Origin of the sequence: Jiangella aurantiaca, from assembly GCF_004349105.1 — a bacterium.
Taxonomy (GTDB): domain Bacteria; phylum Actinomycetota; class Actinomycetes; order Jiangellales; family Jiangellaceae; genus Jiangella; species Jiangella aurantiaca.
The window spans coordinates 56,432-171,774 of the sequence record NZ_SMLB01000005.1; the positions used below are offsets into that span (position 1 = coordinate 56,432).

A 115,343-nucleotide genomic window follows, 5' to 3' on the forward strand; every position below is an offset into this window, starting at 1 on the left:
CAACCGTGTTGAGGCTCGGGTAATCCTCGTGATGGGTGGACGCCCACGCTGCACCCCGGCCAACGCGGCAAGCCCGGCGAACTAGTCCCGGTCCGCGCCCAGCCGTTCCAGCAGCGCCGTCAGCTCGTCCGCCACTCCGGGCGTCGCCGCCAGCGTCATGTCGTTGCCGGCCGGAGCACCACGCAGACCCCCGACCACCGCGCCGGCTTCGGCGGCGATCAGGCCGCCGGCGGCGAGATCCCAGGGGTTCAGGCCGCGCTCGTAGTACGCATCCAACCGGCCCGACGCCACGGCGCACAGGTCCAACGCCGCCGCACCCGCCCGGCGGATGTCGCGCACCGCCGGCACGACCTCCAGGAGCACCGCGGCCTGCCGCGCCCGCCGCTCCGCGTCGTAGCCGAAACCGGTCCCGACGAGCGCCAACGACAGCGACGAGCACGCCGACACCCGCACCGGCCGACCGTCCAGCCACGCTCCCCCGCCCAGCACAGCCGTCCACGTCTCGCCGCTGGCCGGGTTGTGCACGACGCCCGCCCGCACGACGCCGTCGATCTGGGCGGCGATGGAGACCGCGTACTGCGGGAGGCCGTACAGGTAGTTGACCGTGCCGTCGATCGGGTCGACCACCCAGTCCACCCCCGTCGTACCGGCGACCGAACCGTCCTCCTCGCCGAGGAACCCGTCGTCAGGACGGGCGGCGAACAGGCGCGAACGGATCAGCGCCTCGGCGGCGGTGTCGGACTCGGTGACGACGTCGGTCGGCGTGGACTTGGTGCCGGCGACGGCCATCCGCTCCACCGCCTCGCGCCGGTCCCGGACCAGGTCACCCGCCTCGAGCGCGGTCTTCTCGGCCAGGACGAGCAGGTCGGCGGGGTCGGCCGTCACGGCGGATCCTCCAGGAGCGGACGTCACGGGTACGGGGGCGAGTCGACGCCGCACAGGGCGGGGAGGTCCTCGCGCAGGTTGGGGCAGCAGCCGACGGGCGCGACGTCGGGCGCCGGGCCGGGTGCGCCGATGCTCGCGCGCACCACGGACTCCCCGCGCTCGACGGCGGCGCGCTCGAGCAGCAGGTCGATGACGGTGTCGACGAAGTCGGGGTGGGTCCCGGCGGTGGCCGCCCGGGCCGCCGCGATGCCCAGCTCCTTCGCCGTCGCCAGCGCCTCGGTGTCGAGGTCGTACGCGACCTCCATGTGGTCGGACAGGAACCCGATGGGCGCCAGCACGACGGCCTCGATCCCCTGCTCGGCCAACAACGAGAGGTGGTCGTTGACGTCCGGCTCCAGCCACGGCATCGACGGCGGGCCGCTGCGCGAGCAGTACACCAGGTCGTGCTCGCGCGTCACACCGGTGCGCGAGGCGACCTGCGCGCTGACGGCCTCGGCGACGGCCAGGTGCTGGGCGACGTACGCGCCACCGGTGAGCCCGGACGTCTCGGCCATGGTCACCGGGATCGAGTGCGTGACGTAGACGATCCGCGCCCCCGCAGCCACGTCGGGCGGCAGGTCGCCCAGAGCGCCCACCACGCCGTCGGCGTTGGCCGTGATGAAGCCGGGGTGGTCGAACGAGTGCCGCAGGCGGTCGATGTGCGGCGCGCCCGGCCCGACCTTCTCGACGGCGCGCCACAGGTCCTCGCGGTACTGCCGGCAGCCGGAGTAGGAGTCGTACGCGCTGGTCACGAATGCGGCCACGCGCTTGACGCCGTCGTCGCGCATGCGAGCCAGCTCGTCGGCGAGGTACGGGTCCCAGTTGCGGTTGCCCCAGTAGACCGGCAACGAGACCTTCCGCTCGGCCAGCTCGTGCTCGAGGTTGGCGATCAGCGCGCGGTTCTGGTCGTTGATGGGGCTGCGCCCGCCGAACAGGCGGTAGTGCTCGCCGACCTCTTCCAGCCGCTCACGCGGGATGCCCTTGCCGCGGGTGACGTTCTCGAGGAAGGGGATGACGTCGTCCTGCCCCTCCGGACCGCCGAAGGAGACGACCAGAAGGGCGTCGTACGGATCGGTGATGCTCACCATGAAAGCCTAGCCTCAAGGCCGACCGCGAGGTCCCCGGCCGCGGCGAGTCCCACAAGGGAAGGGGTAATCGGGCCCATGGTCTGGCAGAACTGGGCGCGTTCCGTCCAGGCGCGCCCGGTCCGCGTCGAGCGGCCCGCGAGCGCCGACGAGGCCGCCGCCGTGCTCACCGCCGCCACCCGCGACGGCCTCCGGGTCAAGCCGGTCGGCGCGGGGCACAGCTTCACCCCGATCGCGGCGACGGACGGCGTCCAGGTGCGGCTCGACGGCCTGAGCGGCCTGCTCGCCCTCGACACCGTCGAGCACACCGCCACCGTCGGCGCCGGCACCCGGTTGCACGAGCTCAACGCCCTGCTCACCGAGCGGGGCTACGGGCTGACGAACATGGGCGACATCGCCGTCCAGACGGTGTCCGGCGCCATCGCGACCGGCACGCACGGCAGCGGCCGGGCCTGCGCGTCGCTGTCCGAGCAGGTGGTGTCGCTGGAGATCGCGCTGCCGGACGGGACGGTGCGGCGGGTCTCGGCGGCCGACACCGGCGACGACGGCGACCTCTTCCAGGCCGCGCGACTCGGCCTCGGCGCGCTGGGCATCGTGACCAGTGTCACGTTCCGGATCGAGCCGGCGTTCACACTGCGCTCGACAGTGGAGCGGACGACGCTGGACGCTGTCATCGGGCGGTTCGCCGACCTCGAGGCCGAGGACCACTGCGACCTGTACTGGCTGCCGTTCACCGACGCGGTCCAGCTCACCGTCAACCGTCGCACCGGCGAGGCGGCCGCGCCGCCGAACCCCGTCGCCGCCTGGTGGTCCGGCGACGTCGTCGAGAACGCCGGCGTCGCGCTGGTCCAGCGGCTGACCCGGGCGGCGCCCAAGACCACGCCGGCCGTCAACGCCGTCGCCGCCCGGCTGATCGGCAGCCGCACGTTCGTCGACACCGCGCCGAGGGTGTTCACCAGCACGCGGCGAGTCCGGTTCCACGAGATGGAGTACGCGCTGCCGCGCTCCGCGGCCGCCGGGGCGCTGCGTGCGCTGCGTGACCTGACCGCGCGCGGGCCGTGGCGGGTCGCGTTCCCCGTCGAGATCCGGCTCGCTCCTGCCGACGACGTCTGGCTCTCCCCCGCGTACGGCCGCGACACCGTCTACGTCGCGACCCACGCCTACCCCCGGACGGACTACACCGGCTGGTTCGCCGCCGTCGAGAAAATGTGGACGGAATACGGCGGGCGGCCGCACTGGGGAAAGCTCCATACCCGCGATTCAGGGTATCTTCGCGATCAATATCGGCAGATGGGGTCGTTCCGGGCGGTCCGCGACCGGGTCGACCCCGGGCGGATCATGGCGAACGAGTACCTCGACCGGGTCCTGGGCGAGTGAAAAACTGCTCGTCAGACCCGCCGGTGCGGCGGCGTGGCGGCTTGGTCGGACCCTGTCCCGCGGGTGACGATGGTGGCAGTCGTTGTTGGGAGGTGAGGATGTGCGCGAGCTTCGGCTGATCGCGGTCAGCGAGGACGGCGCCCATCTGATCCTCTCCGGCCACGACGGTGAACAGCTGGTGTTGCGGGTGGACGATCGCCTGCACGCCGCGATCCGAGGCGACCGAGCGAGGTTGGGACAGTTGGATATCCGGCTCGAAAGCCAGCTACGTCCACGCGACATCCAGGCACGCATCCGGGCCGGCGAGTCCGTCGACTCCGTGGCCGCGGTCGCGGGGATGCCACGCGAGAAGGTCGAGCGCTTCGCCGGCCCCGTCCTCGCCGAACGCGAGCACATCGCCGGCCGTGCCCGGCAGGCCACGGTGCGCCGGCTGGGCGGCGACGGCCCGCCGCAGACCCTGGAGGCCGCCGCGGGGGCGACCGCCAAGACGCACGGCGCCGACCCCGACCTCGTCGAGTGGGACGCGTGGCGGCGCGAGGACGGCCGCTGGCTGGTCCGGTTCGCCTGGGCCGGCGAGGAGGAGGACTCCGCCCTCTTCTCGTTCGACCCCTCCGGCCGCACCGTCGTGCCCGAGGACGACAACGCCCGCTCCATCGCCGGCGTGCTGCCCGCCCAGGCGACCGCCGAGCCGGAGCCCGAGGTTCCGGCCGGTCCGGCGCGGCTGTCCGTGGTGGGCGGCGGCACGGCCGGCGGCCCGGCTCATGACGACGACGAAGGCCCCGAGCTGCCCGCGTTCCTCAAGCCGGCCGGCGTCGGCCCGGTGCGCGGCCTGGTCCGCGAGCCCGACCACGACGATGCCCCCGACCAGGACGACGACGAGTTCGAGCACACCGCGCCGATCCCGGCCGCCACGGCCCGCCGCAACCGGCGCACCAACCGGTCCGGCCGCGAGCGCCGGCGCCGCGAGCCCGATCTCTTCCACGACCACGCGCCCGAGCCGGCCGAGCCCGCCGACGCCGCGGACGACGAAGCCACCAGCGAGCGGCTGCGGCTCAGCGACATCGCCCAGCACGTCGAGACCGAGCAGACCGAGGCCGACCTCGCTCCGACGGCCGACGAGCCGCCGCCGCCGGCCCGCAAGACCAGCTCGTCGCGGTCCCGGCGGCCCAGCGTCCCCAGCTGGGACGAGATCATGTTCGGCCGCCGCAAGAACGACTGACGGCGCACCACGCCGGCGCACGGCCCGCCTCGTCCACGTGACGAGGCGGGCCGTTTCGCGTCCGCCGCCCGACTCCCCGCACCCACCTTGAGTTGATCTTGGAGTAATCGGGGAATCAACCGGACATTCCGAACGGTAACCGCCCACTTTCTCCAAGATCAACTCGAGGGGGGCGCGAGGCGGCGCGCGCCGGACGCGGGTGCCGGCCTGGGGTTCATCAAAAGTTCCATCGCGCGCCAATGGGGCGATTCAGACAAGGTGCATCGAACCACTTCAATGAGATTGGCCTATACCTCTCTCACAAGGACTCGATGCCAATGTCGAGCACCACAGCACGACGTCGATGTCTGACGTCGTTGTCCGCGTTGACGGCGTCCGCCGTCGCGTTCGGTCTTCTCAGCACGACCCCCGCGGCCGCCGGAAGCGACGGCCCGTCGCTGACCGACGACGCGATCGAGCTGGTCGACCGCACCGAGCAGATCGGTCCCGGCATCACACTGCGCGAGCTGACCTCCGTCACCCCGACCGGGTGGTACGACCAGCGCATCCTCACCGCCGACCTCGCCAACCCGGCCGTCACCAGCGATCTCCTCGCCGGTGAGCACGTCACCGATCGAGCCCCGACCTCGGAGATGGTGAACGAGGCGGGCGCGGTCGCCGGCGTCAACGGCGACTTCTTCGACATCAACAACTCCGGCGCGCCGCTGGGCGCGGAGGTGCGCGACGGCGAGCTGCTCAAGTCGTCGGACTACGGGACCTGGACGCACGTCGGCGTCGGCATGGACGGCATCGGCCGCGCGGTCGACATGACGCTGGACGCGACGGCGACGTTCGGCGGGACGGCGCACCCGGTCGTGTCGCTCAACGCGTCGAACACGATGTCCGGCTCCCCCGCCGACGCGATCCTCGCCTACACGTCGGCGTGGGGCACGTATCGCCGCTCGATCGGCGTCACCGGCGCCACCGACGTCGCCTCCGTGCTGGTGCAGGACGACCGCGTCGTCTCCGTCGACCCCAGCACCGCGGGCGAGGGCGCGATCCCCGGCGGCGCGTTCGTCCTGGTCGGCCGGGAGGCCGGCGCGGCGGCGATCCGCACGCTACGTCCCGGCGATCCCGTCACCCTGAGCTACGAGCTCAGCGACGAGATCGCCCGGCAGATGCGGTTCGTCATCGGCTCCAACCGCGAGCTGGTCCGCGACGGCGTCGCCCGGCCGGACTCCGAGCTCGACAACGCCGTCCACCCGCGCACCGTCATCGGCTTCAAGGACGACGGCCGGACGATGCTGCTGGTCACCAACGACGGCCGGCAGCCGCCGGTCGCCGGCATGACGATGCGCGAGCTGGCCCGGTTCATGGTCCGGCTGGGCGCGGAGACCGCCTGGAACCTCGACGGCGGCGGCTCCACCTCGATGGTGGCCCGCCCGCTCGGCGAGGAACAGGCGACCGTGCGCAACAGCCCGTCCGACGGCTCCGAGCGGCTCGACCCGAACGGCGTCGGCCTGTTCGTGGCGCCGGGCAACGGCCGGGCCAGGCAACTGGTGATCACGCCGGACGAAGAGATCGCCCGGGCGTTCCCCGGCCTGCACCGCACGCTGACCGCCAAGGCGGTCGACAACCACCTCACGCCGGTAGCGCTCGACCCGGCCGCGGTCCGGTGGCGCAGCAGCGGCGGCACGTTCGACGGGTCCGTCCTCTCGGTGCCGGAGGGCCGGCGCGGGCGCGTCGTCGTCCACGCCACCGCCGGCGCGGCGCAAGGCGTCCGCAGCGTCCGGATCCTCGGCGAGCTGGACTCGCTGGAGCTGTCCACGAACCGGATCTCGATCGGCGAGGCGAGCCCGCGGAACGCCGTCCGGGTCGACGTCACCGGGCGCGACGCGCAGGGCTTCGCCGCGCCCGTCGAGTTCGTCGACCTCGACCTCACCTACGACGAGTCCGTCGTCGACATCACGCCGTCCGGCACCGGCCTGCTGATCACCCCGCTGGCCGCAGGCGGCACCGTCGTCGAGCTGAGGGCGGCCGGCCACACCGTGAAGCTGCCGGTGACCGTCGGCGTCCAGACCGTCCAGGTCTACGACTTCCAGGACGACTACGCCGCCAACGGCCGCTGGACCCGCAACGGCACCGCCGGCGTGCCCATGACGATCTCGGACGACCCCGAGGGCATCCGGCTGGACTTCGGCGCGGCCCGCAACAAGGGCATCACCGCCGCCAGCAACCCGAACCGCTGGGTGCAGATCCCCGGCCAGCCGCTGCGCGTCCGGCTCAAGATCAAGTCCAACGTGTTCATCCCGAACGGGCTCACGTACGCGGGCTTCTGGGACGCCGCGGGCAACTCGGTCGGCGTCTACGGCACCGGGCTGCAGCCGTCGGACCAGTGGCAGTACGCGACGTTCACCATCCCGTCGTCGGCGGTGTTCCCGATCCGGTTCAACTCGTTCCAGGGCATCAACACCGCGGTCGACCAGCAGGCGCCGGGCCGGTTCGTCCTCGGCGGCCTGGAGGCGGACGTGCCGTCGCAGATCGACCTGCCGCCGGTGGATCCGCTGCGTGCCGACCCGCTGGTCTCGGCCGACGGGCAGGCCCAGCCGGGCGCCGACTGGACGTTCGCCACGCTCTCCGACGTGCAGTTCACCGCGTCGGCGCCGGACCTCACCCAGGTCGCCGTCGCCGCGCTGAACCGCATCCGCGCCGAGGAGCCGGACCTCGTCGTGCTCAACGGCGACATCGTCGACCGCGGGCTGCCGGAGGACATCGCGCTGGCCCGCGAGACGCTCGAGGCGGGCGGCTGCGACCTCGTCGCCGTCGGCGAGGAGCCGGCGGCCGAGAGCACGCCGGACCTCGACTCCGGCACCATCCCCTGCTACTACGTGCCGGGCAACCACGAGTCGTACGGGGTGAACAACACGCAGTCGACGCTGGACGCCTGGGAGGCCGAGTTCGGCCGGCCGTACCGGACCTTCGACCACAAGGGCACCCGGTTCATCCTGCTGAACAGCGCGCTGGGCAGCCTGCGCGGCTCGGACTGGGACCAGCTGCCGATGCTCCAGGAGGCGCTGGCGACCGCGGCCGAGGACGAGTCGGTGAGCAACGTCATGGTCTTCGCCCACCACCCGGTCGACGACCCGGCGGAGACGAAGTCCAGCCAGCTCGGCGACCGCATGGAGGTCCGGCTGATCGAGCGGCTGCTGGCCGACTTCCGTTCGTCGAGCAACAAGGGCGCGGCGATGGTCGGCTCGCACGCCCAGATCGTCGACGTCCAGCGCCGGGAGGGCGTCCAGTACGTCGTCCACCCCACGTCGGGCAAGGCGCCGTACGGCACGCCCGACCGCGGCGGCTTCACCGGCTGGGTCGAGTGGGGCGTCGACCGCGACACGTCCGGCGCCAACCGCTGGCTCAGCGCCGACGTGCGGGCGTTCGCCCAGGAGGTCGTCGTCGAGGCGCCGGAGACGGTCGAGGTCGGTCGCGCGGTGACTGTCGGCGGGCACGTCGTTCAGCCGTCCGGCGTGCTGCCGGGCAGCCGGGTGGTGCCGCTGGCCTACCCGATGTCAGTGCACTGGTCCGGCGACGACGGCCTGGCCATCGGCTCGGGTGAGGCGGCGATCCGCCGGGCGCGGGCGCAGGGGAAGGTCGCGATCCTGGATCCGGTGACCCGCGAGCTGACGGGTCTGCGCACCGGCGAGGTGACGCTCGAGGTGACGAACGACTCGATGCGGCGCTACACCGGCGAGGAGTCGCTGGCGCCGGTCACCGGCCGGACGACGGTCCGGGTCGTGGCCGCCGCCGGTGCGGGGGCGCGGGTCGACGCCGCTGCCCCGGTGTTCACGGCGCTCGCGTCGGACGACGCTGGTGCCGTGCGGGCGGTGACGATCACGAACAGCGGCGACCTGCCGCTGGTGGTCTCCGAGCTGACGGTGACGGCTGACGGCGCCGGCTCGGCCCGAGCGGCCGGCACGGCGAGCGCGTTCGCGCTGGCCGGTCCGTCGGCGTGCATGCGGGCGCCGATCGCCCCGGGCGCGTCGTGCGAGGTCCCGGTCCGGTTCACCCCGCCGGCTGTCGGCGCGACGGCGACCGCCGACCTGGTGGTCGGGACGAACGCCCCCGGCGGCCCCATCGAGGTCGCCCTGACCGGCGCCGCCGCCGACCCGGCGTCGGCCGAGCCGGAGGCACCCGGCCAGGACGGTCCGGTGCCCGTCGACGAGCCGACGGCCGGGCCGGGCGGTGAGTCCGGCTCGGCGCTGGCCGGGCCGCTGCCTCGCCAGGGCTGACGACCCACGGGACGCACCCCTACTCAACGTGGTCATTTGCAGGCCGGTGACCTGCGGAGACGGAGAAACCTGAAAAAGCTCTCATTCGTAGGTATCTGGGCGCCCGGACCGTGCTCTGTATCTGTGAACGCCGAACTGGCCACCAGGCGGCGTTCCGCGGACCAGGGACCTCCGGCCGTGTCGCGCACACCGAGGGGAGACGGCCATGACAGCGGCACCACGTCCGGCCGTCCCCGACCAGCCCGTGCGCGACGGCTTCGCTCCCCTGGAACCGTGGCGGGCTCTTTCGAGAAACCGCGTCGTCGAGATCCTCGCAGCCAGGCGACGCAGGCGTCCACGACGTCTGCTCGTACAACGTCTGTGAAGCCGGGGGGCTGCTGCGATGGTCGGCACAACGGGGGGTGACGGGTACGTGGGCAGGGCGTGGTTCGCCGCGCCCGGGGGCGCGTGCCCGTCACTGACGGCGATCTACCTGCATCTATACTCTGGGCGGTGGCCGATCTGTCCGTCAGTGAGCTGGTCGAGGCGGCGTCCAGGGGCGATCAACTCGCCTGGGACCGCCTGGTCGACGACCACGCCTCGCTGGTGTGGGCGGTCGTCCGGAGTCACCGGCTGCACGGCGGCGACGCCGAGGACGCGTTCCAGAGCACGTGGCTGCGGCTGGTCGAGAACCTGGGCCGGCTCGCCAAGCCCGAGCGGCTGGCGGCCTGGCTGGTCACCACGGCGCGACGCGAGTGCCTGCGGCTGCTACGCCGGGCCGGCGCCGAGCTGCCCGACCTCCACGTCGCAGACCGCGCCGATGACGCCGCTACCCCAGATCTCGGACCGGTCGAGGCTCTCCTCGCGCGCGAGGAACAGGTCGCGGTGCTGCGCGCGTTCCAGCGCCTGCGGCCCCGCTGCCAGGATCTTCTGCGGCTCACCGTGGCCGCGTCCAACCCGCGCTACGTCGACGTCGCCGCGGAGCTCGACATGCCCGTCGGCAGCGTCGGCCCAACCCGGCAGCGCTGCATCGAGCACCTGCGCCGGCTCATCCACGACGGCGACACCGGCGGCGCGGACACCGGCGGCGCGGACACCGGGGGCGACACGAACCACAACGGCCCGGCCGGCGCCCACCCGCGCAGGGGCCGGCGCTGAAGGGGGCACCCATGGCTGACGACGACCGCCTGGTCGACCAGCTCCGCGAGGTCATCGAGGCCACCGACCCGCCGCCGCGGCGGCTGGTCGACGCGGCCAAGGCGAGCCTGGTGTGGCGGACGGTCGACGCGGAGCTGGCCGAGCTCATCGGCGACTCCAGCACCGAACCGGCCGCCGCCGTCCGGTCGGCCACCGAGGCGCCCCGGCTGCTGACGTTCACCGCCGGCGACACCGTCGTCGTCCTCGAGGTCACCCGCGAGGGCGACGCGCACCGCGTCATGGGCCAGATCGTGGCTCCGGCACCGGCGACGGTCGAGGTGCGGCACGCCGAGGGCGTCGTCTCGGTCACCACCGACGCCGACGGCCGGTTCCGCGCGGCGCCGGTCGCCGCCGGCCCCATCTCCGTCAGCTGCCGGTTCGAGGACGACACCCGGCCGGCCGTCGTGACCAGCTGGGTGAGCATCTGAGTGGGCGACGTCGAGCACGTCACCACCGGCCAGTCCGGTGCCACGGTCACCCGTGCCGCGGGCACCTACCGCAAGGAGTCCGCCACCGATGACCTCCTCGGCGAGGCCGCCCGGCTCACCTGGCTGCGCAGGCAGGGCATCCCGGCCGCGGAGGTGCTGGAGTGCGGGCCGGGCCTGCTGGTCACCGCCGAGGTGCCGGGCCGCCCGGCCGACGACGACTGGCCGCCGGCGGCCCGCGACGGCGTCGTCGACGCGCTGGCCGAGCTGACCCGCGCGCTGCACGCCCTGCCGGTCGCCGACTGCCCGTTCGACCGCCGGCTGGCGGTGACGGTGCCCGCGGCGCTGGCCGCCGACGTCGACCTCGACGACCTCGACGAGGTCCACCGCGGCTGGTCCCGCGAGCAGCTGACCGCCGAGCTGCTGGCCACCCGGCCGGCCGGCGAGGACCTCGTCGTCTGCCACGGCGACCTCACCACGCAGAACGTCCTCATCGACCCCGAGACACTCACGGTGACGGGCGTCCTCGACGCGGGACGGCTGGGCGTCGCGGACCGCTGGCTCGACCTCGCCGTCGCCACCCGCGAGGTCACCGACCTGGGCGGAGAGGACGCCGCCGCCCGCTACCTGCGCGGCTGCGGCGTCGAGCCCGACCCGGCGAAGCAGACCTTCTATCGGCTGCTCGACGAGTTCTTCTGACAGCGCCCGCGGGTGCTCTCGCCGTCCTGGAAATGGGGATCTCCGCCCCGATCCGTGGGCCGAGGATCGAGGCTCGGACCGGTCGCTCTGCGCTTCCGTGGGGCGTGACGCCCGCCGAACCGGCGGATACTCGGGAAACCGACGGATACCGCCCGGATCAGGCCCGCATCCGTCAGATTCGCGAGTATCCGCCGGATTCCCAGGCATCAGCCGACGGCCTGCGTCGCCTCATCGGTGGTGTCGTTAAGCACCAACGCCACACCGAGCCACCACGTCGGCCAGGCGCCGAACGTCAGGACGCGGCGAACGGGAGCGGCTCGGCGCCGGGCTCGGCCACCCGCGCGCTGACGGCGGTCATCCGGCGGCGGTGGTGCTGCCGGCACAGCACCTCGTAGCCCACCACACCCTCGCCGTCGGTGTCGCCGACGACCACCTGCTCGCCCTCGGTCACCATGATGCCGCCGACGGTGCGGGCGTTGTGCGTGGCCCGCCGGCCGCACCAGCACAGTGCCTCGACCTGCAGCGTCTCGACCCGATCGGCCAACTCGACCAGCCGCGCGGAGCCAGGGAACAGCCGGGTGCGGAAGTCGGTGAGGATGCCGAACGCGTACACCGGGACGTCCAGCTCGTCGGCCATCCGGCCGAGGTCGTCGACCTGCTCGGACGTGTAGAACTGCGCCTCGTCGGCGATGACGTAGTCGATGCGGGCGCCGGCCGTCAGCCGGGCCGCCACCAGCGCCCACAGCTGCGTCGACGGCGTCACCTCGACGGCGTCGGCGGACAGGCCGAGCCGGCTGGACACCGTCGCCTCGCCGGCGCGGTCGTGCGAGGTCATCATGAGCCCGGACAGCCCGCGGCGGCGGTGGTTGTAGTCGGTCTGCAGGGCCAGCGTCGACTTGCCGCAGTCCATGGTCCCGGTGAAGAACGTCAGCTCCGCCACGCCGTCCTCAGGCCTCCCCGACCAGCAGCGGCACCAGCAGCTCGTCGTCGCTCAGCGCCCCGTGCAGCCCGCGCAGCCGGGTCTCGACCGGGAACACGCTGCGCCGCTCGACCGCGCAGTCGCCGTGCACGCTGACGACGACGTCGCCGATGCGCTCGGCCACCCGCGACTCCACCGCGCCGAACCAGCCGGCCGTGACCGCCTCGGCGCGGGTCAGCACCTCGGCGCGGTCCGCCAGCACCGACCGCCACGCGCCGGCGATGTCGTCCGGCCCCGCGCCGGGCACGCCGTACACGTGCCGGAACCGGGCCTCGCCGGCGACCAGTGCTACGCCCTCGCGCAGGGCGGGCACATCGTCGACGTCGATGCGGCGGCTGGGCTCCACGTCGACCATGCCGTGGTCGGCGGTGACGACGAGAACGGTGCCGGCCGGCAGCTCGTCGTAGAGCTGCTCGGCGAACCGGTCGGCCATGGCCAGCTGGTAGCGCCAGGCGGCCGACCGCCAGCCGTGCTGGTGGCCGGTGTAGTCGAGGTCGCCGTCGTAGACGTACACCAGCGACGGCTCCGCGCCGGAGGACCCCTCGACGGCCGCCGCGACCCGCTGCCCGTACGTGTTGGCGGCGCGGAACGGCCCGCCCATGGCCGCGCGGGTCAGCCCGGTGTCGCGGAAGCTGCTCTGCCCGATGACGGTGGTCGCGATGCCGGCGCGGTCGGCGCGGCCGAACAGCGACGGATATGGCTGGTAGGTGAGCGGGTCCAGCGGCGGGTCCCACTTGAGCGCGTTGAAGATGCCGTCGCCGCCCGGCACCCGCGACGTGTAGCCGACGATGCCGTGCTTCCCGGGCGGCAGGCCGGTGCCGAGGCTGGCCAGGCTGGTGGCCGTGGTGGTGGGCGTGCCGGCGGTGATGGCCCGACCGGCCATCGACGTCAGGAAGGGCGCCTGCGCCGGGTGGGCGCGCAGCAGGTTCCAGCCGAGCGCGTCGACCAGCAGCACGCAGTAGCGGCGGGCCGGCGGCAGGCCCAGCACATTCAGCTCGTCGGGGACGCCGAGGGCCGCCAGGACGGACGGCAGCAGGTCAGCGAGGGCCGCCTCGCCGTAACGGGGCAACGGCACCGGTCACCGCACGCTGACGGTGGCGGCGGACAGCGCGCGGGCGAACGTCAGCAGGTCGCGGACCCGGCCGCTGCCGTCGCCGGCCTCGCTGACCCGGAGCGTGAAGTCGTCGGACGTCAGTGCGCCGGTGTAGCCGTGGTCGGCTTCGCAGTCGGGGTCGCCGCAGGTGGCCGGCTCGAGGTCGATGCGGCTCATGGCGCCCCAGCCGACCGTCAGGACGACGTCGAGCGCCGGGGTGCCCGTCCGGTAGGCGGCGGGCGCGGTGACGGTGCGGCTGACAACCACGGACGCCACGCGGTCCAGCGGCACCGCCTCGGTGGACGTGGTGGCGTACGGCACGTCGTGGGTGTCGTCTGAGGGGTACTCGTCGGTGTGCCCGACGATCAGCCTGGTCGGGGTGAGCACCAGCACGCTGACGTGCCGGCGCAGTTCGTCACGGTCGAAGTGCGGCTCGTGGTGCACGACGTACGAGTTCACCGCCTCGCCGGCCAGCGAGGTCTCGAGCATGTCCGCGACGAGGTCGGGATAGTAGCCGGCCTCCTGGATGGCCAGGCGAAGACCCTCACGCGTCCCTGTATCCGCCATTGCTCCATCCTCGCACGCTCGTCGTGGTTGCCGTCACGGCAGCCGCCGGGTGTACCAGTCCTGTCGCGCGGCCGGCGCCGCCACGCTGGCGGAGCCGTTGACGACCGCCAGCCCGGCCTCGCCGGCGAGCACCGGGTCCAGCTCGATCGAGCCGACCTCTGGCACCTCGTCGACCAGCCGCGACATGCGGTGCACGAGATCCTCGACCGCACCCAGGTCGGCCATGATGCCGCCGTGGTAGCCCATGAGCAAGGCGGCCGCCTTCACTTCGCGCACCATCTCCGCGGCGTCGCGGTCGGTGAGCGGCGGGATCCGGTACGAGCGATCCCCCAGCAGGTCCGACGCCACCCCGGACACGCCGAACGACACCACCGGGCCGAACATCGGGTCCTCCCAGGCCCGGATCGACACCGGCACGCCGCCCGGCGCCATCGGCTGCACGACGAACCCTGCCTCGGCCGGGTCGGACAGCGTCCGGGCCATCGTCGCCCAGGCGTCGCGCATCTCGTCCTCGGTGTCGATGTTGCGCCAGACGGCGGCGAGGTCGGGCCGATGCCGCAGCCGCGGCGACGTCGCCTTCAGCACCACCTCGCCGCCCAGCTCCCCCAGCGCCGCCAGCGCGGCGTCCAGCGTCGGCGCCGAAACCATCGGCAGCAGCTCGACGCCGTAGGCGGCCAGCAGCTCGCGCAGCCGCGCGGGATCCAGCTCGGCACCCGTGGCGGGGTCGGCGTGCGGCGCGCTCAGCACGCCCCGGGCCACCTTCCGGGCGCCCGCGGCGTCGCAGCCGTCCAGCCGCGGCACCTTGCCGTGGCTGCGCCGCCGCCACTCGGCGTACGCGGTGGCGTGGCCGAGCGCCCGGGCCGCCTCCTCGGGCGACGGGTACGACGGCACCCCGGCCGGCCCGCGCACGCCGCGCTGGCCTTGGAACGTCGTCACGACCGGCTTCCCGGCCGACGCGGCCACCTCGGCCAGCGCCGTGGCGACGTCCTGGCCGCCGGGCCCGTCGACGGCCGGCGCGTAGACGACGAGGACGGAGCTGACGGCGGGCTCGTCGACGAACGTGCGCAGCGCCTTGCGGTAGTCGTCGGCCGTCGCGCCGGCGCCGAAGCCGACCGGGTCGCCGTAGACGTCCAGCCCGGCGCTGACTGCTGCGTCGGCGGCCAGCAGGCACAACGCGCCGGAGTTGCCCATGACGGCGACGGTCCGGCCGGTGGGCAGCGGCTGGAAGGCCAGCACCTGCGCGACGTCGAACATCTCCGGGATCGTGTCGACGAGGATGACCCCGGACTGCCGGAACATCGCGTCCAGCGCGTCGGCCGGCGCCTCGATCGGCCGGACGGTGTGCCCGAGCGGCACGCCCTGGGTGGACCGGCCGCTCTTCACCGCGACCACCGGCTTGACCTCGGCGACCGCGCGCGACAGCCGGGAGAACTTGCGCGGGTTGCCCAGCGACTCCAGGTACAGCAGCACGACCTCGGTCGCGGGGTCGTCGCGCCAGTACTGCAGCAGGTCGTTGCCGGACACGTCGGCGCGGTTGCCAGCCGAGACGAAGGTCGACACGCCCAGGCCGCGTGCGGCGCCGTCACCGAGGATCGCGCTGCCCAGCGCGCCGGACTGGGCGAAGAACCCGACCCTCCCGGCCGGCGGCAGCGTGGTCGCCAGCGACGCGTTCAGCGAGTACGCGGGATCGGTGTTGACGATGCCCAGGCAGTTCGGCCCGACGATGCGCATGCCGTGCGCCCGGGCCAGCCGGACCAGCTCGGCCTGCCGGGACCGGCCGACCGGCTCGCCCGTCTCGGCGAACCCGGACGACACGACGACCAGACCGCGCACGCCCTTCGCGGCGCAGTCGAGGACCACCTCGGCGACGGCATCGGCGGGGACCGCGACCAGCGCGAGGTCGACCTCGCCGGGGACATCGCGGACGCTCTTGTAGGCCGGCAGGCCGGTGATCGCCGTCGCCTCGCGGTTGACCGCGTAGACCGGCCCGGTGAACCCGCCCAGCACGAGGTTGCGGACCAGCGTCTGGCCGATCTTCTCCCGCCATCGACTGGCGCCGATGACGGCGACCGACCGTGGCGTCAGCAGCCGCTCGATGGAGCGCGCCTCGGCCCGGTGCTCGCGTGCGGCCATGACCTCGAGCGAACTGCCCGTCGGCGCGATCTCGAACTCGACATGGACGACGCCGTCCTCGTAGCTGTTGTCGACGGTGTAGCCGGCGTCGGCGAAGACCGTGATCATCTTGTGGTTGGCGGGCAGGATGTCGGCGACGAACCGGCGCACGCCCCGCTCGCGGGCCGCCTGCGCCAGGTGCTCGAGCAGCACGCTGCCGACGCCGCGGCCCTGGTGCCCGTCCTCGACCAGGAACGACACCTCGGCGTCAGTGCGGCTGAGCCGCTCGTACCGGCCGACGGCGATCATGTCGTCGCCGATGAGCAGGATCAGCGCCACGCGGTCGCGGTGGTCGACGTTCGTGAACCGCTCGATGTCGCGGCTGGTCAGCCTCGGGTACGGGGCGAAGAAGCGGTAGTACTTGGACCGGTCGCTGACGCGCGCGTAGAACTCGACCAGGCGTGCGGCGTCGGCCGGCACGATGGGCCGCAGGTGCGCCGTCGCGCCGTCTGACAGCACGACGTCGGCCTCCCAGTGCGCGGGATAGACCGCCGCTTCGTCCACCGCACCAGGCTAGCGGGGGCGCCCCGTGATCATGTTCCCTCGCGGTCGCTGACACGCCGCGAGGAAACATGATCATGGGACTGTCGGTAGGTTCCCATGCCATGCGCTTCGGACTGGTCGGCACTGGACACTGGGCCCGGGTGGCCCACGCACCCGCACTAGCGGCGACGGAGGACGTCACGTTCACCGGCGTCTGGGGCCGCGACCCGGCGCGGACGGCGGCGCTCGCGGACGAGTTCGGCGTGCGGGCGTACGGCTCGTTCGACGAGCTGCTGGCCGACGCCGACGCCGTCGAGTTCTCCGTGCCCCCGGATGTGCAGGCCGAGTACGCCACGGCGGCGGCCACGGCCGGGAAGCACCTGCTGCTGGAGAAGCCGATCGCGCTCGACGCCGCCGGCGGTCGCGCGCTCACTGACGCCGCCGCGGCGTCCGGGGTGGCCAGCGTCGTGTTCTTCACCCAGCTCTTCCGGCCCGAGGTGCGCGACTGGCTGGCGTCCCGCCGGGCCGCGGCGTCCGAGCACCCGTGGGAGGGCGGGACGGCGCTGACGCTGGGCTCCGTCCAGCGCGAGCACGGCGTCTTCTCCACGCCCTGGCGGCTGGAGCGCGACGGCGGGCTCTGGGACCTCGGCCCGCACGCCCTCTCCATCCTGCTGAACGTGCTGGAGCCGGTCGAGACCGTCGCCGCGCACGAGGACCCGCTGGGCACCGTCCACCTCGTCCTCGGCCACCGCGGCGGCGCGTCCAGCACCGTCACCGTCTCGCAGAACGTTCCGGCGGCGGCCGGCCTCTCGTATGCGCGCGTGTGGGGCGGTGCCGGCCACGCCGTCCTGCCCGAGCAGCCCACCCCGGTCGTCGACGCGCTCAGCACAGCCATCGCTGAGCTGACCGCCGCCGCGCGGCCCGGCGCGCCCGCGCATCCGCACGGGCTCGAGTTCGGCGCACGGGTCCTGGACGTCCTGGTCCGGGCCCAGGACCAGCTCGGCTGAGGCGGCCCGGCGCCAGCACCTCGGCCGGTCGGCGACGCATTCGCTCGCCGGCGGAGGCCCGGCTGCCCGGGCATGCGTCTCCGCCTCACAGACGGATCGTCTGGAGCCGGCCATCAGACCGGCTCCAGACGATGTCGTGTTCGGATCGGCAATTGATGAAGAGTTGATCAGCCGAACGGGACTGGGACTGCGCTGAGTGTGCTCGTGCCGTTACCCAGCTGGCCATCGTTGGCGCCCCAGGCCCATGCTCTACTGCGGGAATCGAGGCTCAGTCCGTGGTCGAGACCAGCGCCAATGGCCGCCGCCTCGGTCAGGTTGGTGTCATCAACCTGAACTGGGATTGGGCTGTTCGTGCCGGAACCGTTTCCAAGCTGTCCTCTTGCGTTTTGTCCCCAACCAAGCAGTGTGCCGTCTGACAAGAGCAAGAGACTGTGCCTGTTGCCAGCAGCGATGCTAGTCCCGTCGCCGCCAACGGCAACGGTTACCGGGACCGAACTACTGCTCCCAGACTGGCCGTTGTCGCCGAGCTGCCCGAAGATGTTCTCGCCCCATGCACTGACAGCACCGGTGCTGACGGCCAGGCTGTGTCCGCCTCCTGCGGCGACAGCGACCACGTCGGATAGCCCGCTCACTTGCACCGGCGTCAGGCGGTTGGTCGTGGTGCCGTCGCCAAGCCGGCCAGAACCGTTGTTGCCCCATGCCCAGGCCGTGCCGTCCGCGCGCAGCGCCAGGCTGTGTGCAGCTCCTGCGGCGACAGCGACCACGTCGGATAGCCCGCTCACTTGCACCGGCGTCAGGCGGTTGGTCGTGGTGCCGTCGCCGAGCTGGCCGGAGCTGTTGTCGCCCCAGGCCCACACCTGGCCGCCGGAGTCCAGCGCCAGACTGTGGCCACCACCGGCCGCAACGGCAATTATGTCGGAGAGACCACTCACTGGAACTGGCGAGAGGCGGTCGGTGGTGGTTCCGTCGCCGAGCTGACCGTTGCCATTGACGCCGCTGGCGACGACGGTACCGTCGGGTTGCACGGCGAGGCTGTGTTCGTCGCCACCGTCGATGCGTTCGGATGGTGTTGGGATCGGCTGGATGCAATTCCAGTCGGGGCAGGTCTGGGTGTAGGTGAGGACGTTGCCGGTGAGCTGGTTGGCCAGCGCGGTGCCGGTGGCGATGCCGTCGTCGGCGTCGAACTGGTAGTGCACGCCCAGGTAGACGCGGCTGCGGGCGTTCTCCTCGGCGGCCTCGGTGAAGCTGTCGAACACGCGGGTGACGCCCTGCGCGTGCGGGTCGTCGGTGGTCAGCGTCAGCGGGAACGGGTTGATGAACGTCGTGGCGGCCGCGAACTCGTTGGTGAGCACCTGCGCCCAGGCCGCGCCGAAGGTGGCGTGTCCGGACACCCAGGCCGGGAAGCACGGCGAGAACGGCACCTCGCTGGCCGGGTTCAGCTCGGCGGTGCGTGACAGCGGCTGCCAGGTCGGGTCCGGGTTGGTGGCGTCGTTGTGGATCGCCGTGACCGGTCGCCACAGATCCACGTTGGTGAGGTACTTCTGGTCCCACGCGGCGATACCGGCGTCGCCCAGGCCTAACGAGACCTGCGCGAACAGCCGGGCCACCCGGATGCCCTGCTGCGACCAGCGGGTGTCGAACTCGTCGGCGTTGCCGGTCAGCTCGGCCGCGGGCTGACCCTGGGCGACGATCTGGGTCGCCTCCAGCAGCTGCCCCGGCGGCTTGTAGGTGCCGTCGAGGTCGTTGGCCCAGAACCACGCCGCCTCGGTCTGATCCGCCGTGCGGTCACCGTTGAGTTCGGCATCGTCCGCGCCGAGCGCGCGGACCTCGGCCAGCTGCGCGGCGTACTCCGGACTGGCCAGCAACGCCGCGTAAGAGTCGTGCCCGGCCGGGCCGTCCTGCCGGAACTGCGAACCCGAGGTCATCGTGAACGGGTCCACGTTCCCCCAGTTCGGGGTGGCCGCCGCGGCCAGGTCCGGGCAGGCCGGGTCCTGCGTGGGCTCCCACGCCCCCGCCACCCCATCCAATGTGTAGGGCATCGGGTCCTGCGACCCGTCGTCGGCGCGCGCAGTGATCACAGCGTTCGCCACGAACGAGCCCAGCGCGTACGCCTCCTGCTGGAAGTCCGTCCCGTGCCGGGAGTTGAAGGCGTTCTGGATGAACGCCGCCTCGCTGGGCAGCGCCTCGATCAGGATGTCCCGGGCGGCGTAGCCGGCGGCCAGGTCCGCGTCCACCGACGTGGTGATGTCGGCGATGACCAGGTACGGTTCCCACCCGCACGCCTCAGCCGCGGGGGTGCCCGTGGCCAGCTGCCGCAGGTGGGCGAAGAACACCGAGTTCAGCGTGTCGAAGATGCCGATGTTCATCATCGCCGCGGCTCGCGCCAGCCGCGTCGGCGCCACACCCGTCGTCTCGGCGAACGCCTCGGTCAGCGTCTCGTTCCAGTAGTAGACCGTGCCGGCCTCGGTGGCCTGCGCGGCCTGGAACGGATCCGACGGACACGACGTCGCCGTCGTGTTCGCCGCCGCGCGAGGCACTCCACCCGGGACGAGTGATGTCGCCAGCACACCGGCCAACGCCAGCACCACTGCGACCACGACGCCCAGGCGCCGACGCGCCCGGGATCTCGACCACGCCGGCGCCATCCGCGCCGGCAGGTGAATCGGAATGGACATGACAACGCCTCCGATCAGGAGCAGCGATGTCCGCACCGGGCACCCGGCATACCGGCCGATCGGCCATCAACCCGCCCGCACGGACACTGACGCTGGCGATCCTGTGCAGGGGCGCGGCCTGCCGAGAATGATCTCGGCCAACCCCGGCCGACGCCGTCTGATTTCGGTCGCCGTCGGCGAAGGTCGGCCTCTTCCGGGCGACCCCGGCCACGACCGGCTGGCCGCCCCGCTACCGTCCGCGTGTAGCGCCGACGGGCGCGGCGTGACACACCCGCGGTGTGCGGCGATTCGCTGCCGACTCAGTGCACCACTCTGCGGGTGCATAAAGGGTCATAAGGGGCATTTACAACCGTGGACGTGTCTGCGTATGATCTTGAACCGTGGGCTTGTGCGGGACGTATACCGAGGCCACAGCCACGATCAGCGTCACATTGGGGGGATGTGCGGATGCCGGGAAATGACCTCGTGGAACCGCCGACTGCGACATGAATTGCGAGTGAGCAGTCCGTTTCGTTCCGCTGCGGTCGCCCGCCGCGGGCGCATCGATGACGGCGGCCTGGCTCAGGGGGGCGGACACCGATGTACGAACGCCAGCACGGCGACGAGCTGGACTTCACCCGACCGGATCCCGCTCTTGCGCGAACCGGCGCGGATTTCATCGTCTACCTGAGACGGCTGAAGCTGTGGGCGGGCGATCCGTCCTTCCGCGAGCTCCAGCGACGATCCGGGGTTCCGGCGAGCACGCTGTCCGACGCGCTCAATCGGAAGCTCGCGAGACTCCCGCGCCTGGATGTCATCCGCGCGTTCGTGAGCGCATGTGGTGTCGGCCTCGCCGACCAAGCCCGGTGGGTCGCCACGTGGCGCGCTCTTCGCCTCGAGGAAGCCGCCACCACCGAGTCGGCCTCGGCACGTCCGTCCACGACGGCTTTCCACCGAGATCCGCGCGTCGTCGACCGCGACCACGCCATCGCACGGCTCGACGCCGTGCTCCGCGAACACCGGGCGGGTCGCCGACGGTCGCCGCTGGTGCTGATCACCGGGACCTCGACGGCCGCCGCCAGCGCGACCGCGCGGTCTTGGATGCGGCGCCAGTCGGCCACGTTCCCCGACGGCCGGCTCTACCTCGATCTTCGCAGCGCCGCCGGTGGAGCCGGCCACGCCGGATTGTCGATGCTCCTGCGTCAACTCGGCGTGCTCGAGGACGAGATCCCGGTGACACCGGACGCCCGGGCCGGTCTCTACCGGTCGATCAGCCGGGAACGAACGTTCCTGGTGTTACTGGACAACGCCACCGACGCCGACCACCTCCGGCCGCTCCTGCCAGAGGGGCCGGCCTGCTACACCCTGATCACCAGCACCGCACCGCTGTTCACGCTCGCCTCCAGGCACGACGCCGTGCAGCTGTCCGTAGGTCGTGGCGACCAGGTCCGCGGCGACCGCGCGAGCACGGATCCCAGATCTGCATGAACTTGCCGTGCACGCATTGCGCCCGCACGTGCTCTGTACGTTGCCGTGCGACACAACGGACAAATGTCGCCGCGATGAACGCCGTGAGCGCGGCTCACTCGTATCGTGTCGCTCAAGCGAACTCATGTCGACAAGTGGCTCCGAAATCCGGGCTAAACCTTGACATGATCGTCATTTCCCGGAAAGAGTGCACGTCGTACCAAGTCTCCGACAGGAGTAGGGGGAGCATCTGTCGCTTCGGCTCGGTCTCCACAACTGAATCCTGCGCACAGATCTCCTCATCATCCGCAGCATCCGCAGAGAGGAGCGCACATGCGCTACCGCAAGATCGCCCTGACGGCGGCAGCCGCCGGCCTCATGGCCGTTGGTTTCGCCGCGCCGTCCCAGGCCGCGCTGACGACGTTCTGCGACGGTGTCGCAGCCGACGTCACGGTGCCGGGGGACCTGGTGGTCGCCGCCAACAAGTCGTGCGAGCTGACCAACGTCACCATCAACGGCAACGTGACCGTTCGTGCCGACGCGAACCTGCTGCTCGACGGCTCCACCGTCAACGGTAACGTCCGCGTCCTGGCGAACGGCTTCGGTGACCTCGTCGGCACGTCGGTCACCGGCACAACCGTCCTGAACGCGGCGTATGGCGTCTACACCGAGGAGAGCGCCCTCGGCAACAACGTCACCTCGACCGACTCCGGGTTCTTCTACTCGGTCGGCTCGAACCACGCTCGCAGCGTCACCTCCACGAACGGTGAGACCTTCATCGAGAGTGGCTGGGTCAGCCGGAACCTCGCGACCACCGGCGACACCCTGACCGACGTGTACGACACCGTCATCGAGGGCACCTACTCGGTAACCGGTGCCGAGCAGGGCGCGATCCTGTGCCTGTCGGAGGTCGACGGCGATGCCACGTTCAGCGGCACTCCTGGGGACATGCAGGCGATTCTCCAGATCGGTGCCTCCGCACCGCTGACCGGCTGCGGCTTCAACGTGTTCGGCGGCGACCTGAGCGTCACCGACAACATGGCTGAGTCGTACGTGTCGGACAACGTGGTTCGCGGCGACCTCACCTGCTCGGGTAACACCCCGGCCACGGTTGCCGAGAACAACCGCGTCCGCGGCGAGGACAACTGCGAGTCCGCGATGGCCGCGGCGTCGGCTCGGTCGTCGATGCGCAGCGACGTGGCGGCGGACCGCAAGGCGGAGGTCAAGGCCGACGCCGAGGCTCGTTCCGAGGTCGCGGAGGACGCGGCCGAGGCGGCCGGCCCCGCGTTCAGCTGAACCCGGCCTAGCCGATAGATAACACTGGCGGCGGATGGCCCCTTCCCGGGGTCATCCGCCGCCAGTGTCTGACTGCCGTCTTACCGCGCGCTCTCAGGCGATTCTCACGTCGGCCGGGCAGACTGAGGGCATGCGAGTACTAGTCGTCGACGACGATCCCGGCGTGCGCGAGTCGCTGCGCCGGTCGCTGGCGTTCAACGGCTACCAGGTCGAGCTGGCCGCCGACGGCGAGGAGGCGCTGCGCACCATCAGCGCCGAGCCGCCCGACGCCGTCGTCCTCGACATCATGATGCCGCGCCTCGACGGCCTCGCTACCTGCCGCGCGCTCCGCGCCGCCGGCAACGATCTGCCCATCCTCATGCTGACCGCCCGCGACGAGGTCTCCGACCGCGTGTCCGGGCTCGACGCCGGCGCCGACGACTACCTGCCCAAGCCGTTCGCCCTCGAGGAGCTGCTGGCCCGGCTGCGCGCGCTGCTGCGCAGGGCCGCGCCGGCCGCCGACCCGGCGGCGGAGCGGCAGCTGCGCATGGGCGACCTCGTCCTCGACCCGGTCACCCGCGACGTCACCCGCGGCGGCCGCGCCATCCGGCTCACCCGCACGGAGTTCTCCCTGCTGGAGCTGCTGCTGCGGCACCCGCGCCAGGTGCTCACCCGCGACCGCATCCTCGAGGAGGTGTGGGGCTACGACTTCCCGACGACGGCGAACTCGCTGGAGGTGTACGTCGGGTACCTGCGCCGCAAGACCGAGGAGCAGGGCGAGCCGCGGCTCATCCACACCGTCCGCGGGGTCGGCTACGTCGCCCGCGAGGATCCGCCGTGACCAGCGACGCCGCCCGCCAGGTCTGGTCGCCGTCGAGCGTGCCGCCTCCGCCGCCGGACGACTCCGGGCGCGGCGCCGCGCCGCCGCCGGGCGGCAACCCACCGGGCGGCACGCCCGGCGGCTCGTCCGGCGGCCGGTCCACGCCCGGGTTCGCGTCGCGGCTGTCGCTGCGCACCCGGGTCGGCGCGCTGGCGGCACTCGGCGTCGGCCTCGCCGTCACGCTGACCGCCCTGGCGGCCTACCTCACCGTCTCCTCGCAGCTGCAGTCGTCGGTCGACGCGAACCTGCTCGACCGCGCCCAGCAGGCCGTCTCGACGCCGTTCGGCGATCCCGGGCAGCTTGTGAACCAGCCTGCCGAGGCGATCCTGGCCGCCGACCTGCGCATCGCGCTGCTGCGCGAGGACGGCCAGCCGTTCACCGCCGACGCCCGTAGCACGCCGCCCATGGGCCGCGACGAGCTCGCCGTCGCCCGCGGCACCGAGGAGCAGAGCGTCCGGACCCTCCGCCTCGACGGCGAGCCGTTCCGCGTCGTCGCCGTGCCGGCCGGCCGTGACCCGATCGGCGCGGAGTACGCGCTGGTGCTCGCGCAGCCGACCGAGCAGACCGAGGAGGTGCTGGAGCGGCTGCGGCTGGTGTCGTTCATCGCCGGCGGCGCCGGCATCGTGCTCGCGACGTGGGCCGGCCTGTCCATCGCGCGGGCCGGGCTGCGCCCCGTCCGGCAACTGACCCAGGCCGCCGAGCACGTCGCCGCCACCGGGCAGCTGGAGCCGATCGAGGTCACCGGCAGCGACGAGATCGCCCGCCTGGCGCACGCGTTCAACGCCATGCTGGCGGCGCTGAGCGAGGCCCGGCTGCGCCAGTCGCGGCTGGTCGCCGACGCCGGGCACGAGCTACGCACACCGCTGACCAGCATGCGCACCAACCTCGACCTGCTGGCACAGAGCGAGGCGAGTGGCGGGCTGGCCGCCGCCGACCGCGCCCAGCTGATCGCCGACACCCGCGCCCAGGCCGTCGAGCTGTCCACACTGGTGGGCGACCTCGTCGAGCTGTCCCGTGAGGACCCGCCGGCGGCGTCACGGGAGCAGATCGACCTCGCCGACGTGGTCCGCGACGCGCTCGGCCGGGTGCGCCGCCGGGCGCCGGGCATCGCGTTCGCCGCGGACCTGCACAGCTGGATCGTCCAGGGCGACGCCACCCAGCTCGGCCGAGCGGCCACGAACCTGCTCGACAACGCCGCCAAGTTCAGCCCGCCGCACGGCACCGTCACCGTCACCCTGCGCGACGGCGTCCTGGACGTCTGTGACGAGGGCCCCGGCATCTCCGAGGTCGACCGCACCCGCGTCTTCGACCGCTTCTACCGGTCGTCGGAGGCGCGCGGGCTGCCCGGCTCCGGGCTGGGGCTGGCCATCGTCAAGGCGGCGGCGGAGCGGCACGGCGGCAGCGTCGAGGCCGGGCGTGCCCCGTCGGGCGGCGCGCGCCTGACGATGCGGCTGCCGGGCGCTTCTTCGACTGCTCTTGACTGACTCTCAGCATGCTCTCAGAGATGGCGGGCACCGTGGAGACATGGACGACGTGACCCGCAATCCCGGCCAGCCCGAGGGCTCGGCCAGCACCACGACGCTGCCGACCGCACCCGTGCCCCCGCCGCCCGCGGGGACTCCGGCCGGCAGCGCCTCCACTCCGGCACCCACCACCGAGCTCCCCCGCAGCGGCTGGTCCACGCCGCCGCAGTCCGGCGCCGACGCCACCGGCGGCCAGCCGGTCGGCGCGCCCGGACCCACCGAGGCCGGCGCGGCCGGCTCCCCGCCGCCGCACGAGCCGCCGACCGAGCACGACCGCAGGCCCGAGCCCAAGCGCCGTCGCGCCCCACTCGTGCTGGCCGGCGTCGCGCTCGGCGCGATCGTCGGCGGCGCGGCCGGTGCCGGCGTCGTCGCGGTCGTGAACGACGACGACGGCGACAGCGCCAGCCCGGTGACGCGCAGCGACCTGAGCAACTCCAGCAACGACAACGGCCAGCAGACGTCCGACCTGACGGGCGTGCAGGCCGTCGCCGCCGAGATGCTGCCCAGCGTCGTGTCGATCACTGTGCAGAGCCAGTTCGGCCAGGCCGGCGGCACCGGCGTCATCATCTCCTCCGACGGCGAGATCGTCACGAACAACCACGTGGTCGAGAGCGCCGGTCAGGGCGGCACGGTGCAGGTGACGTTCTCCGACGGCACCACCGCGGACGCCGAGGTCATCGGCACCGACCCGCTCACCGACCTCGCCGTCATCAAGGCGCAGGACGTGTCCGGTCTGCAGCCGGCCGAGCTGGGCAACTCCGGCGACCTCGCCGTAGGCCAGCAGGTCGTCGCGATCGGTTCGCCGCTCGGCCTCGACGGCACCGTCACCAGCGGCATCGTCTCCGCGCTGGACCGGCCGATGGCGGCCAGCAGCGAAGGCCAGCCGCAGGCGGGCGTCAACTCCGTCATCGACGCCATCCAGACCGACGCGCCGATCAACCCCGGCAACTCGGGCGGACCGCTGGTCAACATGAACGGCCAGGTGGTCGGCATCAACAGCGCGATCCTCACCACCGGCAGCGGCAACGGCTCCATCGGCCTCGGCTTCTCGATCCCGATCGACCAGGCCAAGCCGATCATCGACGAGCTGCGCCAGGGCCAGGAGGCCACCCACGCCCAGATCGGCGTCGGCGTCAACGACGCGCAGGACGGCGACGTCCGCGGCGCCCTGATCGCCCAGGTCAATCCCGACAGCCCCGGCGCGGAGGCCGGCCTGCAGGAGGGCGACATCGTCACCCACGTCGGCGACCGCGTCATCACCGACGCGACGTCGCTGATCGCGGCCGTCCGGTCGCACCGTCCCGGCGACGAGATCGAGCTCACCTATGTGCGCGACGGCCAGGAGAACACCACCACGGTGACCCTGGGCAGCGACGCCCAGACCAGCTGAGCCACGCCGTCGTCCGGAAAGGGACGCCCCCGGAGCCTGGTGCGTGCTCCGGGGCGTTCCCCTGCCTGCGGCCGATGAGTTTGTCGGTGGGGGTGGGCAGACTGGGATCGTGCTGCTGAAGGACGTCGCCGACACCTCCGCCGCCGTCGCCGGGGTGTCCGGCCGGCTGGCGAAGATCGACCTGCTGGCCGGCTGCCTGCGCCGGTCCGCACCCGCCGAGGCCGAGGTCGTCGCCAGCTATCTGGCCGGCGAGCTGCGCCAGCGCCGCACCGGGCTCGGCTACGCGTCACTGCGGGACCTGCCTCCGCCGGCCGACGCGGCGTCGCTGCAGGTGCTCGAGGTCGACGCCGCGTTCGCGGCGATCGGCGAGCTGTCCGGGAAGGGCTCGACGGCGGCCCGGCGGGAGCGGTTCCGCGACCTCATGGCCCGCGCCACGCCGGCCGAGCAGCGACTCCTGGCGGCACTGGTCTCCGGCGAGCTGCGCCAGGGCGCGCTCGACGGCGTGCTCACCGAGGCCGTGGCGCGCGCCGCCGAGGTGCCGGCCGCAGACGTGCGCCGCGCGATCACCGTCGCGGGTGCCCTGGTGCCGGTCGCGGCCGCGGTCCTGGCCGCGGGTCCGGACGGGCTGGCGCAGTTCCGGCTGACGGTCGGGTCGCCGCTGCGGCCCATGCTGGCCTCCCCCGCGCCCGACATCGCCGAGGCGCTGCAGCGCACCGGCGAGGCCGCCGTCGAGTGGAAGGTCGACGGCGTCCGGGTCCAGATCCACCGCGACGGCAACGACGTCGCCGTGTTCACCCGCACGCTCGACGACATCACCGGCAACGTGCCGGAGCTGGCGGAGGCCGCGCTGGCGCTCCCCGTCCGCTCCGTGGTGCTCGACGGCGAGACCATCGCGCTCGACCCGTCCGGCCGGCCGCTGCCGTTCCAGCGCACCGGGTCGCGGGTCAGCAGCAGGGTCGACGTCGCGACGGCGCGGGCCAAGGTGCCGCTGTCCCTCTTCGTCTTCGACGCCCTGCACGTCGACGGTACCGACCTCATCGGCGCCCCCGGCATCGACCGCTGGGCCGCCCTGTCCGCCGTCGTGCCGGCGTCGGCCCGGGTCCCCCGCCTGGTGACGGTCTCGGTGGATGAGGCTCAGGCCTTCTTCGACGATGCTCTCGCCCACGGCCACGAGGGCGTCATCGTCAAGGGCCTCGACGTCCCCTACGAGGCCGGCCGACGCGGTGCCGGCTGGCTGAAGGTCAAGCCGCGGCACACCCTCGATCTCGCCATCCTCGCGGCCGAGTGGGGCCACGGCCGGCGGCAGGGGTGGCTGTCCAACCTGCACCTGGGCGCGCGCGACCCGTCCGGGGCCTACGGTCCCGAGGGTGGCTGGGTGATGCTCGGGAAGACGTTCAAGGGGCTGACCGACCAGATGCTCACCTGGCAGACGGCCGAGCTGCTGTCACTGGCGGACGGGCCGACGGATGGCTGGGTGGTCCACGTGCGGCCGGAGCTGCTGGTCGAGGTCGCCTTCGACGGCGTCCAGACCTCGCCGCGCTACCCGGCCGGCGTGGCTCTGCGGTTCGCCCGCGTCCTGCGCCACCGTCCCGACAAGCCCGCCGCAGAGGCTGACACGATCGACTCGGTGCTGGCCATCCGCGGGCCGGTCCATGCGTAGGCCGGTTCCGCGCCCTTGACCATCAAGGATCGACCACGCCATGACGGGGCCGACCCTTGATGATCATGGAGAGACGCGGGTTCCGGCACTCAAACGACGAACTCAGCGCCCGCCGCTGATTCCGCGGTGCGCCTGCGCCAACCGCTCCATCCCGTCCGCCAATACCTCGACGCCGGTGTGGTCAGACGACCGCAGCAGCAGCCCCGCCGCCTCCCACAGCGCCGTCTGGACGGCGTTGGCGGTCTGGTCGTCAGCGGCGGCGGTGGCGGCCGTCTCGAGGCCGGTGGTGGCATCGACGAGGCGGGACCAGGAGGTCGGGGCGTAGCGGCCGGTGACGACGCGGACCCGCTCGCCCTCCTTGAGGACGGCGTCGCGGTCGCGCTCGAACAGGTATTGCCCGAGCGCGGCCCCGCCCACGCCGCCGCCGGCAAGTCCGACGAGCGCGCCGATGACCGCTCCGATGGCGCCGAGACCGATCACCAGAGCGAGCACGACCAGCAGCACCGCACCGACGGCCGCGCCGGCGATGGCCGGGGCGAGCTGGTGGCGGCGCAGCCCGATGCCGACCACCTGGAACATCGGCCCAGGCTGGGCGAGTGCCTCGGCGACGCGGGCACGCAGCGGCTGGTCGTTCAGCCCGGGCCGCAGCACCGCGAACGTCTCGGGGACCGCCTGACCGGACGTGGCCGCATGCGCGGGCCGGCCCGACGTCCACCGGACGGCGCCCCAGGGGCGCTTCTCGACGACGTTGGGCAACCACGAGCCGCGCTTGGCGTGCAGCCGATCGACGATCTCCTGCTGCTGCTCCCAGGCCTGCGACCACTCCCACTCTTTCATGGCGCTCAGCGGGTGCGGTCGGCTCATCTCGATCTTCTCTCCATCGTGATCGTTCACCAGGGTGGATGTTGCGCCCGTCCCCCGAACGAGACTGTTCGAAGCCTACCCAACGGCCTACCAAGATCATGTGGTCCATCCGGACATAAATGTCTGATCTTGCCTGCTACGGCTCCCCCGCACGCACCGGGCCGCCCACCGGGCCGTACGGTGTGAGTGTGTACCGGTTCCTGCTGACGCCTCGCTGGCTGCTGCTCCACGCCGTGGCGGTGGCGGCGGTGGCCGGCTGCCTGGTGCTCGGCTGGTGGCAGGCCGACGTCTACCAGGACAGTCACGGCCGGCACGAGCTGCGCGCCCGCGAGCCGGTCGCCATCAGCGAGCTGGTCGCGCCGGGCGCGGAACTGGGCGATGCCGCCGACCGGCAGGCCGTCGCCACCGGGGCCTACCTGGCGGACCAGCAGCAGCTCGTCCCCGGCCGGGCGCACGACGGCACGCTGGGCTCGTTCGTCGTCACGCCGTTGGAGACCGGCGACGGCATGGTGGTGCCGGTGCTGCGCGGCTGGGTCGACGACCCCGAGGAGGCCGGCACCGCCGTCCCGTCCGGCGAGGTCACCGTCACCGGCTACCTGCTGCCGCCCGAGACGCCCGACCATGCGACCGTGCGCAGCGGTCAGGAGCTCGAGGACGGCCGCATCGCCTACATCGCGCCGGACCAGCTGGCCCAGCGCGCCGGGGTGAGCGAGGCGACGGCGCTGCACGGCTACCTGCTGCTCCGCGAGGAGTCGCCGGAACCGGCCGCCGCGCCCGCGGTGCTCGACGTCGACACCGTCGCCCCCATCCGCGACGTCAGCCCGTGGCAGAACCTCTCCTACTGGGCGCAGTGGTGGGTGTTCGCGCTGGCCGCGGTGGTGTTCTGGGTGAGCATCGTCCGCAACGGCGTCCGCACCCGCCGGGCCGCGGCCGCCTCGGCCGACGACACCCGCGACGACGACGTCAGCGCACCCGCTCCGTCTCACGCGCCTTCCTGACGACGAACCGCTCGGCGAAGAACGACGCGAACGGCACGGTCCCGGCCAACGCGATGAGCACCGCCCAGCTCGCCTTCCAGCCGCGCTGGTGCACCAGCAGCCCGGTAGCCACGAGGTAGATCACGTACAGCCAGCCGTGGATCGGCGAGACCGTGCGGCTCATGGTGGCGTCGCCGGGCGGGCCGTAGCGGACGTAGATCGCCACGCATAGCACGAGCAGCACCACCCCGGTGGTGTAGGCCATGACGCGGTAGAAGGGCAGGGCATCTCGACGCACCCTGCGAGCCTAACCGAGCCCCAGCAGCCGGTACGCCTCGACCACGCCGGTCTTGCCCTTGACCTCCAGGCCCTCGACCCGCTCGGTCCGCGCTCCGGGCAGCCGCCGCGCCGTCTCGGCACCGATCAGGACGCCGCCGACGGGCGCAGCGCTCTCCAGGCGGGCGGCCAGGTTCACGGCGTCGCCGATGACGGTGAACGTACGCCCGCCGGCGGTGCCGAGGAGGCCGACGGCGACCTCGCCGGTGTTGACGCCGACGCGGAACCGCGGCCAGCCGGGATGCGCGTCCGCCACCGTCGCCGTCACCTCCTGGATCGCCAGCGCCGCCGCGGCCGCCCGCCGCGCGTGGTCGGGCTGGTCGCCGTCGCGGTTGAACGTCACCATCAGCGCGTCGCCGACCAGCCGGTCGACGGTGCCGCCGTACTGTTCGACGACCGGCGGGATGGCGATGGCGAAGTACTCGTTGAGCATCTCGGTGACGTCCTGCGGGCGGGTGCGCTCGGAGAACGACGTGAACCCCTGCAGGTCGGCGAAGAGCACGCTGAGCTCGCGCATCCCCTTCGCGGTGTCGCCGAGGTAGAGGCCGGCGAACCGCTCCTCGTACCACTGACGGTGGGCGCTGAGGGCGACCAGCGCGAACGCCGCGAGCATCAGCAGGTGCCACTCCCACCAGCTGGCGTGCCAGTTCCGGCCCAGCGCCACCGCCACCGACGCCTCGGCCAGCAGCACGAACGCCGCGGCCATCGCCAGCAGCAGCGTCACCGAGCCGGGATGGCTGGGCAGCCGCAGGTACCGCACGACGGCGAACAGGTACAGCAGCAGCGCGGCGACAGCCAGCCAGACCAGCGGGCCGGACGCCCGTTCCGGCGGCGCCGGGTCGTTCAGTGGCGCCAGGCCTCCAACCGACGCCGCGCCCCACAGCACCATGACCGTCAGCAGGACGCCGCGGATCGTCCCTGACCACCGCATCACCGCGTGCGCGCGGCCGCCGCCCAGCTCCGTCGCCGACGCCGCCGCGAACACCGCCGCCACCAGCAGCCCGACCGGCGTGGCCAGCGCGAACCCGGCATTGGACTCGTCGAGCAGCACGCCGGGCGTCGCCAGCGCGTGCAGCCCGAGGAACCCGGCCGCCGCCAGGAACGCCAACGAGACCAGGAAGACACGCGCGTCGCTGCGCCGGCGCGCGGCCGTCCCCGTCGCGTAGGCCAGCCCCGTGCTCAGCGCCGCCGCGCCGAGCACCAGCCAGAAGTGCGCCGGGTGGTGCTGCCACATCACGTCCCACTCCGGCACCGCCAGCAGCACGACCAGCCCGGCGATCGGCAGCGCCAGCAGCAGCGCGGCCGTGCCGAGGCGGGGCGCGACGGCGCGCGCCGGCGGGTCCGCGGGCGTCCCGGTCACGGCCGTGTCCTGCCCGGCTCCGTGGCCGCGAGGACCTGGTGCACCTGCTGGATGACCACCGACCCCTCGCCGACGGCCGACGCGACCCGCTTGACGGACCGGCGGCGGACGTCGCCGACCGCGAACACGCCCGGCACGCAGGTCTCGAGCATCAGCGGCTGCCGCTCCAGCGGCCAGCGCCGCGCGGCGTGGCTCTCCATGACGTCCGGGCCGGTGAGGAGGTAGCCCCACTGGTCGCGCTCGATCCGCTCCGGCAGCCATCCGGTATGCGGCTCGGCGCCGATCAGCACGAACAGTCCCGTCGCCGGTTCGGTGTGGGTCTCGCCGGTGGCGCGGTCGCGCAGCTCGACCCACGCCAGCCGGCCGCTGCCGCCGCCGTCGACCACCTCGGTCCGCAGCCTCACCTGGATGCCGGCCGCGTCGATGGCGTCGATGAGGTACTGCGACATGCTCTCGGCCAGCGACGCGCCCCGCACCAGCAGCGTGACGGCGCCGGCGTAGCGCGACAGGTGCATGGCGGCCTGCCCGGCCGAGTTGCCGCCGCCGACGACGAACACCGGCTCCCCCGCCATGGCCCGGGCCTCCGACACCGACGCGCCGTAGAAGACGCCGGCGCCCTCGAAGGCCTCCAGCGACGGCACGCCGATGCGACGGTAGCTGACGCCGGTGGCCAGCACGACGGCGCGTGCCCGGGCCTGCTGCCCGTCCGCCGCCGTCAGCACGCGCCAGCCGTCCTCGGAGGTCAGGCCGACCAGCTCGCGCATCAGCAGGAACGTCGTCCCGAACACCCACGCCTGCTGGTAGGCCCGCTGGGCCAGCTCGGCGCCGCTGATGCCGCGGGCGAAGCCGAGGTAGTTGCGGATCAGCGAGCTGGATCCGGCCTGCCCGCCGATCGACTCGCGCTCGACGACGAGCGTGCGCAGCCCCTCCGACGACGCGTAGACGGCGGCCGCGAGCCCGGCGGGCCCGGCGCCGACGACGATGACGTCGAAGTCGGTCGCCTCACCCAGCGTCGTGTTCACGCCGTAGGCGTCGGCCAGCTGGCTGTTGGTCGGGTCGACGAGCACCCGGCCGTCGTGCAGCAGGACGACCGGCGCGGTGACGTCCGCCAGGCCGGCCGCCGCGAGCGCCGTCCGTCCCTCGTCGGTCTCAGACGGGTGGAACTGGTGCTGGACGCCGTTGCGGACCAGCAGGCTGCGCAGCTCGTGGGCGCGCGGCGACCAGCGCGGCGCGACCACTGTCACCTCGCGCGGCGCCGCCGATACCGACCGCTCCCACTCCAGCAGGAACTCGGTGACGGTGCGGTGGAAGTACTCGTCCGGCGAGCGCCAAGGCCGCAGCGCGTAGTAGTCGATCTTGCCGAGCGCGATCAGCCGGTGGATCGCGTCGGCGGTCTCGCGGTCGGCCCACGCGCCCCAGTCGACGACCAGCGCCCGCTTGGCCTCCGGGTACAGCTGCTTGACCTGCCCGAAGACGGCGTCGGCGGGGTCGCCGTCATCCTCGCCTGCGCCGTTCGGTGGCCGGTCGCAGAGGACCAGCGCGACCTGGAGGCCGCGGTCGCGGAGCGACTCCAGTGTCGTCAGCCCGGCCGCGCCGCTCCGCTCGTCGACGACGTCGTAGTCGCCGCCGTAGCGCCGGCGCAGCTGGTCGGCGATGCGGCCCTGGCCCGCCGCGTCGTGCTCGTGCTCGATGACCACCAGCACCGGCCGCCGTTGGTCCGGCTGGACGGACAATGCCACACCGACACCTCCCCCCGAAGGTCGCGGCCGGCCGTGCCCGTGGCCGGCCGCTTGCGGCGAGTCTACGGCCCAGACGCGCGGTTGCGACCGGTCGCGACGGGAGAAGCGGTGGCAGCCGGCCGCAGGGCCACGCGCCAGCGGGCGAGAAGGGGTGGCAGCCGGCCGCAGGGCCACGCGCCAGCGGGCGAGAAGGGGTGGCAGCCGGCCGCAGGGCCACGCGCCAGCGGGCGAGAAGGGGTGGCAGCCGGCCGCAGGGCCACGCGCCAGCGGGCGAGATAATGGGCAGGTGGCGCCGGTCCGAGTCCGCGAGACGCTCGTCATCCCCGACGACGAGCTGTCCTGGCGGTTCTCCCGGTCCAGCGGACCGGGCGGTCAGGGCGTCAACACGACCGACTCACGGGTCGAGCTGTCGTTCGACGTGCTCCGGTCCCGGGCGCTGAGCGCGGTGGGCCGAGCCCGGGTGGCCGAGCGGCTGCGGCACCGGCTGGTGGACGGCGTGCTGACGGTGGTCGCGTCGGAGCACCGGTCCCAGCTGCGCAACCGCGAGGCGGCTCAGGAACGGCTGGCGGCGTTGCTGGACGACGCGCTGCGCCCGCCCCCGCCGCCGCGCCGGCCGACCAAACCGTCGCGGGCGGCCCGGGCCCGCCGGGTGGAGCAGAAGCGGCGGGCCGGCGAGAGGAAGCGCCTGCGCCGCCGCCCCGACAACTGACGCGACAACGCCGGCCGCTGATCAGGCGCTCAGGCTGGGCTTGATGGCGACGAGCCGGCCGAGCAGGCCGTTGACGAACGTCGGCGACTGGTCGGTCGACAGATCGCGGGCCAGCGTCACCGCCTCGTCCAGTGCCACCGGGTCGGGGACGTCGTCGCGGTAGAGGACCTCGTAGACGCCGATGCGCAGCACGTTGCGGTCGACCGCCGGCATGCGCTCCAGCGTCCAGCCCTCCGAGTAGGTCGAGATGAGCTCGTCGATGCGGTCCCTGTGCGCGATGACGCCCTCGACCAGCTGGACGGTGTACTCGTTCAGCGGCTGCTCGGCGGTGGCCATACGGTGCGACAGTGTCGCACCGAGGGTGAGGCCGCGCAGCTCGGACTCGTACAAGATGTCGAGCGCGCGCTTGCGGGCGCGGCTCCTGGCTGGCATGTCCCGGCGCCCGTCAGCCCGCGCGGCCGAGGTAGGAACCGTCGCGGGTGTCGACCTTGACCTTCTCGCCGCTGGTGATGAACAGCGGCACCTGCACCTCGTAGCCGGTCTCCAGCCGGGCCGGCTTGTTGCCGCCGGTGGAGCGGTCGCCCTGCAGGCCCGGCTCGGTGTACTCGATGGTGAGCACGACCGAGGCCGGGAGCTCGACGAACAGCGGGGTGCCGTCGTGCAGGCCGACGGTGGCGTCCTGATTCTCCAGCATGAAGTTCGCGGCGTCGCCGACCACGCTGGCCGGGACGTGCGTCTGCTCGAAGCTCTGGGTGTCCATGAACACGAAGTCGTCGGCGTCGCGGTAGAGGTAGGTCATCTCGCGGCGGTCGACGTTGGCGGTCTCGACCTTCACGCCGGCGTTGAACGTCTTGTCGACCACCTTGCCCGACAGCACGTTCTTGAGCTTCGTCCGGACGAACGCGCCGCCCTTGCCGGGCTTGACGTGCTGGAACTCCACCACGCTCCACAGTTGCCCGTCGAGGTTGAGCACGATGCCGTTCTTGAGGTCGTTGGTCGTCGCCACGTCGTTCTTGCCTTCTTCGTCGTCGTCGATGGTCCCTGGCGTGTCACGCGTCCAGGACCAGCAGGTCCTTGGTGGTGGGTGTGAGCAGCTCGGAACCGCCGGAGGCCCGAACCGCCAGCGTGTCCTCGATGCGGACGCCGCCGCGGCCGGGCAGGTAGATCCCGGGCTCGACGGTCACAGCCATGCGATCGGCCAGTGTACCCGTCGCGGAGTAACCGAGCGTCGGCGCCTCGTGGACCTCCAGGCCCACGCCGTGCCCGGTGCCGTGCCCGAAGTTCTCCTTGTAGCCGGCGTCGTCGATGATCGCGCGGCTGGCGCGGTCGACGGACATGCACTCGGCGCCGACGGCGACGGCTTCGGTGCCGGCCCGCTGGGCGGCGGCGACGAGGTCGTAGATCTCCCGCTGCCAGTCCTGCGGCTGTGCGCCGACGACGGACGTGCGGGTGCAGTCGGCGTGGTAGCCGCGGTAGGCGCCGCCGAAGTCGATCTTCAGCAGCTCGCCGCGCTCGACCACGCGCTCCGTCGGCCGGTGGTGCGGGATCGCGCTGTTCGGACCACTCGCGACGATGGTCTCGAAGGCGATGGCGTCGGCGCCGTGGCCGAACATCCTCCACTCCAGGTCGCGGGCGATCTCCTTCTCCGTCCGCCCGGCGAACCCGCCCGCCGCGTAGAGGTCCTCCAGGGCCCGGCACGAGATGCCGCAGGCCTCGGCCAGCAGGCCGAGCTCCTCCTCGTCCTTGACGGCGCGCAGCTGCTCGACCGCGCGGCCGAGGTGGACGGTCTCGACGGCGGCCGGCTCGGCGTCGAGCGCCCCCTGGACCGCCTCCCAGAGCTCGAGGGTGACGGCGTGCTCCTCGACGCCGAGCCGTAGACTCCCCCCGGCCTTCGCCGCGCGCGCGGCGAGGGACGTCGCCACTCCCCGCTCGACCACCAGCTCCACGTCTTCTGCGACGGCCTTGGCCGCCGTAGAATAACGGCTATCCGTCGCAAGTACGGCCGAACCGTCCGCAGTCAGGAGCAAAGCCGCGTTACTGCTGTCGAGGCCGGTGAGATAACGGACGTTGACCAGGCTTGTGACTAGCGCCGCATCAATCTTGTCATCAACTAGCTTCCGAGCCAGTTCGGTGCGTCGCCTCGCATGGGTCTCCGCCATCTTCTACGCCCTCTCTCCCGGTCTGACCTGTACAGATGTCATTGCATTTCAATAATTGAGACGGGTGCTTCGCAGTTGATCACTGCTCGACTACGCTCGTGATCATGCTCATCCTAGGCCTGGTCGTCATCGTCATTCTGGCCCTCGTCATGAGCTTTCTCGTCATTCGGCGTGGGCCCGAGACAACCACCGCGCGCACCTTCTCATCGTCCTTGACACCGCCCCCCGGGATCCGACTCCCCCGCGAGTTGCAGGACGAGGCTCGTGACGTCGCATCGCGTGGCAATACCGACCAAGCTGTGAAAATCCTGCAGAAGCGGACAAGCCTTCCACCACCGCAGGCTACCGCCATCGTCTACGCGCTTCAGGCGGGACAGGTGTTCCCGGAGCCCGAGCCAGCCAGCACCGCGCCGTCGACCCCGGCCCGCCGCCGCGGCGCCATCGACGCCGAGCTGCTGGCGACGCTGCGCCGGCTGGTCAGCCAGGACCGCCTGCGCCGCACGGCCGCGATCCGGCTGCTCAAGGAGCGCACCGGCATGAACAGCCGCGACGCCAGGCGGTTCCTCGACGCTCTCTGACCCTTGCCGGCTCGTCGACCCGACCCGTGGATCGCGTACATCACGAGGATTACCCCAGCGTCAACACGATTGCAGGCGTGGTGACGCTCCAGAAGACCTAATGATGGCCCGCCAAACGCGGCGAAATCTCACCACCTGGACGCCGTGCAGGACCGGGAACGGCTCTCGCCCGTCCCCGGCGCGGGCGTCACGCACACGTAGCGGCGCTCCCCGACCCGAGCGCGCCGGCGAGACGCGGCCGCTGGCAACGCGGCATCACCGAACAACCCACCCACGACGCCCCGATCATCGCCCACCACGGCAAACCACCGGCGAGAAGGACCCACGGATCAGGCCTGCGGCTCCCATTTTCGGTCTTGATATCACCACCTATCCCGGTGATAGCATGCCGGCATGCGCCAGTTGCTGCTGCGGATCCCCGAAGATCTCCACCGTCGGCTCACCGCGCGGGCGCAGCGCGAGGGCGTCTCCATCAACGCGCTGGCCAACAAGGTGCTCTCCGCCGCCGCGCCGCCGCCTCCCCCGTCCGACGACGACATCGACGTGCGCCGTCTGGAGCTGCGCGAGAAGGCGCGCGAGCTCGGCATCCTCGTCGAGAACCCGGCGCCCTCCGTCCCGCCGGCCCAGTTCACCCGTGCGCTCAAGGCCACCGAAGGAGCCGGTCCGGTCGTCGACGAACTCTGGTCCGACGGCCGATGAGCATGCTCACCTACGTCGACTCCTCGGTGCTGGTGCGCTCCTACCTCGCCGACGAGCCGCGGCACGCCGTCGCCCGCGGGCTGATCGAGGGCCGTACCCTTCTGGTCACGTCCACGCTGGCGCTGCTGGAGGCGTCGTCGGCGCTGGTCCGGGCCGCACGCACCCGCCACGTGGGCGACGTCGACACCCTGCTGGCCAAGCTCTACGAAGAGGTCTCGCCCACCGGGCCGATCGCGCTGATCCGGGCCGACGCCCTCGACACCGAGAACACCGCCCGGGTGCTGGTGCGCCGGTTCGGCATCCGCGCGTTCGACGCGCTGCACCTGGCCATCGCCGACCTCGGCGCGCGGCCTCTGGTCCGCTCCGGCGAGCGGGTCGGGTTCGCCTCGCACGACCCCGCGCAGCGCGCGGCGGCCGCGGATCTGGGGTTCGTGGCGGTCTGACCGGTACCGTCTTCGCGTGGACTTCTGGCTGATCGTCGTCATCGCGTTCGGGGCCGCGCTCGTCCTCGGATTCGGCATCGTCATCCTGCGCGGCCGGGCCGACGCGGTACGCGGCGCGCCGTCGGGGAACGGCCGGAGCGCCGCGGTGGCGCCCGCCGTCCTGGACCGAGCGGCCCTCGACGACGCCGTCGGCGCCCTGCTCGCGGAGGGCAGGGTGATCCCGGCGGTCAAGCTGGTCCGCCAGCAGACCGGCTTCGGGCTCAAGGAGGCCAAGGAGTACGTCGACCGGCTGGCCGCCGGGGCGAGTGCGCAGGCGGCCGCGCCGTCGCCGCAGGCTCGCGAGTCGATCCCGCCCAAGGCGATGGCGCGCATCCAGCAGCTGGCCGCCCAGGGCAAGAAGATCCAGGCCGTCAAGGAGCTGCGCCAGCACACCGGCCTCGGCCTCAAGCAGGCCAAGGACACCGTCGACCGGATGGCGGAGTCTGCCGTCGTGGGCGCACACGACGTTCCCACGCCCGCTCCCGCCGACCCGACCGACGACGTGATGGCGCGGATTCAGGTGCTAGTGGCGGAGGGCAAGAAGATCCAGGCGATCAAGCTGCTGATCGACAACGCACCGGAGCTGGATCTGAAAAAGGCCAAGGAGATCGTCGACCGGCTCTAAGCGGCCTCAGACCAGATCGGCGACGGCGCGCAGCGCGAGGTCGTAGGAGCCGAGCCCGAAGCCGGCGACGGTGCCGGTGGCGACGCCGGCGACGACGCTGGTGTGCCGGAACTCCTCGCGTGCGGCCGGGTTGGAGATGTGCACCTCGATCAGCGGTGCCCGCAGCTGGGCGCACGCGTCGCGCAGCGCGTAAGAGTAGTGCGTGAACGCGGCCGGATTGAGCACCACCGGCGTGCCGGCGTCAGCGGCCTCGTGCAGCCAGTGCAGCAGCTCGGCCTCGTCGTCGGTCTGCCGCACGTCGGCGTCGAGCCCGAGGCCGGCGGCGGTCTTCCGGCAGCGCTCCACCAGGCCGGCGAAGGTCGTGCTGCCGTAGACGTCCGGCTCGCGGGCTCCCAGGCGGCCGAGGTTGGGACCGTTGAGCACCAGTACGCGCGTGGTCACGGCCTGACCCTATCGGGGCGCCCGTACGTCACGGGAGCCGGTTGCCGGCGGCGCGGTAGAGCGCGTACCAGGTCTCACGGCTGAGTTCGAGGTCGGCCGCCCGGGCCAGCTCCGCGACGCGGGCCGGCTTCGTGGTGCCGACGACCGGCTGCATCCGGGCCGGGTGGCGCAGGATCCACGCGACGGCGACGGCCGCCGGCGTCGTGTCGGCCTCGGCCGCGACGGCCGCGAGCGCCTCGTTGAGTTCCTGGAAGTCCTGGTTGCCGAGGAACGTCCCGGCGATGTGGCCGTGCTGCAGCACCGACCACGGCTGGATGGTGATGCCGTGCAGCCGGCAGTATTCCAGCGCGCCGCCGTCGCGGACCACCCCGCCGTCGAACCCGGTGTTGACGTTGAGACCGGAGTCGACCAGCGCGGTGTGCGCGAGGCCGAACTGCAGCTGGTTGGCGATCAGCGGCTGCCGCACGTGCGCCCGCAGGAGCTCCAGCTGCGTGGCGTTCTGATTGCTGACGCCGACGTGGCGCACCTTGCCCGCCGACACCAGCTCGTCGAAGGCCGCGGCCACCTCCTCCGGCTCCATCAGGGTGTCCGGCCGGTGCAGGAGCAGCAGGTCGACGTAGTCGGTGCGCAGCCGGCGCAGCGACCCCTCGACCGACGTGCGGATGTGCTCGGCGGAGAAGTCGAAGAACCCGGACCGGATGCCGCACTTCGTCTGGACGACGACGTCCTCGCGGCGGATCGCCGCCTGGGTCAGGGCGGCCCCGAACACCTCCTCGCACCGGCCGCCGCCGTAGATGTCGGCGTGGTCGAACATCGTGATCCCGGCGTCGGCGGCGGCGCCGATCAGCCCAGCGACCTCGTTCTCGGACAGCTGGTCGATGCGCATGCAGCCGAGCGTGACGGCCGAGCCGCGCAGCCCCGAGCCGCCGATGTCGATGTATTTCACCGGGCGAGCCTAACCGGCGCGCGGAAGCGCCCCGTTTGCCTTGGCACAACATGTCGTGGTCGACCTGCCGGTGCTGGTCACGTACGCCGGTGTGCTGGCCGCCGGTCTCACCGAGAGCGCCATCCGCCACCGGGTGCGCGCGGGTGAAGTACGACGACCCGTAGGGCACCGCCCCACCCGTGTTGTAGGGAGAAGACCGGACCATGGGCCGCCGGCCGACGGCACGGGAAGAAGCACAGCCAGGAGCGACTCGAGGATCTCGGGTTCGTCATCACCCGCTGGACCGGCGCCGGGATCCACCGCGACCTGTACGGTGCGCCGCTGCTGGTCCGCTGAGTGCACCGACGCTGTCGGTGCCCGGTGCCACGATGACGGGCATGACCGATGAACCGGAGACCAGTTCGATGGTGAGCGACGGCTCGGCCACCACGCCGTGGGCCGACGCGGTGGCGGCGCTGGCCGCCGCCGACACGTACTGGCTGTCCACGGTGCGCCCCGACGGGCGGCCGCACGTCGTCCCGATCCTTGGCGTGGTCGTCGACGGCGTGTTCCACTTCGCCGCGTGGCCGGGCAGCGTCGCCGGGCACAACCTGGCCACCGACCCGCGCTGCGTCGTCGCCGTCAACGCCGGCGGCATCGACCTCGCCGTCGAGGGCCGGGCGGTGCCGGTGCGCGCCGAGCCCGTCCTGCAGGCGGCGGCCGCGCGCTACCTCGAGCAGTACGACTGGCCGGTCGAGATCCGCGACGGCGCCTACCATGCCGAGGGCGCGCCGACGGCCGGACCCGGACCGTACAACCTCTACGCGGTGACGCCGTCGACGGCGTTCGGCTACGGGTCGGGCAGCGGCGAGGACTACAACCCGACGCGCTGGCGGTTCGGCCGGCGCTAGCGCGCCACCTCGGTGAACGCGGCGGTCAGCAGCTGTGGGTCGGGCGCCTCGAGGATGCCCGGCTTGCCGAGCGCGTCGAGCACGACGAACCGCAGGCGGTCGCCGCGGCTCTTCTTGTCGATGCGCATGGTGTCGAGCAGCCGCGGCCAGGCGGACCCGTCGTACGACGTCGGCAGGCCCAGCAGCTCGAGGATGGTGCGGTGCCGGTCGGCGGTGTCGTCGTCGAGCCGTCCCGCCAGGCGACCGAGCTCCGCGGCGAACACCATGCCGACGGAGATCGCGGCGCCGTGCCGCCACTTGTAGCGCTCGAGCTTCTCGATGGCGTGGCCGAGCGTGTGCCCGTAGTTGAGGATCTCGCGCAGCCCCGACTCCCGCAGGTCCGCGCCCACGACGTCGGCCTTCACCCGTACCGACCGCACCACGAGGTCGCGCACGTAGGGACCGTCGGGCCGCGCCGCGCCGGCGGGGTCGGCCTCGACGATGTCGAGGATCGAGGGGTCGGCGATGAACCCAGCCTTGATCACCTCGGCGAGCCCGGCGACGTACTCGTTCACCGGCAGCGACGACAGCGCGGCGAGATCGCAGAGCACACCGGCCGGCGGGTGGAACGCGCCGACCAGGTTCTTGCCCTCGGCGGTGTTGATGCCGGTCTTCCCGCCTACGGCGGCGTCGACCATGCCGAGCACCGTCGTCGGGATCGGGACCCACGTCACGCCGCGCAGCCAGGACGCCGCGACGAACCCGGCGAGGTCGGTGGTCGCTCCCCCGCCGATGCCGACGACGGCGTCGGAACGGGTCATGCCGATGCGGCCCAGCACCGACCAGCAGTACGCCGCGACCTCGGCGGTCTTCGCGTCCTCGGCGTCGGGGACCTCGACGGCGTGCGCCTCGAGTCCCTGCGCCACGAGGTCGTCGCGAACTGCGTCGGCGGTGGTCCGCAGCGCGCCGGGGTGGATGACGGCGATGCGCTGGACGTTGTCGCCGAGCAGGCCGGGCAGCTCGCCCAGCAGCCCGGTGCCGATGACGACGTCGTACGGGTGCTCGCCGCCGACGTGGACCCTCGTCGGCGCGTCGGCGTCAGTGGACATGCTTGACGACCTCGTCGGCGATGTCCTCGGGGGTGCGGCCGCCGGTGTCGACGGTGACCGTGGCGGCCTCGAGGTAGACCGGCCGACGTTGGTCGAGCAGCCGCTTGAGCTGCGCCCGCGGGCTCTCCAGCAGCAGCGGCCGGTCGCGGTTCAGGCCGACCCGCGAGACGGCATCGGCGAGGCCGACGTCGAGGAAGACGACGACGTGACCGGCGAGCAGCGCGCGGTTCTCCGGCGCGACGACCGCGCCTCCGCCGAGCGCCAGGACGCCGTCCTGCTCGTCCAGCGCCGTGGCGACGGCGGCGCGCTCCAGCGAACGGAACGCCGCCTCGCCGTCCTCGACGAAGATGTCGGTGATCGGCTTGCCCGCGGCGCGCTCGACATCGGCGTCGGTGTCGCGGAACGTGGTGCCCAGCCGCTGCGCGACCAGCGTGCCGACGGTGGTCTTGCCGGCGCCGGGCGGGCCGATGATCACGACGCGCGGCGCCATCAGCGCACCGCCAGCCGGGCCGGGATGGCGTCGAGGTAGCTCTTCAAGTTGCGGGCGGTCTCGGCGACGGAGTCGCCGCCGAACTTCTCCAGCGCCAGCTCGGCGACGACCAGCGCGACCATCGCCTCGGCGACGACGCCGGCCGCCGGGACCGCGCACACGTCCGAGCGCTGGTGGTGCGCCTTGGCGACCTCACCGGTGGCGGCGTCGATGGTGCGCAGCGCCCGCGGCACCGTCGAGATGGGCTTCATCGCGGCCCGGACCCGCAGCGTCTCACCGGTGGACATGCCGCCTTCGATGCCGCCGGACCGGCCCGACGTCCGCCGCACGCCGCCGCCGTCGACCGGCAGGATCTCGTCCTGTGCCTGCGAGCCGCGGGTGCGGGCCAGCTCGAAGCCGTCGCCGACCTCGACGCCCTTGATGGCCTGGATGCCCATGAGCGCGCCGGCCAGCCGGGCGTCGAGCTTGCGGTCACCGTGCACGTAGCTGCCGACGCCCGGGGGCAGGCCGGTGACGACCACCTCGACGACGCCGCCGAGGGTGTCGCCCTCGTCGTGCGCGGCGTCGACCTCGGCCACCATGAGCTTGCTGGTGTCGGAGTGGAAGCAGCGCAGCGGGTCGGCGTCGAGGTAGTCGACGTCGTCGGGCGTGGGCAGCGGCGAGCCTGCCGGCACCGCGACCGTCCCCAGCTCGACCGTGTGGCTGACCAGCCGGACGCCGTACGCCTGGCGCAGGAACGCCGAGGCGACCGCGCCGAGCGCCACTCGGGCGGCGGTCTCGCGCGCGCTGGCCCGCTCGAGCACCGGGCGGGCCTCGTCGAAGCCGTACTTCTGCATGCCCGCGAGGTCGGCGTGCCCTGGACGGGGACGGGTCAGCGGGGCATTGCGGGCGCTGCCCTCGAGGACGGCCGGGTCGACCGGGTCGGCTGACATCACCTGCTCCCACTTGGGCCACTCGGTGTTGCCCACCTGGATGGCGACGGGGCTGCCGAGCGTGCGGCCGTGCCGCACCCCGCCGACGACGGTGACCGCGTCGGCCTCGAACTTCATCCGGGCGCCGCGGCCGTACCCGAGCCGCCGCCGCGCCAGCGCCGCGTCGATGTCGGCGGTCGTGACCTCGACCCCGGCCGGAAGTCCCTCGAGGATCGCGACCAGGGCCGGTCCGTGCGACTCCCCCGCTGTCAGCCATCTGAGCATGCTCGAATTCTCCCACGCTCCGCTCGCCCGCCCCGACCGGCGTCCACGAGCACGCACGCTCGCCGTTGATCTTGGAGTTCTTCGGGCATCTATCGGACATTCCGCCCCGCAATTGCCGAACAACTCCAAGATCAACACCGGTGCGTCCGGGCGCTGGTCTAGGCTCGGCAGGGTGCCGCACGAGATCGATCCCGCCTTCATCGCCCTTCCGATGCGCTCGCTGGCCGACGCCGCGTTGCAGCGAGCCCGTGACCTCGGCGTCGAGCACGCCGACTTCCGGCTCGAGCGCATCCGCTCCCAGGACCTCTCCTTCCGCGACGGCAAGCTCGAGGGCAGCCGCGACGGCGAGGACGTCGGGTTCGCGGTCCGCGTCCTGCATGAGGGCACCTGGGGGTTCGCCGCCACCGTCGACCTCACCAGCGACGACGCCGCGAAGACGGCCGAGCAGGCGGTCGAGCTCGCGAAGGTGTCGCGGCGCCTGAGCCCGGCACGCGTCGAGCTGGCCGACGAGCCCGTCCACCCCGACGTCACCTGGGTGTCGGCCTACGAGGTCAACCCGTTCGACGTCCCCGACACCGAGAAGATCGACCGCATGGTCGGCAACTCCGTCCGGGTCCTCGCGCAGCCCGACGTCGACCACGTCACCGCGCAGCTGCAGCAGGTGCAGGAGAACAAGTTCTACGCCGACACCCACGGCACCGTCACCACCCAGCAGCGGGTCCGGCTGCACCCGGTCTTCGAAGCGGTCAAGGTCGACGCCGCGAGCGGCCGGTTCGAGACCATGCGCACGCTCGCCGCCCCGGTCGGGCGCGGCTGGGAGTACGCCACGGGCGCCGACGGCGTCGTCGACTGGGGCGCAGCGCTGGACGAGCTCGGACCGCTGCTGGCGGAGAAGTTCGCCGCCCAGAGCGTCCAGGCCGGCCGCTACGACCTCGTCATCGACCCGACGAACCTGTGGCTGACCATCCACGAGTCCATCGGTCACGCCACCGAGCTCGACCGCGCGCTCGGCTACGAGGCCAACTACGCCGGCACGTCGTTCGCCACCCTCGACCAGCTGTGGACGCTGCGCTACGGCTCCCCCATCATGCACGTCACCGGCGACCGCACGACGCCGCACGGCCTGTCGACCATCGGCTACGACGACGAGGGCGTGGCGGCGCAGCGGTGGGACATCGTCAGCGGCGGCACGCTGGTCGGCTACCAGCTCGACCGCGCCATGGCCGCCGCCAACGCCAGCGCGCTGGGCACCAGCCGCTCCAACGGCTGCGCGTTCGCCGACTCCCCCGGCCACGTGCCGGTGCAGCGCATGGCGAACGTCTCGCTGCAGCCCGCCGACGGCGGCCCGTCCACCGACGAGCTGATCTCGCAGGTCGACGACGGCATCTACGTCGTCGGCGACAAGTCGTGGTCGATCGACATGCAGCGGTACAACTTCCAGTTCACCGGCCAGCGGTTCTACCGCATCCGCGGCGGCGAGCTGGACGGCCAGCTGCGCGACGTCGCGTACCAGGCCACCACCACCGACTTCTGGGGCTCGATGGCCGCGGTCGGCGGCCCGCAGACGTACGTGCTGGGCGGCGCGTTCAACTGCGGCAAGGCCCAGCCGGGGCAGATCGCGCCGGTGTCGCACGGCAGCCCGTCGGCGCTGTTCCGCGACATCCGCGTCCTCAACACCGCCGAGGAGGGTGGCCAGTGAGTGGCACCATGACGCCGCAGGAGATCGTCGAACGCTGCCTCGAGCTGGCCAAGGGCAGCGGCACGATCGTGTTGGTCGACGAGACGTCCACGGCGAACCTGCGCTGGGCCACCAACGCGCTGACGACCAACGGCGTCACCCGCGACCGGTCGGTCACGGTGATCGCGACGCTGGACGGCGGGACGGGGACCGCGTCCGGCGTGGTCGCCCGCAGCGCCGTCACGCCCGAGGGTCTGGAGCCGCTGGTCCGCGCCGCCGAGCAGGCCGCGCGCGACAACGGCCCCGCCGAGGACGCCCAGCCGCTGATCGAGGGCGACGCCGGCCCGGGCTGGATGGACCCGCCCGGCGAGACGTCGCCCGACGTGTTCGGCGGCATCGCGCCCGCCCTCGGCGACGCGTTCAGCCGCGCCGACGACGAGCGGCGGCTGCTGTACGGCTACCTCGAGCACGGCGTCCGCACCACGTACCTGGGGTCGTCGACGGGCCTGCGGGCGCGGCACGAGCAGCCCACCGGGCACATCGGCATCACCGGCAAGTCCGCCGACAAGACCCGCTCGGCCTGGGTCGGGCAGTCCTCGCGCGACCTCACCGACGTCGACGTCGCCGCGTTGGACGCAGAGCTGACCAAGCGGCTGGGGTGGGCGCAGCGCACGGTCGAGCTGCCGGCCGGCCGCTACGACACCGTGCTGCCGCCCACCGCCGTCGCCGACCTGATGATCTACGCGTACTGGACGATGAGCGCCCGCGACGCCGCCGACGGCCGGTCGGTGTACTCCGCGCCCGGCGGTGCGACGAGGGTCGGCGAGCGGCTGTCGAAGCACCCGGTGTCGCTGTGGTCCGACCCCGCCGCGCCGGGGCTGGAGTGCGCGCCGGCGGTGTTCGCGCACGCGTCGTCGGCGGAGTCCAGCGTGTTCGACAACGGCCTGCCGGCCGGGCGTACCGCGTGGATCGAGGACGGCACACTGCGGGCGCTGCTGCAGACCCGGCACTCGGCCGGACTGACGGGCCTGCCCGTCACCCCCGCCGTCGACAACCTCGCCCTCACCGTCGACGGCGCCACCGGCGGCATCGGGGACCTCGCGGCCGGGGTCGAGCGCGGCCTGCTGCTCACCTGCCTCTGGTACATCCGCGCCGTCGACCCGCAGACGCTGCTGCTCACCGGCCTCACCCGCGACGGCGTCTACCTGGTCGAGAACGGCGAGGTCACCGGCGCCGTGAACAACTACCGGTTCAACGAAAGCCCGGTCGCGCTGCTCGACCGCTTCACCGCGGCCGGCGCGACGGTGCCGACGTTCAGCCGCGAGTGGGGCGACTACTTCCCGCGTACGGCCATGCCGGCGCTGCGGGTGCCCGACTTCAACATGTCGTCCGTCTCCCAGGCCTCTTAGCATCGGAAAACCCTTGATCTGATGCTAAGCTCTCCTCGTGGCATCGGATACGGTGTGGCCGGCGATCGGCTGGGAGGAACACCCCTGGCGTTCCTCGTTGCCACCCGATCTCGTGTCGCGGCGACTCCGAGAGCGCCACAGCGGCCAATACCGTGCCGCGGTCGTCCCGCCGATCGCGACGGCAGACGTCACACTGCCGTCGGCCGTGCTGGCGCTGGCCGACGAGGCGTCCGTGGAGATCGCCCGCTATGACGCCGAACTCGGTGCCAAGGTCGCTCCGTTCGGCGCGCTGCTGCTTCGCTCGGAGTCGGCATCGTCGTCGCAGATCGAGAATCTCACGTCCGGCGCCCGGGCCATCGCCCTCGCCGAACTCGACGAGGGCAACCGGTCCAACGCGGCGCGCATCGTGGCGAACGTCCGCGCGATGGAGGCGGCGATCGACCTGGCCGACCGGCTGAGCGCCGACGCCGTCCTCGCGATGCACGCGATACTCATGGCTCATGACCCGGACCACTCTCCTGGTCAGTGGCGCGACCAGCAGGTATGGGTCGGTGGCACGAATGTCGGACCGCACGAGGCGGCCTTCGTGCCACCGCATCACGCACACGTCCGCACAGCGATCGACGACCTCATGAGGTTCGTCCGCCGCGACGACGTTCCCGTACTGGTTCACGCCGCACTCGCCCACGCGCAGTTCGAGACCATTCACCCGTTCACCGACGGCAACGGCCGCACGGGTCGTGCGCTGATCCACGCCATGCTCCGGGCCAAAGACCTCACGAGGAACATCACGGTGCCTGTGTCTGCTGGACTACTCACCGACACGGATGGCTACTTCGCGGCGTTGACCAGCTTCCGGCGCGGCGACCCGGCACCCATCGTCACCGCGATGGCCCAGGCGGCGCTCATCGCCGTCGTCAACGGACGTCAGCTGGTCGCGGACCTCGAAGCCGCCCGGCAACGGTGGACGGAGCGGATCAGGGCGCGTCGCGACTCGGCCGCGTGGCGACTGGCTGATCTGCTCTTGCGGCAGCCCGTCATCGACGCGGCCATCGCTCAGTCCGAGCTCGGGACCACGTCGGCGAACGCTCACGGAGCCATCCGCCAGCTCGAAGCGGCCGGCGTGATCACGGAGTTCTCCGGCAAACGCCGAGGCCGGTACTGGCAGGCCCCGGAGATCTTGGCCGCTCTGGACGACTTCGCGGTGCGAGCCGGACGGCGCGGCCGTCCGACGACCGCATGATGGCGGGTGGTTCGGTGGCGCCAGGGCACCACCGAACCACCCGCTATACCGGTCTGGTCGCCCGGGTTACGGGCGCCCACCGATCACGGTGAAGGTCTCGTCGGTGGTCGAGACCCGGCCGTACGGATCGGTGCTGCGCACGACGACGGCGTGCTCGCCGTAGCGCAGGTCGCGGGGCAGCTCGAACGACCACAGGTGCGACGACGGCTCGGGGGCGGCCGGGCGCTCGCTGCCGGTGAGCGCCGACCGGAGCACGGAGATGTACGGGTCGTTCTGCGGCGCGAGGTGCGTCATCGGGCGGAACGGGCCGCCGTCGACGCTGACCTCGACGGTGTGCCGCTCGCCGCCGTCGAACACGTTCGCCGTCACCGTCGGGCGCGGCACGCCGGTGCCCGTCCAGTCGCGGGCATGGAACTGCACCGCCCCGGGCGCGAAGCCGGCCGACCCGCTCGGGCCGCCCGGGATGCGTACCTCGTCGCCCCAGCCGCCGTCGAACGTGAGCCGGATCCGGTAGTCCTGCGGCAGGCTGGCCGGCTTGAACCGGGCCGAGTACTCGTTGCCGTCGAAGAACAGCTCGTAGTGGCCGTTCGGGTTGCCGTCCGCCATATCGGCGGCCTGGACGCCGCGCTCGTCCGTCGGGCCGGTGGTCCAGCCGCCGCCGCGCACCTCTGCCAGCACCTGGTGGTGGAAGTGCTCGGCGCCGAACCAACCGTCCTCGGGGCCGAGGTACATCTGCCAGCTGTTGCTGGTGTCGTGCCCGGAGATCGTGTATACGTGCTCGCGGTCCTGGAGGATGGCCAGCAGCTCCCTGATGTTGCCGGTGTTGGTGGCCGGCGACGTGGTCGCGTCGGTGGCCAGCGGGATGTGCGTCCCGATGACGATCAGCTTGTCGTCGGGCACGTAGCGCAGGTCGTTGCGCAGCCACTGCAGCTGCTCGTCGTTCAGGTAGCCGATGTAGCCGTGGTCCGGGCCCTGGTGCATGACGTTGTCCATGAGCACGAAGTGCACCTGGCCGTAGTCGAAGGAGTAGTCCGTCGGCCCGAACGTCTCCTTGTAGGTGTCGGTGGCATTCGCGTCGGTGGGCGCGTCGTAATCCTGGTCATGGTTGCCGGGCGTGTTCCACCACGGGATGCCGATCTGCGCGACCGCCTCGTTGTGGACGGGGAACAGGTCCAGCGGGTCGTTGACGACGTCGCCGACCGTGAGGCCGAACCTGGCGTCGGTGGTGCCGACCAGCGCCGCGATGACGTCGACGGCCATGTCCGCGACCTCGCCAGGGTTGCGGGTCTGCGGGTCGGCGAAGGCCAGCGCGGAGAACGTCTCGTCGACGGAGTCGTCGCGGTACATCGGGAAGTCGACCGACGCCGGCAGCGGGCCGGTCGGCTCGACGCCGCCGTAGCGCAGCTCGTAAGGGCTGCCGTCCGGGTAGTGCTTGTAGTAGAACTGCGGCAGCTGGACGTCGTCGACCGGCACCATCCAGCCTGCCGGCTTGCTGATGAAGATGACGGTCTGGTCGTCGACCACCAGGCTGTACCGGCCTCGGGCGTCGGTGCGCACGACGTCCCGGCCGTTCGACACTGACACGTCCGGCACGCCGGCCTCGCCGCCGTCGCGCTTGCCGTTGCGGTTGGCGTCGTCGTAGACGACACCGGTGGCGGTCTCGGTCTCGGCTGCGGTCTCGGCCCCGGCCAGGCCGAAGCCCGACGCGACCAGGCCGGTCACCGTCGCCGTGATGCCGGCACCGAGAAGCCACGTGCGTCTCGCCATGATTCCTCCGGTCGTCAGGGAGCACGGAGTTGCGAGACTTCACCCTGTCGGCGTCACCCCAACGTGAGGTGACGAACCCACGCACAACAGCAGAAGAGTTATGCCACCAGCACGACGCCGAATCCGGCGACCGCGAGCGCGACCAGCACGACGGTGGCGACCACCGACACCAGGCACAGATAGCCGGTGAACTGCAGCGACACTGGAAGGAACGGTGCCACGCGCGGCAGGTCGGAGAACCTGTCGAACAGGTCGCGGGTGAGCTGGACGCCGGCCCAGACGCCGCGGGCAGCCCGGCCCGCACCGCGCAATCCCGGCCCGGCCGATCGCACCTGGTGCAGCGCGTCGCCCGCCCGTGCCCACGCGCCGGCGACGTCGTACGCCTCCGCGAGCTCGCCCGCCAGCTCGTCGACGGAGTCGACGGCGCGCATCAGCCGACGCCGCCGCCAGAGCACCCACAGGCCGGGCGCCGCGCCGGCCAGCGCCAGAGCCAGGAAGAACAGGCCGCCGTCACCACCCACCGCGAGGCCTTCGAGCGCCAGCACCAGCGCGGGCGTCAGCGGTAGCAGCCCGACGACGAGCAGCGGGATCCTCGCCCGCCGGACCAGGACGGCGAGCGCGGCGGCCAGGTCGCGGATCACCCGCGCCCGCGTCTCACCGGCTGCCGCGGCCGCCGCCTCGGCCGTGCGCCGCCAGCGCTCGAACCGGCTCTCGTTCGTCGTCATGTGGGCCTCACACGGTCCGATGCGGGAGGAGCCAGCCGCTCGCCGAACGAGTCGTCTCGCCGCGTCATGGGCGTAAGCGTGCCACATCGCCGCCGAGCATCACCGTGGCGCTGACCAACGCATCAGGCGCGGGGAACGACGAACTCGTAGCCGGCGTCGAGCAGCGTCTCGATGATGGCCGGCAGTGCCTCGATGGTGCCGGCGCGGTCGCCGCCGCCGTCGTGGAGAAGGACGATCGCGCCCGGGTGGACCTGCTCGGCGACGTAGTCGTGGATGGCGCGGGCGCCGGGTTTGCGCCAGTCGCCGGGGTCGACGCTCCAGCCGAGCGGCACTTGGTCGAGCCCGGCGGCGATCTCGTTGACGTTCGCCGCGAAGTTGCCGCCGGGCGCCCGGAAGAACGGCACGTCGACACCGGAGACGGCGTCCTCGATGGCGTCCAGCGTGCCGCCGATCTCCTGCTCGATCACGTCCGGGTCGCGGTCGGGCAGCGAGGTGTCGTGGGTGATGGTGTGGTCGCAGAGCCGGTGGCCCTCGTCGGCGATCTCGCGGACCAGCCTCGGGTACAGCCGCGCCATCTCCCCGACGACGCAGAACGTGGCGGTGAGGTCGTACTCGCGGAGGATCCGCAGGACCTGCGGGGTCTGCTCCGGATGCGGGCCGTCGTCGAAGGTGAGGGCGACGGTGCGGCCGTCGCGGCCGTTCAGGCGGCGGGTGCCGGCGTCGTCCACTTCCGCGACCGGCGCAGTCCCGTTCTCGGCCGCCGGCACCAGCGAGAGCAGCCGGTCGGGGGTCTTGGGCGGCGCCTGCTGGGTGGTCTCGGCGGCGGCCGACCTGCTGCCGGGCGGCTCGCTGCGGGCGGCGCCGATGATGACGCCGACCATCAGGCAGAGAATCAGGGCAGCACGGAGTTCTCTGGACACCGGCACCACCCCGCTTCACTCAGGACGAATCCGTCAGAACCCGGCAGGTGCGACGCTACCGGCGCAGCGCCGCAGACCCGGTGAGGCGCGCCGAATGCGCTTTCCGTCTCAGACCGCCCACCCTGTGGAGAACCACAGGGCGATCACGGCGGTGACCTTCATCGCGCCGGCCCGCCCGTATCCCGTACGGTCGAGGCGTGAACATCCGCCTCTCCCCGGAAACCGAGCTGACCGGCCTGGCCGGCTGGGCCGTCGACCTCATGGACACCATGGGCGCGATCGGCGCCGGCATCGCCATCGCCGCTGAGAACCTGTTCCCGCCGCTGCCCAGCGAGGTGATCCTGCCGCTGGCGGGGTTCACCGCCAGCCGCGGCGACATGCACCTGGCGGCGGCGATCATCTGGACGACGGTGGGCTCGGTGGTCGGCGCGCTCATCTGGTACGCCGTGGGAGCGGCGGTGGGGCGCGACCGCACGCGGGGCATCCTCGCGAGGCTGCCGCTGGTCAAGATGGCCGACGTCGACAAGGCGGAGGCGTGGTTCGGCAAGCACGGCGTCAAGACCATCTTCTTCGGCCGGATGATCCCGATCTTCCGCAGCTTCATCTCCATCCCGGCCGGCGTCGAGCGGATGTCGCTGCCGGTCTTCCTGCTGTTCACGGCGCTCGGCAGCGCCATCTGGAACACCGTGTTCATCCTGCTCGGCTACCAGCTGGGGCAGAACTGGGACGCCGTCGAGCAGTACGTCGGCATCCTGCAGTACGCGGTCATCGCGGCGGTGATCGTCGCGGTCGTGGCGTTCGTGGTGCTGCGCATCCGGTCGAACCGGCGCGACCGCGAGCGGGCCCGGCACCGGGTGCGCCGTCAGGAGCCGAGGTAGCGCAGCACCGCCAGCACCCGGCGGCCGTCGCGGTCAGACCAGCTCCTGCGGCTTCTCGTCCGGTGACCCCTCCGCGCCGGACGCGGACTCGGTGGTCCCGGCCTGCTCGGCACGGCGCCGGTTGCGGACGCCGAGGCGGTGGCGGATCAGCTCGACCAACCCGGTGATGGACAGCGCGATGCCGAGCCCGACGCCGAGGCCGAGCAGCGGGTTGTCCTCGAACGCGTGCCCGCCGACGTAGCCGATCATGCCGGAGTAGGCGCCCCACGACAGCGCCGCGATGGCGTCGAAGAGGGAGAACTTCCGCAGCGGGTACTCGACCGTCCCGGCCGTGAGCGTGACCGCGGTCCGCCCGCCGGGAATGTACCGCGCGACGACGATGATCAGGCCGCCGCGCTCGTCGAGCATCCGTCCGGCCCAGGCGAACGTCGCGCCGGACCTCTTGCCGCCCTCGATGCGGTGTCTCACCCTGGTGCCCGCGGTGCGGCCGATGAAGTACGAGATGTGGTCGCCGACGAACGCGCCGGCCGCGGCGGCCAGGATGACGAACAGCAGGTTCGGCACGCCGTCGGCCGCGGCGAACACGCCGGCCGTGATGACCAGCGACTCGCTGGGCACCGCCGGGAAGAAGGCATCGATGGCGGAGATGGCGAACAGCACCACGTAGACCCAGGGCGACCCCATGACGTCACGGGCTGCCTCGATGATCGCGTCGTTCATGGTCCCCCGTGTCTCCGTTCGCCGAGTGGTCACCTCCGACCCTACGTGGCGCATGCACCGCGCACATGCGACCTCGGTCGGACGTCACCCCTGGACTTCCGTAGGGGTCTCCCCCGGCATCAGTCCTGGAACGCCTCCGGCGACGGGCACGAGCAGACCAGGTGCCGGTCGCCGTACGCGCTGTCGATGCGGCCCACCGGCGGCCAGTACTTGTCCTCGCGGCTGGCCGCCGACGGGTACACCGCGGTCTCGCGGTCGTACGGGTGCGACCAGTCCGCGACCAGCGATCTGGCCGTATGCGGCGCGTTGACCAGCGGGTTGTCGTCGGCCGGCCAGTCCCCGGCGGCGACGCGGTCGGCCTCGGCGCGGATCGCGATCATCGCGTCGCAGAACCGGTCCAGCTCGGTCTTGTCCTCGGACTCGGTCGGCTCGATCATCAGCGTGCCGGCGACGGGGAACGACATGGTCGGCGCGTGGAAGCCGTAGTCGATCAGCCGCTTGGCGACGTCGTCGACGGTGACGCCGGTCGCCTTGGTCAGTGGCCGCAGGTCGACGATGCACTCGTGCGCCACCAGCCCGCCGCGGCCGGTGTAGAGCACCGGGAAGTGGTCGCGCAGCCGCACGGCGACGTAGTTGGCGTTCAGCACCGCGGTCTGGGTGGCCAGCTTCAGCCCGGCCGGGCCCATCATCCGGATGTACGCCCACGGGATCGGCAGGATCGACGCCGACCCGAACGGCGCCGCCGCGATCGGCCCGACGCCGGTCGCCGGGCCTGCCTCCGGCAGTAGCGGGTGGTTCGGCAGGAACGGCGTCAGGTGCGCCCGCACGCCGATCGGGCCGACGCCGGGACCGCCGCCGCCGTGCGGGATGCAGAACGTCTTGTGCAGGTTGAGGTGGCTGACGTCGGCGCCGAACTCACCCGGCTTGGCGAGACCCACCAGCGCGTTGAGGTTGGCGCCGTCGACATACACCTGGCCGCCGGCCGCGTGCACCAGCCGAGCGATCTCGGTGATGCCCTCCTCGTACACGCCGTGCGTCGACGGGTAGGTGACCATGATCGCGGCGAGGCGGCCGTCGTGATCGTCGATCTTCGCCCGCAGGTCGTCGAGGTCGACGGTGCCGTCGTCGGCCGCCGCGACCACCACGACCCGCATGCCGGCCATGACCGCCGACGCCGCGTTGGTGCCGTGGGCGCTGGACGGGATGAGGCAGACGTCGCGCTGCTGGTCCCCGTTGGACCGGTGGAACGCCCGGATCGCCAGCAGCCCGGCCAGCTCGCCCTGCGACCCGGCGTTCGGCTGGATCGACACCGCGTCGTACCCGGTGACCGTGGCCAGCCAGCCCTCCAGCTGGCGGATCAGCGCGAGGTAGCCGTCGGCCTGCTCGACCGGCGCGAACGGGTGGATGCCGGCGAACCCGGGCCAGGTGATCGGCTCCATCTCGGTGGCCGCGTTGAGCTTCATCGTGCACGAGCCGAGCGGGATCATGCCGCGGTCGAGCGCGTAGTCCTTGTCGGCGAGCTTGCGCAGGTAGCGCAGCATCGACGTCTCGGAGCGGTGCGTGTTGAAGACCGGGTGGGTGAGGTACGGGCTGTGCCGGCGCAGGCCCTCGGGGATGGCGACGGCGCCGCCGCCGGGCCGCATCGTCAGGCCGAATGCCCGCAGGACCTTCTCGATGTCGGCGTCGGTGGTGACCTCGTCGCAGGCGATGCGCACGTCGTCGCTGCCGGCCGGCCCGAGGTTGACGCCCAGCTCGGCGGCGTCGGCGACGACGGCGGACGCGCGGCCGGGCACCCGGGCCAGGACGGTGTCGAAGAACGCGTCGTGGACGACCTCGACGCCGCCGGCCCGCAGCGCCGCCGCGAGCGCCGTCGCGTGGCCGTGCACCCGCGAGGCGATCTCGCGCAGCCCCTCGGGCCCGTGCCAGACGGCGTACATCGACGCGACGACGGCCAGCAGCACCTGCGCGGTACAGATGTTCGACGTCGCCTTCTCGCGGCGAATGTGCTGCTCGCGGGTCTGCAGCGCGAGCCGGTACGCCTGGGCGCCGGTACCGTCCTTCGAGACGCCGACCAGCCGGCCGGGCAGCCCGCGCTCCAGCCCGGCCCGGACGGCCATGTAGCCGGCGTGCGGCCCGCCGTACCCGAGCGGGACCCCGAACCGCTGCGACGACCCGACGACGACGTCCGCGCCGATCTCGCCGGGCGGCCTGAGCAGCGTCAGGGCGAGCAGATCGGCGGCGACGGTGACCAGCGCGCCCCGCTCATGCGCGGCCTCGACGACCGGCGCGAGGTCGCGGATCCGCCCGGACGCGCCCGGGTACTGGACGACGAGACCGAACAGCTCGCCGTCGGGCAGTCCGCCGCCGGGCAGCCCTTCGTCGAGGTCGGCCACGACGACATCGATGCCCAGCGGCTCGGCCCGGGTCTGGATGACGGCGATGGTCTGCGGCAGGCAGTCGGCGTCGACGACGACGGTGTCAGCGGTAGTGCCGCGGATGGACCGGCGCATCAGCGTCATCGCCTCGGCCGCCGCGGTCGCCTCGTCCAGCAGGCTGGCGTTGGCCGTCGGCAGCCCGGCGAGGTCGGACACCATGGTCTGGAAGTTCAGCAGCGCCTCGAGCCGGCCCTGCGAGATCTCCGGCTGGTACGGCGTGTACGCGGTGTACCAGGCCGGGCTCTCCAGCACCCGGCGGACGACCACCGGCGGCGTCACGGTGTCGTAGTAGCCGAGGCCGATCATCTGGGTGTGCCGCTGGTTGCGCCGCGACAGCGCCCGCAGCTCGTCCAGCGCCTCGGTCTCGGTGCTGGCCGGCGGCAGATCGAGCGCGCCGAGGTTGCGGATGGCATCGGGCACGGCCGCTTCGACGAGCGCATCGAGCGACTCGTACCCGACGGCGTCGAGCATCTTCGCGATCTCCTCGTCGCGCGGACCGACGTGCCGGGCGACGAAGGGTGCCTCACTGGCCACGGAGGACAGTGGCTGGAACTGCTGGGACATCGACGGAGCTCCTCGGACGGATATGGCGAGTCAGCTCCCCCTCTGTCGTCGTCGCTCGTCACGACGGCTTCAGAGTGGCCTCGCCTGACCGGTCCTTTCTGCCTGAGAGGTTGACGGGGATGTTGCCCCTTCGGCGCCTCGCACCCCGGGTGGTGCGAGAACTCTCCCGGTCAGAGTCCACAGCTCGCCGTCAGCATAGCTCGCCCCTGCCCGGCCTGCGACGCAGACGCGCCAGCTGGGCGGCCCGCGGCCGGCCGGGCCGCTGGGCGCCGGCCTCGGGGTCGACGCACCACATCGGTGGTGTGCGCTCGTGCCGGGCGGACCGGCCGATGATGATCCGGGCGTGTTGACACCAACGTCAACAGTTGGCGCTGATGTCAACATGCCGCACCGGCAGACCAGCCCCTGATGGCGACGCGTGCCACCCGGCACCACCGGCACCCGCCCGGACGACACCTCACCCGCCTTACGGCCGCTACGGCGGCACGAACGCACGGCATACGGCCCTCAGGCGAGTGACGTGTCCGCACGACGCGTGACCGGGCTGGCCATGGTCGACACGCACCGCGAAGCGCCGCCGACCGCCGGGCCGGTCCGTGTAGCGTGGCGTCTCGTGGGAGGGCTCCGCCTGCGTGGTGACCGTGGCGTTCCCGGCCGGCGAGCGCCGTTCCTGCGGCATCCGGCGCAGGTCGTCGTGGTGGCGTTCGCGGCGGCGGTCGCCGTCGGCACGGCGCTGCTCATGCTCCCGGCGGCGCGCGAGGGTTCCGGCTCCGCCTCGCTGCTCGAGGCCGCGTTCACGGCGACGTCGGCGGTGTGCGTCACCGGACTGGTGGTGGTCGACACACCGGACTACTGGTCGACGTTCGGCGAGGTGGTGATCCTGGGGCTCATCCAGGTCGGCGGCTTCGGGATCATGACGCTGGCGTCACTGCTGGTGGTGCTGGTGTCGCGCCGGATGGGCCTGCGCTCCCGGCTGACCGCGGCGGCGGAGACGAAGACGTTCGGTCTCGGCGACGTGCGCAGCGTGCTGGTGGGCGTGGCGAAGGTGAGCGTCACCGTGGAGCTGACGGTGGCCGCGATCCTGACCGTGCGGCTGGCGACGGCATATGACGAGCCGCTCGGCCGGGCCGTCTACCTCGGCGTCTTCCACGCGGTGTCGGCGTTCAACAACGCCGGGTTCTCGCTCCACAGCGACAGCCTCATGCGGTTCGTCACCGACCCCTGGGTCAACCTGCCCATCTGCTTGGCGATCATCATCGGCGGCCTCGGATTCCCCGTCCTGCTGGAGCTGCGCCGTCACCTGCGCCGGCCGTGGCGGTGGAGCCTGCACACCAAGATCACCGTCTGGGCGACGGGCGTCCTGCTGGTGAGCGGGACGGCCTTCGTCGCCATCAGCGAGTGGGGCAATTCGGCGACGTTCGGCCCGCTGGACGGGCCCGGCCGGCTGCTCGCCTCGTTCTTCCACGCCGTCAACACCCGCACGGCCGGCTTCAACAGCCTCGACGTCGGCGCCATGACCGAGGGCACCTGGCTCGGCAGCGACGTGCTGATGTTCATCGGCGGCGGCAGCGCCGGCACAGCGGGCGGGATCAAGGTCACGACGTTCGCGCTGCTGCTCTTCGTCATCCTGGCCGAGGTGCGCGGCGAGGAGTCCGTGCACGTCTTCGACCGCAAGGTCGGGCCGCGTGCCCAGCGCCAGGCGCTGAGCGTCGCACTGCTGGCCGTGGCCGCCGTCGTGATCCCGACCGTGTTCATCCTCGAGGCCACCGACATGGCGCTGGACCAGGTGCTGTTCGAGGTCGTGTCCGCGTTCGCGACCGTCGGACTGTCAACGGGCATCACCGCGGACCTGCCCGCCGGGGCGCAGGCTGCCATCATGGTGCTGATGTTCATCGGACGACTGGGGCCCATCACGTTCGCCAGCGCACTCGCGCTGCGGCAGCGGGGGCGCCGTTACGATCTCCCGGAAGCGAGGCCGATCATTGGCTAGGCAACCCGGCCGGTCCGGACGCGGCTCGAACCTCGTCGTCGTGGTCGTCGGCCTCGGCCGGTTCGGCACATCGCTGGCGGTGGAGCTGATGCAGGACCCGCGCATCGAGGTGCTCGGCATCGACCACGACGCCGAGCGGGTCCAGAAGGTGGCCGGCCGGCTCACGCACGCCGTCGTCGCCGACTCCACCGACGAGGACGCGATGCGCCAGCTGTCGGTGCACGAGGCCGAGCGGGCCGTCGTCTGCATCGGCAGCGACATCGAGGCCAGCATCCTCACCGCGTCCGTCCTCCTCGACCTCGGCGTCCCGAACATCTGGGCCAAGGCCATCAGCCAGGCCCACGCCCGCATCCTCACCCAGCTGGGCGTGCACCACGTGGTCCGGCCGGAACACGACATGGGGCTGCGCGTCGCGCACCTGGTCCGCGGACGGATGCTCGACTACATCGAGTTCGACGACGGCTTCGCCATGGTCAAGACGGCGCCGCCGCACGACGCCGTCGGGCGCCGGCTGGGCGACTCCGGCATCCGGCAGACGTACGGGGTCACGGTCGTCGCGGTCAAGCGGCCCGGCGAGGGGTTCACGTACGCCACCGCCGACACCGTCGTCCACGACGGCGACACGCTGATCGTCAGCGGCAAGATCGCAGACACCGAACGGTTCGCCGACCTGACCTGACGGCAGGGCCGTCAGCCGAGGCCGAGCTCGGAGACGTCAGGCGGCGGGGTGCCGTCCGGGCCGAACGGGGTGCCGCCGAGCTCCTCGCGGTGGTGCGCGTCGTGCCAGCCCGACAGATCCGGGCCGGCGGGGACGATGCGCGACGCATTCAGCTGGTCCAGCACCTGGTAGTAGTGCCGTTTGATGTGGTCGAAGTTCACCGTGCCGGCGAACCCCGGCGTCTGGTGGAGGTCGCGCGCGTAGGCCCACAGCACCGGCAGCTCGGTCAGCTTGTGCCGGTTGCACTTGAAGTGGCCGTGGTAGACGGCGTCGAACCGGACCAGCGTCGTGAACAGCCGGACGTCGGCCTCGGTGAGGTGGTCGCCGACCAGGTAGCGGCGGGTGGCCAGCCGCTCGGACAGCCAGTCCAGCCGGGCGAACAGCGCGTCGTAGGCCTGCTCGTACGCCTGCTGCGACGAGGCGAACCCGGCCCGGTAGACGCCGTTGTTGACGTCGGTGAAGACCAGCTCGTTGATCTCGTCGATCTCGTCGCGCCACTCCTCCGGGTAGAGGTCCGGCGCGCCCGGGCGGTGGAACGGCCGCCACTCGGTGCTGAAGTCCAGCGTGATCCGCGGGTAGTCGTTGGTGACGAGCCGCCCGGACGGCACGTCGACGATCGCCGGCACCGAGACTCCGCCGTCGTAGGACGGGTCGGCGGCGGCGTAGGCCTCGGCGAGGTAGCGGATGCCGAGGACGGGGTCGCGGCCGTCCGGGTCGAGCGTGAACCGCCAGCTGCGCTCGTCCTGGATCGGGTCGGCGATGGCGAGCGAGATGACGTCCTGCAGGCCGAGCAGCCGCCGGACCAGGACGGCCCGGCTGGCCCACGGGCAGGCCAGGCTGACGACGAGGCGGTAGCGGCCGGGCTCGACCGGCCAGCCGGACGAGCCATCGGCGGTGATGCGGTCGTCGAAGCGGTTGCCGGCGCGGACGAACTCGCCGGACGCATTGGTGGTCAGCTTCGTCATGTCAGGACGCTACCCACGACGGGCCGTCGTGATCACTCCCGGAGACGCGGAAACGCCCGCCCCTGCCGGTTCCGGCGTGGGCGGGCGTCCGTGAGAGCTACTCCCCCGCGGCGCGGGCGCGGCGGCGGGCGGCGAGCTGGTCGCCGGGGTGCTCGGCCGGCGGTTCGCCGGGCCGCTCGGCCGGCAGCTCGACGAGGGTGGCCTCGATCTCGCGCCACACCCGGCCGACGGCGATACCGAAGACGCCCTGGCCGCCCTGGACGAGGTCGACGACCTCGTCGGCCGAGGTGCACTCGTAGACGCTGGCGCCGTCGCTCATCAGCGTGATGCCGGCGAGGTCCTCGACGCCGCGGTCGCGCAGGTGCTGGACGGCCTGGCGGATCTGCTGCAGCGAGACGCCGGTGTCGAGCAGCCGCTTGACGATCTTGAGTACCAGGATGTCGCGGAACGAGTAGAGCCGCTGGCTGCCGGACCCGGCTGCGCTGCGGATGCTCGGCTCGACCAGGCCGGTACGGGCCCAGTAATCGAGCTGACGGTACGTGATGCCGGCCGCGCTGCAGGCGGTGGGACCGCGGTAGCCGACGTCCTCGGGGACCGGGCCGACCATGCCCTCGAACAACAGGCCCTGGCGGGTGGCGGCGCGTCCGGCCGCGGCGGTACGCCCGGCGTCACCCGCCGCGCCGGTACCGGATGTGCTGTCTGCGCTCACGCCGACCCCTTCGTGGTCCGTGCCGATTGCGACGTCGTGTTACACCAGTGACGTTAGGGCCGGGCCCCACGGCGGTCAATGCAACACGCGGCAAGTCTCAAGCTCGACTTCAGCTGTAGACAGAAATCACATCAGTCACACCAGTCACACGAGTCTCAGCCGCTGAAGTCTTCCGGCGTCACCTCGTCGAGGAACTGGCGGAACCGGGCGACCTCGTCCTCCTGCTCTTCGGAGTCGGGGTCGGCCATGAGCACGCCTGCCTCGTCGAGCAGGGGCTCGGACGCGTAGATGGGCGACCCGGTGCGCAGCGCCAGCGCGATGGAGTCGGACGGGCGCGAGCTGACCTCGAGCCCGCCGGACAGCACCAGCTCGGCGTAGTAGGTGTTGTCGCGCACCTCGGTGATGCGGACCTGCTCGAGCGTGACGCCGACGGCGTCGAGCACGTCTTTGAACAGATCGTGGGTCATGGGCCGTGGCGGCACGACGCCTTGCTGGGCGAACGCGATGGCGGTGGCCTCCACGGCACCGATCCAGATGGGCAGGAATCGGTCACCGCCCACCTCACGCAGAAGGACGATGGGCTGGTTGGAGGGCATCTCCACTCGGACACCCACGACGTCTAGCTCGCGCACGGTTTCAACACTACCCCCGCATCGGGCCGGACTCAGCGGGAGAACCAGCCCGCGGGACGTCGCCCGGAGCGACACTCAGCGCGACAGGCGGCGCGTTCCCGCGTCGACCAGCGCCGCGTGCAGCCGGACGGTGAGCCGGGCGACGTCGGCGGCGGCCTCCTCGGCGCGGCCGCGGGAATCGGCGCCACGCTGCCGGAACATCGGCGCCACCACCTGCTCGACCAGCCCGATCTGCCGTTCGGCGGCGGTCCGGACGGCGCGCAGGTGCCGCGGCTGCAGCCCGTAATGGGCCAGCTCGCCGGCCGTGCGCGCGACCAGCAGGGCATCGGCGTCGTACGCGCCCCCGCGGCGCGCCGTCACCAGCCCGTAGGACTCCAGCTCGGTCAGCAGGTCGTCGGAGATCGCCGCGGCCTCCAGCAGCGACGCCCGCGGCAGCAGCACCTCGTCGTTGGGCGACCCGGCCGCGGTGTACGGCGTGACGGTGCTGCCGCCCTCGGTGACCAGCTCCATACCTCGATCAAGTTGGCCGAGCTGCTCTTTTATCACCCGCAGCGGCAGATAGTGGTCGCGCTGCACCGTGAGGACGTAGCGCAGCCGGGCGACGTCGTCGTGGGTGAACCGGCGGTAGCCCGACGGCGAGCGCTGCGGCTCGACCAGGCCTTCGGTCTCGAGGAATCGGATCTTGGAGATGCTGACGTCGGCGAAGTCGGGCCGCAGCTGGGCGAGCACCTCGCCGATGCTCATCGTCTGGCCGGCCGGCGCGGCGTCGCGCCGCGCCGGCCCGGAGGCACGCGCCGAGTTCCCCTCGGCGGGACTCACCTCGGCCCGCCTCCGAACCCGTGCTGGCTGGAGTAGTAGACCAGGCGGTACTTGCCGATCTGGACCTCGTCGCCGTTGCTCAGCGCCACCTCGTCGATGCGGTCGCGGTTGACGTAGGTGCCGTTGAGGCTGCCGACGTCGGAGACGACGAAGCCTCCGGGCATGCGCCGGAACTCCGCGTGCCGCCGCGAGACGGTGACGTCGTCGAGGAAGATGTCGGAGTCGGGGTGCCGGCCGGCGCTGACGACGTCGGTGTCGAGCAGGAACCGGCTGCCCGCGTTGGGGCCGCGCAGCACCACGAGCAGCGCGCTGCCCTCGGGCAGGGCGTCGACGGCGGCCTGGTCGGCCGCCGCGAGGTCGCTGGAGTCGTCCCGCTCGACCTGTGCGGTCTCCTCGCGCACCATGGCCATGGTGCTCGTGGCGTCACCCCCCGTCTCGGCCGGCTGCGTGGGCCGGACCAGCGGGGTTCCGCAATTGGAGCAGAACTTCGCGTCGGACGGGTTTTGGTGCCCGCACTGGGTGCAGAACGGCATCAGCTGGCCTCCCGCCGAGGGTCTCCCCCCGGCTTCGACTCGTCGGCGCTACGAGTGTCTCACTCACTCTCGACCAGCGCCTGAGGGTTTACGGATGTTGGCAACCTAGAACCGGCCGCCGCCAGGGTCAACCTGCGGCCTTCCCCCTTGTACCTTGTGGGACTCGCCGCCGCCTGGGACCTCGCGGCCGGCGCTGGCTTACCCCTCTACCTGGGAACGGTAGTCGTCGGCCGTCAGCAGCTGATCGACGGCCCCCGGATCGGCCGGGACGATCTCGATCATCCAGCCGGCACCGTACGGGTCGGCGTTGACCTGTTCCGGCGCGGCGTCGAGCTCGTCGTTACGGGCCACGACGGTGCCGGTGACCGGCGCGAACAGCTCGCTGACGCTCTTGGTCGACTCGAGCTCGCCGCAGACGCCGCCCGCGGTGACCTCGTCACCGACGGCCGGCAGCTGGACGTACACGATGTCGCCGAGCTGGTCCTGGGCATAGTGCGTGATGCCGACGCGGACGCTGCCCTCGGCCTCGCCGGGGCTGCGGACCCACTCGTGCTCCGCGGTGTACCTCAGGTCGTCGGGATACAACGAGATCTGCCTCCTCGGGGGCACCTGTGCGGGGTCATTCGTCGTCGCCGTCCTCCGGCGCCGGGCGAGCGTACTGAGGCTCCTGCGGATCGTGCAACACGTCGACGGTGAGGTCGTCGTACTCGTCGACGGTGGCCTGGGCGCCGTCCTGCTCGATGTCGCCGACGACGCCGTCGGCGAACGTCATGGCGCCGCTCAGCTCGCCGGGATCGCCGAGGGCGACCACCTCGTACGGCGGCTCCAGCTCCTTGCCGCCGACGGTGAGCACGTCGCTGCTCGGGTTCTCGAACGAGGTGCTCGCGACCACGCGGACGGCCTCGTCGTTGCCGCCGCCGCGGATCTGGATCGCCTCGGCGCCGGCCACCCGCAGCTCGTTGACGGCGCGGAGCATGAGGAAGGCGTTGACCTTGTGGTCCGGATCACTGATCGTCATGATGATGCCGGGCCCGCTGGCCGCGATCGTGCCCGCCAGCACGCCGGCGCTCCGCGCCCGCTCCTGCGCCTGTTCGAGGGCGGCCGCCTCGGTGTCGGCGCCGCTGATGAGGTCGCGGCGGTCGGCCTCGAGCTCGGCGACGTGGTCGTCGAGGCGGTCGGCCTGACGGCGCAGCCCGTCGAGGATCTGCACGAGGTCGTCGCGGCGGGCGTTCGTGAGCGCGTCGTCGTCGTCGGACCGCACCTGCAGCACGGCGCCGAATCCGAGCAGCGCGACCAGCACCGCCACCAGCACCTGGCCGCCGTCGGGCTTCTGCCGGACGGCGTTCCAGAGCCGCCTGGTGCCCGACGGCGCGGCCGGGGTGAACCGTCCGCTGCCGGGGACGAACGGCTGGGGCGCCGCCGCGGGCTCCTCGCCCGCGGCCGGTTCCTCCCGTGCGGTGGGCTCGGGCTCGGCCGGCTCCTCCGGCTCGGCCGGCTCCTCGGGCTCGGCCGGCTCCTCGGGCTCGGCCGGCTCCTCCCGCGCGGCGGGCTCGTCCCGCGAGGGCGCCTGGGGCTCGTCGACGACGGCGTCGCCCGGCTCCGGCGAGCCGGCGAGCTCGGCGGGCTCCGGTGCGTCGTCGTGACGGTGGTGGGCGTGCCGCGGCGCGGCGTCCGCGTCGTCGGGCACGGCGCCGGCGGGGTCGGCGTTCGCGTCAGGCATGGAAGATGTGCCGCCTGATCGTCGCGACGTTGGTGAAGATGCGGATGCCCAGCACGACGATCACCGCCGTCGACAGCTGTGAGCCGACGCCGAGCTGGTCGCCGAGGAACACGATGAACGCGGCGATCAGCACGTTGGCGATGAACGACACGACGAACACCTTGTCGTTGAAGATGCCCTCGATGACCGCCCGGATGCCGCCGAACACCGCGTCGAGCGCGGCGACGATGGCGATGGGCAGGTACGGCTGCAGCTCCAGCGGCACTGACACGTCGAAGTAGAGGCCGGCCAGGATGCCGGCCAGGAGCCCGGCGAGTGGGATCATGGAGCGCCCTCCCACGGCGTCGCAAAAGCAAGTGGCGTGTTGCCGGCGGGCAGGGTGAGCGACTCGTCGGAGCTCACGTCGAACCGGATGCCGCTGCTGGCGGCGATGGTGCGCAGCCACTGGCCGCCGCTGCCGTCGCCGAAGTCGCGGGCCAGTGAGCGCGGGTCACCGATGGCGGAGACCTCGTAGGGCGCGTTCATGGGCCGGTAGTTGATCTGGATGACGTCCTGCGCGGAGCGGATGGCGCTGAGCGGGGTGATGCGCTGGCCGTTGATGGCGACGGCCTCGGCGCCGGCCGCCCACAGTCCGTTCACCACCTGGCGCAGGTCGAGGTCGAGGACGCGGTCGGTGCCGTCCTCGGCGCTCTGCTCTTCGGCGTTGTCGACCGTGACCACCACCCCTGGCCCCGTCACGGCGATCGCACCCGTTGTCGCCTGCAAGCTCTCGACTTCCTCCCGCGTCTGCTGCCCGGCCGCGGAGTTCTGCAGGAGGTCGTTCTCGAGCTCGCCGATCTCCCCCTCCAGGGCGCTGACCTCGCCCTGGAGCCGGCTGACCCGCGCGTCCTCGTTGTGGATCTGCTCGATGAGTCCCTGCCGCTCCGAAGAGACAACACTAGCGGTGTTGCGGACCTGCAACACCGCCATGGTCAGCAACAGGCCGAGCGCGACGAGCCCCACCGCGAGGGCCGGCGACCGCCAGGTGCGCTCCGAGGTCGGCCGCTCGCCGGCGGCCCGGCGGCGCGCAGCCGCGTCCTCGTAGCCGGGGTCGAGCGGCTTGGCGAACAGATCGTTGAGCAGCGACATCGACTCGTCCGGCCGCCGCAGCGGACGGACGCGAGGAGCCTGCCCAGTCACCACGGTCCTATGCTCGCACGCACGTCACGGCGTTCCGCGCCGACATCCGCCTCAGGCGCTCACGAATTCCGGCCGGCTCCAGGTGCCGCCAGCACCTTGCGGGTCTGTTCGGTGTAGAGGACCGCCGCCCACCAGTACAGCGCCACGCCCCAGACGACGAACGCCCAGCCGAAGACGCGGGCCAGCATCGGGATGGTGCCGTCGCCGTCGCCCCACAGCAGCAGCGGGAACGCGTAGAGCAGGCAGGCCGTCGCGGACTTGCCGAGGAAGTGGACGGGCAGGCCGGTGATGCCGCGGCGGGCGCGCAGCAGCGCGACGATGCCGGTCATGTACACGTCGCGCGCGACCAGCAGCAACGCGAACCAGAGCGGGATGATGTCGCGCAACGTCAGTGCGATGATCGTGGTGAGGATGTAGAGCCGGTCGGCGAGCGGGTCGAGCAGCTGGCCGACCCGGCTGATCTGGTTCCACCGGCGGGCCAGGTAGCCGTCGAGGTAGTCGGTGAACCCGGAGACCGCGAGCAGGATGATCGCGAGGGTGTCGGCCTCCTCGACCAGCACCAGCCAGAGGAACACCGGCACGCCGAGCAGCCGCAGGAACGACAGGATGTTCGGGATCGTGAACACCCGGTCGGTCTGCACCGCGGTCTCCTGCGCCTTCACAGCCAGTCCTCCCCCGTGTCGCGGCCGGCCGCCGCCCCCCAAGCGTACGCGTCACGATCCAGCGGGGTCGTATTCGTGATCGCTCTCACACCCGCAATGGTTGCAGGTACGTTAGTATTCTGCGGTGTCCGCCTCCGAGTCCGACTTCGTCCGCGCCCTGGAGGCGTTCCTCCGTCAGCTGTCGTGCACCAAAGCCGACTCCGACCTGCGGTCCATGATCGAGCTGGACCTCTCCATCTCGCAGTTCCGCTGTCTCATCCTGCTCAGCCGGCACACGGAGGCCCTGCCCATCAACGAGCTGGCCGACCGGCTCGACCTCACCCTGGCCACGGCCGGTCGCAACGTCGACCGCCTGGTCGCGCACAACCTGGTCGAACGACGTGAGGACCCGCACGACCGCCGCGTCCGGCTGGTCTCACTGTCCGACACCGGCCGGACGATCATGACCGAGATCGACGAGGCCCGGCACAACGCCATACGGGCCTTCGCCCGGTCCCTGGACCCGGCTGATCGGGACCGGCTCACCGCCGCGCTCGCTCCGATCGTCGAACCATCCGCACCGTCTCGCCTGGAGGAACAACTCTCATGAGTGCACCGGCCGGACCCCCCGACACCGGGTCCGACGACAAGCTCGATCGCGGCGTCCTGATGGTCGCCGGTGTGGTGGTGCTCGGCGCCATCATGTCGATCCTCGACGTCACGGTCGTCAGCATCGCACTGCCGACCTTCCAGTCCGAGTTCAACGCGTCCGTGGCCACCGTCGCGTGGACCATGACGGCCTACACCCTGGCGCTCGCCGCGGTCATCCCGATCACCGGCTGGGCGGCGGACCGGTTCGGCACGAAGCGCCTCTACCTGACGTCGCTCGTGCTGTTCGTGCTCGGTTCGGTGTTGTGCGCCTTCGCCTGGGACATCGGACCGCTCATCGGCGCCCGCGTCCTGCAGGGCCTCGGCGGCGGCATGCTGATGCCACTGGGCATGACGATCATGACCCGCGCCGCCGGCCCGGACCGCGTCGGGCGCGTCATGGCCGTGCTGGGCATCCCGATGCTGCTCGGCCCGATCGGCGGCCCGATCCTGGGCGGCTGGCTCATCGACGTCGCGTCGTGGCAGTGGATCTTCCTGATCAACCTGCCGATCGGCATCGTCGCGGTCTTCGCGGCGTGGCGCGTGCTGCCGCAGGACGAGCCGCAGCCGTCCGAGACGTTCGACTTCGTCGGCATGGCGCTGCTCTCCCCCGGCCTGGCGGCGTTCCTGTACGGCGTCTCGTCGATCCCGGAGCACGGCACCATCCAGGCGACCGAGGTGCTCGCGCCGGCCATCATCGGCCTGGCGCTCGTGCTCGCGTTCGTGATCCACGCGCTGCGCAAGGACCACCCGCTGATCGACCTGCGGCTGTTCCTGAACCGGCACCTCACCATCGCCGTCGTGACGATGTCGCTGTTCATCGTGGCGTTCATGGGCGCCGGCCTGCTGTTCCCGAGCTACTTCCTTCAGGTCCGCGGCGAGACCACGACGATGGCCGGCATCCTGCTCGCGCCCCAGGGCATCGGCGCCATGGTCACCATGCCGATGGCGGGCCGGCTCACCGACAAGACCGGCCCCGGCAAGCTGGTCCTCGGCGGCATCGTGCTCATCGCCCTCGGCATGGGGACGTTCACGCAGCTCGAGGCCGACACGTCGTACTGGCTGCTGCTGAGCTCGCTGTTCGTCATGGGCCTCGGCATGGGCATGACGATGATGCCGATCATGACCGCGGCGCTGGCCAGCCTCACGCACGGCGAGGTGGCGCGCGGGTCGACGCTCATGAACATCGTCCAGCAGACCGGCGGCTCCATCGGTACCGCCGTCATGTCGGTCATCCTGACCAACCAGATCCTCAACAACGACTCCGCCACCGCGTACTACGGGGCGGTCCAGACCCACACCATCGACCAGCTGCCGGCGGACATCGTCGGCCTCGGCCGGTCCGCCCTGGCGCATGCGTTCGGCGACACCTACCTGGTGGCGATTGTCCTGGTCGTGCTCTGCCTCATCCCGGCGTTCTTCCTGCCGCGGTCGAAGCAGGAGCTGCGCACGGACCCGCGCGAGGAGGGCGAAGGCGAGGGCGAGGGCGACGCCAACCAGGCGCCGGTCGTCCTGCACTGAGGTTCGATCTGGGCCGCCCACATCACGAGGATTACCCGAGCCTCAACACGCCTGCAAGCGTGTTGACGCAGCACAAAACCTCATGTTCACCCGCGACGGCCGTCCCAACCGCCGAGGCGGGTCTAGTGTCGGACGCGTGGCGGGTCCCGTCCGCGGATCCGGACGTTCCCTCGACGAGGAGGTCGGTCCATGAGCACGCGCCTCAACCCCTACATCGGGTTCCGCGACGACGCCCGGCAGGCGCTGGAGTTCTACCGGTCGGTCTTCGGCGGCGAGCTCCAGCTCAGCACGTTCGCCGACTTCGGCGCCAGCGACGACCCCGCCGAGGCGGGCAAGATCATGCACGGCCAGCTGGAGGCCGGGAACGACCTGGTCCTGATGGCCGCCGACACGCCGAACGAGATGGAGTACATGCCCGGCGGCAACATCTCGATCTCGCTCAGCGGCGAGGACGAGGACGAGCTGCGCGGCTACTGGGAGAAGCTGTCCGGCAGCGGCACCGTCACCGTGCCGCTGGAGAAGGCGCCGTGGGGCGACGCCTTCGGCATGTGCGTCGACCAGTTCGGCGTCACGTGGATGGTCAACATCACCGGGGCTCAGCCCCAGGAGTAGCGACCAGCTCGTCCCGGTAGGTGTCGAAGCCGAGCACCTCGGACCCTCACCGAGCAGAGCGGCCGCGTGCGGCACGCCGGTCAGCGGTTCGAGCACTTCGCGGGAGAACGCCTCGGCGAGGCCGAGACCGGGAACGAAAGCAGGCGTCATCGGTCGACACGGTAATGCAGGTGGGTGACGCCGGGCGCGGCGATCACCCGCACGACGTCCAGCGTCGTCGGCTCCAGCTCACCGAACAGCGGCCGGCCGGCACCGAGCAGCACCGGCACCTGATGGATCTCCAGCTCGTCCAGGGCGCCGGCCCGCAGCGCGAGCTGCGCCGTCGTCGCACCGTGCATCATCACGTCGCGGTCGCCGGCGGCCGCCTTGGCCTGCGCGACCGCGCTCTCGACGCCGTCGGTGACGTAGTGGACATTCGGACCCCGGACGGCGTCCGCGCCCGGTTCCGTGCGGGTGACGACGAAGATCGGGACGCCGTCGTGGTGATCGCCGCCCCAGCCGCCGGCGTGCTCGAACGTCCGCCGGCCCACCACCACCGCGCCGGTGGCCAGCATCTCGTCCACCACCGGCAGGCTGGCAGCGGCGGTGCGGATGACGGGCACGCCGCCACCTCCGCGGGCCGGGCCGTCGCCGTCGAACAGCCATGCGTGCAGCCGCTCCCCGCCGGTCCCGAGGCCGTTGCCCGGGCCATCGTCGGGACCGGTGATGAAGCCGTCGAGCGACATGGACATGTAGAGCACGGAGCGGGCCACGGGTCCTCCTCTGATCGGGTCGTCCTGCCGAGAACAGACCGGCGGCGGACCCGGAACTCAGCGCCGACGGTGTCATCGTCCGGCCGTGCGATCCACCCGGCCGGACGATGACACCGCGCATCTGGGGCCATGCGCCGATCGGCACGAGTGTGGGGGCATGACCTCCACAGCCCCCGCCCCGTGGTACGCGCGGATCGCGGCCCGCTGGCCCACCGCGCTCGCTCTGACGATGTCCGCCCTGACGCTGGGCGGCTCGGCGACCGTCGACGGCATGCGGGCGTTCGCCGAGATCCTGCCGATCCTGCCGCTGCTGTACGTCATCGTCGCCAAGCTGGAGAACCGGCGGGCGACCTGGCCGACGCTGATCATCAGCCTGGCCGGCGTCGTGGTGCTGCGCGGCTTCGACCTGCTGTCACCGGCCATCGCCATCTGGGCGTTCGCCCTGGTCGTGCTGGTGTGGAGCGCCGTCGACGGGCAGCTGAGGCGCGACGGGACGTTTCAGCTGGAGGCCGTCGGCATGCTCGGTTTCGGCGCGCTGGGCCTCGCGGGACTCGTCCTCGACCCCGACGTCGGCCGGTACCTGGTGGCGGCCGGCTGGTTCCTGCACGGCGTCTGGGACTTCGTCCATCTGAAGCTCGACAAGGTCGTGGCGCGTTCTTTCGCCGAGTGGTGCGGCGTCATCGACGTCGTCATCGCCGCCGAATTGGTGCTCAAGCTCTAGCCGACCTGGGGTAATACTGTGCTGACGAGCCGCTGGAGGTTCACATGGGCGAGGACGTCGGCCGGCAGGAGTTCACCCGGGCGGACCGGACGAAGTACCGCGCCAAGGTCCGCCGTTGTCTCGACGCCTTCGAGCGCATGCTGCGCGAGGCGCAGTTCGAGTTCGACCGTCCGATGACGGGGCTGGAGATCGAGCTGAACCTCGTCGACGACCACCACGACCCCACCATGCGCAACGCCGAGGCGCTGGCGGCCATCGCCGACCCGGCCTTCCAGACCGAGCTCGGCCAGTGGAACCTGGAGATCAACCTCGCCCCGCGGGAACTGTCCGGCCGCGGCGTCGGCGCCTTCGAGGAGGACGTGCGGGCTAGCCTGAACGACGCGGAGCGGAAGGCCGGCGCCGTCGGCGCGCACCTGGCGATGATCGGCATTCTGCCGACGTTGCGGCTGGAGCACATGACCGGGCACGCGCTGTCGGTGAACCCACGGTACGAGCTGCTGAACGAGCAGATCCTGGCCGCCCGCGGCGAGGACGTGCACCTGGCGATCACCGGCTCGGAGCGGCTGCGGGTCTCGTGCGACACCATCGTCCCGGAGGCGGCCTGCACCAGCACCCAGTTCCACCTGCAAGTCAGCCCGGAGCAGTTCCCCGCCGTCTGGAACGCCGCCCAGGCCATCGCCGGCGTGCAGATCGCCGTCGGCGCGAACTCGCCGTTCCTGCTCGGCAAACAGCTGTGGGCCGAGACCCGCATCGCGCTGTTCGAGCAGGCCACCGACACCCGCAGTGAGGAGCTCAAGGCGCAGGGCGTGCGGCCGCGGGTGTGGTTCGGGGAACGGTGGATCACCTCGATCTTCGACCTGTTCGAGGAGAACGTGCGGTACTTCCCCTCGCTGCTGCCGATCGTCTCCGACGAGGACCCGATCGACGTGCTCGACCGCGGCGACACCCCGGAGCTGGCCGAGCTGCGGCTGCACAACGGCACCATCTACCGCTGGAACCGGCCCGTGTACGCCGTGGTCCGCGGCCGCGCCCACCTGCGGGTCGAGAACCGCGTGCTGCCAGCCGGGCCGACGGTCGCGGACACGCTGGCCAACGGCGCGTTCTACTACGGGCTGGTGCGGACGCTGTCCGAGGAGGACCGGCCGGTATGGACGCAGATGTCGTTCAGCGCCGCGGAGGAGAATTTCCACGCCTGCGCCCGCGACGGCCTCGAGGCCCAGGTGTACTGGCCCGGGCTGGGGCACGTCCCGGTCGCCGAACTGGTGCTGCGGCGGCTGCTGCCACTGGCCTACGAAGGGCTGCGCCGCTGGGGCGTCGACACCTCGGAGCAGGAGCGGCTCCTCGGCGTCGTCGAGCGGCGCTGCGCCGATCACCGCAACGGGTCCGACTGGCAGGTCGCCGCGTTCCGGCGGCGGTTCGAGCGGACCTCCGCGGAACGCCTCGACGCACTGCGCGGCATGCTGCACTCGTACGTCGAGCACATGCACTCCAACGAGCCCGTCCACACCTGGGCCGTGGACTGAGCCTGTGCGCTGAGCGCTCATGATCGGGTGCCGGTTAACCAGGTGAGGTCTGTCGGTGCCTCGTGTTAGAACTGCCGGACGATGACAATCACCACTCCGGCGCGTACCGAGTTCTCCGTCGCCGGCCAGCCGGAGTACGACCGACGTGGCCCGGTGCGCTGGATCGTGTCGCACCAACTGCGCAACCCGTGGCACCTGGCCGGCTTCCTGATCGGCTCGGTCGCCATGGTGGTGCTCAACTCCATGGTGCCGGGCCTGGTCGGCGACGCCTTCGACGCCGTCCTCGACGAGTCCGCCGACCGCCGGGTCGAGCTGACGACCATCGCGGTGATCCTGCTGGTGGTGGTCATCGGGAGGACGGTGCTCGACTTCGTCGCGCGCCTGTGCACCGAAGTGCTGGCCAAGCGCATCGAGCGCGACGCCCGCGACGAGCTGTACGTCAGCCTGCTCGGCAAGAGCCAGACGTTCCACAACCGGCAGCGGGTCGGCGACCTCATGGCCCGCGGCGCCAACGACGTCCGCCAGCTCGGCACCATGTTCAGTCCGGGAATCGACCTGCTGGTCGACTCCCTCACGCAGGGCATCGTCCCAATCGTGTTCATCGGGTTCCTCGACCCCCGGCTGCTGGTCGCGCCGCTGATCTTCGCGGTCGCGTTCGTGTGGTCGATCCGCCGATTCATGCGGCGGCTGTCGCCGGTATCCACGCGGCTGCGCGAGCACTACGGCACCCTCAACGCCGGGCTCAACGAGACCATCCGCGGCATCGAGGTGGTCAAGGCCACCGGCCAGGAGCAGCAGGAGCTGGGCAGGTTCAGCCGCAACGCCCGCCGCTACCGCGACGCCTACGTCGAGCAGGGGCTCATCCAGGCCCGCTACCTGCCGACGCTGCTGCTGTCCATCGCGACGGCCGGCGGCCTGCTGCACGGGCTGTGGCTGCTCGACGCCGGCGAGCTGAGCGTCGGCGGGCTGATCACCTACATCGGGCTGCTCGGCCTGCTCGGCTTCCCGGCGTTCATCTCCATCTTCTCGTTCTCGCTGGTCCAGAACGGCATCGCCAGCGCCAACCGGCTGCTCACGCTCATGCGCGAAGAGACCGAGCTCGACCACAACGAGGCCGGCCACGTCGCGCCCATGCGCGGCGCCGTCGAGTTCCAGGACGTCACGTTCACCTACGGCGGCCAGCCGGTGCTCGAGCACCTCTCGTTCCGCATCGAGCCGGGCCAGACGGTCGCCGTCGTCGGCGAGACCGGCGCGGGCAAAACCACGCTGACGAAGCTCGTCAACCGCATCTACGACGTCACGTCCGGGCGCATCCTGGTCGACGGCGTCGACGTTCGCGACTGGAACCTCGACTCCCTGCGCTCGCAGATCTCCACGATCGAGCAGGACATCGTGCTGTTCAGCCGCCCGGTGCACGAGAACATCGCGTTCAGCCTCGGCCAGCAGGCCTCCCGCGACGACGTCGTCCGCGCGGCCGAAGACGCCCAGGCGCACGAGTTCGTCACGGCGCTCGACGACGGCTACGACACCGTCATCGGCGAGCGCGGCGTCACGCTCTCCGGCGGCCAGCGGCAGCGGCTGGCCATCGCCCGGGCGCTGCTCACCGACCCCGCCATCCTGGTGCTCGACGACTCCACCAGCGCCATCGACAGCGCCACCGAGGACGAGATCCAGCGGGCCATCCAGCGCGTCCTCGAGGGCCGCACGACGCTGCTCATCACGCACCGGCTCTCGCAGATCCGGTGGGCCGACAAGGTCCTGCTGCTGCAGCGCGGCCGGCTGGTCGACGAGGGGTCGCACGACGAGCTGCTCGGCCGGTGCGTGCTCTACCGGCGCATCTTCGCCCACTACGACGAGGTGCGCGACGGCGACGGGAAGGCGGCCGGCTGATGGCGTTCCTCATGGACGGCCTCGACGCCGAGGCGTACGACCGCAGCTACGACGACCGCGAGCTGCTGCGCCGCATCCTGCGCTACTTCCGGCCCAAGGCGAGGGTCATGGGGCTGGTCGCGGCCGCCATCGTGCTGCAGTCGCTCATGCAGGCGGCATTCCCGATCCTGGTCAGCGAGGGCCTCGACCGCGTCGTCGACGACCGCACGACCGGCCTGGTGGTCGCGCTGGTGTCGGCCGTGCTGGTCACCGGCGTGCTCGGCTGGGTGTTCAACTTCGTGCAGCGCTGGTACACCGCGACGGTGGTCGGCGACGTCGTGCTGGGCCTGCGCGAGGACGCCTTCGACGCCGTCCTCGACCGCGACATGTCCTTCTACGACGAGCACTCCTCCGGCAAGGTGGTCAGCCGGGTGACGTCGGACACCGAGGACTTCGCCACCGTCGTCACGCTGACGCTGAACCTCGTCAGCCAGGTGCTGCTGGTCGGCCTCGTCACAGTGCTGCTGTTCACCCGCAACGTCGCGCTGGCGCTGCTGGTCATGGCGGTCGTGCCGGTCATCGTCGCGATGGCGCTGGGGTTCCGGCGCATCGCCCGCGAGACGACGCGGCACCAGCAGCGGTCGCTCGCGAAGGTCAACGCGACGCTGCAAGAGACCATGGGCGGCATCTCCGTGGCGAAGAACTTCCGCCAGGAGCAGACCATCTACGACGAGTTCCGGCCGATCAACGGGCAGAACTACCGGGTCACGCTCAAGCAGGGCTTCGTGTTCGGCGCGATCTTCCCGGCGCTGTTCGCGGTGGCCGGGCTGGCGACGGTCATGCTGGTGCACGTCGGGGGCGGGCGGGTGCTCGACGGCGGCATCTCGGCCGGCGACTGGTACCTGTTCCTGCAGAGCGTCGGGCTGTTCTGGCTGCCGCTGACGTCCATCGCGTCGTTCTGGTCGCAGTTCCAGCAGGGGCTGTCGGCGTCGGAGCGGGTGTTCGCGCTGATCGACGCCGAGCCGCTGGTGGTGCAGCGCGACCCGCAACCCGTCGGCCGGCTGACCGGGCGCATCGAGTTCCGCGACGTCACGTTCGGCTACACCCCGCAGCACACCGTCCTCCACGGGTTCGACCTCACCATCGCCGCCGGCGAGACCGTCGCGCTGGTCGGGCACACCGGTGCCGGCAAGTCGACCATCGGCCGGCTGCTGGTGCGGTTCTACGAGTTCCAGGACGGGCAGATCCTCGTCGACGGCACCGACATCCGCACCGTCGACCTCACCGGCTACCGCCACCAGCTCGGCGTCGTGCCGCAGTCGCCGTTCCTGTTCTCCGGCACCGTGGCCGACAACATCCGCTACCCGCGGCCCGGCGCCTCCGACGACGAGGTCCGCGCGGCCGCCGCGTCGGTGGCCGGCGGCGACTGGCTCGACGCCCTCCCCGACGGTCTCGACACCGAGGTAGGCGAGCACGGCTCCGCGCTGTCGATGGGTCAGCGGCAGCTGGTCGCGCTGGCCCGGCTGCTCCTGCAGGACCCGTCCATCGTCATCCTCGACGAGGCCACGGCCAGCGTCGACCCGCTCACCGAGGCGCAGATCTCCGAGGGCCTCGACGTCGCGCTGGCCGGCCGCACGTCCATCGTCATCGCGCACCGGCTGTCCACCATCGAGCACGCCGACCGCATCATCGTCATGCGCGACGGCGGCATCGTCGAGGAGGGCACGCACGAGTCGCTGTTGCGCGCCGGCGGCGCCTACTGCGACGTCTACAACACCTACTTCCGGCACCAGTCGCCCGACTACCGGCCCGGCACCGGCTTCGTCGGCGTCCGGGCCGGTGCCGGCGACCACTGACACCACCCTCTTGCTGGTCGGGTGAGGCGTCGCCGGTCCTCCACGGCGTCCACGTGGTGAGATTTCGCCGGGATCTGGGGCACGTCACGACGTTTTCTGGAGCGTCACCACGCCTGCAATCGTGTTGAGGCTCCAGAAATCCTGGTGATGCCGGCGATCGTCGACGACGCGCGTCACCGGCACGTCCTCGGTCACCGCCTGCACCCGCACCCGCTCATGCTGCCACCGCCCGACCCGTGCCCTACTGTGACCTCACCGGAGCGGGAGGGGCGGAGCGCATGCGGCTGACGGGATCGACGATCGTGCTCACCGGAGCGACATCGGGCATCGGGCGGGCGACGGCGCTCGAGCTGGCCGCGGCCGGGCCGCGGCGCCTCATGGTGCACGGCCCGCAGCCGGCCGCGGAGGTCGCCGATCTGGTGAGTGAGCTGTCCGCCGTGGCCGGCCCGGACGGCGACGTCGTCTACCTGCGGGCCGACTACGGCGTGCTCGGCGAGGTCGCGGAGCTGGCGGCGGCGGTGCGGGCGGCCTACCCTGACGGGGTCGACCTGCTGATCAACAACGCCGCCCGGCCCGGCCCGCCGTCGCGCCAGCTCACCGCCGACGGTCACGAGGCGACGCTGCAAACGAACTACCTCGCTCCGGTCGCGCTGACCACGTTGCTCCTCGACGTCGTGGGGGCCGGCCGCGCCGGGCGGATCGTCAACGTCGCGTCGGCCACGCACTACTCGGCGACGCTGGCGCTGGACGACCTCGAGCTGGCCGGGCCGGGCTACTCCCCCGCGTCGGCGTACGCCCGGTCAAAGCTGGCGCTGGTGACATGGACCTGCCGGCTCGCCGGGCGCCGGCCGCGGCCGACGGTCGACGTCGTGAGCGTGCATCCCGGCGTCATCGCGACCGGGCTGCTGCACGCGATGTTCTCCGTCGGCGGCGACAGCCCGGAGCACGCGGCCGGCAACCTGCTCGCCGTCGCTCAGCGCGACGACGACAACGGCACCTACTACGACGAGCGCCGCCCGGCCACGCCGAACTCGATCGCGCTGGACTCCGTCGCCCAGGAACTGCTCGAGGAGTTCACCCAGCGGATGCTGGCGCCGGTGCTGCCGGCCGCGACCGGCTGAGCGGCTCGGGATGTCACATCTTCGGCGCGCCATCCGTCAACGCAGTGACGGCCACTCGAACCACGGATGGAGAAGGAGCCGAACACTCTAGGGAAAAACCCTGACGACATTGTCGGTCGAGCGCGATATCTTCCTGCCGATCACATGACTCACGCTCGATCCGTGCCCGGCTGGGCACGGGCCAGCGAAAGAGGGGCCATCCGATGAGTTTCCGCAGCACCGCCGGTCTGACTCCATCGACAGACACTCTCGAACCTTCTGGGGGGACACCATGACACGCTCGCTCACCGGGCGGCTGACCGGGCGATTCGGCAAGTGGGTCGTGCTTGCCGTCTGGCTCGTTCTCGCCGCCGTCGGTGGAAGCCTCGCCGGGCAGTTGACCGACGTCGAAGAGAACGACACCGTCGAATGGCTGCCGGGCAGCGCCGAGTCGACCGCCGCGTTCAAGGAGCAGGCCGACTTCGCCTCCACCGATGCCGTTCCCGCGGTCATCGTGTATGTCCGTGACGGCGGCATCACCGAGGCCGACATGGCCAAGGCGGAGGCCGACGCCGACGAGTTCAGGACGTTCGACGCCCTCGAGGGCGAGGTCGTCGGCCCCATTCCGTCCGAGGACGGCGAGGCCCTCGAACTCATCGTCCCGCTCACCATCGGCGACGACTGGGAAGCGGCACCAGACCTGCTGGAACAGGTGCACGAGCAGGCGGACAGCGACGCGAACGGCCTGCAGGTGGAGGTCGCGGGGCCGCTAGCGATGGTGGCCGACCAGGCCGAGTCGTTCAGCGATCTGGACGGCAATCTCCTGATCGCCGCGGTCGTCGTGGTCATCGTGATCCTGCTGCTGACCTACCGCAGTCCGATCCTCTGGGTCATTCCGCTGGTCTGCGCCGGAGTCGCGGTCACCTGCGCACAGGGTGTGGTCTACCTGCTCGCCCGATACGCCGATCTGACCGTGAACGCGCAGAGCGCGAGCATCCTGGCCATCCTCGTCCTCGCGGCCAGCATCGACTACGCACTGCTGCTCGTCGCCCGCTACCGCGAAGAGCTGCGCCGGCACGAGGACCGGCACGAGGCCATGGACTTCGCCCTGCACCGGGCGGGACCGGCCGTCATGGCGAGCGCCGGCACGGTCGTGCTCGGCATGCTCTGCCTGATGGTCGCCGAGATGAACTCGACGGCCGGTATGGGCCCCGTGCTCGCCGTCGGCGTCGCGGTCGGCATGGCGGCCATGCTGACGCTGTTCCCCGCCGTCCTGGTCATCTTCGGGCGCTGGATCTTCTGGCCCAAGCGGCCGCAGTTCGGCAGCGACGAGCCCACCACCCGCGGCCTGTGGGCCAAGGTCGGCGCATGGATCCGGCCGCGGCCGCGGCGGGTGTGGGTCACCACGACCGTCGTCCTCGGTGCGATGGCGCTGGGTATCACGCAGCTCAACGCGAACGGACTCAGCCTCGAGGAGGGCTTCACCAGCGAGCCCGACTTCGCCCAGGCGGAGCGGGTTCTCGGTGAGCACTTCGACGTGGGCGCCGGCGACCCGGTGGTCGTCATCGCGAACGCCGACCAGATCGACGCCGTCGCCTCCGCTCTCGACGACAATCCCGCTATCGGGAGCGTCACCGACCCGGTCGTCGCCGGCGACCGAGGCTACGTCGAGGGCACCCTCACCCTCCAGCCCTACAGCGACGAGGCCGGCGACGCCATCGAGGACATCCGTTCCGCGGTGCACGCCATCGAGGGCAGCGACGCCGTCGTCGGCGGCTCGGCCGCCATCAACGTCGACATGCAGGATGCCTCGGCCCGCGACAACATCGTCGTCATCCCACTGGTATTGGCGGTCGTGCTGCTGATCCTGATCGTCCTGCTCCGCTCGCTGACCGCGCCACTGGTGCTGATCGGGACGGTCATCCTGTCGTTCGCCGCCGCGCTCGGCGTGAGTGGGTTCATGTTCACGAACGTGTTCGGCTTCGCGGGTGCCGACTCTTCATTCCCGCTGTTCGCGTTCGTGTTCCTCGTCGCGCTGGGCATCGACTACAACATCTTCCTGATGACCCGGGTGCGTGAAGAGGCCATGAGGTTCGGCACCCGGCGCGGCGCCCTGATCGGCCTAGCCGCCACCGGCGGCGTCATCACGTCCGCGGGTGCCGTGCTGGCCGGGACGTTCGCGGTGTTCCTGGCGATGCCGCTGGTGTTCCTGGCAGAGATCGGGTTCGTGGTGGCGTTCGGCGTCCTGCTCGACACGCTCATCGTGCGGGCGGTGCTGGTCACAGCCCTCAACCTCGACATCGGCCGGCGCATGTGGTGGCCCAGCCGGCTCGCGAAGGTCGACGACGTCGACGAGGCCGAGGCACCCCCGGGCGAACGCACGCTCACCGAAGCGCGCCCCTGAGACCGAGCTCCCGCTTCCCCAGGCGCGCCTGCCTGGGGAAGCGGGAGCCGCCCGAGTCAACTCAGGGCTCGCCGCCCGCCTGGTGTTGATCTTGGAGTTGTTCGGCCATCTATCGGACATTTCACCCCGCAATTGCCGAACAACTCCAAGATCAACGCGGAGGCGAACGTCGCCGTCAGCCGCCGAACTCCAGCAGCGGCAGGCCGCGCACCCCGGGCTCGCGGATGACGAACAGCGCGCCGTCGCCCGTCCCGGCGTCGTCCAGGCCGAGTCGCGACGTCGTGACGATCAGCTCGTCGAGGCCCGCGCCGGTGAACGCGACCGCGGTGGCGCGCCGCGCCGGCAGGTCGACGACGGCGTCGAGGCGGCCGTCGGCGTCGTAGCGGCGCACCTCCCCCGTCCGGTACGTCGCCACCCACACCCCGCCCTCGGCGTCGACGGCGAGGCCGTCGGGTCCGCCGGGCACGTCCGCCCACGCGCGCCGGCCGGTCAGCCCGTCGTCCGCGGACCAGTCGAACACGTCGATGCGGCCGGTGTCGGTGTCCACGTAGTACGCGCGGGTCCCGTCGGGCGACCAGCCGAGGCCGTTGGAGATCGTCACGTGTTCGACCGCCGCGGTCACCGCGCCGGACGGGTCGATGCGGTGCACCGTGCCCGCCCCCGGTGTCTCGTCGTAGGCCATCGTGCCCAGGTAGAACGCGCCGTCAGGGGCACAGCCGCCCTCGTTCGAGCGGATTCCGGGGTCGGCCCATAGTTCCGGCCCTTCGGCCAGCGGCGCGTCGAGGGCGTCGCCGCCGGCGAGCGCGACGGCCCGCTCCGTCGCGACCAGCCACCCCGCGCCCCGGCGCGGCCTGATGACGGCGGCGACCTTGCCGGCGTTACGACGGGCGACCTCGCCGGACGGGCTCAGCTCGAGCACGTCGCCGGCCAGCATGTCGACCCAGCGCGGCCCCGCCCAGCGGGGCGAGTGGACCGGGCCCTCGCCGTGCTCGCACACCGCCGCCGTCAGCTGCTCGGCCTTCATCGGCCCTCCTCCGGGGTCTCGGGATGCTGCACACCTTGCCCGAGGCGCCGCCCGGCCGCCAGTGGCGCAGCTCAGCGCGGACCGCCATGGGACGAAAGTCCCGCGACCGGGGTCTTTCCGGCCCTAGGATGACGATCCGGGGCGGATCGATCCTGAGACATGAGCAACTACGTGAGGCCGGTGCCGGCCGTCCGCGCCCTGCTCGTGGTGTGCGCCCACCCCTACGACGCCACGTTCGCGCTGGGCGGCGTCATCGCCGCGTTCGCCGGCGCCGGGACGTCGATCCACATCGTCTGCCTCACGCACGGGCGCACGCCCGACCCGCGCCCGCGGCGCCGTCTGGACCGTGCCCGCGACCTCGGCCGCGCCACCCGCCAGCTCGGCGCCGACGACGTCACGCTGCTCGGCCACCCTCCGGGGGCGCTGGCCCTGACCAGCCTGGACGCCCTGGCCGACGAGATCCTGGCGGCCCGGCACAACGCCGACGCGATCCTCACCGTCGACGCCACCGCCGGCGACGCGCACCCGGACCACGTCCGCGCCATGCGCGCCGCCTACCGCGCGGCCGCGAAGCAGGGCAGCACGCTCTACGCCTGGACCCTGCGGACCGGCCAGGCCGCACGCGGCCGCCAGGTCCTCGTCGTCGACGTGGACCGCGAACGGCAGCGCGCGGCGACCGCCTGCCACACCGGCCTGCCCGCCGACGACCCGCTGCGCCGCAGCTGGCTGCGCCTGCAGGATCGCACCGAGCGGCTGGTCGTGCTGCGCACCGAGCGCACCGCCGCGCCGGTCGTCACCCGGAACGGCTGACTCCGGCGGCGCCTACGGCGACGCCGTCAGCGCGTCGGTCAGCAGCGCGACCAGCGCCTCGAGCTGCAGGTCAGACGCCGACGACACCTCCTCGTCGGAGCCGTCGAGGGCCCGGGCGGCCAGTCCGGCCTTGCCGTCGATCAGCTCCGCGATGCGGGTGTCGACGGTCTGGGCGGCGATGATGCGCCACGCGGTGACGGGCTCGGCCTGGCCGATCCGGTGGACGCGGTCGATGGCCTGCGTCTGCTCGGCGGCGGACCACGACAGCTCGGCCAGCACCAGGTTCGAGGCGACCTGCAGGTTGATCCCGACGCCGGCGGCCGTCAGCGAGCAGACCGCGACGGCGACGTCGGGATCGTTGACGAACGCGTCGATGTTCTGCTGCCGCTTTCGCGTGGTCTGCTCGCCGCGGATCGACGAGTACCGCAGACCGCGCTCGGCGAAGATCGCCTCGGCCGCGTCCATGACGTCGATGTGCTTGGCGAAGAACACGACCTTCCCGACGCTGCGGACCAGCTGTGCGGCGTAGTCGGCGGCCAGGCCGGCCTTCGCCTGGCCGATGCGGCGGATCATGCTGAACACGTTCTCGCCGGTCTTCGTCGACTTGTCGGCCAGCTCAGCGCCGGCCACGCGGCGCACGAGGTCGGCGTCGATGCCGTCGACGGCGCCCGCGTCGCCCCGCGCCTCGAGCGCGGCGCGGTAGCGGGCCACCAGGCGGTCGGCGAGCTCGCGCTCGGCGGCGCGGATCGACCGGCCGGCGGCGTCGTCCAGCTCGACCGGCAGGTCGGCGACGCGGCGAGCCGGGATGTCCGCGGCCACCTCGCTCTTGCGCCGCCGGACGATGCCCATGTCGATCACGGCGGCGCGTGCGGCGGACGAGAACCCGGGGTCGACCGGCGTCAGGCCGGTCTCCTCCAGCGCCTCCATCAGCTCCCGGCCGGGCTTGCGCTCGTCGATCCAGCCGAGGAACTGCCAGATCGCGCGGAAGTCGTCGATGTCGTTGATCAGCGGGGTGCCGGTGAGCGCCATCAGCAGCGGGCGGAGAGTGCGTGACCGGATCTGCTCGGCGAGCTGGAGCACGTGCTGGGAACGCTGCGACTTCTTGTTCTTGATGAAGTGCGCCTCGTCGACGACCATGCCGCGGAAGCCGAGGTCGCCGAGCCAGCCGACGTGGCGGTCGAGCACCTCGTAGTTGACGACGATGATGTCGGCGAAGCCGTCGATCGTGTCGCCGTCGCCGTGGATGACGGTCGCAGGGTGGGCGGGCGTCCACCGCGCGGCCTCGCGCGCCCAGTTCGTCTTGACCACGTTCGGGACGACGACGAGCAGCGGGTAGGCGTCCGCGGCCTGCGCGGCGAGCAGCGCCTGCGCGGTCTTGCCCAGACCCGGCTCGTCGGCCAGCAGGAAGGTCCGGTGCCCGGCCTCAGTGCCCCCGACCACTCGGGCCTGGTGCGGCATCAGCTCCAGGCCGGGCGGCGTGCTGACGGCGCCCGCATCGGGCAGCGCCATGGAGGCGGTCGTGCCGTCGGTGGCGTTCTCGAACGAGCTGAGCAGCGGCCCGATCAGCTCCCAGTTGACCAGCCGGCGCGGCCGCGTCGCGCTCTTCTGCGCCGGACGGGCCGCTGCGGCCTCGTAGTCAGGCGCGAGGAAGGGGTTGGCGAGCTGCCGCGAGATCACCGCCTGCGGCACCACCTGCCGCTTCGCCGTGTTGACGGCGGCAGCCGCCGGCGCGGCGACCGGGACCTCCTCGGGGCCGGGCGTCCGGCCGGCCGCGGTCAGCATCTCCCGCCGCAGCGCCCTGGCCGCGTCGCTCACCGGCGCGTCCTCGGCCAGCAAGCCCAGCAGCGACGCGTCGCGGACGGCGACCTTCGCGAGGATCGTCGCGATGCCGTCGAGCCGCTTGAGCTGTTCGGCGCGGTACGCCTCGCTGTGGGTCTCGTCGGCCTTGACCTGGGCGCGCTCCTCGCGCACCAGCAGGGCGATGACCTGGAACTTGGTGCGTACCGACGGCTTCATCGAGCCGCGCTGGACGCTCCCCTCGATCTCGCGCACGGCGCGCGCGAGGACCGACATGATGCCTTCGTTGTCCTTGGCCCGGCCGCGCTGACGCGACCGGCTCGCCGTCCGACTGGCGCCGGGCCGGCGCCTGGCGTCTCTCGCCAAGTGCTCCTCCTCCGGAGTTGCCACGCTCGCGTGGGTGCCAGCGGCGGGGTCGGCCGCGCCTCGACGGCCGGCCGAGCGCCGGTGTCGCGCAGCGCGCGAAACTGCTCCCCCACGACGCGGCTCGGCCCTGCAGATCCGGGCGAGCCTGGCGCCACTGTCACATTCGAACGTGCCGACCTGTGGTCGGTTCTCTCGTCGCCGACCGCAGTGGAGAGACCCGTTCGACGGGTCCCACTGTGGCGCGGCTGTCTACAAGACTAGCGCTCCTCGAGCCGCAATACGCGCAAGTCCGACCCTTGCGTCGCGGCTCGGGGCTATCAATGTCAAGGCGCGCCCGCCCCGAGGTATTCCCGATCAGGGCGTATCCGGCAGGAGTACCGCACGCAGCCAGGCCGCCGTCAACGCGAGCGACACCGGGCTGTCGAACGCCGCGTCCTCGTGGCCGGCGCCGCCCAGGAGCTCGAATCTGCTGCTCGCGCCAGCCCGGCTCAGGGCGTGGTGCAGGGCCGCGCCCTCCGACGGCGCGACGATGCGGTCGCGGTCGCCGTGCGCGATGAGGAAGGGCGGCGCCTGCGCCGAGACTCGGGTGAGCAGGCTGAGCTCGCGGGCTCGATCCGCGGCATCCGTGACCGAGGGGACACCGAGCAGGTCCGCCTCGAACGCGAACGGCAGCAGCCGCCCCTCGACCTGGCTGCGCGTCCCCGCGGTGAGCAGGTCGGACGGGCCGAACCAGTGGACGACGGCCTGAACAGCGCTGGACCGGTCGAGGTGGCCGCCGACGGTGCCTTCGAGCGCCGGGTCGCCGGGCGTCAATGCCAGCAGCGAGCCCAGGTAGGCACCGGCCGACGCGCCCCAGACCCCGACGCGCCCGGTCGCCACCCCGAGGTCGGCGCCGTGCGCACGCAGCCAGCGCACCGCCGCCTTGAGGTCGTGCAGCTGGTCGGGGAAGACGGCGCCGGGCAGCAGGCGGTAGTCGGCCGACGCCACGGTCACACCCCGCTCGGCCATCGGTATCAGCCGCCGCACGCGGTCGTCGGCCTTGTCGCCGTTCCGCCAGCCGCCGCCGTGGACGTACAGCACCAGCGGCGCGTCGTACCGCGGTGCGTGATAGAGGTCGAGCGCGAGCCGGGCGCCGTCCACCGCCGCATAGACGAGGTCGTTCTCGACCCGCACGGAAGACACCGGTCCGCTCCACTCGTTCCTGGCCAGCCCGGCCTCCAGCCTAGCCAGCGCGAGCCTCGCGCTCAGTGCTGATGCACGGACCTGTCTCGTTCGAGGCGACCTGTCGTCGGATGATCGAGACGGTGGCTTCCTGACGAAGCGTCCCAGGTTTGCGCCGCTCTTACACGGGTTGCGGCTCGTGGTTGAGAGCAGCGTCGTGGGCTCTTGTACGGCTCGTCGTGGAAGATCGTGGTTCGGACAGCTCCAGCAAAGCTCTGGAAGCATGGTCGGGTGACCGAGCGATACCGACCCACCGACGCTGAGCCTTCATCCACATCGTCACCCCCCAATCGACCAGGCGGCTTTACGAGGTGGATCGCGGCGAATCTCGGTACGGCGATTCCTCAGTCGATGGCGCCTATCACCTTCGGACTGGCGACTCTGCCCCAGGGAGACGCCGACGGGGGTGCCTTGATGATGACGGCGATGACGGCCGCCCAGGTTCTCGGTGCAGTACCCATTGCCGCTGCAGGCCGACGGTTCTCCGTGACCGCGTATACCCGAATTCTCACCGCGTTCCGGACGCTTGCCTTCCTCGGTCTGGTTCTCTCCATCGCAGGCGAAGGACCACTTCCGGTCCTGATAGTCGCCGCCAGCTTCGCCGGGCTGGTCAATGGGGCGATTTTCGGAATGCTGCGAGCGATCTTGAACGACATGGTCAGCTCGCGCAAGCTACCCCGCGCGCTTGGAGTCGCTGCGACCGCCAACGAACTCGTCTTCGTGAGCGGGCCGATTCTCGCTTCGACGATCGGGGGGCTGTCGGTCATCGCAGCAGTCATCATCATGGCAGTCACCAGTGCTCTGCCCCTGGTGGCACTCCCCCGCATCGCACGTCGCACGCCGTCGGAGTCGCCCAGTGTCCGACAGAGGTCGCCGCGCATGGGTGCGCTGGTCTGGGTGTTCGCAGCCGGCAGCGCCGGCGCCTGTGTCGCTTCGGTCGAGGTCGGTGCTGTGGCATTGGCGCTACGCCATGGGCTCGCACCCAGTGCAGCGTTTCTCTTCACCGTTCCACTGTGTGTCGCATCTGTGCTCGGAGGCGTCTGGATAAGCATCCGTAACCGCCGTCTCCGGCAGCGGTCCGTTGTCGGAATGATTCTGCTGACCGTTGTCGGCACTCTCGCCGTCGCCTGGGACGCGTGGCTCGGCTCCGCGATCACCGGCGCTGTGGTCATCGGCCTGTTCCTGGCCCCGCTTGGGATGTCGTTCTCGCTGACGCTCGACGACGTCCTCCACCCGGGGCGACGAGCCGAAGGGTTCGCTCTGCTACGGACGTCGAAATCCGTCGGCGTCATCATCGCCTCGTCGTTGATCGGGTTTGTCTCGCTGGGGGCGTCCGCACTCGTCTCGGCGGCTCTCGCCTTCGTATCGGCGGTCCTCATCGGCGCTGTACACGTGCGCGGGGCCCACCGGCGGAAGCATGCGGCAAGACGACAAGACGCCACCGTTTCGCTGCGGACTTAGCGGGAAGACGTCGACCACCTCGGAGAACAACTCCGCGAAAGCGCTCGGGAGGACAGATCAAAGGCGGCTCGTCGACCCGATCCGTGGGTCGGGGCTGGAACGTGTCGGCGAGCGTCGACTGACGCGTGGTTCGTCGGGCGGACGTGCGTCGGGGGGCTGGTGGACGTGATCCACGTGGTGAGATTTCGCCGCGATCCGGGGCACGTCATGAGGTTTTCTGGAGCATCACCACGCCTGCAATCGTGTCGAGGCTCGGGTCATCCTGGTGATGCAGCCGATCAGTGGGACGGCGAACGCCACGACCCCGACGACCGGCACACCCCGGCGAAACCTGACCCGCCGACCCACGGAAGCAGCAGAAGAGCCACTTGACCTGAACCCCACCCGCATCTACCTGCGCTCAGGCCGACCACCCGGACCGGCCCGCGAACAACGAATGGCCCGAACCCACGTCTGCAGGTTCGAGCCATTCCGATGTCCCGAGACATCACACTGTCGGGCTGACAGGATTTGAACCTGCGACCCCTTGGATAAACCGCTGGTCAGAGCGGCTGTACGGCCATCTCGGAAGCTTGCGGATCCCCTGCTCATAGCCGGGAACCGGGTGGTTCTCGCCCTCCGAGCGTATCGGGTCTCTGAGGGTCTATCCGGGTTGCTTGCGATGGGTAAACGATGGAGCACATGAGGGCGCGGTAGTCATGCCGATTCCCGCTCGGCGGACACACCGGGCCAGCAGCTATCCGGGGAGCACCCGTCGGGGTCGCCGTTCTCGAGGAAGTCGATCCCGTCGCCCTGCTTTCCCACAGGATCTCGGCCGGCAGCCGAAGACGCCACGCCGCGGCCCATGTAGGGGTTCTGGGTCAGCTCACGCAGCACTATGCGCGTGCTGGAACACCCACCTCACCATCGGTGGGACTCCGCCGCCGGCTTCATGCCCCCGACTTGCCGACAAATAGCAGCTTGACCATGGAGGGCTTCATGGGATGGTTGGGATCGCCAGACCGGTCGCTCCCGGGCGGGACCCCACCGACGACGGGCGATGCCGGGCCAGCAGGTCCAGGCCCAGCCGAGCGCGGCGCACCCGCTCCCGACTGAGCGCCACCGTCGTCGCCTCTAGGTGCGTACCCGCCGGATACACGTCCGGCGCGTTGCGCAGGCCGAACTTCACGTGCACCGGCGCCGCCACTTCGACGATGCGGGCGATCTCATAGTGCCGCACGAACCCACCGACGTTGTCCGGCGCCTCCACGTACACGTCGAGCGGGACGTCCACGGCTGCCCGGATCGCGGCCAACTGCGGCAGCGTCAGATCGGTCGGAACGTTGATCGTGTTGGCGCCGAGGTCTTCCAGGACGCGAGCGGTCGCCGCATTCGACGCCGGCAGCATCACCGACGTCTTCGCCTGCATGTCCGCCGGTAGATCGCCAGCCGCGCGTAGCCGCCTGAAGACGTCGAGCACGCCGATGTCGGCGATGAGCACACTGCGGATGCCATGCTCGGCGGCGCGGACGATCTCGTCGACGACGGCGGCGAGCTGGTCCTGCCCGCGGGTGGTCGGAGCGAGCACCGAACCGGCCGAGGATCGCGCCATGGCCGAGGTGTCCCAGCCGGCACACGGCCGGGCGAACAGGCTGACCTCGATACCGGCCGTCGCGGCAGTGGCGGCCATTCGGTCCAGCTCCGCGTCGGTCATCAGCCCGACCCCGGTCCCCTGCGACACCCGGGTAACCGGAACCTCGAGCTCACGTGCCGCTTCGAGGACGGCGTCGAGGCACGCCGGACCCTCGACACTTGGGATCTCGACCCGGTACTCGGCCCCGTCGGCGAACCGCAGCGCCGAAGCCGGTAGGTCGTAGGCGTCCGTGCCGGGCAGGCCGGCGTGGTCCAGTAAGCCGGCCGGCCCGAACTGCCTGGGCGGCGTCACGAGCGCGCGCCGGCGAGCGTGTCGCGCCGCTCCCAGCCCTCACGTACCAGGTTGAAGTGCACGTGCGTGCGCGGGTGTTCCGAACATGCGTCGTGGTCGAGCCGCAGCCCGAGGCCGGGCGCGGTCGGGACGGCGAATGCGCCGTCCGCCGCATCAACCATCGGGGCGTCGGTCACCAGGCCGGCCACCCACGGGTCGGCGAAGTCATTGAAGTGTTCCAGCACCTTCAGTCCGGGCGTGCTGGTGGCGAAGTGGAGGTTCGCCGCCGTGCCGACGGGCCCGCACACGTTGTGCGGGGCGAGCAACAGGTTGTACGCCTCGGCCCAGCCGGCCAGCTTGCGCAGCCCGGTGAAGCCGCCGATATGGGTGAGGTCGGCCTGGATGATGTCGACCAGCCCGCGGGAGATCAGCTCGCGGAACTCCGGCACGGTGTGTACCCGCTCGCCGGTGGCGATCGGCACCTCGGTAGCCGCGCGGACCAGCCGCAACCCGTCGACGTCGTGCGGCGGCACCGGTTCCTCCAGCCACTCCGGACGCAGCGGAGTCAGCTCGCGGGCGACCCGGGCCGCGGTAGCGCCGGTGAAGCGGCCGTGCATCTCGACCATGATCGACACGTCGGGCCCGACGGTGTCGCGTACGGCGCCGACGATGTCGACCGCCCGGCGCAGCTCCGCGGCGGACAGCTCAGCTGTCGCGGCGCCGAACGGGTCGATTTTCAGCCCGCGGTAGCCGCGCTTCACCACGGCGGCGGCGAGCTCGGCGACCTGCTCCGGGTCGCGGCCACCCTGATACCAGCCGTTCGCGTAGGCCGGGATCCGCTCGCGCATGGTTCCGCCCAGGAGCCGGTGGATCGGCACCCCCAGCTCCTGGCCCATCAGATCGTGGCAGGCCATGTCGAGCATGGCCAGCGTGGTGGCGGTGACTTCACCGACCCGGCCGTACTCTTCCCACGACACCTTCCATGCCAGCCGCTCGAGGTCGAACGGGTCGGAGCCGATGAGGTGGCGCTGAGACAGCTCGGCGATGCAGGCCAGCAGTGTGTCGGTCTTGTTCAGCATGCGTGCCTCGCCGAGGCCGACGCGGCCGTCGTCGGTGTGGACCTCGACGAACGTCAGCTCACGCCACGGGGTGCCGACGACGGTGGTGCGGACATCAGTGATCTTCACGCGAGCTCCCTGCCGGTGGAGTTGGTGTTCGGTGTCGTGAGATCGATCGGCCGGGAGATCGCCGTGCGCAGGTCGTGCCGTGTGTGCACGAGGTGCGAGCGCATGGCCGCGGCGGCCGCATCCGGGTCGCGCGAGCTGATGGCGTCGAAGACGGCGCGATGCTCGGCCAGCAGGGCGTCGATGGGCTTGCCACGTACCAGGTAGCCACGCAGGCTCTCCAGCCGGCTGCTGTGCAGCGGCTCCTCCATGCCCTCGACGAGGAAGCTCAGCATCTGGTTGCCGCTGGCCGCCGCGACCGCCGCGTGGAAGCGGACGTCGGCAAGGTTCAGCGCCTCCTCGCCCTCGGCCCGGTACATCGACTCCAGGCTCAGCTCGAGGGCGGTCAGATCGGTTCGGCTGGCCTGAGTGGCGGCCAGCTGCGCCGCGTGCACCTCGATGGCCATTCGTACCTCGAGCAGGTCGAGCAGGGCCCGCGGGTCGCGACGCAGCGCGGCGGTGAAGAACCCGCTGACGGGCGCGGCGTTGGGGAAGGCCACCGTCGGACGCCGCCCCTGCCGGACCTCCAGCAGGCCCCGGGCGCTGAGGTTGCGCACCGCCTCGCGGACGGTGAGCCGGCTGATGCCCAACGCGGACGCGAGCTCGGCCTCAGAGGGCAGCGCGGAACCCGGCTGGACCTGCCCGGCGAAGATTAGGTCCTCGAGGTGCCGGACCGCTCGGTCGGTCAACGGTTCGGCTCGGCCTTCGCCGTCCTGACTGTTCGTCGCTGCGTCCGCCACGCAATTACTATGGCAGATATCTGATGAGCAGCCAAGTGGTGGTCGAGATTTTCGAGCCGCCGCCCGCAGGGCTACACCTACCGTGGCCATTGGCGGAGCCGAACCTCACCGCCTCGATCTGCCCCATCGAGGCGATCATGGATGCGGGTAATCAACGGCCTTCTGCCCGGCCGTAGGCACAAACACATCTGATAGGTTGGCGTCCTCAGGACGGACAACAGTGGTCAGGCGCCATCAGTGGCGCCCAACAGCTCCACGGTGTCCAAGCCGCCTCGACAGCTCCTCGGCCGCGGCGGCGGCGTACTTCCCCAGCGCCGACTCCAGCGGCTCGGACCGGTGCACCGGGACGGAAATACTCAATCCGGCGACGACCGCTCCGGTGGCATCGCGAACCGCGGCGGCGACGCAGCGCACATCGAGGTTGGACTCGCAGTTGTCGTAGGCGAGCCCGCGCCGGCGGATCCTGGCCAGTTCGGCCAACAGGGCGTCGAGCCCGATGATGGTGTGCGGAGTCATGCGCACCCACTCGAACGGATCGGCGTAGCGTGCCGCCACCTCGCTGTCGCTCAAGCCGGCGAGCATCGCCTTGCCCACCGCGGTGCAGTGGGCGGGAAGACGCTTGCCCACGGCCGATACCATGCGCACCGTCTGCGGGCTGTCGACCTTGACAAGGTAGATCACCTCTGTGCCGTCGAGAACGGCGATGTGGACGGTCTCATCGCACTGCCGCACGACGTCGTCGGCCACCTGCTGGCCTTGCTCGGTCACGTCGATTCCCTCGGCGTAGGCGCTTCCGAGCTCGAACAGGCGCAAACCGAGGCCGAATCGGCGCCCGGTCGGGTCCGTCGGGCGAAGGCAGTTGCGAGCCACGAGTGTCTGCACCAGCTCGTAGGTCGTACTACGCGGCAGTCCCAGCGCCGCCGTCATCTCCGGGACCGATCGCGGTCCCTGCCCGTCGAGGAAGAGACCCAGCAGATCCAGCGCCCGCGCGACTGCGGGCACCTCACGTCCTGGTCCAGCCATCCTCACCGCCATTCGCCCAGGTGGCCCGTCAGCGCCCACGCACCACTCGTATCGCTGCCCCGTCCGGTCGACCGGCCGCGATCGGCCGGCCGCATGCGCGTACGCACCACGGCCGGCCGATCCGCCGACGGGGTCGCCACCGTCAACTCTCGCCCATCACTCGTTGCCGGCTGTCACAGGTCGTCGCACTGTCCGCTCGTCGGTCCCCGGACGACGTTGGCGAAGCCTTGGTCGACGGGCGCCGGCTCGTTGTCGGAACACGCGAGTGGACCGGATATCCGATTGTCGGCGATCACGGTGACACCACGGACCCCGGTGACGCTGACCGGGCCGGTGACCATGTTGCCGTCGCAGCCGTCCTGAGGACTCCCGAGCGCTACGCGGGCTCCGCCGGCGATGGTGACCGGTCCGGTGATCCGTGAACCGCAGAACTCGATCTCGAGCGCATCAGTGGCGCGGACGGGCCCGGACACACGAGAGTCCGCCGAACGTAGCCCCGCCCCCGCCGCGACGGTCACCGGACCGTGGACCGTCGCGCCATCGAGGCAGGTCACGCCGTGCGAGATGGTCATCGGGCCGGCATGGCGTCCTGTCACGACATCGAAGCACGGAAGCTCGTCGACTCGGGACAACCGCCATTGCTGCGGCGGCCACTTCGCCGCCTGGGTGAGGTTGCCCGCGGTGTGGTTGCTGTCCCGCCGGATGCCGCCGACAACATCGGTGCCGATCACGCCGTCGCAGTTGTACGACGCCTCCGGGTCGCAGTGGTTCTCGATCTCGACGGCGAGATTGGTTCCCTCGGACACGGCTCGATGGAAGCCGTGGCCCGTGTCGTCGAGGTTCCATCTCTGCAGATCCGTCGACTCGTCGCACCGTGCGGTCACCACATCGGTGCCGCTCGTGCCTGAGTCGTCCGCCATGGCGAGGCAGAACTCGCCGCCGGCACCCATCCCCCGGAAACGCCATGTGCCGTCGGGAGCGGCATTCATCTCCCAGATCTGTTGCGGCGCGGAGTCGTCGCACCGCGCTTGAACCACCGTGCCGTCGTCAGCCGTGAGGCACCGGTCACTGGCCACCGGATTCTGCAAGCTGTCCGGGTCGCTGATGATTCCGTCCTGGTTGACCAGTCGGTAGTGGGCGCCATCCTGCAGGTCGTACGGACCGCTGTCCGGTTCGTTCAGGTAGGGCCAGCCGTCGTGCCAGCTCATCGGCCAGATGCCCAACGTGTTCTGCGGCCGGTAGGCGTGGTAGACGAGGTGGTACACATCGTCCTCGACGAAGATGTCCGGCCCTCCAGGCGCCCGGTACAACCCCGGCGGACTCACACCGGACGCAGCCGTCCTGCTGTTGAGGATGATGCTGCCGCCGCCTTCGGCGAGGTCGACACCGTTCTTGTCGAGGTAGGGGCCGTAGATGTTCTCGGACCGGCCGACGACGACCTTGTAGGTGTTGTCGTTTCCGTTCGAACGGCAGCACCAGTCCCACGCGGCCATCAGATAGAAGTAGCCGTCCTTTTCGAAGATGGACGGCCCCTCGATGCGGTTGAAGTTCGGACAGCTCGCCAGAGGATACGGGCACCCCGGCTCGAGAATGGGGAACAGGTCGCTCTCGCGATGAGCGATCAGGCGGCGCTCGCCCACGACCGACGCCATGTCCTCGCCCAATTGCTGGATCATGATGCCGTCGAAGTGGGAGCCCCACACGATCCACCAGTCACCGTTCTCATCAGGCCAGATCGCACCGTCGATCGCGTTGAAGGTCGCGTGGTCGGGATCCTGCGAACCAGATCTGATCACCGTGCCGCGTTCGACATAACTCGCTGGGTCGTCGGGCGTCTTCGTGGTCTTGAGCCTGATCGACGAGTTGTTCGTGCCGAACGAAGAACTCGAGTAGTAGTAGTAATAGGTGTCGTCGATACGCTGGACGTGAGGTGCCCAGCCCGCCGCCGGCACGCTGCCGAGGTTGGTCCAGGGCCCCTCGAGGCTCGGGGCGCTGCGCACCAGGCCTCCGGTTGCCGACACGTAGTAGGTGTCGTCGTCCTTCCACAAGGTCGGGTCGTGCAGCGAGACGGACCCGGTCAACGGGATCTGGCCCGGCGACTCATCGATCAGCTCGCCGGCCTGGTCCGCCGGTGCTGCCTCGGCCGTCGCCTTCGGCGGTTCCGCGGCCGTCGCGGTCTGGGTGAGCAGCGCCGCCGGGATCGCGGCCACCGCTAGGATCGCCGCAGCCTGGGTGCGCCACGGCCGGTGCGGTCCTGCAGTATCGTGTTCTGCCAGCATTACCAGCTACCTTCCTGATCTGCCGCGTTGGCCCGCCCACTCATTCGTCATGCGTGCAACGGCAGCCCGGCGCGTACATGGCCTTGTCGCTGATGCTCAGCTCACTCCTCTCGGTCACGCGGTCGGTCTGGATCGGTGAGCCGGATGACGTTCCAGCTCGCGGGCTTCAGGTAGGCCCGTGCGGAGCCGTGGCCGGAGGTGTCGACGGGCACGGACACGGGGATCACGCGGTCCGGATTCGTGCTGCTGTTGGTCGCTGCGAGGTCGTCTCCGGACAGCACGGTGTGCTCGGTGATCCGGTGTCGTGCGAACGCGTCGTGCCGTACCGTGAGCTCGACCGGTTCGGCCGGGTTCCGGTTCACGGCGAAGATCGCCACGTCGCCGGAGTCGTCGTCGTAGGTGGCGACGGCGTGGACCGCCGGCACGTCGCCGTAGCGGGCAGTCGCCATGACAGGTGCCACCGGGTCGACGCGCAGTACGCGGCCACGGGCCAGCCGGGCGGTGAGCGCGAACGGGTGGAAGCTCGCTTGTCGCCATGCCGGTCCGCCCGGCTCGGTGCGGATCGGCGCGATCGCGTTGACGAGTTGGGCGAGGCAGGCGACCGTCACTCGGTCGCAGTGCCGCAGCAGCGCGATTAGCAGGCTGCCGACCACGACAGCGTCCGCCACGGTGTAGGTGTCCTCGATCAACGGTGGCGCCTCGGGCCAGTCGTCCGGAGGTCCTTGTTCCCGCCAGTCGGTCTGGTCCCACACGTTCCACTCGTCGAACGACAGGTTGATGCGCTTGGCCGCCCGTCGCTTGGCACGCACATGGTCGGCGGTCGAGACCACATCGTCGATGAACGCCTCCATGTCGACAGCCGATGCCAGGAAACTGGCCAGGTCGCCGTCCTGCAAGTGGTAGTACGCATGCAGCGAGATGTAGTCGACCTGGTCGTAGGCCTCCTCCAGCACGGTGGCCTCCCACTCGCCGAAGGTCGGCATGCCCGAGTGGGAGCTTCCGCATGCGACCAGCTCCAGCGACGGATCGATCATCCGCATCGCGCGACCGGTCTCGCCGGCCAGCCGGCCGTACTCGGCGGCCGTCTTGTGACCGATCTGCCACGGCCCGTCCATCTCGTTGCCGAGGCACCACAGACGGACGTCGAACGGCTTCGCGTGGCCGTGCGCCGCGCGCATGTCGGACCAGTACGTGCCCCCCGGGTGGTTGCAGTACTCCAGCAGATCGCACGCATCCTGGATGCCGCGGGTGCCGAGGTTCAGAGCCATCATCGGCTCGATCCCCGCTTGACGGCTCCAAGCGGCGAACTCGCCGAGCCCGAAGGCGTTCGTCTCGGTCGAACGCCATGCCGGGTCCAACCGCTGCGGCCGGGCCTCCCGCGGACCGACGCCGTCCTCCCAGCGGTAGCCGGACACGAAGTTGCCACCCGGGTACCGCACCACGGACACTCCGAGCTCGCGGGTCAGGTCCAGCACGTCGGTGCGGAACCCGTCGTCGTCGGCAGACGGGTGAGAAGGTTCGAAGATCCCGGTATACACGCAGCGGCCCAGATGCTCGACGAACGAGCCGAACAATCGCGGCGGCACTTCGGCGATGCGGAACGCCGGGTCGATGGTCAGAATCGCGCTGTGCACGAAGGGGTCACTCCTCATCGTTCGGGCTGGAGCATGGTGGCCGGAGACGGGCAGCCAGCACCGCGGACAGGTCGCGCTGGGCCGTACTGGGCTTCTTCCGCGGGCGGAGGGTCACTTGGTGCCAGTGCCGAACTGCCCGAGTCCGTTGATGAACTGCTTTCGGAGGAGCACGAACATGAGCATGATCGGCACCACCGCGATCACCGCGACCGCGATCACCAGGTCCCATCGCGGCCGGTACAGGCCGACGAGCGTGGTCATGCCGACAGACAGGGGGTAGTTGCCCTCGGATCGCATGACGATGAGCGGCCAGAGCAGGTCGTTCCACTGCTCGAGCGAGAAGATGATCGCAAGCGTTGCCAGCGCCGGCTTCACCATCGGGAGCACGATCCGGAAGAAGATCCGGTAGTCCGACGCTCCATCCACCCGTGCCGCGTCGAACACCGCCTGCGGCAGGCCGAGCATGTACTGGCGCATGTAGAACAGCCCGAACGGATGCGCCAGCATCGGCACGATGACCCCGAGATGCGTGTCGATCAGGTTGAGCTGGATCATCAGCAGGAACAAGGGAATCAGCAACAGATGGAACGGCAACATCTGCGAGGCGAGGATGGACACGAAGATCGTGTTGCGGAAGGGGAACCTGATCTGCGCCAGCGCATAGGCAGCCATCGTGACGACGACCAGGGAGCCGACCGTCGACCCCACGGTGAGGATCACCGAGTTCGCGAACCACGAGACGACGGGCGTCTCGTTGAACACGGTCCGGAAGTTCTGCAGCGTCAGCGACGACGGAAAGAACTGACCCGCGTCGGCGAAGATGCGCTGCGGCTCGCGCAGCGAACTGACCAGAAGCCAGTAGAACGGGATCAGGAACGCTATCGCGACCACCGCGACCACCGACGTCATGGCGATCTTCTTCACCGTCGGCCGATGAGACGTACCGCTGCTGATGAGTGGTTTTCGCTGGGCAACGGTCATCGTTCATCGGTCCTTTGCGAAGAAGCCGAACGCCTTCAGCACGATCAACGAGAACACCATGATGATCGCGGCCAGGACGACTCCGATCGCGGACGCGTAGCCGAGATCGAAGGACGTGAACGCCGTGCGGTAGAGGTGCACCACAGCGCTCAGCCCACCTTGGCCCGGCCCACCGCCTGAGCCCCAGAGGACCAGCGGTTCGACGAAGAGCTGGAATCCGCCGAAGATCGTCAGGACCGTGACGAACAGGATGATCGGTTTCGATAGCGGCACCGAGAGATGCCAGAACTGCCGGATCGGTCCGGCACCATCGACAGCAGCTGACTCGTAGAGCTCGTCCGGGATGTTGGACAGGCCGGTGGTGAAGTAGATGATGTTGATCCCGGTCCACCGCCACGTGGCCATGATGATCATCGCTGGGATCGCCAGATGCCGGGTCTCCAGCCATGCCTGTGCGGGCACGCCGAACAGTCCGAGGAAGCCGTTCAGCAAGCCGTTCGTGGACAGCAGCAGGGAGAACACCACGCCCACCACGACGAGCGAGGTGAGCACCGGCAGGAACAGGATGGAACGGAACATCGACTGTCGCGCCACCCAGCGCGAGCGCAGGATCGCAGCGAGGACGAACGGCACAGGGATCAGCACCAACAGCGTGCCGACCGTGTACAGCATGGTGTTCCGAAGTGCCGTGAAGCCTGTCCGGTCCGTCAACACTCGCCGGTAGTTGTCCAGGCCCGTCCACTCGGACGAGCCGATTCCCTGGATCTCCTGGAAGCTCAAGACCACGGCGTAGCCGACCGCATAGACACGAAAGACGACGTAGAGCACGAGGAACGGCAGGAGGAACACCATCGCCACGACTGCCGGACGGTGGAGGAACGGCCTCTTCGGCTTGCGCCCGCGCGGGGAGGTGCCGGATCGCGCATCGGCGTGTGTGGTGTCGGTCGCCATCGACTGCTTCCTTCCGTCCCGCTGATACCGTCCGCGCTCGTGGCTCGCGGCTTGGCCACGAGCCACGGACGGAGATGTAGGTCGTTCAGCGTCGCCCGCCGCTAGTCGAGCGAGCGGATCTCGTCAGCTGCTCGGCGAAGTGCCTCGGCCGGATCAGCGCCTTCCTCGACGACCTGATAGGCGACGACGTCGCGCAACTGGAGCACGGCCTCCGGGTACCGAGGCCCGGTGAACTCGGGCGCCAGACGGTCGAACATCGCCTGCACGTTGGTCATCACCGGCTCGTTGCCGAACCACGGGTCGGGCGCGGTCAGGGCCTCGTCGTCGTACACGTCGTTACGGAACGGGTCGAAACCGAGATCCGTGTACAACGCCACCTGGGCGTCATAGGTGAGCTTGGCGAACTCGAGGAACGCCTTGGCCGCGTCGACCTTGTCCTCGTCGATCTGCGTGGTGATCGCGGTCCCAGTGCCGCCGCCCATCGTGCTGATGAACCCGTCGGAGCTGAACTCCGGCATCGGCCGGATGAGGATCTTGCCCTCGGTCTCGGGCATGAAGTCCTTGAAGCGCGTCACGTACCACAACGGCATCCACACCGAGGCGTACTGGCCCTCGTTCAATGCTTGGTAGTAGGGCTCGCTGTGGTGCTGGCCGCCGGCGCTGGCCGTGGCGATCTCGTGCTCGTGCACCATGTCGGAGATGAGCTGCAGCGCCTCGATGTTCTCCGCGCTGTCGAGGATGAGTTCGTTGTTCTCGTCGTAGGTCCCGCCGCCGTTCTGCAACATGGGGCCGAGCACGGAGAAGCGGTCGGTCGTCTCGATCGACGCCATCCAGGCATCGGTGTTCTCGACGACCTGCTGCCCGGCCGCGATGTAGTCGTCCCAGGTCACGATCGAGTCGACGTCGACGCCCGCCGCGTCGAGGATCTCGGAGTTGTAGTACATGACCCACGCGCCGAGGTGATAGTCGATGCCGTACTCGACACCATCGGCCCGGTACGGTGCGGTCCGCTCCTCGACCAACTCGCTGCGGTGGTTGTCGATGATGTCGGTCAGCGGGTGCAGTGGCACGTCTCCGCGGAGGAACGTCGCGAAGCGCTGAATCTCGATGTCGACGATGTCTGGGGCGCCGGAGCCGGATTGGAGGGCCACCAGCAGCCGGTCATGCATGTCCTCGAAGTCGGCGCTCGAGGCGTTCAGGATGATGTTGTACTCGTCGCTCTGCTCGTTGAACTCGTCCGCCCGCGCCTGCATGAAGTCGGTATGAGCGTCGACGAACGTCCAGAACTCGAGCTCGACGTCCTGGGGCCCGCCGTCGGCCCCACCGCCTCCATCGGCGGCGGAGTCGTCGTCACCTGACCCCCCACAGCCCGCGGCAACGAGCAGTCCGGCGATCAGGACTGCCCCCCATCGAAACCGCCGGCGATCGGGATTTGTGATCGCTAACATGCTCGATCCTCTCGACGTTGAGTCTGGTCTGACGGGAGCGCAGCTCGTTGCGGAGGGAAGCTGCAGGGCCTCTGTCCGGCTACTCGGAAACCATCCGATCCCTTGGACAGCTCGAAGCTAGCCGTGACGTACATCACGGGTCAAGCCATCTGATAAGTTTTGTTACCCGTTCGTTACATCGCGTGCTCGAGCTTGCAGTTTCCTCCGACAGAACGGGGCACTGGTGACAGCTGCAGCGACATACTGCCGCCGCTGAGAGCTTAGACATGAACAACCTATCTGATAGGTTTCGCGCATCAAGGTGTCGAGGGCGAGCTCGAGCGGGCTGATCCTTGGCGAAGCTCGACGCTGTCTTCCGAGTACGAGCTCGCCGATCAGCTTCAGGTCAGCAGGCTCACGGTGCACGAGGCGGCCAGGTCACTCCCGGCACATGGGCTCATCGAAGTCCGTCAGGTCCGTCCAGAAGGAGAGGGACTCATGGAACGTCGGAGCATCGTCACGAGGCTGGTCGCTCGTATCGAGTCGGCCCGCCCTTCCACTGCACGGAGGCGCTCTGGGGTGGGAAGGACGAGAGCCGGCAAACGTCGCGCGCAGTGCGCTGCGGCGGTTGCAGCTGGCTGCGGTCTTCTCCTGGCCGTCGCAGTCGCCCCATCTTCCGCAGACACCGCCGACGACCTCGATCTTGGTCCTCAGGTGACAAGGACGGACGAGGGACCCACCGGGTACTCCGTCACGTTTCGATACAAGGCGCCCGGCGATGTCGAGCAGGTGCGGATCTGGGGAGAATGGCAGTTCTCCAGCATTGAGTCCCTCGTCAACACCCGCACTTCAGACGGCCGCATGGGATGGGACTGGAGACCAGGCGACACTGTGGCCGCTGCCGGTCCCGGGTTCTTCCCCGCGTTCCCGGCCTCGGACATGAGCCTAGGGGAGGATGGCGTCTGGACCTGGACCACGCCGCTGCCGTCCGGGATGCACTCCTACCGCTTCGTCCATGACTGCGGGGGGCCTGCGGGGATCGACGGCTGTACCTATCACTACGATCCGGCGAATCCGCCGTGGTCGGCTGGGCTGACCCCGACGGGCGCCCAGACACTCAGCACCGTCTTCGTGCCGGAGCACCCGGACTTCCCGACCTACGACACCCGCAACCATGCACCGACGCCGCCAGAGTTCACCGGGACGTTCGAGCATCGCGAGTATGTCTCGCCAACGTCGACGAATCCGCCGGGCAAGCACCACCTCGTGGCATACTTGCCCGCCGGTTACGACTCCGACCGTCCAGTGCCCTATCCCACGCTCTATCTGAGCCACGGCTTTGGGGGCAACGAATCTCACTTCTTCGTGCAGGCACTCGCCAACTACATCATGGAGAATCTCGTCGCCGACGGCCACGTGCAGCCGATGGTCATCGTCACTACCAACTTCAACGGGATCCCGGGTGGCGACGAAGGCTACGCGCGGGACCTGAGAGAAAACGTCATCCCGTTCATCGAGCGGGAGTACAACGTGTCCACGCTCCCGGAGGACAGGGCGTTCGGCGGGCAGTCGATGGGCGCGCAGCGAGGCATCAGCCTGCTGTACAACCACACACCCACCTTCCACTACTACGGCCTGTGGGCGGCGGCTGGGGGCGGCAACCCCAACGCGACCCAGGTCGAGAACATGAGAGGTGTCCGCGGCGGTATCCACATGGGCACGGGTCTGCAGGACTTCGTCGGCAACATCGGCCCGAACTCGATAGCGCGGGCGGCGACCTTGCGGAGCCATGGCCTGGACGTTGTGGAACACAACGTGGACGGCACCCATACCTGGGTTGCCGCGCGTCCGCTCTTCGAGGACTTCCTGAAGCGCGTCGTCTTCCGCGCCACGGAGACGTCCCTGTCGGTCGAGACCCGCGGCAACAGGGTCAACCATGTCTCCGCCACCGTCGAACCGCTGGGCACCAGCGCGGCGCGTCCGACCGGGTTCGTGGAGTTCCGCCGTGGAGACACGGTCCTCGGCGTCGCCAAACTGAACCCCCACGGCACCGCCCGGCTACGCCCGCCCTCTCCCGCGTCTGCGGAGGGCATCGAGGCCCACTACCTGGGTGACGATCTCTTCAACGGCTCCGACAGCAGGTCCACGGATACTGCACCGCCGTCGGAGGTCCGTCCGTAGCGGACACCCGGGGTGGTGCGGGTCAGGCGATGGTGACGGCGCACGTCTCGACTGAGGAGCGGTGTCATTGGTGATGGCGTCGGCTTACACAGCGCGGTCGTTCGCGTCCGAGCGTCCGAGCATGCAGGCCGAGCCGGCCACACCGCAGGACGGCCGTCACCGGGCCGACGGACGGCGGCCGGCCTCACGGCCGCTGCGGTACTGGCCGTGAGGCTCGTGGCCTCCAGCACGACGGGGGCCGCGAGCCTCACGACCCACAATGCCCTCGCTTCGCCGCGCCGCGCGCCCGCGGTTGATGATCAGGACGGGGCTGCGGCCTGGCTCGAATGACGGCGCCTCGACACGACATGCAAGAGGACCGAGCCCATCCGGGTGTTCAGGTTCTCCGAAAGGCTTGGTCGAGCAGGTCGGCGGTGACGGGGTTCACCATCTCATCGCGGCGGATGTAGTGGTCGAGGGTGATCTTGGGGTCACTGTGGCCGAGCAGCTCTGCGGCGAGGTTGACGCCGGCGGCCTCATTGACTGCGGTCGCGACGGTACGGCGGAACGCGTGCGGCGTGACGCCAGCGATCTCGGCCAGCTTCATGGCGCGGCGTAGCTGGCGCCGCACATTGTTCGGGGTCAGAGGTGTCCCGTTGCGGCTGGAGAAGAGCAGCGCTTCTGGAGACCGCTCCCCCATTGCCGCGAGCCGCTGGCGGACCGCTTCGGCCGCGTAGGACGGTAGCGCCATGGCCCGCCGAGACTTGGCGGTCTTCGGGTGGTCCTGCCGGTGCACCGGCTCGCCGCGACGGGTCACGATCGTTCCAGCAACCCGCATGGTTGGAGGTGACTCCCAATGCCGCACGGCCGCGCGGACGGCGTCGACCTCGGTCGCTGACAGAGCGTTCGGTGTCGACGGCGGGCGATGCAATCGAGCGATGCCGTCCATCGGGTTCCTGGGGAGGATCTCGTGCCGGACCGCCAGCGCGAACGCCAGCCGGAGAACGACCCGGGCGTGCTTGGCACGGCTGTAGCTCTGCTTGGCCAGCTGCTTGATGAAGCGGTCGCACCTGGCGACGCCGATCTCCCGGAGCGAAAGCTCGGCAAAGGCCGGCAACACGAGGGTGCGTATGTCCCGCTCGTAAAGCTCCCGAGTGGTCGGCGAGAGGTGACCCTCGAGGTCGAGGTCTTCCAGCCAGTAGTCGACGAGGGCGGTGAAGCTGCTGTCCGCTGTGAGCGCGGTGAAGGAGGTCTGGAAGAGTGATCGGTCGGACAGCTTCACCTTCAGTGCCCGTTCGGCGGCGCGCTCTGTGTCGGTCGTGGCCTGGACCAGGCGCGTCTTCCCGTCCCAGTCGCGGTAGCGGGCACGCGCCTCAACGCGCCTGCGCCCAATCTTGCGACAGATGATCTCGCCGAACGTCCCGATCGGCAGCCGTGGCCTAGGCATGGCGAATCACCCCGGCCCGGGCTCGGTCGGCGGCCGGTGCTCCCGCTGCCGTACCAGCCATGCCCGCACGTCCGAGACCGCGAACTTGAGTGCCTTCCCGAACTTGTACGCCGGTGGACCCTTCCCGTTGGTGCGCCAGTCGTAGATCGTCGTCACCGGGACGCCGAGGTACGCCGCCAGCTCCTCGACGTCGATGAGTGGTTCCAGGCCCCACGGGCCCGAAGGTGTCGTGATGTCGTCCATGTCGGTCAGGTGTGTGGCCGACGCCCTGACGACCAGGGCCATTGACAGCCGACCCGCAGCAACCGAGCCCGAGACGACGGAGCCCCGCCGAGCGGCGGGGTTTGTGATGGGTTTTCGATGGGCGGTTCAAATTCCACCTACCTGGAAGGTCCTGGGAACCGCCAGCTACCAGGACCTATCCGTCGGGCTGACAGGATTTGAACCTGCGACCCCTTGACCCCCAGTCAAGTGCGCTACCAAGCTGCGCCACAGCCCGTGGCCGCCCCGCCGTTTCCGGCGAGGCGACCATCAGTGTACCGCCTCCCCGCGCCGGGCCGTCCGCGGCACTCTGCATCGCCGCACCCGGCCGGTGGCTCGTGACGTTGGTGTCGGGGGTGTGGGCGGCGTCACTGTGACGATGACACATTGGCGCGCCTCATCGCCGTCTGAATCGGCGCATTTCGGGCGTCAAAGCGGTGACCAGCCGCACCAAGCTGCCCACCGATCCCCTGGCCGGCCGATCCGGCGCGGCCCTCACCAGGGACCCTCGCGCTGCGCCAGGCAGGCACGCATGAGGTGTTAGCCGCCATTGAAACTGCCGATGATGGCGTCACTGATCATGAGGATCTGGCGGTCACGGGCGAGGCCGGGTGATCGGCACGGCGACGTCGGCGTCGTCACGGCGTCGGCCGCCCCCGCGGGCCTGGCCGACCCGGCCAGGGCACCGAACACGACCCGGGCGTGGTGACACCAGCGCCAACAGTTGGCGCTCATGTCACCACCCCGCGACCACGACCGGCCCCCCGGCAGGGACACCCGGCCGCCGCAGCGGGCAGCACCTGGATGAACTACCCCCATGGCGGCTCACACCGCCGCCACCGAGTCGATCATGGAGAAGGGTCGGGTTCCCGCGACTGCAGAGCCGACCTTCTCCACACCTGGTCGTCAACGTCAACGACAACCCATCGTCACCGACAACGGCGGCTAACACATGAGGAGGCGGGCGAACGCGTGGCGGCGTCACCACGACCATGACATCAAGGCCCGCTCGACCCGCACGTTCGGCGACGCCCACACGGTCATCCCCAACGGCGCTGACAGGTTCACCCGTCTTTCACGCGATTTCTGCGCTGGCCACGGGGCTCTGGCCCGAGCTGGTCGCACGTAGGGGCTTGCGGTGCGCTGTCGCGACCCGTACGCTTCGCGAAATTAACAGGTAGGGCACCTGTTAAATAGTTGCGGAGGAGTGCGTTGTCCCTTCCCCCGGCCACCACCAACGCCGCTGCCGATCTCATCGGCTCCTGGGCACGACTTGTCGACCAAACGATCGGCGACGAGAAGGTCACCGCGATCTTCACCCGGGCAATGACCGACACGCTCGAGAAGACGGCCCGAGTGCTCCCCGACGGCACCACGTACGTCATCACCGGCGACATCCCGGCGATGTGGCTGCGTGACTCGACGGCACAGTTCTCGCCCTTCCTGTTGATGATGAGCGCCGACGACGCCGTGCAGGACCTGATCGCCGGGCTGGTCCGGCGGCAGCTGCGCTACATCTGCCTCGATCCGTACGCCAACGCCTTCAACGCCGAGCCCAGCGGCGCCGCGTACGACCCGGACGACCTGGCGGACAACCCGTGGGTCTGGGAGGAGAAGTATGAGATCGACTCCCTGGCCTTTCCGCTGCAGCTGGCCTATCGGACCTGGCGAATGACCGGCCGGCGCGACTTCCTCGACGACACCGCCCACCGTGCGCTGCGGACGGTCGTGCGCACGTGGCGGGTCGAACAGGAGCACGAGACGGCCTCGCGCTATCGCTTCCGCCGGCATGGCATGCCGCCCACCGAGACCCTGACCCGCGACGGGCTCGGATCGCCGGTGGGCCCGACAGGCATGACGTGGAGCGGGTTCCGTCCCAGCGACGACGCCTGCACTTACGGATACAACGTCCCAGGTAACCTCTTCGCCGCTACGGCCCTGGACCATGTCAGGGCCATCGCCCGCGAGGTCTTCCACGACGACGACCTGGCCGGCGACGCCCGGGCGCTCCGGGACGAGATCCGCGCCGGGGTCGAGCGGTTCGGCGTAGTCGATCATCCCAGCTATGGGCGGATATACGCCTACGAGGTCGACGGGCTCGGCGGCCAGGTGCTCATGGACGACGCCAATCTGCCGAGCCTGCTCTCGCTCCCCCATCTCGGTGCCACTGACCTCGACGACCCGGTCTACCAGGCCACTCGCGCGTTCGTGCTCGGCCCGGACAACCCGTACCACCACGCCGGGCGAGCCGCCCGCGGTGTCGGCAGCGCGCACACGCCGCCCGGCTACATCTGGCCGATCGCCCTGGCCGTCGAGGGTCTGACCAGCCCGGACCCGGCCGAGAAACTGGCACTGATCCAGACCCTGCGCGACACCGATGCCGGCACCCTCGCCATGCACGAGGCATTCCACTGCGACGACGCCGGTCGGTACACCCGCGACTGGTTCTCCTGGGGTGACTCGATGTTCTGCGAGCTGGTCCTCGACTACTGCGGCCACCGCGTGTCCGACGCCGTCCGGGAGGGCCGCCATGTCCAGTCGTAACCCGTCGCGGCTCACCCGGTCGCTGAACGACCGCCTGGTCATCGACCTGCTGCTGGAGCACGGTCCGTTGGACCGGCCGACGCTGGCCAGGCTGACCGGCCTGTCCAAGCCGTCGGTCGCGGACCTGGTGGGCCGGCTCCTCGAGAGCGGCCTGGTGGAGGAGATCGGCGAAGGCCCGTCCACGCGCCGCGGCCCGAACGCGATGCTCTACGGGCTGACGGGCGGCCTCGCGGCGGTGGCGGGCGTGGAGTTGCAGCCCGATCATGCCCAAGCGTCCATCGCGGACGTCAACGGCAGTGAGCTGGGCGCCGTCAACGTGCCGATCCGCCCAGACGAGTCCCCGAGCGAGCTGGTGGCACGCGCCTTACGCCAGGCGGCGGAACCGAGCAGCATCGACATCGGCGACCTCACCACGGCCGTCGTCGGTACGCCCGGCATCGTGGATCCCTCCGGCGACATGAGCTTCGTGTGGGGCCAGCCGGAATGGACCGGTGGACAGCTCGCCCGGATGCACGACGCGCTGGGCATTCCGGTCCGGTTCGAGAACGACATCAACCTTGCCGCCATCGCCGAGCGCCGGCTCGGCCGCGCCGTAGACGCCGAGGCGTTCGCGCTGTTCAAGTGCGACGAGGGCGTGGGCGCCGCCATCATGCTCGGATCGCAGCTGGTCCGCGGGTCACACGGAGCCGCGGGCGAGATCGGGTACGTGCCCGACCTCGCCTGGGAGCAGCGGTCGGCCGGCGACTACAACGAGGGCCTGCAGTCCGTCGCGGGTGCCCGGGGCCTGGCCGCCGCCCTGGCCGATCTGGGACTCGCGGACCTCTCGCCCGCCGCCGTCCTGGCGCCCGGGCCGGACGACACCGGGCCGGACGGGCGCGATGCCGTCCCCGCGGAACTGCGTCAGCGGTTCCTGCTCGAAGTCGCCCGCCGACTCGCCTTCGGCGTCGTGTCAGTGTGCGCCGTCATCGACCCGGAGCTGATCGTGCTCGTCGGCGAGATCGCGACCGCCGGCGGCGATCGGCTGGCCGAGGCTGTCGGCAGCCGGGTGGCACAGACATCTCCGTTCCGTCCCGCCGTCGTGGTCAGCGGCCTCGGCCACGACGCCGTCGTCTCCGGTGCCGTCACGACGGCGCTGGACTCCGCTCGCGACGAGATCTACGGCGTCGCGCCCGTCTTCGTCCGCTCCGCACCGGCTATCCGACGAACCCCCTGACCACGCCCACGCCAGGCACCCGAGCGTTGTTCGCCAGCTCCTTCACAGAACGGGAGAGCAGCATGTCCAGACGCACCATCAGAGTCCTCGCCGGTATCGCCGCCGCAGGCATCACCCTCACCGCCTGCGGCGTCGGCGGCGGCAGCGACAGCGACGACACCGAGACGCAGCAGCGAGCCGGCAGCTGCGAGCTCAGCGAGGAAGCCACCTCCGACGAGCCGGTGACCGGCGAGGTGGCCGGCGAGATCACCTTCCAGACCACCGCGCTGAAGCAGGACTTCAGCCCGTACTTCGAGACGGTCATCGCCGAGTTCGAAGAGATGCACCCCGACGTGACCGTGAACTGGCAGGACGACCCCGGCGACGCGTCGTTCACCCAGCGCCTGGTCACCGACGCCCAGTCGTGCCAGCTCCCCGACGTCGTCAACCTCAACCAGATCACGGCCTACGCGCTGTACCGGGAGAACTTCCTGCTCGACCTGGACGTCAAAGCGCCGGAGATCGGCGACGCCTTCATCCCCAGCGTCTGGGACAGCCTGGTCATGCCCGGGATCGACAGCCACTACGTGCTGCCGTGGTACTGGGGGCTGACCGGCATCCAGACCTTCAACACCGCGCTGATGGAGCGGGCCGGCCTGGATCCGAGCACGCCGCCGACGACCATCGACGAGCAGTTCGACGCCGCGGCCCAGATCGCCGAGACGTCCGGTGGCGAGTTCTTCGCCTTCTCCGCCAACCCGATGTGGCGCCTGCCGAGCGACTGGCAGCTGATGAACGTCGAGATCACCAACGAGGACGAGACCGAGTTCACCTTCGCCGACGACCCGGCCGCGCTGCACTGGACCGAGCGGATGGCCGAGCTCTACCAGGCCGGCGCCCTGCCTGCCGACACCATCTCCAGCAGCGACGACCCCACGACCCTCTACAGCCAGGGGAGGATCGTGTGGGGCTCGACCAACGCCTCGTCGCTGCGGTTCGTGCAGGAGAGCAACGCGGAGGTCTACGCCGCGACCGGTGTCGCGTCGCTCTTGAGCGAGCGCGGGCACGCCTTCCAGGACGGCCAGCTGATCGCCGTGCCCAGCACCAGCGACAACCCCGCCGCGGCGCTGGCCTTCGCCGAATACCTGCTCAGCCCGGAGAAGCAGTCGGAGTTCATCTCCGACGAGCGCATCTCGAACTTCCCCAGCACCGAGGAGTCGCTGAGCATCCCGAAGCTGACCGAGATCACAGGCGACGATGCGCTGGCCCAGGCCAACCGCCTCTCGGTGGAGCTGGCGCAGAACGCCGAGAACGCCTTCATCTACGCGTGGAGCGACGCGGTCAACTCCGCCATCATCGGCGAGATCCAGCTGGCCATGCAGGGCGACAAGTCGCCCCAAGAGGCCCTGGACGCGGCTCAGGACAAGGCCAACGACATCCTCAGCCAGGGGTAGTCGTGGCTCTCGCGCCCGCGTCGCAGCGCCGTGCCGTCCCGGACCTGGAAGGGCCGGGACGGCGCGGGCCGCGCCGTCGCCGACGTCCCGGCCGAACACCCGTGGCCAGGGGTGGTGCCGCGCTGTACCGCGCCTGGTGGGTCCCCTTCCTCTGGGTGGGACCGGCCATCGTGGCCGTCGCCGTGTGGGGGATCTTCCCCTTCGTCAACACCGTGCTGCTGTCGTTCACCGACGCCAAGCCGCTCGGCGGCGGTGGCGCGTTCGTCGGCCTGGACAACTACGCCCGGCTGCTCGACGACCCGGACTTCTGGCTCGCCACCAAGAACAGCGTCCTGTACGCGGTGTTCGCGGTGCCGCTCCTGGTGCTCCTGCCACTGATCCTCGCCCAATTGGTGTTCAAGAAGATCCCCGGGATCGGGTTCTTCCGGTCCGCGTTCTACACACCGGTGCTGGCCTCCATGGTCGCGGTCGGCCTGGTCTGGCAGAACCTGCTCAGCGACCAAGGCCCGATCAACACGGCGCTCGGCAAGCTGCACCTCATCGACGACGCCGTCCCGTTCCTGTCCGACAGCACGCTCATCCTGGCCAGCGCGATCGCGCTGACGGTCTGGAAGGGGCTGGGCTGGTACATGATCTTCTACCTCGCGGCGCTGGCCAACGTCCCTCGAGATCTGTACGAGGCCGCCGAGCTGGACGGAGCGGGCCCGGTCCGCCGGTTCATCCACATCACGATCCCGGGCGTGCGGCTGACCATGATGCTGATCGGCATCCTGTCCGGCATCGGCTCGCTGCGGGTCTTCACCGAGATCTACGTGCTCGGCGGCGCCACCGGCGGCCCCGGCGGGCAGGCCAGGACGCTGCCGTTCTACATCCGCGACGCCGCCCTCGACCCGATCGCGGGCAACGCCGGCTACGGCGCCGCGATCAGCGTCGCGCTGTTCGCGATGACCTGCGTGCTGGCGCTGCTCGCCCACAAGTTCGGCTCGAAGGAGGACTGATGCGCGTCGCCGCACGTCTGCGCGGCTACGGCCGCCCGCGCGAGCTCGTGGTCCGCTACGTCGTCCTGACGCTCGTGCTCGCCCTCATGGTCGGGCCGCTGCTCTGGCAGCTGCTGTCTTCGCTGAAGGGGGACGGTGAGGCGATCTTCGGCGACGCGGCCGGCCTGATCCCCCGGGAGCCGACGCTCGAGGCCTACCAGACTGTCTTCGATCAGGCTCCGATGGCCCGGTACATGCTCAACAGCCTGATCATGTGCGCACTGACCGTGACGTCGCAGGTCATCTTCCCGACCTTGGCCGGCTACATGATGTCGCGCCAGGGCTGGCGCGGCCGCAAGGCGGTCTACGCCGTCCTGATCGTCTCGATGATCTTCCCGTTCGAGTCGATCATGGTCTCGCTGTTCATGATGGTCCGGGACGCGGGGCTGGTGGACAACCTGATCGGCGTCTGGCTGCCGGGCGCGATCGCCGCGGTGAACGTCCTGATCATGCGGGCCACGTTCGACGCCGTGCCGGACGAGGTGGAGGACGCGGCGCTGCTCGACGGCGCCAACGAGTGGCAGCGCTTCACCAAGATCTACCTGCCGGCGTCGGTCGGAGCCATGATGGTGGTGATCATCAACTCGTTCATCGCCGCCTGGGACGACTTCCTGTGGCCGTTCATCGTGCTGCGCAGCGAGAACCTCTTCACCCTGACGCTCGGCCTGTCGCGGATGGCCGAGTCGTCCCTCGGCTACGACGTGCGCATCGTCATGGCCGGCTCCGTCATCTCCATCGCACCGATTCTCATTCTGTTCATCGTGTTGCAGCGCTGGTTCTACAAGGGCGTTGCCGAAGGGGCTGTGAAGTGACCTTGGTCGTACCGACACCCGAACAACTGTCCTGGCAGCGAATGGGGGTGGGGGTCTTCATCCATTTCGGCATCAACACGTACTTCGGCAAGGAGTGGAGCAACGGCTCCCTGCCCGCATCGGCCTTCGACCCCACCGAGTTCGACGCTCGTCAATGGGTGTCGGTGGCCAAGGACGCGGGTGCGCAGTACCTGGTGCTCACGGCCAAGCACCATGACGGCTTCTGCCTCTGGCCGACCTCGACCACCGACTACTCCGTCCGCTCCTCCCCCTGGCGGGGCGGCCGGGGCGACGTGGTGGCCGAGGTGGCCGAGGCCTGCGGCAAGGCCGGGCTCGGGCTCGGCCTCTACGTGTCGCCCTGGGACCGGAACGCCTCGTGCTACGGCGATCCGGCTGCGTACAACGACTTCTACGTCCGGCAGCTCACCGAGTTGTGCACGCGGTACGGCCCGCTCGTCGAGCTGTGGTTCGACGGCGCCGGGTCGGAGGGGTACCCGTACGACTGGCCTCGGATCGCCGACGTGATCCACCGCCACCAGCCCGGCGCCATGGTCTTCAACATGGGCGCACCGACCATCCGCTGGGTGGGCAACGAGAACGGCCTGGCCGCCGACCCGGTCGAGTACGTCGTCGACCACACCCAGATGAGCAACTACACCATCGTCTCCAGCACGTTCGCCGAGGCGCTGTACCTGCCGCCGGAGTGCGACGTCTCCATCAGGCGCGGCTGGTTCTGGCAGCAGGACGACTCCCCCAAGGATCTGGAGCACCTGCTGGGCATCTACTACCGGTCGGTGGGAATGGGCGCGAACCTGCTGCTGAACCTTCCCCCGAACCGGCTCGGCCTGCTGGATGAGGCCGACGTGAAGCGGGTGCAGGAGTGGGCCCGGGAGCTCGACGCCCGTTTCGCCGAGCCGATCCACGGTGAGATCGGCCGGCGGGATGACGAATGGCTGGTCCGGTTCCCGGACGAGGTGACCCTCGACCACCTGCGGCTGAGCGAGCACCTCGATGACGGCCAGCGCGTCACCGGACATCGGATCTGGCACAGTGACGACCTGATCTGCTCGGCGGGCACGATCGGCGTGAACCGGCTGCACGTCTTCCCGCGGCGGACGGTGCGCGAGCTGCGGGTGGAGCTGACCGGCCCCGGAGCCGGCCTGGACGCCGTCACCGCCTACCGCACCGGGCACGAATCGCCACCGCGGATCCCCGCCGGGTACGTGGCACCCACAGACCACCCGGAGGACTGACGATGGATCTCGGGACCGAGGCCGCCTGGACGGTCCGCGCCGTCGGAGGGCTGGACGCCGTGCCCGACGCGCTCCTGGAGCGCCTTCGCGACGACGGCGTGCCGGCGACCGTGCCCGGCTGCGTGCACACCGACCTGCTCGCCCAGGGCCTGATCCCCGACCCGTACCTCGACCTGAACGAGGCCGCGGTGCAGTGGATCGGTCACGTCGACTGGGAGTACCGGGGCGTCGTGGACCTCGACGAGCCGGCACCGGACGTGCACAGCGACCTCGTGTGCGACGGGCTGGACACCGTCGCGACCGTCCACGTCAACGGAGCGCTGGTGGCGCGAACGCAGAACATGCACCGCGGCTACCGCTTCGACGTGGCCGAGCACCTGCACGCCGGCAGCAACACCGTCGCCGTCAGGTTCGACTCCGCCGTCACGTACACCGAACGGGCCTGCGAGGAGCACGGGTACCTGCCCCAGGGCTACGAGCATCCGTACAGCTTCATTCGCAAGATGGCCTGCAACTTCGGCTGGGACTGGGGACCCACCCTCGTCACCGCCGGCATCTGGCGCGGGATCCGCCTGCACCGGTGGCGACGGGCCCGTCTCGAGGAGCTGCAGGTGCGCACGGACGTCGACGGCGCCACCGGTCTGGTGCACGTCCGCGCCGGCGTGGTCGGCAGGGCCGGATTCCTGGACGGTCTCACGGTGTGGGTGGAGGTCGCCGGGCGACGCCACCGGGTCGAGCCGGCCGCCGGAGCGATCGACTGCACGATCCCGGTCGATGACGCGCGCCTGTGGTGGCCGGCGGGGTACGGCGCGCAACACCTGGAGGACGTCACCGTCACCCTGGCCGACGAGGACGGCGTCGTCGAACGGCACCACCGCCGGGTCGGGTTCCGGACCGTCGAACTGGACACCGGCCCGGACGCGTTCGGCCGCGCCTTCACGGTCAAGGTCAACGGCCGGCCGATCTTCGTCAAGGGCGCCAACTGGATCCCGGACGACTGCTTCGTCAGCGGCATCACCCGCGAGCAGTACGCCGAACGCATCGCGCAGGCACGAGCGGCCAACCTGAACCTGCTGCGGGTGTGGGGCGGCGGCCTCTACGAGGACGACGCCTTCTACGAGCTCTGCGACGAGCAGGGGCTGCTGGTATGGCAGGACTTCCTGTTCGCCTGCGCCGGCTACCCGGAGACCGAACCGTTCCGCACCGAGATCGCCGCTGAGGCGCGCCAGGCGGTCCGGCGGCTCGGCTCGCACCCCAGCGTCGCACTGTGGAACGGCTCGAACGAGAACCTGCTCGGCTGGTACGACTGGGGCTGGCCGGAGCAGGTTGATGACCGCGGGTGGGGCGAGTGGTACTACACCCGCCTGCTGCCGGCCATCGTGACCGAGCTGGCGCCGACCACGCCGTACATCCCGAGCAGCCCGTTCTCGTCCACGCCCGATGTCCACCCGAACCATCCCGGCGACGGGCCGGTGCACCTGTGGGACGTCTGGAACGCGCTGGACCACACGCGCTATCGCGACGACATCCCGCGCTTCGTCGCCGAGTACGGCTTCCAGGCGCCGCCGACGTGGCCGACCTTGACCGACGCCGTCCATGACGAGCCGCTGACGCCGCGCAGCCCGGGCATGCTCGCCCACCAGAAGCAGATCGGCGGTCCTGACAAGCTCGATCGCAACCTGCGCGGCCATGTGCCCGAGCCCACGACCATGGCGGCGTGGCACCTGGCCACCTCGCTGAACCAGGCGCACGCGCTCCGGCTGGCCATCGAGCACTTCCGGTCGTGGTGGCCACGGTGCGCCGGTTCGATCGTCTGGCAGCTCAACGACTGCTGGCCGGTCACGTCGTGGTCGCTGATCGACGGCGCCGGGCGGGTGAAGCCGGCCTGGCACGCAGTGCGCGCGGCCTATGCCGACCGGCTGCTCACGATCCAGCCGCGGGAGGCCGGGCTGAGCCTGGTGCTGGTCAACGACACCGACCTGCCGTGGCGGCAGGACGTCCGGGTCCGGCTGGTCACCCTGGACGGCGATGTGCGGCGGGAGAGCGTCGTGCCGGTGCAGGCCGACGCCCGCGCCACCCGGACCGTCACGCTGGAGCCGGACCTCGTCGCCCCGAACCGGCGCCGCCAGGAGGTCCTGGTCGCCGACGCCGGCGACCTCCGCAGCGTCTGGCGGTTCGTCCCCGACGACGCCGTCCTGCTGCCGGCGCCACGCTACCGGCCCACCGTCACGGCCGCCGCGGACGCCATCGAGGTCACGGTGACGGCCGAGACGTTCCTGTCCGATCTCGTCCTGCTGGCCGAGCAGGCCGATCCGCGCGCGGTCGTCGACACAGGGCTGGTGAGCCTGCTGCCCGGTGAGTCGCACACGTTCCGGGTGAGCGGATTCGCCGGCGCGGCACCGGACCGGTTCGCCGCCGTCCTGCACACGTCCAATGAGTTGTTCCATGCCGCGTCCTGACCTCGACGCGATCGAGAAGCTGCTGACCCGGCTGAGCCTGCGCGAGAAGGTCGGCCAGCTCAACCAGCGCTTGTACGGCTGGGACTGCGTGCGCCGCACCGCCGTTGGATACGAGCTCACCGAGGCGTTCCACGTCGAGGCCGAGCGCTGGGGCGGCATCGGCGCCTTGTACGGGGCCTTGCGCGCCGACGCGTGGTCCGGGCGGGACTGGCGGACCGGCGTGGTGCCCGAGGCCCGGGCGGAGGTCGCAGCGATGATCGTCGACGCGACACGCACGCACTCCCGGCACGGCATCGGCCCGCTGCTGGTGGAGGAGGCGCCGCACGGCCACCAGGCCCTGGGCGGCCCGTCGTTCCCGGTCAACCTCAACGTCGGCTCGTCCTGGGACCCGCAGCTCTACGCGGAGTGCTCGGCCGCCGTCGCCGACGGGTTGCGGGCCGCCGGCATCCACCTCGCGCTGGTCTCCTCACTCGACCTGCTGCGCGATCCTCGATGGGGCCGCTCGGAGGAGTGCTTCGGCGAGGATCCGCTGCTCTCCGCCGAGCTGACCACCGCACTGGTCACCGGGATGCAGGGCGCGAATCGCTCCCGGCTGCACGCCGGTGCCGGAGCCGGTGTCGTCCTCAAGCACTTCGCTGCACAGGGAGAGGGCGTGGGCGGTCGCAACGGGCAGTCGGCGATCATCGGCCCCCGGGACTTGGCCGAGCTGCACCTGCCGGCCGCGCGAGCCGGCGTCGCCGCCGGTGCGCTCGGTGTCATGGCCGCATACAACGACGTCGACGGCGTACCCTGCTGCTCCAGCCCCGCTCTGCTGACCGGCCTGCTGCGCGACGACTGGGCCTTCGACGGTCTGGTCATGGCCGACGGGAAGGCGATCGACCGGCTCGCCCTCATGACCGGCTCACTGCGCCGAGCGGCCGAGGTGGCCCTGCGCGCCGGGGTGGACCTGAGTCTCTGGGACACCGCGTTCACCCTGCTGGAAGAGGCCGTGGAGCAGGACCCCAGGCTGCTGAGCGCGATCGACCGGGCCTGCCGCCGGGTGCTGACGGTGAAGGCCCACTTCGGCCTGCTCGACGCACTGATGGCTCGCCCGGAGCCGGTGAACCACTCGCCGGCGCAGGCCATCGAGCTCTCCCGGCGGATGGCCGCACGGTCGCTGATCCTGCTCGCCAACGACGCCGCCGCCCTCCCCCTGCGGTTGCCCGTAGCCGGTGGGCCACGGCCGCGGTGGGTGGTCGTCGGGCCCAACGCCGATTCGACCACGGCGATGCTGGGCGACTACGTGCCGCCGCTGCGCCCGCAGGACCAGCTCTCCGTGCTCGACGCGCTGCGCGCCGCGGCGGGCGGCCGGGTGGACGTCGTCCATGCCACCGAAAGGTCCGACGACATCGCGGGCGCCGTGGCATCAGCTGACCTCGTGCTCTGCGTGCTCGGCGGAACCAGTCACCGCACGTACGCCGACGAGTTCGCCGACAACGGCGCGGCGCTGTCCGGCGGTACGGTCGCCACCAGCGGCGAGGGCGTCGACGTGGCGGACCTCGCCCTGCCCGGCGAGCAGGACCAGCTCGTGCGTCTGGTGCGGCGGGCCACGCGCGGCACGGTGGTCAGCGTCGTGATCGCCGGCCGGCCGCACGTGCTGACCGGCGTGCTCGAGGCCTCCGACGCCACCCTGCTCGCCTGGTACCCAGGGCCGTACGGCGCGCCCGAGATCGTCCGGGTGCTCGTGGGCGACGCCGAACCCGCCGGCCGCCTTCCGGTCACGCTGCCGGCATCCGCCGGGGCGGTGCCGGTCCGCTACAACGACCGGCAGAGTGCTGTCGCCGTCTACGCCGACGCGCCCGAGCCGGTGCTGCGGCCGTTCGGCTTCGGCCTCAGCTATCGCGCCCCGACGATCCTCGCCGTCCGGGCCGAGCACCTGCCCGGCGACGACGATGTCCGCGTCGAGGTCGACGTGGCCAACCCGCACGACGCCGACGTGGCCGACGTCGTCAAGATCTTCGGGCATCGCACCGGTGGCGACACCTGGCCGCGCGAGTGTGAGCTGCTCGGCTTCCGCCGGGTCAGCGTCCCGGCCCGGGACTCGGTGACGGTGCCGTTCGACCTGGCCGGCGGGCGTGTCTTCGCCGACACCGGCCCGCAGGCCGTGACCACCATCTCCGTCGGCGCGTCGGGCCCGGGCACGACGCCCGGCCCCGCCTGCATCGTCCGGCGCCGGTGACGAAGGAGCCCACCAGGATGCACGACACCAGGATGATCACCGAAGGGCGGCTGCGCCGGTTCGTCGACGAGCGGCTGACTCCGGCCATCTACCCGCGCACGGCACCGCTGACGGTGTCGGCCTGGCCGGTGCCAGACGAGCCGGTGCCGGCCCGGCAGGCGATCGCGCAGGAGTACCTGCCGTTCTCCGTGGGCGAACCCTGGGGTCGGCCGTGGAGCACCCTCTGGCTGCACGTCACCGGCGACGTTCCCGCCAACTGGACCGCCCCCAACGGGCGCACCGGCCTGGAGATCCTGATCGACCTGGGCTTCGACGGCACCACGCCGGGCTTCCAGGCCGAGGGCACCGCCTACCGGCCCGACGGCACGATCATCAAGGCCGTCTCGCCGTTCAACCGCCACGTCCCGCTGGCAGCGGCAGGCGGTGACCGGGTCGACCTGTACGTCGAGGCCGCCGCCAACCCGAACACCGACAAGGACTTCACCTTCGCCCCTACCCCTCTCGGCGACAAGGGCA

General features: G+C 71.1%; 98 protein-coding genes, 1 tRNA gene, 1 pseudogene and 1 riboswitch (1 of these 101 cut by a window edge). Of the genes and pseudogenes, 47 read left to right on the top strand and 53 right to left on the bottom strand.

Going from position 1 to position 115,343, the window contains the following annotated elements; all coding sequences use genetic code 11:
- Positions 1-81: 81 nt before the first annotated feature.
- Together E1262_RS05310 and E1262_RS05315 are read right to left on the bottom strand one after the other, a co-directional pair.
- On the bottom strand, positions 82-885 hold the full coding sequence (locus tag E1262_RS05310) for an inositol monophosphatase family protein (protein WP_203453570.1): 804 nt from the start codon (positions 883-885) through the stop codon (positions 82-84).
- 23 nt (positions 886-908) lie between these two features.
- A complete protein-coding gene (locus E1262_RS05315) occupies positions 909-2,009 on the bottom strand; it encodes a ferrochelatase (RefSeq protein ID WP_203453571.1) in 1,101 nt (366 codons plus the stop codon).
- A gap of 78 nt (positions 2,010-2,087) precedes the next feature.
- Between E1262_RS05315 and E1262_RS05320 the strand changes: the two genes are divergently transcribed.
- The 6 genes from E1262_RS05320 (at position 2,088) to E1262_RS05345 (ending at position 11,170) form a co-directional block, all read left to right on the top strand.
- Positions 2,088-3,386 carry a D-arabinono-1,4-lactone oxidase gene (locus E1262_RS05320; protein ID WP_132102014.1) on the top strand — a complete coding sequence of 433 codons (1,299 nt, stop codon included), beginning with the start codon at positions 2,088-2,090 and terminating at the stop codon, positions 3,384-3,386.
- Positions 3,387-3,486: 100 nt separating this feature from the next.
- Positions 3,487-4,605 (top strand): septation protein SepH, encoded by a 1,119-nt coding sequence (gene sepH, locus E1262_RS05325; RefSeq protein WP_162605781.1) that lies wholly within the window; start codon positions 3,487-3,489, stop codon positions 4,603-4,605.
- 317 nt (positions 4,606-4,922) lie between these two features.
- Complete coding sequence (locus E1262_RS05330; protein WP_162605782.1) at positions 4,923-8,870, top strand: phosphodiester glycosidase family protein; 3,948 nt, start codon at positions 4,923-4,925, stop codon at positions 8,868-8,870.
- Between the two features lie 492 nt (positions 8,871-9,362).
- Entirely contained in the window at positions 9,363-10,007 is a 645-nt protein-coding gene (locus E1262_RS05335; protein WP_203453572.1) for an RNA polymerase sigma factor, read from the top strand.
- An 11-nt stretch (positions 10,008-10,018) separates the two neighbouring features.
- On the top strand, positions 10,019-10,474 hold the full coding sequence (locus E1262_RS05340) for a carboxypeptidase regulatory-like domain-containing protein (RefSeq protein ID WP_132102020.1): 456 nt from the start codon (positions 10,019-10,021) through the stop codon (positions 10,472-10,474).
- A complete protein-coding gene (locus E1262_RS05345) occupies positions 10,475-11,170 on the top strand; it encodes an APH(3') family aminoglycoside O-phosphotransferase (RefSeq protein WP_132102022.1) in 696 nt (231 codons plus the stop codon).
- Between the two features lie 292 nt (positions 11,171-11,462).
- Here E1262_RS05345 and E1262_RS05350 read toward each other — a convergent pair whose 3' ends face one another.
- The 4 genes from E1262_RS05350 to E1262_RS05365 are packed head-to-tail and all read right to left on the bottom strand — an operon-like array spanning position 11,463 to position 16,485.
- Complete coding sequence (locus tag E1262_RS05350) at positions 11,463-12,110, bottom strand: thymidine kinase (protein ID WP_132102025.1); 648 nt, start codon at positions 12,108-12,110, stop codon at positions 11,463-11,465.
- A 7-nt stretch (positions 12,111-12,117) separates the two neighbouring features.
- Complete coding sequence (locus E1262_RS05355) at positions 12,118-13,224, bottom strand: alkaline phosphatase family protein (protein WP_132102028.1); 1,107 nt, start codon at positions 13,222-13,224, stop codon at positions 12,118-12,120.
- Between the two features lie 3 nt (positions 13,225-13,227).
- Positions 13,228-13,809 (bottom strand): DUF5998 family protein, encoded by a 582-nt coding sequence (locus E1262_RS05360; protein WP_132102031.1) that lies wholly within the window; start codon positions 13,807-13,809, stop codon positions 13,228-13,230.
- Positions 13,810-13,842: 33 nt separating this feature from the next.
- Complete coding sequence (locus tag E1262_RS05365) at positions 13,843-16,485, bottom strand: bifunctional acetate--CoA ligase family protein/GNAT family N-acetyltransferase (protein ID WP_132102033.1); 2,643 nt, start codon at positions 16,483-16,485, stop codon at positions 13,843-13,845.
- Positions 16,486-16,586: 101 nt separating this feature from the next.
- Between E1262_RS05365 and E1262_RS05370 the strand changes: the two genes are divergently transcribed.
- Positions 16,587-17,471 (top strand): Gfo/Idh/MocA family protein, encoded by an 885-nt coding sequence (locus E1262_RS05370; protein WP_132102035.1) that lies wholly within the window; start codon positions 16,587-16,589, stop codon positions 17,469-17,471.
- Positions 17,472-17,638: 167 nt separating this feature from the next.
- Here the strand turns inward: E1262_RS05370 and E1262_RS30780 are convergent, their stop codons facing one another.
- On the bottom strand, positions 17,639-20,146 hold the full coding sequence (locus E1262_RS30780; RefSeq protein ID WP_203453573.1) for an RCC1 domain-containing protein: 2,508 nt from the start codon (positions 20,144-20,146) through the stop codon (positions 17,639-17,641).
- Between the two features lie 579 nt (positions 20,147-20,725).
- On the opposite strand from E1262_RS30780, the gene E1262_RS05380 reads away from it, so the two are divergent.
- From E1262_RS05380 to E1262_RS05405, 6 genes are all read left to right on the top strand, one after another.
- Positions 20,726-21,613 carry a hypothetical protein gene (locus E1262_RS05380; protein ID WP_132102038.1) on the top strand — a complete coding sequence of 296 codons (888 nt, stop codon included), beginning with the start codon at positions 20,726-20,728 and terminating at the stop codon, positions 21,611-21,613.
- A gap of 312 nt (positions 21,614-21,925) precedes the next feature.
- Positions 21,926-22,888 carry a hypothetical protein gene (locus tag E1262_RS05385; protein WP_132102040.1) on the top strand — a complete coding sequence of 321 codons (963 nt, stop codon included), beginning with the start codon at positions 21,926-21,928 and terminating at the stop codon, positions 22,886-22,888.
- Between the two features lie 130 nt (positions 22,889-23,018).
- Positions 23,019-23,708 carry a response regulator transcription factor gene (locus E1262_RS05390; RefSeq protein WP_132102042.1) on the top strand — a complete coding sequence of 230 codons (690 nt, stop codon included), beginning with the start codon at positions 23,019-23,021 and terminating at the stop codon, positions 23,706-23,708.
- Positions 23,705-25,231, top strand: a complete 1,527-nt coding sequence (locus E1262_RS05395; protein WP_203453574.1) for a HAMP domain-containing sensor histidine kinase — start codon at positions 23,705-23,707, stop codon at positions 25,229-25,231. The genes E1262_RS05390 and E1262_RS05395 overlap by 4 nt, the downstream gene beginning before the upstream one ends.
- A 40-nt stretch (positions 25,232-25,271) precedes the next feature.
- Positions 25,272-26,660, top strand: coding sequence for a S1C family serine protease (locus E1262_RS30785; protein WP_203453575.1), 1,389 nt, complete (start codon positions 25,272-25,274; stop codon positions 26,658-26,660).
- Positions 26,661-26,769: 109 nt separating this feature from the next.
- Positions 26,770-28,320, top strand: coding sequence for an ATP-dependent DNA ligase (locus E1262_RS05405; protein WP_132102044.1), 1,551 nt, complete (start codon positions 26,770-26,772; stop codon positions 28,318-28,320).
- A gap of 102 nt (positions 28,321-28,422) precedes the next feature.
- On the opposite strand, the gene E1262_RS05410 is transcribed toward E1262_RS05405, so the two are convergent.
- Positions 28,423-29,184 carry a hypothetical protein gene (locus E1262_RS05410; RefSeq protein ID WP_132102046.1) on the bottom strand — a complete coding sequence of 254 codons (762 nt, stop codon included), beginning with the start codon at positions 29,182-29,184 and terminating at the stop codon, positions 28,423-28,425.
- 119 nt (positions 29,185-29,303) lie between these two features.
- Between E1262_RS05410 and E1262_RS05415 the strand changes: the two genes are divergently transcribed.
- Positions 29,304-30,182, top strand: coding sequence for an SURF1 family protein (locus tag E1262_RS05415; protein WP_132102048.1), 879 nt, complete (start codon positions 29,304-29,306; stop codon positions 30,180-30,182).
- Here E1262_RS05415 and E1262_RS05420 read toward each other — a convergent pair.
- Genes E1262_RS05420 through E1262_RS05430 form a run of 3 tightly spaced genes read right to left on the bottom strand, consistent with a single transcriptional unit; the run spans position 30,148 to position 33,596 of the window.
- Positions 30,148-30,459, bottom strand: coding sequence for a DUF3817 domain-containing protein (locus E1262_RS05420; RefSeq protein WP_203453576.1), 312 nt, complete (start codon positions 30,457-30,459; stop codon positions 30,148-30,150). The two genes, E1262_RS05415 and E1262_RS05420, sit on opposite strands and share 35 nt — an antisense overlap.
- Positions 30,460-30,468: 9 nt before the next feature.
- Positions 30,469-31,857 carry an adenylate/guanylate cyclase domain-containing protein gene (locus tag E1262_RS05425; protein ID WP_132102049.1) on the bottom strand — a complete coding sequence of 463 codons (1,389 nt, stop codon included), beginning with the start codon at positions 31,855-31,857 and terminating at the stop codon, positions 30,469-30,471.
- Positions 31,854-33,596, bottom strand: coding sequence for an NAD(P)/FAD-dependent oxidoreductase (locus E1262_RS05430; RefSeq protein WP_203453577.1), 1,743 nt, complete (start codon positions 33,594-33,596; stop codon positions 31,854-31,856). Before E1262_RS05430 ends, E1262_RS05425 begins: the two co-directional genes overlap by 4 nt.
- 286 nt (positions 33,597-33,882) lie before the next feature.
- On the opposite strand from E1262_RS05430, the gene arfB reads away from it, so the two are divergent.
- Entirely contained in the window at positions 33,883-34,305 is a 423-nt protein-coding gene (gene arfB, locus E1262_RS31250; RefSeq protein WP_238992839.1) for an alternative ribosome rescue aminoacyl-tRNA hydrolase ArfB, read from the top strand.
- A gap of 21 nt (positions 34,306-34,326) precedes the next feature.
- On the opposite strand, the gene nusB is transcribed toward arfB, so the two are convergent.
- The 3 genes from nusB to E1262_RS05450 are packed head-to-tail and all read right to left on the bottom strand — an operon-like array spanning position 34,327 to position 36,464.
- Complete coding sequence (gene nusB / locus E1262_RS05440; RefSeq protein ID WP_132102053.1) at positions 34,327-34,737, bottom strand: transcription antitermination factor NusB; 411 nt, start codon at positions 34,735-34,737, stop codon at positions 34,327-34,329.
- A gap of 13 nt (positions 34,738-34,750) precedes the next feature.
- Positions 34,751-35,311, bottom strand: a complete 561-nt coding sequence (gene efp / locus E1262_RS05445; RefSeq protein ID WP_132102055.1) for an elongation factor P — start codon at positions 35,309-35,311, stop codon at positions 34,751-34,753.
- A gap of 43 nt (positions 35,312-35,354) precedes the next feature.
- Complete coding sequence (locus E1262_RS05450; RefSeq protein ID WP_132102057.1) at positions 35,355-36,464, bottom strand: M24 family metallopeptidase; 1,110 nt, start codon at positions 36,462-36,464, stop codon at positions 35,355-35,357.
- 98 nt (positions 36,465-36,562) lie between these two features.
- Between E1262_RS05450 and E1262_RS05455 the strand changes: the two genes are divergently transcribed.
- The 4 genes from E1262_RS05455 to E1262_RS30790 all read left to right on the top strand — a co-directional run bounded on the left by E1262_RS05455 (position 36,563) and on the right by E1262_RS30790 (position 38,848).
- Positions 36,563-37,042 carry a hypothetical protein gene (locus E1262_RS05455; protein ID WP_132102059.1) on the top strand — a complete coding sequence of 160 codons (480 nt, stop codon included), beginning with the start codon at positions 36,563-36,565 and terminating at the stop codon, positions 37,040-37,042.
- Positions 37,043-37,435: 393 nt separating this feature from the next.
- Positions 37,436-37,741, top strand: coding sequence for a toxin-antitoxin system HicB family antitoxin (locus E1262_RS05460; RefSeq protein ID WP_132102061.1), 306 nt, complete (start codon positions 37,436-37,438; stop codon positions 37,739-37,741).
- On the top strand, positions 37,738-38,184 hold the full coding sequence (locus E1262_RS05465; RefSeq protein WP_132102063.1) for a type II toxin-antitoxin system VapC family toxin: 447 nt from the start codon (positions 37,738-37,740) through the stop codon (positions 38,182-38,184). Before E1262_RS05460 ends, E1262_RS05465 begins: the two co-directional genes overlap by 4 nt.
- Positions 38,185-38,200: 16 nt before the next feature.
- On the top strand, positions 38,201-38,848 hold the full coding sequence (locus E1262_RS30790) for a ribosomal protein L7/L12 (RefSeq protein WP_203453578.1): 648 nt from the start codon (positions 38,201-38,203) through the stop codon (positions 38,846-38,848).
- A gap of 6 nt (positions 38,849-38,854) precedes the next feature.
- Here E1262_RS30790 and aroQ read toward each other — a convergent pair whose 3' ends face one another.
- Positions 38,855-39,289, bottom strand: a complete 435-nt coding sequence (gene aroQ, locus E1262_RS05480) for a type II 3-dehydroquinate dehydratase (protein ID WP_132102065.1) — start codon at positions 39,287-39,289, stop codon at positions 38,855-38,857.
- 28 nt (positions 39,290-39,317) lie between these two features.
- Positions 39,318-40,235: an aldo/keto reductase gene (locus E1262_RS05485; protein ID WP_132102066.1), complete on the bottom strand. Its 918-nt coding sequence runs from the start codon at positions 40,233-40,235 to the stop codon at positions 39,318-39,320.
- 377 nt (positions 40,236-40,612) lie between these two features.
- On the opposite strand from E1262_RS05485, the gene E1262_RS05490 reads away from it, so the two are divergent.
- Positions 40,613-41,125, top strand: a complete 513-nt coding sequence (locus E1262_RS05490; protein WP_162605783.1) for a pyridoxamine 5'-phosphate oxidase family protein — start codon at positions 40,613-40,615, stop codon at positions 41,123-41,125.
- Here the strand turns inward: E1262_RS05490 and aroB are convergent.
- Genes aroB through aroC form a run of 3 tightly spaced genes read right to left on the bottom strand, consistent with a single transcriptional unit; the run spans position 41,122 to position 43,899 of the window.
- A complete protein-coding gene (gene aroB / locus E1262_RS05495; protein ID WP_132102070.1) occupies positions 41,122-42,213 on the bottom strand; it encodes a 3-dehydroquinate synthase in 1,092 nt (363 codons plus the stop codon). The genes E1262_RS05490 and aroB overlap by 4 nt on opposite strands.
- Positions 42,203-42,703, bottom strand: a complete 501-nt coding sequence (locus tag E1262_RS05500; protein WP_132102072.1) for a shikimate kinase — start codon at positions 42,701-42,703, stop codon at positions 42,203-42,205. The genes aroB and E1262_RS05500 overlap by 11 nt, the downstream gene beginning before the upstream one ends.
- A complete protein-coding gene (gene aroC / locus E1262_RS05505; RefSeq protein WP_132102074.1) occupies positions 42,703-43,899 on the bottom strand; it encodes a chorismate synthase in 1,197 nt (398 codons plus the stop codon). The genes E1262_RS05500 and aroC overlap by 1 nt, the downstream gene beginning before the upstream one ends.
- Positions 43,900-44,071: 172 nt before the next feature.
- Between aroC and E1262_RS05510 the strand changes: the two genes are divergently transcribed.
- From E1262_RS05510 to E1262_RS31620, 3 genes are read left to right on the top strand one after another with little or no spacing between them, the layout of a single operon-like run.
- The gene (locus tag E1262_RS05510) at positions 44,072-45,598 is read left to right on the top strand and encodes a TldD/PmbA family protein (RefSeq protein WP_132102076.1); all 1,527 of its coding nucleotides are present in this window, start codon (positions 44,072-44,074) and stop codon (positions 45,596-45,598) included.
- Positions 45,599-45,606: 8 nt separating this feature from the next.
- Positions 45,607-46,986 carry a metallopeptidase TldD-related protein gene (locus E1262_RS05515; RefSeq protein ID WP_132102255.1) on the top strand — a complete coding sequence of 460 codons (1,380 nt, stop codon included), beginning with the start codon at positions 45,607-45,609 and terminating at the stop codon, positions 46,984-46,986.
- 37 nt (positions 46,987-47,023) lie between these two features.
- Positions 47,024-48,229 (top strand): Fic family protein, encoded by a 1,206-nt coding sequence (locus E1262_RS31620; RefSeq protein WP_132102078.1) that lies wholly within the window; start codon positions 47,024-47,026, stop codon positions 48,227-48,229.
- Positions 48,230-48,295: 66 nt separating this feature from the next.
- Here E1262_RS31620 and E1262_RS05525 read toward each other — a convergent pair whose 3' ends face one another.
- The 3 genes from E1262_RS05525 to E1262_RS05535 all read right to left on the bottom strand — a co-directional run bounded on the left by E1262_RS05525 (position 48,296) and on the right by E1262_RS05535 (position 51,641).
- Positions 48,296-49,996, bottom strand: a complete 1,701-nt coding sequence (locus E1262_RS05525; protein WP_132102080.1) for a calcineurin-like phosphoesterase C-terminal domain-containing protein — start codon at positions 49,994-49,996, stop codon at positions 48,296-48,298.
- 98 nt (positions 49,997-50,094) lie between these two features.
- Positions 50,095-50,721: a hypothetical protein gene (locus tag E1262_RS05530; protein WP_132102082.1), complete on the bottom strand. Its 627-nt coding sequence runs from the start codon at positions 50,719-50,721 to the stop codon at positions 50,095-50,097.
- Positions 50,722-50,843: 122 nt separating this feature from the next.
- On the bottom strand, positions 50,844-51,641 hold the full coding sequence (locus E1262_RS05535; RefSeq protein WP_132102084.1) for a polysaccharide deacetylase family protein: 798 nt from the start codon (positions 51,639-51,641) through the stop codon (positions 50,844-50,846).
- Positions 51,642-51,901: 260 nt separating this feature from the next.
- Here E1262_RS05535 and E1262_RS05540 point away from each other — a divergent pair, with 260 nt between their 5' ends.
- Positions 51,902-52,519, top strand: a complete 618-nt coding sequence (locus E1262_RS05540; protein WP_132102256.1) for a DedA family protein — start codon at positions 51,902-51,904, stop codon at positions 52,517-52,519.
- A 33-nt stretch (positions 52,520-52,552) separates the two neighbouring features.
- Here E1262_RS05540 and E1262_RS05545 read toward each other — a convergent pair whose 3' ends face one another.
- Positions 52,553-53,239, bottom strand: a complete 687-nt coding sequence (locus tag E1262_RS05545; protein WP_132102086.1) for a DedA family protein — start codon at positions 53,237-53,239, stop codon at positions 52,553-52,555.
- Positions 53,240-53,358: 119 nt separating this feature from the next.
- A complete protein-coding gene (gcvP, locus tag E1262_RS05550; protein WP_132102088.1) occupies positions 53,359-56,238 on the bottom strand; it encodes an aminomethyl-transferring glycine dehydrogenase in 2,880 nt (959 codons plus the stop codon).
- A 79-nt stretch (positions 56,239-56,317) separates the two neighbouring features.
- Positions 56,318-56,417: riboswitch (glycine riboswitch) on the bottom strand.
- Between the two features lie 371 nt (positions 56,418-56,788).
- Between gcvP and E1262_RS05555 the strand changes: the two genes are divergently transcribed.
- Both E1262_RS05555 and E1262_RS05560 read left to right on the top strand, forming a co-directional pair.
- On the top strand, positions 56,789-58,228 hold the full coding sequence (locus tag E1262_RS05555; RefSeq protein WP_132102258.1) for a TrkH family potassium uptake protein: 1,440 nt from the start codon (positions 56,789-56,791) through the stop codon (positions 58,226-58,228).
- On the top strand, positions 58,221-58,907 hold the full coding sequence (locus E1262_RS05560) for a potassium channel family protein (RefSeq protein ID WP_238992842.1): 687 nt from the start codon (positions 58,221-58,223) through the stop codon (positions 58,905-58,907). The genes E1262_RS05555 and E1262_RS05560 overlap by 8 nt, the downstream gene beginning before the upstream one ends.
- Before the next feature lie 11 nt (positions 58,908-58,918).
- On the opposite strand, the gene E1262_RS05565 is transcribed toward E1262_RS05560, so the two are convergent.
- The 11 genes and pseudogenes from E1262_RS05565 to clsA form a co-directional block, all read right to left on the bottom strand.
- Positions 58,919-59,911 (bottom strand): glutathione S-transferase family protein, encoded by a 993-nt coding sequence (locus tag E1262_RS05565; protein WP_132102090.1) that lies wholly within the window; start codon positions 59,909-59,911, stop codon positions 58,919-58,921.
- Between the two features lie 97 nt (positions 59,912-60,008).
- On the bottom strand, positions 60,009-60,620 hold the full coding sequence (locus E1262_RS05570; protein WP_407659268.1) for a MerR family transcriptional regulator: 612 nt from the start codon (positions 60,618-60,620) through the stop codon (positions 60,009-60,011).
- A gap of 155 nt (positions 60,621-60,775) precedes the next feature.
- Positions 60,776-61,252: a bifunctional nuclease family protein gene (locus E1262_RS05575; RefSeq protein ID WP_119658575.1), complete on the bottom strand. Its 477-nt coding sequence runs from the start codon at positions 61,250-61,252 to the stop codon at positions 60,776-60,778.
- A 75-nt stretch (positions 61,253-61,327) separates the two neighbouring features.
- Positions 61,328-61,996 carry a transcriptional regulator FtsR gene (ftsR, locus tag E1262_RS05580; protein WP_132102259.1) on the bottom strand — a complete coding sequence of 223 codons (669 nt, stop codon included), beginning with the start codon at positions 61,994-61,996 and terminating at the stop codon, positions 61,328-61,330.
- A 71-nt stretch (positions 61,997-62,067) separates the two neighbouring features.
- Entirely contained in the window at positions 62,068-62,481 is a 414-nt protein-coding gene (locus E1262_RS31260; protein ID WP_269813964.1) for an FHA domain-containing protein, read from the bottom strand.
- Positions 62,482-62,556: 75 nt separating this feature from the next.
- Positions 62,557-62,604 (bottom strand): annotated as a pseudogene (locus E1262_RS31980) (hypothetical protein); the annotation flags it as partial.
- A 198-nt stretch (positions 62,605-62,802) separates the two neighbouring features.
- Entirely contained in the window at positions 62,803-63,189 is a 387-nt protein-coding gene (gene gcvH, locus E1262_RS05590) for a glycine cleavage system protein GcvH (protein ID WP_132102094.1), read from the bottom strand.
- A gap of 34 nt (positions 63,190-63,223) precedes the next feature.
- Positions 63,224-64,324, bottom strand: a complete 1,101-nt coding sequence (locus tag E1262_RS05595) for a DUF881 domain-containing protein (RefSeq protein ID WP_132102096.1) — start codon at positions 64,322-64,324, stop codon at positions 63,224-63,226.
- A complete protein-coding gene (locus E1262_RS05600; RefSeq protein ID WP_132102098.1) occupies positions 64,317-64,649 on the bottom strand; it encodes a small basic family protein in 333 nt (110 codons plus the stop codon). The genes E1262_RS05595 and E1262_RS05600 overlap by 8 nt, the downstream gene beginning before the upstream one ends.
- Entirely contained in the window at positions 64,646-65,506 is an 861-nt protein-coding gene (locus E1262_RS05605) for a DUF881 domain-containing protein (protein WP_132102100.1), read from the bottom strand. The genes E1262_RS05600 and E1262_RS05605 overlap by 4 nt, the downstream gene beginning before the upstream one ends.
- Before the next feature lie 56 nt (positions 65,507-65,562).
- Positions 65,563-66,165 (bottom strand): cardiolipin synthase ClsA, encoded by a 603-nt coding sequence (gene clsA / locus E1262_RS05610; protein ID WP_203453580.1) that lies wholly within the window; start codon positions 66,163-66,165, stop codon positions 65,563-65,565.
- Positions 66,166-66,289: 124 nt separating this feature from the next.
- On the opposite strand from clsA, the gene E1262_RS05615 reads away from it, so the two are divergent.
- From E1262_RS05615 to E1262_RS05625, 3 genes are all read left to right on the top strand, one after another.
- On the top strand, positions 66,290-66,754 hold the full coding sequence (locus E1262_RS05615; protein WP_132102103.1) for a MarR family winged helix-turn-helix transcriptional regulator: 465 nt from the start codon (positions 66,290-66,292) through the stop codon (positions 66,752-66,754).
- Positions 66,751-68,313 (top strand): DHA2 family efflux MFS transporter permease subunit, encoded by a 1,563-nt coding sequence (locus tag E1262_RS05620; protein WP_132102104.1) that lies wholly within the window; start codon positions 66,751-66,753, stop codon positions 68,311-68,313. The genes E1262_RS05615 and E1262_RS05620 overlap by 4 nt, the downstream gene beginning before the upstream one ends.
- Before the next feature lie 189 nt (positions 68,314-68,502).
- Complete coding sequence (locus tag E1262_RS05625) at positions 68,503-68,925, top strand: VOC family protein (protein ID WP_132102106.1); 423 nt, start codon at positions 68,503-68,505, stop codon at positions 68,923-68,925.
- A 146-nt stretch (positions 68,926-69,071) separates the two neighbouring features.
- On the opposite strand, the gene E1262_RS05630 is transcribed toward E1262_RS05625, so the two are convergent.
- Positions 69,072-69,677 (bottom strand): dihydrofolate reductase family protein, encoded by a 606-nt coding sequence (locus E1262_RS05630; protein ID WP_132102111.1) that lies wholly within the window; start codon positions 69,675-69,677, stop codon positions 69,072-69,074.
- A gap of 157 nt (positions 69,678-69,834) precedes the next feature.
- On the opposite strand from E1262_RS05630, the gene E1262_RS05635 reads away from it, so the two are divergent.
- The 4 genes from E1262_RS05635 (at position 69,835) to E1262_RS05650 (ending at position 75,646) form a co-directional block, all read left to right on the top strand.
- Complete coding sequence (locus tag E1262_RS05635) at positions 69,835-70,398, top strand: hypothetical protein (RefSeq protein WP_132102113.1); 564 nt, start codon at positions 69,835-69,837, stop codon at positions 70,396-70,398.
- 44 nt (positions 70,399-70,442) lie between these two features.
- Positions 70,443-71,921: a glutamate-cysteine ligase family protein gene (locus E1262_RS05640; protein WP_132102115.1), complete on the top strand. Its 1,479-nt coding sequence runs from the start codon at positions 70,443-70,445 to the stop codon at positions 71,919-71,921.
- An 81-nt stretch (positions 71,922-72,002) separates the two neighbouring features.
- Positions 72,003-73,811: an ABC transporter ATP-binding protein gene (locus E1262_RS05645; protein WP_132102117.1), complete on the top strand. Its 1,809-nt coding sequence runs from the start codon at positions 72,003-72,005 to the stop codon at positions 73,809-73,811.
- The gene (locus E1262_RS05650) at positions 73,811-75,646 is read left to right on the top strand and encodes an ABC transporter ATP-binding protein (protein ID WP_132102119.1); all 1,836 of its coding nucleotides are present in this window, start codon (positions 73,811-73,813) and stop codon (positions 75,644-75,646) included. Before E1262_RS05645 ends, E1262_RS05650 begins: the two co-directional genes overlap by 1 nt.
- 84 nt (positions 75,647-75,730) lie before the next feature.
- On the opposite strand, the gene E1262_RS31625 is transcribed toward E1262_RS05650, so the two are convergent.
- A complete protein-coding gene (locus E1262_RS31625) occupies positions 75,731-75,856 on the bottom strand; it encodes a hypothetical protein (protein ID WP_275261623.1) in 126 nt (41 codons plus the stop codon).
- 68 nt (positions 75,857-75,924) lie between these two features.
- Between E1262_RS31625 and E1262_RS05655 the strand changes: the two genes are divergently transcribed.
- Together E1262_RS05655 and E1262_RS05660 are read left to right on the top strand one after the other, a co-directional pair.
- Entirely contained in the window at positions 75,925-76,767 is an 843-nt protein-coding gene (locus E1262_RS05655) for an SDR family NAD(P)-dependent oxidoreductase (RefSeq protein WP_132102121.1), read from the top strand.
- Positions 76,768-77,038: 271 nt separating this feature from the next.
- Positions 77,039-79,150 (top strand): MMPL family transporter, encoded by a 2,112-nt coding sequence (locus E1262_RS05660; protein WP_132102123.1) that lies wholly within the window; start codon positions 77,039-77,041, stop codon positions 79,148-79,150.
- 175 nt (positions 79,151-79,325) lie between these two features.
- Here the strand turns inward: E1262_RS05660 and E1262_RS05665 are convergent, their stop codons facing one another.
- Positions 79,326-80,174: an SMP-30/gluconolactonase/LRE family protein gene (locus E1262_RS05665; RefSeq protein ID WP_132102125.1), complete on the bottom strand. Its 849-nt coding sequence runs from the start codon at positions 80,172-80,174 to the stop codon at positions 79,326-79,328.
- Between the two features lie 159 nt (positions 80,175-80,333).
- Between E1262_RS05665 and E1262_RS05670 the strand changes: the two genes are divergently transcribed.
- Positions 80,334-80,984, top strand: a complete 651-nt coding sequence (locus E1262_RS05670) for a PIG-L family deacetylase (protein WP_132102126.1) — start codon at positions 80,334-80,336, stop codon at positions 80,982-80,984.
- Between the two features lie 12 nt (positions 80,985-80,996).
- On the opposite strand, the gene E1262_RS05675 is transcribed toward E1262_RS05670, so the two are convergent.
- A complete protein-coding gene (locus E1262_RS05675; RefSeq protein WP_132102127.1) occupies positions 80,997-83,147 on the bottom strand; it encodes a DEAD/DEAH box helicase in 2,151 nt (716 codons plus the stop codon).
- A 354-nt stretch (positions 83,148-83,501) separates the two neighbouring features.
- The gene (locus tag E1262_RS05680) at positions 83,502-84,329 is read right to left on the bottom strand and encodes an alpha/beta hydrolase (RefSeq protein ID WP_203453582.1); all 828 of its coding nucleotides are present in this window, start codon (positions 84,327-84,329) and stop codon (positions 83,502-83,504) included.
- Between the two features lie 390 nt (positions 84,330-84,719).
- Here E1262_RS05680 and E1262_RS05685 point away from each other — a divergent pair, with 390 nt between their 5' ends.
- Entirely contained in the window at positions 84,720-85,829 is a 1,110-nt protein-coding gene (locus E1262_RS05685) for an MFS transporter (protein WP_338033343.1), read from the top strand.
- A gap of 976 nt (positions 85,830-86,805) precedes the next feature.
- On the opposite strand, the gene E1262_RS05690 is transcribed toward E1262_RS05685, so the two are convergent.
- From E1262_RS05690 to E1262_RS05730, 9 genes are all read right to left on the bottom strand, one after another.
- Entirely contained in the window at positions 86,806-87,753 is a 948-nt protein-coding gene (locus E1262_RS05690; protein ID WP_203453583.1) for a U32 family peptidase, read from the bottom strand.
- On the bottom strand, positions 87,750-88,919 hold the full coding sequence (locus E1262_RS05695) for a mandelate racemase/muconate lactonizing enzyme family protein (protein ID WP_132102133.1): 1,170 nt from the start codon (positions 88,917-88,919) through the stop codon (positions 87,750-87,752). The genes E1262_RS05690 and E1262_RS05695 overlap by 4 nt, the downstream gene beginning before the upstream one ends.
- The gene (locus tag E1262_RS05700) at positions 88,916-89,695 is read right to left on the bottom strand and encodes a FadR/GntR family transcriptional regulator (RefSeq protein ID WP_162605784.1); all 780 of its coding nucleotides are present in this window, start codon (positions 89,693-89,695) and stop codon (positions 88,916-88,918) included. The genes E1262_RS05695 and E1262_RS05700 overlap by 4 nt, the downstream gene beginning before the upstream one ends.
- Before the next feature lie 234 nt (positions 89,696-89,929).
- Positions 89,930-90,718, bottom strand: a complete 789-nt coding sequence (locus E1262_RS05705) for an IclR family transcriptional regulator (RefSeq protein WP_132102261.1) — start codon at positions 90,716-90,718, stop codon at positions 89,930-89,932.
- 173 nt (positions 90,719-90,891) lie between these two features.
- Complete coding sequence (locus tag E1262_RS05710; RefSeq protein ID WP_132102135.1) at positions 90,892-92,997, bottom strand: family 43 glycosylhydrolase; 2,106 nt, start codon at positions 92,995-92,997, stop codon at positions 90,892-90,894.
- Positions 92,998-93,098: 101 nt separating this feature from the next.
- Entirely contained in the window at positions 93,099-94,649 is a 1,551-nt protein-coding gene (arfA, locus tag E1262_RS05715) for an arabinosylfuranosidase ArfA (protein WP_132102137.1), read from the bottom strand.
- A 93-nt stretch (positions 94,650-94,742) separates the two neighbouring features.
- Positions 94,743-95,531 carry a carbohydrate ABC transporter permease gene (locus E1262_RS05720; protein WP_162605786.1) on the bottom strand — a complete coding sequence of 263 codons (789 nt, stop codon included), beginning with the start codon at positions 95,529-95,531 and terminating at the stop codon, positions 94,743-94,745.
- Between the two features lie 84 nt (positions 95,532-95,615).
- Positions 95,616-96,563 (bottom strand): carbohydrate ABC transporter permease, encoded by a 948-nt coding sequence (locus E1262_RS05725; RefSeq protein WP_132102142.1) that lies wholly within the window; start codon positions 96,561-96,563, stop codon positions 95,616-95,618.
- A 101-nt stretch (positions 96,564-96,664) separates the two neighbouring features.
- The gene (locus E1262_RS05730; protein ID WP_162605787.1) at positions 96,665-97,816 is read right to left on the bottom strand and encodes an ABC transporter substrate-binding protein; all 1,152 of its coding nucleotides are present in this window, start codon (positions 97,814-97,816) and stop codon (positions 96,665-96,667) included.
- Between the two features lie 888 nt (positions 97,817-98,704).
- On the opposite strand from E1262_RS05730, the gene E1262_RS05740 reads away from it, so the two are divergent.
- On the top strand, positions 98,705-100,171 hold the full coding sequence (locus E1262_RS05740; protein WP_162605788.1) for an Ig-like domain repeat protein: 1,467 nt from the start codon (positions 98,705-98,707) through the stop codon (positions 100,169-100,171).
- 376 nt (positions 100,172-100,547) lie between these two features.
- On the opposite strand, the gene E1262_RS05745 is transcribed toward E1262_RS05740, so the two are convergent.
- The 4 genes from E1262_RS05745 to E1262_RS05760 all read right to left on the bottom strand — a co-directional run bounded on the left by E1262_RS05745 (position 100,548) and on the right by E1262_RS05760 (position 102,593).
- The gene (locus tag E1262_RS05745; protein WP_132102148.1) at positions 100,548-101,597 is read right to left on the bottom strand and encodes a tyrosine-type recombinase/integrase; all 1,050 of its coding nucleotides are present in this window, start codon (positions 101,595-101,597) and stop codon (positions 100,548-100,550) included.
- 6 nt (positions 101,598-101,603) lie between these two features.
- Complete coding sequence (locus E1262_RS05750) at positions 101,604-101,840, bottom strand: helix-turn-helix transcriptional regulator (protein ID WP_132102150.1); 237 nt, start codon at positions 101,838-101,840, stop codon at positions 101,604-101,606.
- Between the two features lie 182 nt (positions 101,841-102,022).
- Positions 102,023-102,096 (bottom strand) — tRNA-Pro (locus E1262_RS05755).
- 302 nt (positions 102,097-102,398) lie between these two features.
- Positions 102,399-102,593, bottom strand: a complete 195-nt coding sequence (locus E1262_RS05760; RefSeq protein ID WP_132102152.1) for a hypothetical protein — start codon at positions 102,591-102,593, stop codon at positions 102,399-102,401.
- 477 nt (positions 102,594-103,070) lie between these two features.
- On the opposite strand from E1262_RS05760, the gene E1262_RS05765 reads away from it, so the two are divergent.
- The 9 genes from E1262_RS05765 to E1262_RS05805 all read left to right on the top strand — a co-directional run.
- The gene (locus E1262_RS05765) at positions 103,071-104,402 is read left to right on the top strand and encodes a glycoside hydrolase family 125 protein (RefSeq protein ID WP_203453585.1); all 1,332 of its coding nucleotides are present in this window, start codon (positions 103,071-103,073) and stop codon (positions 104,400-104,402) included.
- A complete protein-coding gene (locus E1262_RS05770; protein WP_132102154.1) occupies positions 104,389-105,615 on the top strand; it encodes an ROK family transcriptional regulator in 1,227 nt (408 codons plus the stop codon). The genes E1262_RS05765 and E1262_RS05770 overlap by 14 nt, the downstream gene beginning before the upstream one ends.
- A gap of 62 nt (positions 105,616-105,677) precedes the next feature.
- Positions 105,678-107,048: an extracellular solute-binding protein gene (locus tag E1262_RS05775; protein ID WP_132102156.1), complete on the top strand. Its 1,371-nt coding sequence runs from the start codon at positions 105,678-105,680 to the stop codon at positions 107,046-107,048.
- Positions 107,049-107,149: 101 nt separating this feature from the next.
- Positions 107,150-108,046, top strand: a complete 897-nt coding sequence (locus tag E1262_RS05780) for a carbohydrate ABC transporter permease (RefSeq protein WP_203453586.1) — start codon at positions 107,150-107,152, stop codon at positions 108,044-108,046.
- Positions 108,046-108,897 carry a carbohydrate ABC transporter permease gene (locus tag E1262_RS05785; RefSeq protein WP_132102158.1) on the top strand — a complete coding sequence of 284 codons (852 nt, stop codon included), beginning with the start codon at positions 108,046-108,048 and terminating at the stop codon, positions 108,895-108,897. The genes E1262_RS05780 and E1262_RS05785 overlap by 1 nt, the downstream gene beginning before the upstream one ends.
- Before the next feature lie 41 nt (positions 108,898-108,938).
- Positions 108,939-110,150 (top strand): alpha-L-fucosidase, encoded by a 1,212-nt coding sequence (locus tag E1262_RS05790; RefSeq protein WP_132102160.1) that lies wholly within the window; start codon positions 108,939-108,941, stop codon positions 110,148-110,150.
- A 2-nt stretch (positions 110,151-110,152) separates the two neighbouring features.
- Positions 110,153-112,609, top strand: a complete 2,457-nt coding sequence (locus E1262_RS05795) for a glycoside hydrolase family 2 protein (protein ID WP_132102162.1) — start codon at positions 110,153-110,155, stop codon at positions 112,607-112,609.
- The gene (locus E1262_RS05800) at positions 112,596-114,827 is read left to right on the top strand and encodes a glycoside hydrolase family 3 protein (RefSeq protein WP_162605789.1); all 2,232 of its coding nucleotides are present in this window, start codon (positions 112,596-112,598) and stop codon (positions 114,825-114,827) included. Before E1262_RS05795 ends, E1262_RS05800 begins: the two co-directional genes overlap by 14 nt.
- A 17-nt stretch (positions 114,828-114,844) precedes the next feature.
- Positions 114,845-115,343: the 5' end (the start) of an alpha-mannosidase gene (locus E1262_RS05805; RefSeq protein WP_132102166.1), read on the top strand. Its footprint extends 2,570 nt past the window's final position; the window shows 499 of its 3,069 coding nt (coding positions 1-499); it begins with the start codon at positions 114,845-114,847; the stop codon falls past the right edge of the window.

Excerpts from the sequence above, each read along its gene's own strand:
- E1262_RS05320 (WP_132102014.1), top strand. The coding sequence starts at position 2,088 with ATGGTCTGGCAGAACTGGGCGCGTTCCGTCCAGGCGCGCCCGGTCCGC.
- E1262_RS05330 (WP_162605782.1), top strand. The coding sequence starts at position 4,923 with ATGTCGAGCACCACAGCACGACGTCGATGTCTGACGTCGTTGTCCGCG.
- E1262_RS05340 (WP_132102020.1), top strand. The coding sequence starts at position 10,019 with ATGGCTGACGACGACCGCCTGGTCGACCAGCTCCGCGAGGTCATCGAG.
- E1262_RS05360 (WP_132102031.1), bottom strand. The coding sequence starts at position 13,809 with ATGGCGGATACAGGGACGCGTGAGGGTCTTCGCCTGGCCATCCAGGAG.
- E1262_RS05370 (WP_132102035.1), top strand. The coding sequence starts at position 16,587 with ATGCGCTTCGGACTGGTCGGCACTGGACACTGGGCCCGGGTGGCCCAC.
- E1262_RS30780 (WP_203453573.1), bottom strand. The coding sequence starts at position 20,146 with ATGTCCATTCCGATTCACCTGCCGGCGCGGATGGCGCCGGCGTGGTCG.
- E1262_RS05380 (WP_132102038.1), top strand. The coding sequence starts at position 20,726 with ATGTACGAACGCCAGCACGGCGACGAGCTGGACTTCACCCGACCGGAT.
- E1262_RS05385 (WP_132102040.1), top strand. The coding sequence starts at position 21,926 with ATGCGCTACCGCAAGATCGCCCTGACGGCGGCAGCCGCCGGCCTCATG.
- E1262_RS05390 (WP_132102042.1), top strand. The coding sequence starts at position 23,019 with ATGCGAGTACTAGTCGTCGACGACGATCCCGGCGTGCGCGAGTCGCTG.
- E1262_RS30785 (WP_203453575.1), top strand. The coding sequence starts at position 25,272 with ATGGACGACGTGACCCGCAATCCCGGCCAGCCCGAGGGCTCGGCCAGC.
- E1262_RS05410 (WP_132102046.1), bottom strand. The coding sequence starts at position 29,184 with ATGAGCCGACCGCACCCGCTGAGCGCCATGAAAGAGTGGGAGTGGTCG.
- E1262_RS05415 (WP_132102048.1), top strand. The coding sequence starts at position 29,304 with ATGTCTGATCTTGCCTGCTACGGCTCCCCCGCACGCACCGGGCCGCCC.
- nusB (WP_132102053.1), bottom strand. The coding sequence starts at position 34,737 with ATGCCAGCCAGGAGCCGCGCCCGCAAGCGCGCGCTCGACATCTTGTAC.
- E1262_RS05450 (WP_132102057.1), bottom strand. The coding sequence starts at position 36,464 with ATGGCGGAGACCCATGCGAGGCGACGCACCGAACTGGCTCGGAAGCTA.
- E1262_RS05460 (WP_132102061.1), top strand. The coding sequence starts at position 37,436 with ATGCGCCAGTTGCTGCTGCGGATCCCCGAAGATCTCCACCGTCGGCTC.
- E1262_RS05465 (WP_132102063.1), top strand. The coding sequence starts at position 37,738 with ATGAGCATGCTCACCTACGTCGACTCCTCGGTGCTGGTGCGCTCCTAC.
- E1262_RS05490 (WP_162605783.1), top strand. The coding sequence starts at position 40,613 with ATGACCGATGAACCGGAGACCAGTTCGATGGTGAGCGACGGCTCGGCC.
- aroB (WP_132102070.1), bottom strand. The coding sequence starts at position 42,213 with ATGTCCACTGACGCCGACGCGCCGACGAGGGTCCACGTCGGCGGCGAG.
- E1262_RS05500 (WP_132102072.1), bottom strand. The coding sequence starts at position 42,703 with ATGGCGCCGCGCGTCGTGATCATCGGCCCGCCCGGCGCCGGCAAGACC.
- aroC (WP_132102074.1), bottom strand. The coding sequence starts at position 43,899 with ATGCTCAGATGGCTGACAGCGGGGGAGTCGCACGGACCGGCCCTGGTC.
- E1262_RS05515 (WP_132102255.1), top strand. The coding sequence starts at position 45,607 with ATGACGCCGCAGGAGATCGTCGAACGCTGCCTCGAGCTGGCCAAGGGC.
- E1262_RS05525 (WP_132102080.1), bottom strand. The coding sequence starts at position 49,996 with ATGGCGAGACGCACGTGGCTTCTCGGTGCCGGCATCACGGCGACGGTG.
- E1262_RS05530 (WP_132102082.1), bottom strand. The coding sequence starts at position 50,721 with ATGACGACGAACGAGAGCCGGTTCGAGCGCTGGCGGCGCACGGCCGAG.
- E1262_RS05540 (WP_132102256.1), top strand. The coding sequence starts at position 51,902 with ATGGACACCATGGGCGCGATCGGCGCCGGCATCGCCATCGCCGCTGAG.
- E1262_RS05545 (WP_132102086.1), bottom strand. The coding sequence starts at position 53,239 with ATGAACGACGCGATCATCGAGGCAGCCCGTGACGTCATGGGGTCGCCC.
- gcvP (WP_132102088.1), bottom strand. The coding sequence starts at position 56,238 with ATGTCCCAGCAGTTCCAGCCACTGTCCTCCGTGGCCAGTGAGGCACCC.
- E1262_RS05555 (WP_132102258.1), top strand. The coding sequence starts at position 56,789 with ATGGTCGACACGCACCGCGAAGCGCCGCCGACCGCCGGGCCGGTCCGT.
- E1262_RS05565 (WP_132102090.1), bottom strand. The coding sequence starts at position 59,911 with ATGACGAAGCTGACCACCAATGCGTCCGGCGAGTTCGTCCGCGCCGGC.
- ftsR (WP_132102259.1), bottom strand. The coding sequence starts at position 61,996 with ATGAGCATCGGCGAGGTGCTCGCCCAGCTGCGGCCCGACTTCGCCGAC.
- E1262_RS31260 (WP_269813964.1), bottom strand. The coding sequence starts at position 62,481 with ATGGCCATGGTGCGCGAGGAGACCGCACAGGTCGAGCGGGACGACTCC.
- E1262_RS05595 (WP_132102096.1), bottom strand. The coding sequence starts at position 64,324 with ATGCCTGACGCGAACGCCGACCCCGCCGGCGCCGTGCCCGACGACGCG.
- E1262_RS05600 (WP_132102098.1), bottom strand. The coding sequence starts at position 64,649 with ATGATCCCACTCGCCGGGCTCCTGGCCGGCATCCTGGCCGGCCTCTAC.
- E1262_RS05620 (WP_132102104.1), top strand. The coding sequence starts at position 66,751 with ATGAGTGCACCGGCCGGACCCCCCGACACCGGGTCCGACGACAAGCTC.
- E1262_RS05625 (WP_132102106.1), top strand. The coding sequence starts at position 68,503 with ATGAGCACGCGCCTCAACCCCTACATCGGGTTCCGCGACGACGCCCGG.
- E1262_RS05635 (WP_132102113.1), top strand. The coding sequence starts at position 69,835 with ATGACCTCCACAGCCCCCGCCCCGTGGTACGCGCGGATCGCGGCCCGC.
- E1262_RS05640 (WP_132102115.1), top strand. The coding sequence starts at position 70,443 with ATGGGCGAGGACGTCGGCCGGCAGGAGTTCACCCGGGCGGACCGGACG.
- E1262_RS05645 (WP_132102117.1), top strand. The coding sequence starts at position 72,003 with ATGACAATCACCACTCCGGCGCGTACCGAGTTCTCCGTCGCCGGCCAG.
- E1262_RS05650 (WP_132102119.1), top strand. The coding sequence starts at position 73,811 with ATGGCGTTCCTCATGGACGGCCTCGACGCCGAGGCGTACGACCGCAGC.
- E1262_RS05655 (WP_132102121.1), top strand. The coding sequence starts at position 75,925 with ATGCGGCTGACGGGATCGACGATCGTGCTCACCGGAGCGACATCGGGC.
- E1262_RS05660 (WP_132102123.1), top strand. The coding sequence starts at position 77,039 with ATGACACGCTCGCTCACCGGGCGGCTGACCGGGCGATTCGGCAAGTGG.
- E1262_RS05665 (WP_132102125.1), bottom strand. The coding sequence starts at position 80,174 with ATGAAGGCCGAGCAGCTGACGGCGGCGGTGTGCGAGCACGGCGAGGGC.
- E1262_RS05670 (WP_132102126.1), top strand. The coding sequence starts at position 80,334 with ATGAGCAACTACGTGAGGCCGGTGCCGGCCGTCCGCGCCCTGCTCGTG.
- E1262_RS05685 (WP_338033343.1), top strand. The coding sequence starts at position 84,720 with ATGGCGCCTATCACCTTCGGACTGGCGACTCTGCCCCAGGGAGACGCC.
- E1262_RS05705 (WP_132102261.1), bottom strand. The coding sequence starts at position 90,718 with ATGGCTGGACCAGGACGTGAGGTGCCCGCAGTCGCGCGGGCGCTGGAT.
- E1262_RS05710 (WP_132102135.1), bottom strand. The coding sequence starts at position 92,997 with ATGCTGGCAGAACACGATACTGCAGGACCGCACCGGCCGTGGCGCACC.
- arfA (WP_132102137.1), bottom strand. The coding sequence starts at position 94,649 with ATGAGGAGTGACCCCTTCGTGCACAGCGCGATTCTGACCATCGACCCG.
- E1262_RS05725 (WP_132102142.1), bottom strand. The coding sequence starts at position 96,563 with ATGGCGACCGACACCACACACGCCGATGCGCGATCCGGCACCTCCCCG.
- E1262_RS05730 (WP_162605787.1), bottom strand. The coding sequence starts at position 97,816 with ATGCAGGCGCGGGCGGACGAGTTCAACGAGCAGAGCGACGAGTACAAC.
- E1262_RS05745 (WP_132102148.1), bottom strand. The coding sequence starts at position 101,597 with ATGCCTAGGCCACGGCTGCCGATCGGGACGTTCGGCGAGATCATCTGT.
- E1262_RS05750 (WP_132102150.1), bottom strand. The coding sequence starts at position 101,840 with ATGGACGACATCACGACACCTTCGGGCCCGTGGGGCCTGGAACCACTC.
- E1262_RS05760 (WP_132102152.1), bottom strand. The coding sequence starts at position 102,593 with ATGAGCGCCAACTGTTGGCGCTGGTGTCACCACGCCCGGGTCGTGTTC.
- E1262_RS05770 (WP_132102154.1), top strand. The coding sequence starts at position 104,389 with ATGTCCAGTCGTAACCCGTCGCGGCTCACCCGGTCGCTGAACGACCGC.
- E1262_RS05775 (WP_132102156.1), top strand. The coding sequence starts at position 105,678 with ATGTCCAGACGCACCATCAGAGTCCTCGCCGGTATCGCCGCCGCAGGC.
- E1262_RS05785 (WP_132102158.1), top strand. The coding sequence starts at position 108,046 with ATGCGCGTCGCCGCACGTCTGCGCGGCTACGGCCGCCCGCGCGAGCTC.
- E1262_RS05790 (WP_132102160.1), top strand. The coding sequence starts at position 108,939 with ATGGGGGTGGGGGTCTTCATCCATTTCGGCATCAACACGTACTTCGGC.
- E1262_RS05795 (WP_132102162.1), top strand. The coding sequence starts at position 110,153 with ATGGATCTCGGGACCGAGGCCGCCTGGACGGTCCGCGCCGTCGGAGGG.
- E1262_RS05800 (WP_162605789.1), top strand. The coding sequence starts at position 112,596 with ATGCCGCGTCCTGACCTCGACGCGATCGAGAAGCTGCTGACCCGGCTG.